This is a genomic window from Vallitalea pronyensis (genome assembly GCF_018141445.1).
GTDB lineage: Bacteria > Bacillota > Clostridia > Lachnospirales > Vallitaleaceae > Vallitalea > Vallitalea pronyensis.
This window is the reverse complement of the sequence record NZ_CP058649.1, coordinates 1,185,416-1,300,758: the sequence shown is the minus strand read 5'-3', so window position 1 is coordinate 1,300,758 and position 115,343 is coordinate 1,185,416. Positions and strand designations below refer to the sequence as shown.

The window sequence follows — 115,343 nt, the reverse complement described above, 5'->3', positions numbered from 1 at the left end:
CATACGATGCCCTCCTTCATATATGGATCTGGTATTTTAATGGTAACTTTACAACCTTTCCCCGGTTCACTTTCGATATGTAAACCCAAGCCATAGTAATGCATGAGCCGCTTATGAATATTTCTAAGCCCTACACTTTTACCCGTTTCATGCAGTAAAATCACACGGTTTATGGATTCTTTATCCATACCAATGCCATCATCTTCTACGGAAAGGATGGTATAATCGGCTTCATGCTCAGTGCGTATGTTTATTTGTCCTTTTCCTGATTTTTTTGTAATACCATGTTTCACAGCATTTTCAACCAAGGGTTGTAAGATAAGAGGTGGTATCATCAGTCCCATATGCTCTTTTTCAATATGGTAGTTACAGTATATTTTATCTTCAAATCTAGCTTGTTCAATTTTTAAATATGCTTGAACATAATCTAATTCACTATCCAATGTGACCCATTGTTTGGTATTATTGAAATCAAAACTCTTTCTTAAATAAAGACTAAAATCTACCAACAAGTCTCCTGCTCGACAAGGGTCTGTGTCACACAGGGATACCATTGTGTTAATGGCATTGTAGATAAAATGGGGTTTAATCTGAGCTTGTAAAAATGCAACTTCGTTGGTAATGGCTTCTTCAGCGGATTTTTTCATCTTTATTAATGTCCTCACCCTGGCTCTTAATTCTTCTCCACTAAAAGGCTTGGTTAAAAAATCATTGGTACCTGCTTTAAAGCCGTAAATAAGTGCATCCCTATTCACTTGTGCTGTCAACAATAAAACAGGTAATTGAAATAATGTATACTTTTCACGTATGTATTGGCATAACTCAAGACCTGTCATATCATCCATCATCATATCTAAAATTGCCATGTCAATGTTATAGTGGTCAATCACATAAATGGCTTCTTGACAATTGGACGTAACAAAAAGTTTATAGTTCGCAACAGATAAAATATGGGTTAGTGAATATAAATTCGTAAAATCATCATCTACAATGAGGATAGCATCCTTTTTATCTTTCTGGTATATCTTCATTTTGTTAAAATAGCCGCTATGCATGATTCTCTGGTCTATGTCCTCATCTTGTACCTCATAAGGACCATATGGACCATATCCAGGGCTCTTGCCCCGCAACACTGTAAAATAGAATTTTGATCCTTTTCCTATAATAGACTCAGCCCAAATCTTACCCCCATGGAGTTCAACAAGGTTCTTAGCTATATTTAATCCTAATCCCGTCCCCAATGAAGTATGATTTTCTTCAAATTGTTGATAGGCTTCAAAGATGTTTTGAAGTTTATTGCTGGGTATACCTGTTCCTGTATCTTCCACGCATATTTCTACATACTCATCCACGACTTTGCCATGGACTTGAATATAGCCTGACGTGGTAAATTTAATCGCATTGCTGATGAGGTTCATTAATATCTGAATAAATCGGTTTTCGTCTACATGAACTTTTATGGATGGGTCGATTTCTTGATAAAGGTTAACGTCATCATTTGCAATCAGGTATTTTTGAGTATCAATAATATATTGAGCCGCACTGGCTAGAGAAACATCCTTTAAATGAATTTTCAAGTCATCATTCTTAAGCTTTGCATAGTCCAATATATCATTAACGAGACTAGCTAACCGTCTTCCACTCTGTATGGCATACGTGATGTTTTCTTTTTGCTGATGTTTTAAGTTATCACCGGTATGTTCAAGATGCTCCATTAAACTGATCATGCCATGTAAAGGCGTTCGAATCTCGTGAGACGTGTTGGCTAGAAATTCATCTTTAATCTTATCCTGCTTAATGAGATTTTTTGATAAACGGTTGACTTCTTTGTAAGATTCTTCATGCTGTTTAGCGATAATAAACATGTGCAATACGATAATGATGAACACCGAAAAAGGTGTCATCCCACCGTCCATAACACGAATAACTTGTTTAAAATATAAAATATCAACCACACTTGTAAAAATAACAAACCCATGACCAATCACACAAAGGCATGCGAAATTTCTGCCTTTTTGAATGGATTTTATATTACGAATCATAAGATATATAAATGTGCTGATATACAACGCTTCATAGAACACCAATAAACTTGTGTAGATATGGATGGGTAAAAAGGTAATGGTTATTGTATTGAAAATGGCTAAAACCACCAATAACCGAATACCACGTCGCGAAATTTCTTTTGGAAACAGCTCGTAGTTAAACAAGGTGATGACAACAGGTCCCCACATAATGGTTAGATATTCTAACCATATAATCATCGGAAACTTAATACCAGTTATAATGTGAACAATATAATACTCACCTGTACATATTAAACGAATCGTCATAATGATAAGACTTACAATCAGTAAAATGTGTGCCCGTTTACTATGACGATGTAAGTAATAGATGCCAATCTGGTAGAACAACATGAAGACGATGCCACCCAGTAAAAACATGGTGCGTCTAAAGGATGTCTCTCTAAGATGAACGACTTGCTCATACTCACCGATGATAAGACTATGCCAGATACCAATACGATTATATGTATAATTAGCCACTTGAACAATGATATCAAAGGTGTTATTTTTAGGCTCAAATAGAACCGTTTGTGGTTTATACTCACCTATATAAGCAGCTTTAGATGTAGCCACTTGACCATTGGTAGCTATAACCGTGTCATCAATCATGATTGAATAAGATGTTGACATGGTTAATAGTTTAAATCCCAGTTTCATACCACGTGCGTTTGTTTTAACCCTTAACCGATAAGTCCCATACCCAAAACCTTTTTCACCTTTCTTGTTCTGATCAATGGTAAAGCTACCTGGCACTTTCTGCAGCTGTCCTTGTTTCTGCTTATTTTCTTCAAAATCCTTATAGGTAAGTAATTGATTTTTATATAACGCCCATTCACCATCTAATTTAATGGGACCATCTTTATTAAAATCGTATTGAGATAAATCAAACACTCCATTTTTTGCCTCTATATCAACCGTTTGATGATTGTAATGCCATAGAGCCAAAGAACATATGAAAATGAGTAAAAAAAGAATGAAACTTGTTATTTGGAATTTTTTCGTTACTTTCATGTCCTATGCCCTTTCATGCCATTTACGAATTAGTTCAAATTTATCATGTATTACATGGTTTTTATTATAGCACATATCCTACATAAGACCTACTAGGAATTAAATGGATTTAGGAAGCAAAAGAGGCTACGTTACATCTTGCTTGTTAAGAAAGTATCCTTGATGCATATGAAAACACTTCTTATGCATATACTGCATAAAGATTTTATTATACAACAAAAAAAAGGCTCTCGATATCATTCGAGAGCTATAAACCCACTTCTTTTCAAGTTATTACGCCTTTAATAACCTTTTCTAATTTTACTATTTATAAACTTGCTATCCCTAGTATTTAATACTTCTACAGTATACCATAGCAAATCTCAACAAAATCTCAACAAGCATACTCATATACTCCTAACCCCTCCAAAATACTCCTATTCTACGGTGGATCTAGCATGTTATCTTCTTCGTTATCTTCCACATCATCCATTAAAATTCTGCCTTCGGCGTCATACCTTATATTTAATCGCTTCTCTAATCGTTGCATGTTAAGGATATATTCATCATAGCTACGACTTATAACACGCATATTCTCTACGAACTTTTCATAATAACCATTTTCTTGTAGATTTTTTCTAAATACTTCATTTTGATGTTTAAATTGTTTAAAATAATTGCTATAGTCTTTGTCATCGCATATATCCCTATAACCATCAAGGTCTTTTTCCAACTTCTCCTTTGCATCTTTCGCATTCATTTGTGCAATTTCTATGAGATGTTCATGGACATGTGTATAATGCTTAATCAGCTCCCCAGTATCAATCTCTTCGAGATACATGCGTATTTCTTCTGGCAACACAATAGGTTCTGCTTCATCTAAATAAGTAACCATAGCTTCAAATGCTGCTTGTTTTTCCTTGGTATCAAGGGGTTCATTAAGAAATGACCCAAAGTGTATGACGATGTATTTACCAAAAATTCCAGGGAATAGATGTGCCAATTGCTTTAGTACATAATCTGAACTATTTTGCTGTCGATGCATTAATTGATCATTCAATACAGTATAATCCTGTTTTTCATTACCCATCAGTTTATAAATCATCTCTTTTACAACATCTAATTGATTCATTTGGTGCTGAATATAACCTAAATGCTTGTTCAATATCTCACCCCGATTATTTGGCGAAAGAAGATATTCTTTAATGGTTAAGACAGGCATATCCATGTTTCTTAGAAAAGCGATCACTTGCAGATCATCAATATTATCCTGAGAATAGACTTTATAACCATTTTCCTCATTGATATTGACACAAATAAGTTCTTTCTCTTCATAATACCGTATTGCTTTTTTTGTAAGACCTGTTTTTTTTGCTACTTCATTAATTTTCATACTAATCACCTCACTAGCTATGCTACACTATTCCCCAAGGTTACAGTCAAGTATATATGAAAACTTTTTTAAATCCAATACCTATACCACTATTTTATTTAATCTCTTAAGATTTTTTTCAATGATTATGTCATAATGATAAAACAAAGGAACTACGTCACATCTTGGAAGTAAGTGTTTCGTTAGGAAAGTATACGCTTACAAAATAAGCATACATTTTTAACGGTATATGATAACAATGCTTTTGTTTTCATTGTATTATTCATTGAATAGCTATTCTCATTGACTGGAAGAGATGGAGATGCAAGTGGGGTGAATAAAATAAATGCCATTGAACAGGTAACATTTTATAATACACATAAAAAATTATCTTGTTTTATCGTCAGTAATATTCTAAAAGGTGTTGGTTCAAAAGAAGATGTGGAGGAGTGTGTTAATGATATTATGCTTGAGATTATAAAAAAATACGATCGCTATGATGCCAATAAAAGCAGCATAAAAAACTATGTCTCTATACTATCCAGGTCTAGGGCATTAAATTATAGAAAAAAATTGCAAAAGAATAAGACCGTATTATTTACAGATGATATATTAGTCAAGGATACCAATAGTGACTACATGCGAGACATCCTTGAAAAGGTTATTAAAATGCTCAATTATAGTGAGAAGCAATTGTTTAAGTATAAATATGTATACGAATATGCTAATGCTGATATTGCTAAAGCCATGAAGTTAACGGAGGGTTATACTAGAATAAAAGTTCATCGATTAAAGAAGAAACTGATTAAACTATTAAAGAAACATGGTATTGAAGGCTGGGAGGTATAAATTTATGGATAAAAAATCAATTAGAGCATACATTGATGAGACACATATAGCCCTTTTAGAATCCAATAGTACGCCATTTCGTTTTAAGAAAAGACTAATAGGTGTACTAGCCTGTTTTTTATGTGTTCTACTCATAGTCAATGCTCGTCCACTATATGGGATGACGAAAGCATTCTTTTACAATGTTTTTTATGGTATCGTCATAAACGAGGATGAAATGGATGCATACGGCATATTGGAAAACCCAATCATCAAAGATAACTATACCATTCAAGCCTTCTATCGTTATAAAGATACTGTCTATTACCGAATTAAACATAAAAGTAGTATCGAGTTAAATCAGGTTAACCTAATCTGTTGTGGTGACATACAAATCGAAAACGGTATAAGCACTACAAGTAAAAGGATTGAAGGTGAACACGCTATCCAGCAAACAGCTGATAATAAAACTGATACATACACTACTTTAGAAGGTTATTACCGTAATGTTAAAAACTCAAAAGACTTTACATTATCTATTAATGATGAAAAGATAACCATTGATCTTGTTAAACCTAAACCCATTTCAAACATCATTACATATAAGGAAGATCATTATAATTTACATATGATACCACTATCAAAGGATTACAAAAATTTTGCACTTATCATGGATGGCTTTAAAAAATACGATCATGTTGATTATGAAATAAGGGATATTTACTTGGTGGATTCAAAGAATCAAGAACATTTAGCCATACCAAAAGGAAGTCTTTTGAATGAATATGAGCTATTAGAACCAACTCAAGAAGAAATAGTCGGTATTAGAGGCGGCATACTTTCAAAAAGTTTTCCCAAACCATTTGCTGATGGTATCACCATCCATTTACCCAATCCTAAAAACAAAGGTACTTTATCCTTGGATAAAGTTGTTGAGATAGAGGGATTGCCGACTATAAATATCTTAGAAATATCCAATGATTTAAGGGGTATTCCTGATGACTATATGGAAATGACTAACGCTTCAAAAGGACGAAAAGGTTATAAAATAACATATTTTATTGAAAATAATGGCCATTTTTCTCTAAGTGCTCCGTGGTCTAATGATAGTGGTGGGTATCCGGTAGGTGATAATAGGGTAACAATAATCTATACCAAAGACGACCTTCTCATGCCCAACGATGATACGTTAATTTTTAATATGTATTCTATGCATACCAATGAATATCTTGCATTTAACTTCGACTTACCTTAATGCTCAGCCATCATTGAAAACGACTTCCACAGGTCATTAGTAGTACAGCCCTTACCAATGGTAAGGGCTAGGCTGAGACATATAAAGTTATATCTGACTATAACAACACAAAAAAAGCTATCCCAATTTAGGACAGCTTAATCCTATTTAATAAGTCATTGTTCTATAACATGTTCTCACCAGGTGTCCAATCAACGGGGCATAACCCTCCTGCTTGTAACGCTTGCAGTACACGTAATGTTTCATCAACTGAACGTCCTACATTCAGGTCATGTATAACAGAATAACGAATAACACCTTCTGGATCAACGATAAATAAACCTCGTAGTGCTATACCTTCTTCTTCAAGTAATACACCATAATCATTGGATACGGATTTGGTCATATCAGATGCTATTGGAAAGGCAATCTGACCGAGTGTACCATTAATCCATGCTTGATGTGAATATTGACTATCGATACTAACAGCTAGTACATCTGCGCCCAACTTTGTAAAGTCCTCATACTTCTTGCTGTAGCCTGTAATTTCTGTGGGGCAAACAAATGTAAAATCTAGTGGATAGAAAAATAACACCAACCATTTTCCTTTATAGTCATCTAATGCCACGCTTCCAAAATCTGTTCCATCACCTAGTGCTGTTGCCATTTTAAAGTCAGGCGCCTTTTTACCTACAATTCTTTCCATGTATAAATCCTCCTTGTACGTGTTTTATAAAAGTATTTACGTTTTTCTGTAAAATATTCTCATCCTGTCGTGTCTTTTATATTAAGGATTATAACACATCAATAACGAATTGTAAATAATAACTATTATCATTTACAATTCATTATTATTTTTTCATACCAAATACGACGCTTGCTACTGCTGTTGGACGGCAGATTTCACAAGTGAGTATACTGGAAATAACACTGAGGGAAAGAATGAAAATAAACTGTATGGATGGTCTTATAGTCTGCTGGCTAATGCTTCACCCATTGCCTTTTCAAGATAAGGTTCTATGGACCAAAAATCTTTAAATGCTTTGTAGGTTTTAACCGCTTCTTGACTGTAATTGTCTTTTTTAAAAGCCCGAATAAGAATATTTTTAGGTGTATGTTCCATATCAATAAATTCTAACATCTGAACACTGTACCCCATAATTTCTAAGATATTACCACGGACACTGTCGGTAATAAGGCTGGATAACTTTTCTTTAATAATACCATGTTTCTCCATGGGCTTCATAATAGGATGATGGACCTGTGTCAATAATTCATGCTGGCAGCAGGGAACAGATAAGATAACCTTGGCTTCCCATCCCACAGCTTTAGCTAGTGCAGCATCTGTGGCCGTATCACAGGCATGAAGGGTTACCACCATATCCACTTTATCTTCACCTTCAAAATCCTGAATATCACCATGTATAAAGGTAAGTCCCTCATAACTGAGCTCTCTAGCCATCTTATTGCAAAACTGTATCACATCCTTTTTTAAATCCAGTCCTGTAATCTTAACAGCTAACCCCTGTTGTTTCACCAGATAATGATACAATGCAAATGTCAGATAGGATTTACCACACCCAAAGTCAATGATATGTAGTGTTCTATCTTTTGGAAGGTAAGCCATGCAGTCGGCAACCATTTCTAAGAAGCGATTTAATTGCTTAAATTTGTCATACCGCTGAGCCAACACTTTACCCTCTTTATTCATCACACCTAACTTAACCAAAAAATCATAAGGTGTATCCTCAGATAAAAGATAATGCTTCGTGCGATTATGAGCTGTATCAATTTCTTGACACGTTGGCGGTTTTTTTTGCAGATGCACCTTCCCTTTCTTACTAATCATCCCTTGATAATCTGCCTCAGTGGTAAAGATATTTACTTGTCGAAAGTAATCTTGAACGAGTTCTGCACAAGCATCTATGGCTTTAAGCCCTTCCAGATTGATATGAGATACTTTTTTGGGATATTGGTAACAAAACTGGTACATCACTTGTCCCTTTATATTGACAGGCTTTATAATTACTTTTTGAAAAGCCTCTTCATCCTTTTTCCTTACTTTACTTAATATAATTTGACGAACCTTATGCTGTGAAATCGATTCACCTATTAATTGCAATAGCTTTTCCATTGTCTCTATCACCCTTTCTCTCTTATTATACCGAATACCACGAGTAGCTGCTAGGACTTTTTATTTCCCTTATAAGGTAGCATAAATTCTTGCTCTAATAGAATAAGCCTATTACTCTCTAAGTATGCCTTAGAAAATAATAGACTTATCATAAACGTGTGTCTGAATGTTTGATGTCAATCACTGCATATGAAGTCATCAACTGTTTTTCAATTATTATCTACAGTTGTTCATGTCTTCATTATTTTGCATGTTGTCTTGTGTATGGTTGTTTTGCATATTATCCTTCATGTTATTCTCATGATTATCGGATAACTCTTTGCTAAATTCTGTATTACTGCTGTAGTTGTCTTGCATACTACCACTTTTGTTACCTTTGTTTTTTCTTGACTTAGCCATAAGAAGTTCCTCCTTTTCTAATTTTACAGTAGTATTATGTGTTAAACTTTATATTTTATACATTCATTCACTATTAAGATTTCTTATACGGTAAAGGTATATAGCTAAAATAAATGTCATATTTTGTTTAATCTCTACGTTTTTTTTGGTATAATATGGGTAAGTATACATTCACATTGAAAGAGGGTTTTAATATGAACTATGCCATTAAGAGAATCAGCATTCATAATATCCAAGTGGGTATGGCATTAGCTAAAGATGTCGTTACACATAATGGACTTTTGCTAATTCCTGCCCATACGGAAATGACTCAAAATCATATTTTTAAACTCAATCTATATCAAATTTTAAGTGTGGATATCAAAGATTACTCGCCTAAACGTACATATTTTGATCTTACAGACGACCAAGAAGCCTTCACAGAAAAATTTAACCACTTTAAGTACCGCTATGACTTAAAAAAAGAAGAAGTGGTATCACAGCTTAACCATATTGGGAATGGTGGTTCTGTTGATATGGACGCGTTATTTGAATTAAGCCATGATTTATTAAAAGTTTTAAAAACTAAAAGTGAGTTATTTAATTACTTGAATCATTTAAGGAGTATGGATGAGTACACCTATTCCCATTCCCTTAATGTATCCATGCTATGTTATATTTTTGGACAGTGGCTGGGCTTTCATCATGAAAAAATCAGAGAACTAACCATTGCTGGTCTATTACATGATATTGGCAAGCTCTCAATTGATCAAGCCATCATCAATAAACCTGGCAAACTCACGGATCATGAATTCTCAATTATTAAAAAACATTCAGAGCTAGGCTATCATATCATCCAACATCTTCCCTTATCAGAAAGCATTAAACTGGGTATACTCATGCATCATGAAAAAAGTGACGGTTCTGGATACCCCCTTGGTCTACAAGATAAACAAATTCATCCCTTTGCTAAAATAATTACCATTGCAGATATCTATGATGCCATGACATCGGTTCGTTCCTACCATGAAAAAACATCACCCTTCAAGGTTATTCGACTTTTTGAACAAGAGTCTTATGGACTATTGGACACAGAATATCTCTTTGTCTTTCTAGAGCATATTGCCTATAATTATCTTCATCGAAGAGTGCGTCTAACCAATGGTAAAGAAGGTACCATTATTTTTATACATCCCTCAATCCCCTCTAAGCCCATCATCAACGTAGATTCTGACATTATTGACCTTAAAGACCAGGATAACCTAGAGATTGAAGAAATTATGTAAAGTGGCTGAAAGCCCATGTTTTATAGGTTTCGTCCTCAAAAATTAATGTTTTTATCATTTTTTTAATAAAAATTTAATTTTTTTGTTGAAATCCTATAAAATATATACTATAATGTGAATATATGATTGTGTTGTTTACCCTTCTTATTATGTAGCAATGCATATCATATACACTATATAACCCCTTATTAATTATTTATACTCCCCTCATCAAAATAACCACATGGTGACATGTGGTTATTTTACTGTCTATCTTTATGTGTACTATTCTTCCCAATCCATAGCTCTTGATACTGCCTTCTGCCAGCCTTTGTATTTTTTTTCCCGTACAGATGCTTCCATCATGGGTTCAAATGATTGTTCCAACTGCCCGCTTTGTTTTAATTCATGCATATCGTAGAAACCAACTGCCAACCCTGCCAAATAGGCTGCCCCTAATGCGGTTGTTTCAATCACCTTAGGCCGGTCCACGGTTACACCCAATATATCTGCTTGAAATTGCAGTAAGAAACTGTTAGCTGAAGCCCCCCCATCAACTCTTAACCGATTGAGTTGAATGTGTGCATCTTCCACCATAGCATCGATAACATCTCTTGATTGATAGCCTATGGATTCTAATGTGGCCCTAATAATATGATTGCGATTGGTACCTCTTGTTAAACCTAATATAGCTCCTCTAGCGTACATATCCCAATAAGGAGCACCTAATCCTGAAAATGCTGGCACCACGTAGACCCCACCAGAATCAGTTACTTTATTTGCAAAATACTCACTTTCATCCGATGAAAAAATCAAACGCATTTCGTCTCTTAACCATTGAATAGAAGCACCTGCAATGAATATACTTCCCTCTAAAGCGTACGTAATCTTATCACCTATTCCCCAAGCGATGGTCGTTAATAGACCTTTCTTAGAGAAAATACCTTGGTCACCTGTATTCATGAGAATAAAACTACCTGTACCATATGTATTTTTAACCATACCAGGCTCAAAACAGCCTTGACCAAACAATGCCGCTTGTTGGTCTCCTGCTGCACCTGCAATAGGAATGTTAGCTCCACCTAATGTTTTCTCATGGGTATAACCATAAATATAGCTTGAAGGCTTAACCTGCGGCATCATGGACAATGGGATATCCAACGCCTCTAATAAATAGTTGTCCCATTCCAATTGATGAATATCATACAACATGGTTCTTGCCGCATTGGAGTAATCTGTCACATGGACTGCTCCTCTCGTCATGTTCCAGATCAGCCACGTATCCATGGTACCAAATAGTAAGTCTCCTTGAGCAGCTTTTTCTCTAGCACCTTCCACATGTTCTAAAATCCACTTAATTTTTGTCCCTGAAAAATAAGCATCAATGACTAGCCCTGTATGCTCGCGTATATAGTTTTCTAACCCTTTTTCTTTTAATACCTCACATATATCGGCTGTCTGCCTTGATTGCCAAACAATGGCGTTATAGATAGGTTTCCCTGTATGCTTGTCCCATACAACCGTTGTTTCTCTTTGATTGGTAATGCCAATAGATGCTACTTGGTTAACATGAATGCCTGCTTTTTCTAACACTTCTCGCATAACACCGCTCTGAGTACCCCAAATTTCCATGGCATCATGTTCCACCCAACCTGGCTTTGGATAAATCTGACCAAATTCTTTCTGAGCCACTTCTACGACTTCACCTTTTTTATCAAATAGGATGGCTCTACAGCTGGTTGTTCCTTGATCCAACGCCATGACATATTTTTTTTCCATTGTAACCTTCCTCCTTCATTACGTACGTTACCCTATAACGCTGATGTCTATCTGTAAAGTGGTATATCATGTCTATGTCGGATGTATTAGGATATGTCAAATAACTTCCTTTTTCACCTAATTATAGGATAATATAATCCTATGATGTTAGCAACATTTTTCATGATTTTATCTTGATATATTTTCACATGTGTTATATGATTATCACTAAGGAAATCGAAAGGCTGTTCATTACATGAATAGGTGGTGTGGATAATATGAATATAAATGAAAAATCCCTTGTTTTACATGAAAAGTGGCAAGGAAAGTTAGAAATCGTTGCCAAGTCAAAAGTTGATAATAAAGATGCTCTATCCATCGCTTATACCCCAGGTGTTGCAGAACCTTGCCGTCGCATACATGAACATAAAGAAGATGTGTACAAATACACCTTCAAAGGCAATACAGTTGCGGTTATCTCCGATGGTACAGCTGTATTGGGTCTAGGTGATATTGGCCCTGAAGCTGCCCTGCCTGTTATGGAAGGAAAAGCTGTTCTATTTAAGGAATTTGCTGGCGTCAATGCCATCCCCATATGCCTTGATACAACAGATACTGAAGCAATCATTAAAACCGTAACCTATCTCGCTCCTACCTTTGGGGGTATTAACTTAGAAGATATTGCCGCTCCCCGATGCTTTGAAATTGAGAAACGCTTAAAAGAGACCTTGGATATACCTGTTTTTCATGATGACCAACACGGAACTGCCATCGTGGTATTGGCTGGCGTCATTAATGGGTTAAAACTTGTGGATAAAAAAGCCGAACATTGTAAAGTGGTCATTAACGGGGCTGGTTCAGCAGGTATTGCTACATGCAAACTCATGCTTGAAGAAGGCTTCAAAAACGTGCTCATGTGTGATAAGAGTGGTATATTATATGAAGGTGCACCTAACATGAATTGGGCTCAAGAGGAAATTGCCCGGATAACAAACCCGTCTCAGGATAGAGGCTCATTGGCAGATGCACTTGTGGATGCTGATATCTTTATTGGCGTGTCTGCACCAGGTATTGTGACAGAAGAGATGGTTTCTACCATGCATCCAGATGCCATTGTATTCGCCATGGCTAATCCCGTTCCCGAGATTATGCCAGACTTAGCCAAAGAAGCAGGTGTAAGGGTTATGGGTACAGGTCGCTCTGATTTTCCTAACCAAGTGAATAATGTCCTAGCTTTTCCTGGTATCTTTCGTGGTGCTCTTGCCTGTCGTGCTAAGCAAATTACAGAGGAAATGAAGCTTGCTGCTGCCTATGCTATCGCTTCTATGGTACCTGATGATGCCATTTCAGAAGAATATATATTACCAAAACCTTTTGATGAAGGTGTATCGGATCGTGTGGCTGAAGCCGTTATTTTGGTCAATAAAAAACATTAAACATTTCATATGTAGCTTCTGTTTGACATTAACTGACCACGGGATTAAAAAAATAAACATCTAATAGAGTATGATTAAATGGTATGTCAACTTTCTATAGTTGACATTCATCCTACGTTATATTATATTAAAAGTAGTATATTTAGATAGTCGTCTAAATACGTTGTAATAGCTTTCTCTTTCATTCTCAAAAGTAGATAAATAAAAGCTATGACACAGGAGTGATACCATGAATGATGTTTTTAAAGCTTTATCTGATCCAACGCGTAGAAGGATCTTAGAATTATTATATGAACGCGATATGACTGCTGGCGATATAGCGGATTCTTTCAATATTAGTAAACCCTCTATCAGCCATCATTTGAATATATTAAAAAACTCCAAGCTTGTTTTTACGGAGCGTCAAGGTCAAAATATTATCTATTCCCTTAATACCACATCATTTCAATCCATTATAAAATGGTTCTATGATTTTACTGGAAAGGATGATTCCCATGAAAAAAAATAACATGGTGATTATACTGTCACTTTTATCCCTTATAGGTACATTCATCATTTACAATCGATTACCGGAACAAGTGCCAATGCATTGGAATATGCGTGGTGAAGTGGACCGCTATGATCCTAAATACATGGTGCTTATTATTGGTGCTCTACCACTTGCACTGGCTGTCCTAAAAAAAGTGTTACCGCATATTGATCCTCGTAGAGATAATTACAAAAAGCATGGTCCAGCCTATTCCAAAATTATTTTTTTCACAACTTTATTTCTTATTTTAATCAATTGGACAGTTATTGCTATTTCCCTGGGAGCAAACCTTAATATTGATCTGATCGTTCCTGTAGGTATTGGTGTATTATTTATCATTATGGGTAATTATATGCCACAATTTCGTCATAACTATTTTGTAGGTATTAAAACACCCTGGGCTTTAGCTGATGAGGATAATTGGAAGAAAACCCACTATATCGGTGGTTATGTGTTTATGATTGATGGTCTTCTTTTTATTATAAGTGGTTTAATCAGAAGTGAAACGGCTATCACCGTTCTTTTAATCCTTATGTTTATCAGTATTGGCTATCTCTATGTGTATTCTTATTTACTCTATGCTAAAAGCCAAAAATCCAAATAAATACAATCCGTCATGATTGTATGTACACGTACATGTTTTCATTTGAAAATTTTGCGTTTTAAACAATGAAATATTTCCATACCATGTATTGTCCCACTTTTTCTTTTTCTTATGAAGAAATTAAAAAAAGTGGTTTTTTTTGTTTGTTTATTTCAATGGCTCTCGCATATATTATCTATATAGACAAAAATAAAAGGGTGAATTATATGACAGACATCATAAGCGAAATTGAACTAGAAAATAAACTCAATCAATTCAGAGATGTACTCATTAATTACGATTACTCCGACATTGACAATGTTATTTTTTTTGATATACAATCCCTCAATCATTACATTGAACATTATAAAGGTAATCCTTTTGAAAAACAGTATGACGCCATAGAAAAGATTTTGGACAGTATCTATTCCTACTTGCCTGGAAGCTTACCAGATGATACAATTAATGTCATATCTAAGATTCTCAATGTCAAATATGGTGATGAGACCATTGTAAAACAAAACGTTTTGTTTAATATAAAACTGGAGTTCATTGAAATGGTTAAAAATATATCAACAGAAGCAGAGTGGCGTCAATTAGTGGCCTTGTGTAAAAAAATTCGCTCTACAAAAGAAAAAGAAAGATCAGAAGGAAGTGGCACACCTTATGAATTATTGGGGAGATAAACCCTATCATTCACTTAATCACTATTTAAAAGAACTGTATGGGGAAAAAGTCTATAAAATAGCCATTAATGGGGGCTTTACATGCCCAAATCGTGATGGAAAACTGGATACAAGAGGTTGTATATTCTGTAGTGAGGGTGGGTCTGGTGATTTTGCATCATCCCCATCCTTATCCATATACGATCAAATTGAAGAAGGCAAAAGACGGTTGGCTTCTAAGAAAACAGGCCATAAGTATATTGCCTATTTTCAGGCTTATACCAACACCTATGGTTCCCTCACACATCTTGAAAAAACCTACAAAGAAGCACTCTCCCATCCAGATATTGTCGGCTTATCCATTGCTACAAGGCCCGATTGTTTAGATGACCAGGTTATAACCTTGTTAGCAGGTATGCAGACCAAGAAAAAAATTTGGGTAGAGTTAGGTCTTCAAACCATTCACCCTGAGTCTGCCGCCTTTATTCGTCGGGGTTATGACCTTGCATGTTTTGAAAAGGCTGTTCATCAATTAAAACATGTCTATATCGATGTGGTTGTTCATCTTATATTGGGACTACCCCATGAAACGCCCCAACACATGCTAGAAACCATTGACTACATAGCTAACCAACCTGTACAAGGTGTGAAGCTACAACTCCTTCATGTCCTAAAGCATACAGACCTTGGGGATTATTATCTTAAGGAGAACTTTCATATCCTAACCCAACATGAGTATATCAACCTACTCATTGATTACATTGAGCGCTTACCACCAAGGATGGTCATTCACCGCATAACTGGCGATGGACCAAAGTCTTTATTAATTGCCCCTAAGTGGAGTGCTAACAAGCGTATGGTCCTAAATGAGACCTTAAAAGCATTTCGCCTACGTCATGCTTATCAAGGTCGATTATATGCTTCTAACACACCTGTAGAATCCTTTGCCGAGCCTTTACGAAATTAGTCCGGTAGAAAGTTATTGTAAATTAACTCTTGTTTATTTTCTCTTTTTCATATAGAATAGTTGTAACGAAACCATATGAAGTATTCGATATAATAGATACCACTATATATTGTGGTCTAACTGGAACAACTCACTACTTGTCGTTATCTTGTTTACAAAAGTGGTTTAGAGGAGGATTTTTATGAAGGGGTCAAATCACGAACTAAGTGTTAATAAGCTAATCATTTTATATATGATTGATCAATTAAATATTCCCATGTCTTACACGCAGATATCGGAGTTTATCTTAGCCCATGAGTATACCAATTATTTTTCTTTGCAGCAGTACTTCTCAGAACTTGTGGAGACAGAACTCTTAGCAACGAAAGTTATTCATCACTCCACACGCTATTCTGTAACAGACAGCGGTAAACAAACCCTGGAATACTTCGAAAATCGAATACCTGAAAGTATTCGCGAGGAAATAATTGACTTTCTCAAGGATAAGAAATTAGAGCTGCGCAATGATTTTGAAATAACCGTTGAGTACTACCCCAAAAAGAATGGTGAGTACACGGTTAATTGTGTTGCCAAAGAGAAAAAAGACCTTTTAATGGATTTAAAGATTAATGTGGTATCCAAAGAACATGCTTTACGTATCTCGGAGAATTGGAAAAATAACTCCCATGAGATATACAGTAAAATTTTAAACGAATTATTGAAATAATAATAGAGGCTATCCCATTCAAGCAGTGACATTACTTGTATGGGACAGCCTCTATTTTTCATATTATGATGGGTCAATAAGGCTATCAAGCACTTCCCATATTTTATCTTTACCTTGTTTTGTTGTGGCTGAAAAAGGTATGATATTATGGATGTCTTCTACACCTAATGTTTTCTTAATGACACTCACGTGTTTTTGTATCTGGCTTCTCTTTATCTTATCAAGTTTCGTTGCTATAACCAGTGGTTCAAATCCATTGTAAACCATCCAATCATACAGCATGATATCGTTTTTTCCTGGTTCGTGACGTATGTCCACTAACAAGATGATATGCTTTAATTGCTCACGTTTATGGAGGTACTCTTCAATGAATTTTCCCCATCTTTCTCTTTCTTTCTTCGATACTTTTGCATAGCCATACCCTGGCAAATCGACAAAATAAAGCTTTTCCTCCACATTGTAAAAATTAATGGTCTGTGTTTTACCTGGTTGTGAAGATGTTCTTGCTAGTGATTTTCGGTTGATGAGGGCATTAATGAGGGATGATTTGCCAACATTGGATTTACCTGCAAAGGCAACTTCAATCAGACCACTATCAGGAAACTGGGAGGCATTACCAGATACTACTTCTAGATTAACATGATTAACGTTCATAATTCGTACCTACCTCTCTTGTTACACTTAGATTAATTTACTGCTTATAAACTTATCAACAGCATCAAGTTTTATTCTATTCCTTATCCACAACCACCGCATGTTCTAATACTTCTTCCATATGGCTCACATAGATAATGCTCAATCCTCTTGTGATTTCTTTATCCACTTCTGACATGGTCTTTTTATTATCGATTGGTAACAACACTTTTGTGATACCTGCTCGTTTGGCTGCCAATAGTTTTTCTTTTAGACCACCAATAGGAAGCACACGCCCTCTTAGGGTAATTTCACCGGTCATCCCTACGTCATTTTTTATCGGCTTATTGGTTAAAGCGGATATCATAGCTGTGGCCATGGTTATACCAGCTGATGGTCCATCCTTGGGTACAGCCCCTTCTGGGATATGAATGTGGATATCTGTATTTTTATAGAACGCTTCATCAATGCCCAGTTCATGAGCTCTTGAACGAATATAGCTAATTCCAGCTTTTGCAGATTCTTTCATGACATCCCCTAGTTGACCTGTTAGTTCGAATTTACCTGTTCCTTTCATGGTATTCACTTCAATGGATAAGGTATCCCCACCAACAGCCGTCCAAGCTAATCCCCTTACAACACCAATTTGAGATTCCTCTGCGATACGATCAAAGGTATACATGGGTATACCCAAATACTTCTCAAGGTTTTGCTCCGTTATTTTAATGGATGATTTCACATTGGTTAAGACTTCTTTAGCGGCCTTACGACATATTTCGCCTAGTTTTCTTTCCAGGCTACGTACACCGGCTTCTTTCGTGTAAGCATTGATAATTTTTTTCAGTGCATTTTGACTGAAGGTTAATTGTTCTTCCTTTAATCCATGTTTTTCTTTTTGTTTCTCAATAAGATGTTCTGCGGCTATATGCATTTTTTCATTTTCTGTATAGCTTGTAACAGGAATGAGCTCTAATCGATCCAATAGAGGCCTTGGTATGGTCTGCACAGAATTAGCTGTGGCAATAAACAAAACATCTGATAAATCAACGGGTAACTCAATATAGTGATCCCGAAACTTATTGTTCTGCTCCGCGTCCAATACTTCTAATAGTGCTGATGAAGGGTCTCCTCTAAAATCCGTGCTCATTTTATCAATTTCATCAAATAGCATCAGTGGATTGCTTGAACCTGCTTGTTTGAGCCCGTTCACAATACGACCAGGCATAGCACCGATATAGGTACGACGATGTCCTCGAATCTCTGCTTCATCCCGAACACCACCAAGGGATATCCGAACATATTTACGATTTAGAGCTGTTGCTATGGACTTTGCTATGGATGTTTTTCCTGTACCTGGAGGGCCAACTAAGCAAAGGATAGGGCTATTGGTTTTACTGGATAATTTTCTAACTGCAAGATGCTCTAGAATCCTTTCTTTTACTTTCTTAAGACCGTAGTGGTCTTGTTCAAGTATTTCCTCTGCCTTGATCATGTCTTTTGATTCTTTGGTTGTTTTATTCCAAGGTAATTCTAAGAGGCACTCAATATAATTTCTTACAACAACACCTTCTGATGAACCATTGGGGATTTTTTTAATACGGCCAATTTCTTTTTCAATCTTATCTTTGACCTTTTTTGGGGCTTTTAATTTGGTTAACTGACCCATATACCCTGCAATTTCTTCACCAATACCGTGCTTGTCTCCTAATTCATCTTGTATGACTTTTAATTGTTCTCTTAAGAAATATTCCTTTTGGTTTTTATCAATCTTCTGTTTGACCTGTACTTGAATATCTTTTTCAATACGACTGAGTTCTGTTTCATTTTTAAGGATAGCAATGGTAAGCTTTAACCGTTCCACTTGATCCACTTCACTTAGAATCATTTGTTTGCTTTCAAGAGGAATGTTAATATTGGAGGCAATACTGTCTGCTAATTTACCAATATCTTTTATAGCCAGCATGTTTTTTATGGTCTCCGTTGAATATTGAGGGTTCACCTTAGAATAGTCTTCTAAACACTTAAATGTAACACGTAAAAGGGCTTCCTCTTCTTCTTTACTGCCGCCACTGGCCTGATGACTTCGTTTATCAACAACTGCTATAATAAAAGGCTCCTCTGTGACGAAGCTCTGTATTTCTCCTCGCTCCATACCTTCTACCAATACTCTTATGATATTACCAGGCAGTTTAATTAACTGCTTAATCTTTGAAATGGTACCAAAAGTGTATAGATCATCAGTCACTATTTTTTCTTCTTTTGGGTCCTTTTGAGCCACTAAAAATACCAGCTGCTCATTGGTCATAGCTTCTTCTAAAGCATTAATGGATTTTTTTCGTTTTACGTCAAAATGAATAATTGTGTTGGGTAGTACATTAATACCTCGTAGAGCTAATAAAGGAATGTGCATTATCGTATCATCCATTATGTATCTCTCCTTTATTTATCATTAATATTGCTTAAAACTTTCTATATCTTGGTATCTTATATCACAAAAAAGTGTACTGAAAATAAACAGTGATCATACCCTGTGTAAATGCATTCATGGGTGTTTCCTATACCAGAACTTTCTTATAAGATAAACAAATAATTCCCCCTACAAAGCAGGGGGAATTAATAAGGACACCTTATTCCTAAGCTGTTTCATCTTCATTTTTGCGTTTCGTCCGCTTTTTTGCTACTGGTTTTTTTAGAGATTGAATATTTTCATTAAGCACAAGTTGAGGTTTTTCTTTATGCTCAACAGCATCTTTTGTAATGACACATTTTTCAATTTTATCATTTGAAGGGATTTCAAACATGACTTCTGTCATAATCTCTTCTAAGATTGCTCGTAGACCCCTTGCCCCTGTTTTTCTGGCAAGTGATTTCTTCGCAATGGATATGAGCGCATCTTCTTCAAATTCCAATGCCACTTGATCCATATCAAAGAGTGTCTTATATTGCTTAACCAGTGAATTCTTTGGTTTGATAAGGATATCCACCAATGCATCCTCTGTTAAATTATTAAGGGTTACATTAACAGGTATACGCCCAACAAACTCTGGAATAAGCCCAAAACGAATAAGGTCTTGTGGTAACAAGGCTTTGAGAGTATCACCCACTTGCTGATCCTTTTTACTAACAACCTTCGCACCAAATCCTAAGGATTTATCGCCTACACGTTGTCCAATAATCTTTTCAAGACCATCAAAAGCACCTGCACAAATAAATAAGATATTTGTTGTATCAATCTGTATAAATTCTTGATGTGGATGTTTTCTTCCACCTTGTGGTGGTACAGATGCAACAGTACCTTCTAATATCTTTAATAATGCTTGCTGAACACCTTCTCCACTCACATCTCTTGTAATGGATGGGTTATCCGATTTCCTAGCTATTTTGTCAATTTCATCAATATAGATGATGCCTTGTTCTGCCTTTTCAATATCAAAATCAGCAGCTTGAATCAAACGTAATAAGATATTCTCAACGTCTTCCCCAACATAACCAGCTTCTGTTAGTGATGTAGCATCTGCTATGGCAAATGGCACCCCCAACATTTTAGCTAATGTTTGAGCCATGTATGTTTTACCTGAACCTGTTGGTCCAACCATGAGTATATTACTTTTTTGAAGTTCAATATCTTCTGTTTTAAAATCGCTTCGTATACGTTTATAATGATTATATACCGCTACTGCCAATGTCTTTTTAGCATCTTCTTGTCCAATGACATACTCATCTAAGAAGGATTTAATTTCGATGGGTTTCGGTACATTTTCAAGTTCGCCAACTTCTTTATAATCTTGGAATTCTTCTTCAATTATCTCAGCACATAATTCAATACATTCATCACAAATATATACATTAGGTCCAGCAATTAATTTTCTAACTTGGTCCTGAGTCTTATGGCAAAATGAACATCTTAATTGTTTTTTATCATCATATTTATTAGCCATGGTTTCACCTACTTTCGGCTACCTTTTTTCAAATACTTTATCAATAAGACCATACTTCATAGCCGCCTCAGCTGTCATGAAGTTATCGCGATCAGTATCTTTTTCTATTACTTCTATTGGCTGACCTGTATTGTCGCTTAACATCTGATTTAATTTTTTTCTTGATTCAATAATACGTTCAGCATGAATACGAATATCTGATGCCTGACCTTGTGCCCCTCCAAGAGGTTGATGTATCATAACCTCAGCATTCGGTAAAGCAAATCTTTTGCCTTTTTCTCCTCCTGAGAGTAACACGGCACCCATACTAGCTGCCATACCCACACATATGGTGGATACATCTGGCTTAATGTATTGCATTGTATCATATATAGCCAATCCTGCTGTAACAGATCCACCTGGACTATTAATATAGAGATGAATGTCTTTGTCTGGATCATCGGCTTCTAAGAATAGTAATTGGGCAACAACAACACTGGCTGTTGCTTCTGTCACTTCTTCTCCTAAGAATATTATTCTATCTTTTAATAGTCTAGAAAATATATCGTAGGATCGTTCCCCTCTACTGGTTTGTTCAATTATATATGGTACCAAACTCATTCTATTTTCCTCCTCTATCTTTTATCTTACGCATTAGGTTTACTTATTATTACACTTCTTTTGCCTGCTCTACAATGAAGTCAAGGGCTTTCTGATTCTTGATATCATCACGAATAGAATCTCTATAATCGTCATTCATTTTTTCTGCTAACTCATCATATGACATGTTGTACATTTTAGCCATTTTTTCTAATTCTTCTTTTAATTCATCATCAGAAACATCTATGGCTTCTGCCCCTACAATAGCTTCAAGTACTAATCTAGACTTAATTCTCTTCTCAGCTTCTACTTTCATGCTATCTTTTAATGTCGCCATGTTCTGCCCTGTAAACTGGAAATATTGCTCTAGTGTCAAACCTTGTTGCTGCATACGCTGCGCAAAATCTTGTGTCATGTTTTCTGTTTGCATATCAATCATCGGATCTGCTATTTCCATTGTTGCATTTTCAATGGCTTTTTCGAGTACTGCTTCTTGTTTTTCTGTCTTGGCTGTCTTTTCTTTCTGCTCTAAAAGTTTTGCCTTAATATCAGCCTTATATTCATCTAATGTATCAAATTCTGAAACATCTTTTGCAAATTCATCATCCACTTCTGGAAGCTCTTTGAATTTGATTTCTTTAATTTTAACTTTGAACATCGCTGGTTTACCTTGTAACGCTTCACTTTGGTACTCTTCTGGGAATGTCACATTTACTTCTAACTCTTCATCAATATTTTTTCCAATTAATTGTTCTTCAAAATTATCAATGAATGAATGTGAACCAATGGTTAATGGATAGTCTTCACCTTTTCCACCTTCAAAGGGTTCCCCATCAACAAATCCTTCAAAGTCAATGACTACTTGATCATTGTCTTCTACTGCACGGTCTGTTATGGTTACAAGTCTTGAATTTTGCTCTCTTACTTTATCAATATCAGCTTGAATATCTTCGTCTGTTACTTCTACATTAACTTTTTCAACTTCTAAGCCTTTGTAGTCGCCAAGTGTCACCTCTGGCTTAACAGCGACTTCAGCTGTAAAGATCATCGCTTTACCTTTTTCTACTTGTTGTACATCAACATCTGGTCTTGATACCACTTGAAGATTATTGTCTTCTACTGCCTGATCATAAGCCACTGGGATTATGTAATTCGCAGCATCTTCATAGAAAATCTCTGCGCCATAAGTCTTTTCAATTAATTGACGAGGTACTTTACCTTTTCTAAAACCTGGCACTGTAATTTTCCCTTTGTTCTTGTTATATGCATGCTTCATGCCTTCTTCAAAGCGTTCAGCATCAACTTCAATGGTTAATTTCACCATGCTTTTTTCTAGTGTTTCTACATTTACGTTCATTATATAATGTTCCTCCTTAAATATTCATTGAAAGCCATGCTTTCAAATCTTTGATATTTTAAGCAACCAAAGTTGCTTTTTTTAATCATAATGGTAGTTTTATATTATAAAAGGGCATAACTATCCCTATTTAACCATTTGTATATTATACCATAGAGGTTATAAGAAATCTACATTTTTTTACGTATAATTTTATACTGATTTTATGGATATTTTCCTATTTTTATATGCATTTTCAATGACGGATAGTATCACATATACCTCTTTAAAGTATCGATTGGATTAATAGGTTTTATACATAGTATGCATACGTTTTCCAAAAATTACATATTCAGTATGTACAATATATGATTTAACTTATAATTAATAAAGCAGCTTTCATGAAAACCTAAAATAATAAACCAACCTAACTTCTTAAACCCGTCACAGAACACATGAAAAAAATCCCAGAAATGCTTCTAGGATTTTAAACGTTTGTACTTGTGAAATTATTAATAAGAACCACCAGACATAGTTTGCTCTTGTCTTTCGATCATTCTCTTAACCATTTCTCCACCTACGGAACCTGCTTGTGCTGAAGTTAATTCACCATTATAACCTTGTTTAAGGTTAACACCTATCTCACTAGCGATTTCATACTTGAATTTGTCAAGAGCTTCTTTAGCTTGCTTGTTGTATGCCATATATATCACCTCCGTAATGATAGTATTAGTAATAATCAAAAAAATACTATGGTAGTTGTAACCATTTTTTCAACCATTAATTACATATGATTTTAACCTTAAAATGCGCTATAATTTATTTTAGTAGGTAAGTGCAGATATCCTCTGAACATTATTTTTTTTGTATCTGCACATTTATCTAGGAAAAAAGGTTATGCCTTTTTCCATAGGAAGTTTTAGTCAAAGGACATGACTACTATTATTATGTGTATTAGGTTTATATAAATACTGCTCAATTTATATAACTAATATGAATAGACTATTATGTTATCATTCACCATGGTAACCGGCCATAGTCGGCTGCTGAATCAAATATGTTTTATACCGTATTTGATTCCTATGATTACATTATTATATTAAGTTAGACAGATCTAAATGGTCTTAGGTTTAACTTAATATAATGATGGATCCATCATAACTTATAATACCTATTATTTAAATCATTACAGGAGGTTATGTATGAGTACCTATTTAGACTACTTTAAGACCTATCTATCACCGAAACTCCAAGAGATAGATTTGTTTTTAAAGACGCACGAAAAAAGTGATATTGATCCAATTGAAGTAGAAAACTTACTCGACATAACGCGTTCAGAGATTGATCAAATCATGCGTCTTCATGAACTGGATTACATTTCTAAGCATAGCTTTTTTATTATTATGTGTAACGGTAGCAGTGATATATGTCAACTCTTTTCAAGAGAAATCAGTAGGAAAATGCCTAATGCCTACAGCCCCCTAGACATCTCTTATATCTATCAGATACCATATAATCATGTATTAGAAGCTACTGAGAAAGCTCGCATAGATGCCATTACGACAGATAATTTGAACGAATTGTTTTCTTACATAATATTATAGTTATAATTTATAATATATTTCATTTTGAAGTATATTATATGTCAATTAGCCTATATTTTTACATAAAACCCTCTATTTATAGAGGGTTTTATCAAAACTTATAAGAATAATGTATTATTTCTTATAATATTGTCAAATAATTAGTCTAATATAATCCATTCATTTTTTATTAATAACTTATCTAAAAATTAACATGTTATTGAGACAGAAGGTGTACCACCACCACCAACACCACCACTGGGAGGTCCCGCTTCATAATGAGGACTAATAATTGTATCTTGTTCGTTACTTTCTAATAATTCTTCTTCCCAAATTTGACTAATGATATCATTCATAACAACACCTCCTTTTGTTTTGTCATATACTAAACTAATTATTAAAACACCGATTTGTTATGTATAAAACAAACAATTCAATCATTTCAAATGGTGATTTATTGTGCTCATATACATACAAGCATTTTTTAAAATTTCTTTTTTAATTCTATCTCTATCCTGCACTAATATTTCATATTTTATTTTCTGTAAATTACTTCTCCAACCTAAGGTGCTTAAAAATATCTTTTTTTCCTCAACATCTATGTCTATACTAATAACCTCAGATATAATATCAAAAATAATCTTTCTATTAGAATAGTTTTCTACAATAAAAATTAGCGCTAATTCGAAATATTGCTCTACAAAATTAGCAACAAATTTTGAATTAAAAGGTTTTGTAATTACTTTTTCCAACGGTATACTTAACATTATAATAGCTACAAATATCTTAACTAAATATATATTGATACCTTTTGTCATTGTACATAAAATACTATTTTTAAAAGAATCTACATCGTTTTCTTTTGTAGAAAATATATTATAATTTTTAATACCTTGAGCTTCCATTAAATTATAAGCTTTAATAGCATTATCAACTATTAAATGAAAACCTATTTCTAAATATTGAGATTTATCTATTAATGTTTTCAAATCTTCTTTTGTAAGTTCATCTATATCTTTTTTTATATATATAAATTCATCAAATCTTTGATTAAGTTGATTATTATTGTATTTCAATAAAGGTATCTTATTATTTATATTATAATATTTATCCTCCTCATTATTACACAAATAATCTTCACGAAATATATTATTCAAATTACTAACTTTTTTATTAATATCATTCCATTTTCCAAATTTTTGATTTTCAAAGTTATAATAGTACTGCCCAAGTTTTGTATCAATAATTTTTATCATATTAATCTCCTATAAATATATTTTACCTAATTTACTTATAGCCTCAATATTATTAAATGCTTCACAATTAGATTTCAATGGATTTTTATTATTTATTAATATTGGTAGAGGACATCCTCCACCGCAAACTAATTTAAAACTACAATTTTTACATTCATCCATATTAAAGATATTCCTTTCCTTCATTTTCGAAATTATATCTTTATTAATTTCTATATTTGGATAAAAACTTGCTATTTTTGAACTATTTAATCCAAATGCCATCTGACAAAAGTAAACATTGCCGTCTGGGTCAAATTTGTAATTTGGATGTATATGACAATCACATGCATAAACTTTAGGTTTGTACAAAGTATTTATTTCTCTAATAATCAAACTATCTAATTTACCAAAACCTGGCATTAGAATTTTAGGGATTGTTACTATTCTATCATCATAATTTCTTAATTCTATCATTCTATCCATAAATTCTAATTCCGTATGGTTCACATTACAATTTACAAATAGATTCTGGTAATCATATATTCCAGTAATGCCTAGAGTTATATTTTTATTATATAGTAAATTTTCAGTATCTAAATAATCAAGCAAACGATTTATTTCAAATATAGAATTTGTATTAACTGTAATCTTTATATTAATTTTTAGATTTAACCTTATTGCTTGTTTAATACCTTGAATTATTTTATCAAAACCATTAATATATTTATCTTGATGTCTATTTTTATTATGGTAGTCTTCTACTCCGTCTAAGGATACTTTAATCAATTTAATTCTATCTGGACTTATTACCTTTAGAAACTCTAGTAAATTTAACCCATTTGTTTGTAAAATGAATTTAGAAGTAGGCCATACATTTTTTATATATTGTATAATATCTATGTTTTTAATGAGTAATGGTTCTCCTCCTGTTAATATAATTTGTCTAATTTCACCATTGTACTCTTTATTTTCTATGCTTTTAAAATACATTTTGTAAAACTGAGAAATATTATCTATTTTAGATTTAGTCATCATTTCTGATGGTTTATTTATTTTTTTTTGATAACAATATGTACAGTTTGAATTACAATCATAGGATAAAATTATAGTTGGTGTAAATGTAATTTCTTTATCTATATTATTTAAATTAACATTTTCTTTTATAGTACTTAAATATTTATCTTTTAATGATTTAGCAATAAATTGCTTCTCCTCATGCATTTTTTTGTAAAATTCATTATCTACTACTTCTTTTGATGTTTTATACTTTAGCGTTTTAAACTCATCCACTTGATTAGGACTTAAGAATCTCCTTCTAAAAGAAATTAAGTTCACTAATAAACCATTATTGTATTTATCTGTTAGTAGTAGATTATCATTAAAAATCATTTTATACATCCCTCCAACAATAATCATCTTTAGCAAATATATCTCTATAGTTTGAATATTTAAAAGCAGGACATCCTCTACAGTATTTAAATAAATGACAGTCTTTACATTTCTTGTAGTTTTCTTTATTGCGTTGTTCTATCAAATGAGTACTCTTAGTAAATATATCCCAAATGTGTTGCTCTGGAAATTTACCTATTTTGATTTCTATTTTTCTACAACCATATACTGTCCCATCAGAAAGTATAGACAATAAACCATATGGCAAGTTACAACCTCCACAAAAATTATAGTTATATTTTTCTTGTGGAATTATTATACCCATTTCACTAAACAAAAGGCCCCATAATTTTTCCTTTTTGGCAATACGAAATGTCAAATTATTATTACTTTCAAAATGATAAATCTCATAGAGTAAATCTCGATATTCTTTTGGCGTAAATAGACATTCTTTCAATCCCTTACCAGTACCAATAGGAATCATCCTATCAAAACAAAAAGAATCTAATATATCTAAATCCGATAAGTATTTTATTAATGGTATTAAATCTCTTACATTATCTTTACTTACCGTATACATAATACCTGATGTAAGCCCATGATAATTTAATCTTTCCAATGCTGCAATAGTCGCTTTAAAAGAACCTTCTTTTCTATAATAGTCATGTGTTTTTTCTAATCCATCTAAGCTTAATTGAAATAGCTTAACATTGTTTTTTATTAATTTTTTTATATTTGCATCAGTTAAATGATACGGATTCCCCATCATTACAACTCGTATATTCCCCTTAGATTTAATATATGTTAGTATATCCCATATATTTTTATTTAATAGCGGATCCCCCCCAGTAATAGCTAGTAATGATTCATATTTATATTTACTTGCCATTTCACTAATTTGATCAATTAAGAGATATGAGTTTTCCAATGATAATTGATTATTTTTCTCAAATAAGTAAGTATCAGAATCAAACATATAACAATGTTCACACCTTTGGTCACATGCTGTAGTTATGTGCCATTGAACACTTAGAGAACCACATACTTCATCACTAATTAATCCATATCTTGAACTATTTAACAAATTTGCCATCTAATTCAGCTCCTTAATGATGTTTTTTATAATGGTATATGATAGAATTGTATCTTTAAAATCATTATTTCCATTTATTGAATATTTGTCTTCAGTTACTAGTTTTTTGTATAACTCATAAGATTGATTACTAATGTGTAACTTACCTAAACTTGTAAGTTTTATTATATCATTTATCAATCCTTCATTATTATATCTTATGGGTAATATTATCTCCAACGATGTAGAATATTTAGATTCTGAGATATATCTTAACTCATCAAATATTGTTAAAGTATTTTTCAAAATTTTCACATTTTTTATATCTTTTACTATTACTTTTTCAAATTCATATTTTTTTTCTCCCCAAACATTAAATACTATATTTTTACCTTGAAATATAAATTTGATAGCTTCAACAAGCTTTTTAATGTTATGGTTTTGATGTATCTTCCCAGTAATAAATATGTAATCATATTTTTTTTCTGCTTTTGAACTAGGTATAATATTAGACTTTATAGAGTAGCTAGGATATCCCTCTATAAAATTTTTATTATACTTTACATAGCTTAATCGTTGATAAGCATATCCAATTATATAGTCAGCTTTACTAATAATTTCTTTAGCTATGCTTTTCATATATACATTACCCAAAGCATGATTAATATTCGTATGGAAATTACTTATAACAAAGGGAATTTTAAATCTTTCTTTTAAAATACTTGCGATAAACCCATATGGAAATAATTCATTTGCATAAACAAGTGATATATCATTATATCTTATAGCATCATAGCATAAACCAAGTAAACTTAATAACTTATCATTATGAAAATTATATTTAACTTCTAATGGGTCTATTGAAAATAATTTTATAAATTCATTATTGAAAATCTTAAAATATTCAGGATTTTCATTTACTAACACATCCCCATTATTACACCAACAATCGGATATTATTAAAGAATTAAACTTATTATCTTTTAAATTATCAGCAACACTAAACATATAGTGCGCTTGTTTTGTATAATTAGGTAGATAATCTCCCAACAGCATTATTCTCATTGCTATTACCATTCCTTTCAAAATGATTAGAAATCTATTAAATATTAACCTATAATTATATAATTTAAACCATGTTCTATTTATCTTATTTTGTGTTTTATAGCCATAATTCGAGTTTTAATTCAACATTTTTACATATTATACCATTTATTTTTACTTTTGTCAAAGCATCCCTTATATATAACATTTATTCTATTTGAATTAAAATATATTAAAGCTTTTGTCATATCTTCATTTAAATTATTATACTAATAATATAGGCTATTTTTATACAATGTGTTTTAATGTTAGTTTACACATAAGCCATAAAGAGTTTAACAAAAGCTTCTCATTAGGTTAATTACTCCTAAATTGTAAATAAAATAAGTGCAAATGCTAACCATAAATTGGGTTTTACATTTACACTTATATAGTATTTTAAAAACTTGATCTCTAATATGACACAAAGCATGTGGAGGGGTGGCATCGACAACGAACTGATGGAGTGCGTTTGGGGAAATTAAAATCAGAAATGTATTATCTTCACAAGTTACATGGTTATGAAGACCTCAAAGCGTCGATTAAGGAATACTTTCGCCACTACACTCATGAAAAGATATAAATAAAAACTTTTTAGCATGATACCTGCGATATAACCAGTTAGTTGCATAAAGATAGCGTCAACCATTATGATTAACGCTATAAAACTTTTATTATTTCCCCTGTATCTTGACAAGGGTGGTTCATTTGTTAAATACTATCTTGGTTTTTTAGTTAAACGGTAACTTATCCAACATATTTTTTTTAATATTTTTAGTTAATCTTTAATTACTATCTATACAAAACATCCCATTTCTCTACCTCTTCTTCTGTTGCATAAAGGAAATGACCTGGGTCAACCTCTAACCATTGAGGCTTATTATTTGAATAATCATGCTCCTTTTGAGGAATATAAGCATGTCGTCTTCTTGTACGCTCGGTAATTGGGTCTGGTAATGGTATAGCAGACAATAAGGAACGTGTATAAGGATGTAATGGCTTATCAAATAGTTGCTTACTTGTTGTAAGTTCCATAATCTTTCCTTTATACATAACAGCAATTCGGTCACTGATGTATTTAACCATGGATAAGTCATGAGCTATAAAAAGATACGTTAAACCTCGCTTCTCTTTAAGATCGTTCATGAGATTAACAACCTGAGCTTGAATGGATACATCCAGTGCTGAAATCGGTTCATCAGCAATGATAAACTTAGGCTCTACAGCCATAGCTCTTGCGATACCAATCCGCTGACGTTGTCCACCAGAAAACTCATGTGGATAACGATCCGCATGCTGCTCATTTAGACCAACAAGCTTAAGCATATCAACTACCTTTTGCTTTCTGTCTTCCTTACTGGATGCAAGTTTATGAATATCAATGCCCTCGGCAATAATATCTTCTACCTTCATACGAGGATTAAGACAGGCCATAGGGTCTTGGAAAATCATCTGCATGTTACGATTAACATTGGCGATAGCGTGTTTGGATATCTTTCTACCATCCACACGTTCGCCTTCCATGTATACTTTTCCACCTGTGGGGTTATAGAGACGAATCATAGTCCTTCCTGTGGTTGACTTACCAGAACCGGATTCGCCAACAAGACCAAATGTTTCACCTTTATATATCTGAAAAGAAATATCATCAACAGCCTTGACAACGCCTTTTCTTCCCATTTTAAAATATTGCTTTAAATTCTGTACTTCAACTAATACGTCACGTTCACTCATTAGCTCTTCACCTCTTTCATACGCTGTCTACGTTTAACAATAACAGCCGGTGGTGTCACCTCTGGTGCGTTTTCATGTAATAACCATGTTGCAGCTTTATGTGTTTCTGTTATATCAAACATAGGTGGCGCTTCTTCAAAATCAATCGCCATAGCATATTCACTTCTAAGTGAAAAGGCATCGCCTGCTGGTGGTTTCAATAAGTTAGGTGGTGTACCCGGAATAGCATACAAGTCACCTTCTGTATCAAGATCAGGCATGGAGCCTAGTAATCCCCATGTATAGGGATGTCTTGGATCATAGAATATTTCATCACTTGTTCCTACTTCAACGATTTTACCTGCATACATAACAGCTACGCGATCCGCTACATTGGCTACTACACCAAGGTCATGAGTAATAAAGATAACCGATGCCCCAATTTTCCTCTGTAAGTCTTTCATTAAGTCCAATATCTGGGCTTGAATGGTTACATCAAGAGCAGTCGTTGGTTCATCCGCAATAAGAATCGTTGGTTCACATGCCAGTGCTATAGCGATAACAATTCTCTGTCGCATACCGCCTGAAAATTGGTGAGGATATTGTTTCATTCGAGCTTTTGGCTGAGGTATACCTACTAAATCAATAAGTTTAACCGCTTTATCAAAGGCTTCCTGTTTAGATACCTTCTGATGCAGTAGTATAACTTCCATAATCTGTTTTCCAACGGTCATGGTTGGGTCTAGTGAAGTCATTGGGTCTTGGAAAATCATTGCTATTTTATTTCCTCTAACCGCATGAAGTTGTCCTTCCTTCATCTTGGTGATATCATGCTCTTCAAATAAGATGCTACCATTTTTATAATAACCATTATCGGATAAAAGTCCCATGACACCTTTTACAGTAACGGATTTTCCTGATCCTGACTCACCTACAATTGCTAGAGTTTCGCCTTTATATAAATCAAAATTGACACCTCTAACAGCCTGCACATCACCTGCATGAGTTCTGAAAGAGACTTCTAAATCTTTGACTTGTAATACTTTTTCTTTATTCATCGTCTTTCTCCTTTCTACCTCATACGTGGGTCAAGCGCATCTCGTAGACCGTTAGCCAATAAGTTAATGGATAACATCAAGATGGACATAATGGTTGCTGGTATTAACAACATACTTGGTATAGACTGGAATGCTTCATAACCTTCATTAACCAGTACCCCTAAGGATGACATTGGTATCGGCAATCCCATACCAATAAAGGATAAGAATGCTTCATAGAAGATTGCACCAGGTATGGAGAACGTTGCCATAACAAGAATCTGTCCAATGATGTTAGGGAATAGATGCTTAACCATCAATCGTAATTTATTTGCACCTAAAGTTCTAGAAGCAAGTACAAACTCTCGCTCTCGTAATTTTAAAATTTGTGAACGTACTACCCTTGCAACACCAATCCAGCCATTTAAACTCATAGCTAAAATTAATATAATTAAACTAATCTGTTCTGCACCCTGTTTACCGGGTAACAAGGATTCCACAAATCCTCCAATTCGATCTTTAATACTGAGAAAGATAATCATCAGTACAAGCACTGGAATACTTCCTAATATTTCTGTAATACGCATCATAATGGTATCCACCTTGGTTCCACCATAAAAACCTGCAATGGTACCATATGTAATACCAACTGTAAAATCAATAAGGAGTGAAGCCAGTGCGATCGTAAGTGATACACGAACCCCTATCCATACTCTTGTCCAGTTATCGAGTGCAAGCTTATCCGTACCAAACCAGAAATAGCGATCTTTAATATTTTGAATACCATAGAAATCAGCGTCAATGGTCAACACTTCAACACCATAATCATCCACTTCTGATTTAAGTAATTTAAAGGTACCTGGTTTAAACTGTGAATACTCACTAACCAAGTCTACGTAGGGAAGTTCAACTTCTTCACCTGTTTTCACAACTTTTATCTTTGCCATTAAAACGCCTTCATCATTTTCAGCAATTTTAATGATATTTATTTCAAAAGGATGATAGGGTATACCTAATTTCTCTACTAATTTCTGCCTGTTCATTGGCTTTTTTAATTCTTTAAATTCATCTGTATTTGGTAATTGACCCGCAACCAAGTCAAAACTACTTCTGTCTATGGTAGCGTGTCCATCAAAAAAACCTAATTTCTCAAGACCTGGCATACGAGGAGGTACATAGGCAATATCTTTTTTCGGTATTTCAACACCATTATCATCAAGAATAACTGGTGATGATTTATAACGAAAAACCGTTCCATCAGCATTTTTTTGATTAACGGGTGAAATAGGACCAAATATGGCTAATATAATTAAGATAACGATGGCATAAAAACCAACCATAGCTGCTTTATTCTTTCTTAAACGTCGAAAAGCATCACGCCAAAAAGTTGTACTTTCTGTACTCATTTGGTCTGCTTTAGTCAAATCCGCTTCTAATAACTTAAATTTATCTTTTGATAAAGCCATCTATACGCCACCTCCCTTAAGTCTAATCCTTGGATCAATAACACCGTATAATAAATCAATAGTTAGAATAACAGCAACAAACAAGAAGCTAAACACCAAATTAACGCCTAAGACTAAGAAATAATCATTTTGTGTAATACCATTTAATAATAATCGCCCAAGTCCAGGTACACCAAAAAATCGTTCAACTACAATACCGCCTGTCAATAGAGCAACCGTCATGGGTCCAAGAATAGTAATAACAGGGATTAGAGCATTACGTATTGCATGCCTTACAATAACTTTTGGTTTACTTAAACCTTTAGCTCTAGCTAATAGAATATAATCACTGCTTAATACTTCTACTAATTCTGCACGCATATAGCGCATAGTAGAAGCGATAACAAATAATGATAATGCCAAGGATGGCAAGATAGATGAGTACAGCGAATCAAATGTGGATACACCCCTGCTTACATCTACCGGTTCATAGAGATATGGGAACCAATTCAATTTGGTACAGAAAAAGTACTGCAAAAAGGCGGCAGCAACAAATCCTGGAATTGATACCCCGATAACCCCCAAAATCGTCGAAAGGTGGTCCCAAAAAGAACCTTTGTAGATGGCGGCCATTGCACCCAGAAAAATTCCAACAATAACACCAAAGATTAGAGCTATTGTTCCAATTTTTACGGTATGCTGTAATTTTATAGCAATAAGCTTACTAACAGGTTGATCTTGAAGTTTAAATGAATTGCCTAAATCTCGATTAATAATTAAGTTCTTTAGATATCTTGTGTACTGCACAAATGCCGGCTCGTTTAACCCATATTTCCTCATCATCATCTCTTTTTGAACATTGGTTATCTTAGGATTTTCAAAAGGCGTTCCGGGCATTAGGCGTAACAAGAAAAAGTTAATCGTTAACACAATAAAGAGTGTCAGAACGATTAGAGCTATTCGTTGCAGCGCATAACGAATCATGTGTTAACCTCCAATCAATTAATACTTTATCAGATTAAAATATTACTAAACATAAGTTTTGGCAGGATACCCTGCCAAAACTTTATGCATTATGAAATTAGAATTGCGTTGTGATTATTCTTCCATTTTTACCCACTTGTAGATAAAGTCAGCACCAAATTGCTGTAATACAAGATTCTTAATCTTAGGATTCATAAGGTATAATCTTGTACGTTGGTATAATGGAACAATTACTTGTTCTTCTTCAAGTAATATCTTCTCTAATTCAACGAATTTCTCAAAACGCTCTTTTGCTTTTGTTGGAACTGCTAACTCTCCGCTACCTGCTGCTTCAATACCTTCATCATAATATGGATTTGAATAACGTCCACTATTATGAGAACCTGTAGATATCCACATATCCATGAATGTCATTGCATCTGGGTAGTCAGGACCCCAACCAGCCCAGTTCATCTCAAAGTCACCTTCATCTGCTCTTTTAATCTTATCGGCAAATGGAAGTGGAGAAATTTCAACTTCAATGTTTCCTAAGTTCTTTTCTAATTCATCTTTAATATGTGTACCAATTTTCTTAGAGCTTTCATTGTTATAAATTATAAGCTCCATGGTTACATTTTCTACTCCAGTATCTGCTAAAGCTTTTGCCCATAACTCTTTTGCTTTGGCAGGGTCAAGTGCATTATAACCATTGCCACCATTGTACATATCCTGAGCTACTTCTCGGAAACCTTTTCCATCATGTGCTGAACTGGCTACAAAATTCTTTGGTACAAAGAAGTCAGCTGGAACAGATCCATTTTTTAATATAACATCTGTAATGTAGCTTTTATCAATCGCCATGTTAATCGCTTTTCTTGCATCGACATTTCGTAATACTTTTTGAGCCGGTGTCATTTTACCATTATTCATGTTAAGCTCAATATAGAAGATTACAGCCTCGCCCATTGGAACTGCATCAGGACGGTTACCATGTTTATCTACATTCTCACCAGTAACAACACTTCTATCTACTTCACCACTTAAGTACATTTGAACGGATGTATCGTTGCTACCACCTTCAATAACACGGTAGTCAAGAGCATCAATATCTACATTAGCAGCATCCCAGTAACCTTCGTTTTTCACTAGATAATGTCTCTCGGATAATTTCCACTCTTTGAAGATATACGTACCATTGTATAAGAAGTTTTCTACTGTTTTACCATACTTCTCTTCACCTACTTCATTAAAGAACTTTTCACTTGCTGGCATAAATGAACCAAAAGTCATTAAGTCTTTGAAGTAAGGAACAGGATAAGCAAGCTCTATTTCCAGTGTATAGTCGTCTACAGCTTTGATTGCTAGGCTGTCAATTAACTTATTAAGCTCTTCTTTAGCACCATCAATAGAACCAAATTTTTCATTAATAGCATCGCCTTTTTCTTTAACAGATGCTTCTAATTCTTTCTTTGCAGCATCAAATTGCTGTTGAGCTGTTTGCTCATCTGTATCTTCGTAATCTGTAACAGCAATTTTGTCTAATTCTTTTGTGTCACGCTCGAATTTAACAATTTGGTCATTTAATACAACCGCTTCTGAACCATTCTTGATTCCAGCTGTTCTAATCATGGTTGAATATTGAGCCGCTTGTGTTGGATCAAGTAATTTCTTCCAAGCAAACACAAAGTCATGAGCTGTTACTTCAGCATAAGGCTCTCCATCAACAGTCATCCATTGAACGCCTTTTTTTAGTTTAAAAGTATATTTTAGTCCATCTGGAGCTATTTCTTCACTTTCAACAAGTTCTTTTTGAGGTGTACCATCTACACCTAAGATATATAATCCACTAACAACATTACCTAACACTCTAAAAGATACTGCGTCTGTAGCAAGCCATGTTACGAGAGATGGTATATTCTCGCTTTCAAGTAAGTTTATTACTTTAGGTTCTTCAGCAGTATCACCGTCATTATTATCTTTATCACCGTCATTATTGTCTGGTTCCTTTTCTCCCTCAGTTGCAGGATCTGTGTCATCTCCAGTAGCAGGCTTGTCTGTATTGCTACCACAAGCAGCTAATGATAGTGTCATGGTTAACACTAGTAGTAAAGCTAGTAACTTTTTCATAAAAATCCTCCTTTTATAGTTTGTATCCCACCCTAGATATTATTTATTTATGTATCTTTTAAGTCGGGCTTTTAGCTCATTTCCTAGTACTCTGTGACCAGTACCAAAAAATGATATTAATCATTATATAACAATTTAGGCGCTTTGTAAAGGTTTTGGTAATAGGTTACCACGGTAAAGCAATGCCCTGATATAGCGCTTTTGCAGTAAAATATAGCTGATATTTTAGGGCTTTATGTCAAATTTTAAATATCAAGCTGTTTTTAGCCATCTTTTCTGTCGAAGCAATCGACACTTTTTTGACAACACTTGTCATCCTAAAAGTATTTTATCGTCATTATATTACATATTGCAAACAATCAATTAACCTATGGGATTTATAGCCTGTCTATGGTATAATAGTCCGTGAAATACGAACAAATTGCTTTAAACCTAGGAGGTTATTGTATGAAGTGGGTAAACAAACTTGTTATTTTTCTAATTATCATTTGTACCATTAGTTATATATTAGCACTTATAGGAAAGCCTTCCAGTACGATGAGTTTTATGGCTTTATTTTTAGATCGTTTGTTTATGGTAAATCTTGTTATCTTTGTTATAAGTGGTTTTGTGTTTATTGATAACTTTGGAACCTTTAATGTTTTTAAATATTCTGTGAGACATTTTCGGGCAACCGTTTCCAAAAAATATAAAAATCAATTACTTCAAGAAAATGATACCCTTGAAACAGACAGGGATATCAAAACGTTTCTTCAGAAGAAATTCTTATTCGCTCAAACAAAACATAATGCTGCTAATGTTTATTTTGCTTTTAGCGGAAGTATATTCCTTCTATACATCGTCATTACGTTTGTCCTTGTCTAATTGCCATAACATCTTAAGGGTTGTCTTCATGTACTGTATGTTACAGAGGCAATCCTTTAACTTTATTTTTTTGTATTAAAGCATTATAACTTCATTATATATATGTAGTAATAGATAACTGTATCAATAAAATATGTTAAAAAATAAACTTATTTCATGTATAAACATGCATTTAGAAAGGGTAATATCCATGGAAATAGAAAAAAAGTTTCTTATTCATAAAGGCAAGATTCAATTGAAAGAGTACCCCTTTGTCACCATTGAGCAAGGGTATATCTGTACGGACCCTGTCATCCGGATTCGTAAAAAAGACGATGAATACTTCATCACCTATAAGTCATCGGGCTTGATGGTTCGTCAAGAGTTTGAAGAAATGATATCCCAGGAACAATACAACAGCCTAAAAAAGAAGGTAGATTACCATCTTATAAAAAAACGACGGTACCTTGTCCCCATCTCTCATGGCTTAACAGCTGAAGTGGATGTTTTTGATTATCACCTACAAGGACTTGTGATGGCTGAAGTGGAATTTTCCACAGAAGAAATGGCAAATGCTTTTAAGCCGCCCCACTGGTTTAGAAGAGATGTCACATTTAACCCCTTATTCCACAATAGTCATTTATGTCAAGAAAGTAATCTTCACTTTTTGAAACATCTGTAGTCTATCTGTTATAGACGAATCTTCTACCATAAGATTAACCATATATAATAGAAACAACTGATTTATTAATAAGAGTATCTCATCACATAAAAAGATAAGTAATGTTAACTATTTACCAAGTATAATCTCAATGTAACGCAAACAAAAAACACTTGATCAAATCAAGTGTTTTTTATTAATGCGGATGAAGGGAGTCGAACCCCCACGCCGCAAGGCGCTAGATCCTAAGTCTAGTGCGTCTGCCAATTCCGCCACATCCGCTTAGTGTGTTTTCCTCAACAATAATAATATATTTCAAGTATTATGTCAAGTGCTTTTTTGAAGCAATGAGCCACCCGAGACTCGAACTCGGGACACCTGGATTAAAAGTCCAGTGCTCTAGCCGACTGAGCTAGTGGCCCAAAACTGGGTAGGCAGGATTCGAACCTACGCATACTAGAGTCAAAGTCTAGTGCCTTACCGCTTGGCGACTACCCATTAATATATGAGGGTGAGTAATGGGATTCGAACCCACGGCCTCAAGAGCCACAATCTTGCGCTCTAACCAACTGAGCTATACCCACCATATATTTACACGATAGAAAAATCTATCAGCGTGCCTGCAGGGACTCGAACCCCGGACACGTGGCTTAGAAGGCCACTGCTCTATCCTGCTGAGCTACAGGCACATCAACAAGAACATAGCCTTGCCAGTAATGATCACATTACAAGCGGGTGATGGGAATCGAACCCACGTATCCAGCTTGGAAGGCTGGTGTTCTACCATTGAACTACACCCGCAGATGAATCGGGGTGACAGGATTCGAACCTGCGACCTCTTGAACCCAAATCAAGCGCTCTAGCCAAGCTGAGCCACACCCCGATATACATGCTTTTTCGTCGCTTTTTCAAACGCAAGAGTAATTATACACACGCTTTTACCATATGTCAATACTTTTTCGTAATTTTTTTATTGTCAAATGATATTTTCCATCTTCTTCTATCTCTAATACCCCATAACTAGGGCCTTTTCCATCTCTTGGCAAAGTCAAACTTCCCGGGTTGAAAAGTGTTATGCCATCCATGTTTTTCTCCATAGCCACATGTGTATGCCCAAATAAAATAATCTTAACACCTTTTTTTCTTCCTTCTTTTATGATTGTGTCCAAATTCCATTTTACCTGATAATAATGTCCATGGGTGATGAATAGCTTAACACCATAGAATGCTAATACTTTCTCTCGAGGAGCTTTTGAAGCATAATCACAGTTTCCTGGTACATAATCAATGGGTATGGGGCACATACAATCTAATGCCTCTGCATCTTGTTCCATATCACCTAAATGTATAATTCGATCAAAATCTGTTATTTGCTTAACAATTTTTGTTGCATTTGCTATATGACCATGGGTGTCACTTATTATAAGTATTTTCATAATTCCTCCATAATATACGATGTCTGATCATGACGTCAGAAGCCCATAAGCAAACTTTTAGTGAACTATGATTTCCGCTCTTCTAATTGTTCTTTCATACTTCTAAGGGCTTTTCCTCGATGACTGATGCGATTTTTCAATGCCCTGTCCATTTCTGCGGTGGTACAGTTGTATTCTGGTACATAAAAAATGGGATCATACCCAAAGCCATTTTGCCCTCTTTCTTCCTCTATAATACGTCCTTCAATGGTACCTCTACTGGTTCGTATATCACCGTCTGGAAAAACAGCCGCAATAACACATACAAAGCGGGCTGTACGGAGGGCTTCTGAAACATTCTCTAGATGATCAATAATCATCTTATTTTTTATGGCATAAGGCGTATCTTCTCCACCAAAACGTGCAGAATAGATACCTGGCTTTTTATCCATGTAATCCACTTCCAGCCCAGAATCATCAGCCAATACAATACAATGGGCAACTTCACTTACTTTTTTGGCCTTGATAATGGCATTTTCTTCAAAGCTTGTCCCATCTTCAATAATTGTCACATGTATACCAGCATCTTCCATGGATATTACTTCATATGGACTGTCTGCCATGATTTCATTAATTTCTTTTATTTTTCCCGTATTTTTTGTTGCAAATATTATCTTTTCTTTTGTGGTCATATGCATGTCTCCTTTCTACTTACGGTTAGGCCTCTACAACTTCCTTTTGGATCTCTATAAGCTCCTGTATGCCCTTTTCTGCACTCTTTAATAAAGCATCTAGCTGCACCCTTGTAAATGGCGCTTGCTCGCCTGTTCCTTGCACTTCAATATACGCTCCATGTTCTGTCATAATAACATTCATATCAACTGTTGCATGACTGTCTTCTTCATAACACAAATCTAATAGTACCTCTCCATCGACAACACCGACGCTAATGGCTGCAACATAAGCCGATAAAGGCATTTTTTCAATTAAGCCATCTTTTAAGAGTTTTTTACAGGCCAGTACAAACGCTACATAGGCTCCCGTTATGGATGCTGTCCTTGTCCCACCATCTGCCTGTATCACATCACAATCCAACGTTATTGTTCGTTCTCCTAAGGCTTTAAAGTCCACAACAGCTCGAATTGCTCTACCAATCAATCGTTGTATTTCTACGGAACGGTTATTTTTCTTAAGGCGTTGTATGTCCCGATTATTTCTATCCAAGGTCGCTCTTGGCAACATGGCATATTCAGCAGTTACCCATCCTTCTCCTGAATCTTTTTTGAATGACGGTACTCTTTCTTCCACACTTGCGTTACAGATAACTTTCGTGTCGCCCATCTCAATGAGCACAGAACCCTCTGGGTACTTTATATAGTTCTTGGTAATTTTCACTTCTCGCGTATCTTGATTATCTCTTCCATCGATCCTTGACAATTTTATTCAATCCTTTCTTCCCATTCTTCTCTAGTATAACCGTTTACTTCTGTACCTTCAACCAATAGTTTCCCATTTTCTTCTATTAATAATGTAACTGTTTTAATGTCTTCATATGCAAATACTGTAGCAAGTATTTGATTGACCATTGCTACCTCACGGGCCGTTCCCCCATAGTTCATGATGTCTTTTGAGACTTCCACATCTAAAGACCCATTAATATATAACATTTGGATGATGCTAACCCCTTCAGGTATAGCAGAATAGTGGTCGTCCTGATTATCAAATAAACGTTGCAATGTAAACTGTAAGTTAGCTTCTGTATTCCCTTGATGGTCAAATTCAATGGTATCTTCAAACATGCTTTCCTGCCCATTTTCATCCCATGCATAATAAAATAAGCTTGTCTTAACGGTTGCCATCTGCATAATTTGTAACATCAGCATGGCTGACAAAATAAGTGCTCGCTTCATATAATTACCTTCCCCTCTACATAATTGTAAATAATTGGTAATTATATTGTATACCTTATTTGCGTCAGCTACAACCGTGTTTTTTTGTTACTTTCTGTCCCATTATAGTATTGAAATTAATCATTATCCACAGAAAGGGTGAAAATAATCTACCTTATCAACGATCCGTTGGGAAACTGTCAAATGTTTGAACAATAGCATTATAAACTGCCAGACCAACCTTTTTCTTGAAAGCTTCACTTTTTATCCGCTTAGCATCTTCTGTATTGGACAAAAATGCTACTTCTAAAAGTACACTTGGCATATGCGTTTCACGAAGGACAATGAAATTACTTTCCTTGGTTCCTCGGTCACGGGTATCCAGTTGTTTCATTAAAGAGCTTTGAAATATATCTGCTAGTTCATCTGAATGAAGCCCTTGGGTATCAACATCCCGCCAATAATGGGTTTCTGTTCCATTTGGTTCTGTCCCAAAATAGTTATTATGTATACTGACAAAAAAATCAGCCTCCACGTCATTTGCTAAACCTATCCGTTCATCGTATGTTGGATATGTATCATCTAATCGTGTATAGTAAACTTTTATGTTCTCATTTTTATCAAGATATTCTTTTGCATATAAAACCATATCAAGATTAGGATTTTTTTCATATATACCGTGACCAATGGTACCTGGGTCTTTTCCTCCATGTCCAGCATCTACCACAACAATCTGAGCATAGAGTTCTTTTGGTCGAAAAGCTTTTAGATATAGATGATGTTCATCCTCCATTATACGGAACTCGTATAGACGGTTGGATTGAATATGTAACTGTGTTTTACCCTTATCATTATTAATATTTATGGACTCCATAATGCCATCACTGACATTCATATTCCCTTTACCAAAAAGACTACTATAATCACCAGGTAAGGTAATAACATATTCTTTCTTAAGGTAGTTATTTAAATAAGTAACCTTCCCAATGTCCATGGTCATGCCTTGCTTATCTAATACAATGGTAGGATTATCTATATTGGTATACTGAATATTACTGTAAGAAGGTTCTAAGATTTGAATCATGGTATAACCTTCTCCAGATTTTGAGATATTAAAATCTGCCTGTCCATCTGTTTCAACCACAACTCTCGTGGTCTCTTCATTAAATTGAGCTGTTCTAATGGTCTTAACATACTGTCCCATAACATCTTTTGATGTAAGTGTACTTAATAAAGTTGTTGAATGAGGTAAATCAAAGACAATACGATCGGGCTGCTTTAAACGAAAAGCCTTTACATCAGGTGATTTGACACCCATGACTTTTATATAGTCTCCTTCATTATTCTGTCCTAAATGTATGCCATAGATGGTATTGCTTAAAACGGAGACCTTAATGCTTTGTCGATCTTCCGCTAAAGCCACATCAAATGTATACCCTTCACCCTTCAAATCAAAAACAACGCGTGTTATATCTGGCTCAAATGAAGACTGACTGGATCTTACACCTGTAATGATAGGGTTATTATCAAACACTTGTTCAAAGCTCTCCATATCCCATCTAGCGTTTTCAATATCAATAATCAGTTTATTGTCCCAAAAGATTTTCTTTGCATGGGTAATAGCAGAGGATGCTTTTATGGTAAAGTACTTCTTAAATGTATCTTCTTGATAAACGACAGATTTTATGTTTGTTGTTGGATGAAGCTCTTTTTTAAGAACAGATTCTGTATAAAGATTACCTATATCGCTTAATGCTTCATCCGTAACCCTCCATATAACGGGCTGATCCTTTAACGCAGTTGGTAAAGTTTTTTTAGCATGAGAAGATGATAAGGTATCAATGTTTTCACTTGCGGTATTATTTGAATCATGATCTTCATCTACATGACTATCTGTAGTGTTATGGGCGTTATCATCTGTATGATTATCAGCGTTATCATCTGTATGATTATGTATTGTATCGTTTGTATTGCCATCTGTATGACCACTGGCTATTGATTTATTCATAGTAGCCGTACTTGTCTTACTATCCCATTTAATATCGTAACCAAATGTTTCAACGACAAAGCGGAGGGGCACCATGGTTTTCCCATGTTTTTTACTGGCATCTTGAATAATTTTTGCAGGTACATCTAATACAATCTCTTCCTGATTAACCATGGCCTTTTTGTCATCTATTTTAAGTACAATAAATTTATCTTCGTATGATATGTAGATTTCTTGTTTTTCTCCATTCCATTCAACCGTAGCTCCTAATTGAATAGATTCGCATACTTCTCGTACAGGCACTAATGTTCTGGCATATTGTTGTCCCTCAATCTCCTCTGTGATAATCAAGGCTGGCATATCCCCTGTCTTAATTTCTTCACCATCCATAATGAGTTTAACAAAAGGTCCTTTGTACCGATGGACTGCACCATCATACCGAATATAAAATTTATCCGTATCCCCATATACATTTACTGAAGGTATCCTCACCAAAAAAATAATGACTAATACCCCTATGATCCATTTACGTTTCATAATGTCCCCCTTATTTCTTATGTTGTCGTAAGCTATTGTAAAACAAAGTACCTCATCTTACCCCATTTAGCAATATTACTTCAACTGTTCTATCCAAATTATACCAAAATAAATGTTTAAGTAAAGCTTTTTATGTATATTACCATGTACAAAGGGTCGTTTCCTCAGCATCAACCTATATGCATGACTAAGCTTCATATAAACGGAACAAAAGAGGCTACGCCTCGTTACACAAAGTGGATTTGTCCATTAGGAAAGTTTCATTAGCACAAATGAGAATGATTCTATCTCATTTGTTAAATTGAGAACTTTTATATGATAAAAAAACTGCCCATCAAAGCATGTCACCATGTTTGACAAGGCAGTTCTCATTCCCTTAGCGTTAACGCCCAGTTGGAAAACGCTTGAATGTTTCTACAATACTATTATATATTGCTAGTCCAGATTTTTTCTTGAACACTTCACTTTTCAATCTTTTTGCATCCTCAGTATTGGATAGAAAGGCTACCTCTAGAAGTACAGCTGGCATATCCGTTTCACGCAGAACTAAGAAATTACCTTTTTTAGTTCCTCGATCGTAAGTATCCAATTCCTTTATAAGTGAATCATGGAATATGTCGGCCAGTTCATATGCATTTAATCCTTCTGTATCTGAATAACTTAAGTAATAGGTTTCTGTACCATGTGCCTTTGTTCCAAAAGAGTTATTATGTACACTGACAAAGAAATCTGCTTCAATATCATTTGCTAATTGTGCACGTTCACCTAAAGTAGGGTATGTGTCATCCAATCGCGTATAATACACTTTAATGTCATCATGTTGATCAAGGTGTTTTTTTGCATACATCACCATATCCAGATTAACATCTTTTTCAAATAAACCGTTACAGTTTGCACCAGGATCATCTGCGCCATGTCCGGGGTCTACCACAACAATCTGAGAATACAGTTCCTTAGGCCGATATGCTTTTAAGTAGATATTTTCCTCATCTTGCCTAATACGGAACTCATAAATATGGTTAGCTTTGATATGGAGCTGGGTCTTTCCATTATTATTATAAACATCAATGGAATCAATAATACCATCATTAACTTTGATATTTCCTTTACCAAAAAGCTTACTGTAGTCACCTGGTAAAGATATGGTATTTTCTTTTTTAAGGTAATCATCCATATAGGACACTTTATTAAGATCCATTGTGGCGCCATTCTTCTCTAACACAATGGTTGGATTATCCAAATTGGTATATTGAATGTTGCTATAAGATGGTTCAAGTATTTGAATCATCGTTAATCCTTGCCCTGTTTGGGTGATATCAAAATCCGCTTGTCCATCTGTTTCAACTACGACTCTTGTTGTTTCTTTATTAAATTGAGCCGTTCTAATGGTTTTCACATATTGTCCCATGGCTTCTGAAGTCAACGTACTTAATAAACTTGTTGTATTAGGCAGATCAAAAACAATACGGTCAGGATGGCTTAAGCGAAAAGCCTTTACATCAGGCGATTTAACACCATAAACTTTTATGAAGTCTCCTTGGTCATTCTGACCGAGATGCATCCCATAAATGGTATTACGCATAACAGTAACTTGAATGCTTTGTCGGTCGTCTGATAAGGCTACATCAAATTTGTAGCCTTCACCCTTGAGGTCAAAAACAACACGTGTTATATCAGGATTTAATGAGAATTGACTGGATCTTACACCTGTTATTACTGGGTTATTATCAAATATTTGCTCATATGTTGTCATATCCCATTTTGCATTTTCAATATCAATGATGAGTTTATTGTTCCAATAGATTTTTTTTGCATTGGTAATGGCTGATGATGCTTTTATGGTAAAATACTTTTTAAATGTCTCTTCCTTAAATTCTACAGACTTTATAGCTGTCGTAGGATGAAGTTCCTTTTTAACAATGGATTCTGTATAAGTATCGCTAATCTCTTTTAATTCTTCGTCGCTTACCATCCAATCGATGGGTTGATCCTTCAAAGCTGTAGGCAATGGTTTTTTAGCGGTAGAAGATGTTAACGTATCTAAGCTTTCACCTGGATCAATATCTGGATCTTGATTGTCATCCGGGTCTTTATCAGGATCTGTATCTGGGTTAGTATCTGGATTCTCATCGGGATCCTTATCCGGCTCTGGATCTGGATGATCGATAATAGGCTTGGTCATAACTGCCGTACTTGTAGCTCCATCCCATTTTACATCATAACCAAAGGTTTCAATGACAAATCGAAGGGGCACCATGGTTTTACCATGTTCTTTATTTACATCTTTAATGATTTTTGCTGGTACATCCAGTACAACTTCTTCATTATTAACAGTGGCTTTTTTATCATTTATTTTAAGTACAATAAATTTATCTTTATACGATATGTACACTTCTTGTTTTTGTCCATTCCATTCAACTGCCGCACCTAATGGTGCTGATTCGCATATTTCACGAACAGGTACCAGTGTTCGAGCATAGCTCTTTCCTTCAATAACTTCTGTGATAATAATGGCTGGCATGTCCCCTGTCTTAATCTCTTCACCATCCATTAATAATTTAACAAAAGGTCCCTTATAACGATGGATAGCGCCATCATATTGAATATATAGCTTGTCTCCTGTAGCATGTACACCTACAGCCAGTATATTCACGAAAAAAATCATTGCCAAAGCCATTGTTACCATTTTGCGTTTCATAACTTTCCCCCTTATGTCCATTGAGTCCTCATTATAACTGTTACCAAACCAAGTACCTTATTTTGCCTAATTTAGCATCTTTTGTACTCTAGTTCTATCAAATTATATCAAAAAAAAACGCTTTAAAAAAGATGCTAAAGCATTATGTAACACAAGCGTAATAATTGACATTTTTTGTAACCTTTACTTAACATTTACATCTGCTATCTTCCCTCATCATCTATGACAATCTTTATAAATGACATTAAAAAACGATTTGAACCTTCTATTTTATTAATGTTAATGACCACATCGATGGGTATTTGTAAATACCCTAGAATGGCAATTCGAATATTCTTATATTGACTTCCCCCTTCCATATTATCCATACAACTTTTCACTCTTGTATAATCCACCGTATAAAATAAATCCGTAAGTATCATGTTCTTAACACGTTGCTCGTCATAACCTGTTAAAGCATAAAACGCCCCATTAGCCAATACAATGGTATATTTTCTATCAATAATGACAGTGGGTTTACCTGTATTATCAAATATATCTTTATAATCCCTTTCCGATTCTCGCAGTTTTTGTTCCATATAATGCCGTTCTATGGCATTGCCGATTATCTGTGATGTGACATGAAGGAGTGACATATCTTCCTCATTCCATACCCGTTTCTCTTTTGTATGATCTATACCAATAAAACCATTAATTTGAGAATCCCGATACGTTGGAAAAACCAACAAGGATTTGATTTGCTGGGATTGCAATATACGCTTCTCCATCAAATAATCATCAATTTTCTCAATATCATCTATATTAATGACACCTTGCTCTTCCAGAAGACTTATCCACCATGTATAATCATCTACAGACAAGCCCTGCAGGTAACGCATCTCAGAAACCACACCATCCGCACACCACTCAAAGGTATTGTTCATGACACCATTTGAGATGTTAAATATGTACACACGAGATGCCCTTGTGATGTCACCAATCCGCTTAAGGGCATCTTGAATAGTATTGGTAAAATCAATAACACCAATAAATTTATTGGATATATCGTTAATCAGTTTCTCCAAACACTGCCGCTTTTTCAGCTTGTTTTCCATATTCTTCAAATGGCTAATGTCCAAAGCATATTCTAAGCGAACATCTCGCCCATCATCCCACTTAATTAATTTATCTTTTATTAAAAAAAACTTGTCCATCACTGGATTATAATATTCCCAAGAGTAGCTCTTATCCTTAGCCTTCTTCAATATAGGGTTGGTACAAAAAGAACAAGGTGATGACCTCCCCTGTAATAATTCATAACACTTCTTTTGTAATATATCATCTGAATCAATGATGTCTTCTAGTTTTTTGTTCACATAAAGTATATCGTAAGTCTCTGGATCTGCCACATAAACAAGTTCACAAATGTCTTTTAGTAAAATATTAGCCATTTTTTTTATGTTGAACAAATTCTTACACATAAGCTCTCCTTCTTCAAAATTGTTGAAATGAGTTCTATATCTGTTGTCTATATTATATATTATTTACACAAAAGATACAATATTTTTCCAGTTTATTACCAATACTACCCATAAAGAGTTTATTCAAACAAACCTCACCTCATATACACTACGCGACGCGACTCTTTACCCAAGCACCAACCTACCCCACCGCCAACCACTCTAGTAGAAGGGGTATGTGTACATCAATACGGTGACTTTTAAAGCAATCTTAGAAAAACTCGGTAAGTGAAAAAGGTATTTCCGTTAAAAAGCTTACTTGTCTGACCGCAAGGGAGTTGTAAGCTTTAGGAAATACCTTTTTCACGAACCTTAGTTTTTCTTAGATTACTTTAACCTGAACCTATTGATGTACATATACCCCTTCTACGGACATCTTGCACACTCTATTACAATATCTTTTTTACTATCATAAACAACCTTTCCTATCATTATAATAGTAACCTTTCTCTACCATCCACACAAAAAATCATAATCTTTCTTACCATATTACTTTATCCTATACTTATTCTTCGGCCGCCCAATCTTACCATACTCCAAATCCATCACCACAAGATTTTCTTTTTCAAGCAAATCCAAATAACGCCTTGCCGTAATCCGAGACACACCAATATCATCTGCCACCTCAGAAGCCGTAAAACTTTTATCTCCATGATGCTGTAAATACCTAAGAACTTTATCATACGTATGCTTACTGAATGGATTATCATCCATCGTTTCTTTTTCCTCCGAATCCCCTTCAAAGAAAACATACTTATCAAGCTGTGATTGTTCTATATTTTTCTCATCATTAAATTTCTGTTTTCGCATCTTATAACGATTAAGGGACTCTTTGAGCCTTTCAAAGGTAAAAGGTTTAATGAGATAATCCACAATCCCAAAACGCAATAATTCTTCAATGGTTTTTACCGACTTATCTGCCGTAATCATGATCACATCGCATTGATAATCATGAGCACGAATCCACTTGATTAAATCCTGCCCTTTTTCATTAGGAAAAAACAAATCCAGCAGTACAAGGTTCACAGATGATTTTGCCAGTATATCCTTTCCTTCTTGTACCGTACTGACACTTGCTTCAAGTACAAAGCCATCCATTTTTTCAAGAAATTTTTCATTTATTTGTCTTACCATGGGGTCATCTTCTACGATTAAAACCTTATACATGTTATTGCCTCCAAATCACTAAATTTGTTTCATGGGCAGCCAAACTTCCCAAGACGTTCCATCCTCACTAGACGTTAGATGAATGGAACCTTTTGCTTCTTCTATATAATTATGAATAATCCATAACCCATAACCTCGCTGACCCTTCTTGGATGAAATCCCTCGTTCAAACACTTTTTCCCGCTTATCTTCGGCAATACCTGAACCGTTGTCTTCCACAATAAGATGAACATGCTCTATATCTTGTGTTAACTTCACATATATTTTGCTCTGTTTTTTTCCCAACAATTCTTCAATTGCATTTTCAATGAGATTACCTACTATGGAACAGAATTTGTCAGGGGACATATGAGGAGGAAGTTTATCCATATTGGACCATTTATCCACTACAAAATCAATCTTATTTTCTGTGGCTTTGCTATATTTCGCTAACAATAATCCAGCCACATAAACATTTTTAATGTTATGGGTTAAGATGCCTAATATCTCCTGTCGTTGCTCTGAGAGCTCTGCAATATACTTAACCGCCTGTTCTTTTTCATCCAATTGAATGAGCCCAGAAATAATATGCAGCTTATTTAAAAACTCATGATTTTGAGCCCGCAAGTTGTCTGTTAGGTGTTTCATCCCACCTAATTCTTCCACCATACGCTTCACTTCTGTTTTATTTTGAAAAGTGGATACAGCACCAATGATTTCATCATTATGATTTTTCAAAGGCTTAAAACTGCATAATAAATTGATATTAAACCTTGTCTGAATATCCACATGAAGGATGGTTTCATCTTCCTCCATACTACTCACTAACAATTCTGCATAACGGTCGTCAAACATACGAATATCCTGTTCTACCTCTTGGTCCACTTGAAAAATTTTCTTGGCAAGATCGTTCATAAGGGTTATTTCTTGCTTGGAATTAATGGCAACAATCCCTGTATCAATACTCTCCAAAATTAACTCTTTTTCACCTAATAAAAGCGAAATTTCTTTTGGTTCCTGTCCAAAAATGGTTTTTTTAATATTGGTGGTCATAAGAAAGGTAAAGATTATACCTAAAACCAGTGCAATGACTAAGGCTATCTGAAAATTTCTCGTATAAGGTTCAATTTCACGATTAACCGTATCATTTAGCAAACCAACCAATACAGCACCGATTTGCTCACCCTGGTAATCAATAGGTGCAAAAGCTCTTATAGCAGAAATGAATCGATTTCTATCGGCTGACGTATAGGCTTTTCCATGTTTCAAGACATCTTCTTCCCCACCACTGAGGTATTTCTTACCGATGCTGACTTCATAAGGGTAGGAATATTTAATACCGTCCATATCCATAACAATGATGTATTGAAACCTTGTTTTTTCTCGAAATGTCTCAATCTGACTTTGAATAGCTTCTGCATCTTTCTTCATAAGGTTCTTCTGTATATTCTCTAAGGATGCTATGGTGACTGCTAAGTCCATGGCATTATTCCCCATCTGGGTTTCAATGGTTTTCTGTAATTGATTTTGGGTATTATACCCGGTGATACCCACTGTAAAGAGCAGTATCGCTGAAAAGAGAATAACCATTTTATATTGTAGTTTCATCCGGAACCTCCACCTACTCTTCTTGTAAGGCATCTTCAATGGCATCTTTGACAGCATTTTTTAAACCTGTGCTTGTAAGGGTCGCTCCAGAAACACCATCCACATCCCAGGTATTATGTTTTTTCATCTTGGGTGGTATTTTTTCATAAACAATCTCTTTTAGTCCTGGAATTTCTTGTTCCTCAAGGATGAAAATATCGGATATGACATGTTTATCCACAAGCACTTTCACTTTGATTGGACCGTGGTGTCCTTCTGCTTCACCAAAATATTCCCCATCATCATATTTGTATGCTTTAGAAGAACACCCTGTAAGGCTCATCATCATACACGCATATAAAACAAGTTTCTTCACCATTGTTCACCCCTTCACTTACTTCATAGCCACTCCAAACCTATTTACTGCCATGGACACAGCTGTTTATTTAAAGTATCTACCACGAGAAAAAGGATTAACCCTAAACCACTCATTAACAGAATACCGCTATACATGGCCACATAATTAATCCGCATCCAGGAATCCATGATGTAATAACCCAGCCCAAAGGTGGTACCAAAATTCTCTGAAAAAAACAAAACGGATAAGGCGGTTCCAATGCCAATTCTTATGGTTGTAAATAAACGGGGCAAAATACCTTTGAGTGCCACACCGAGGATTAGTTGATGATGGCTTATGCCGCTAGCAATGAATACGCTGAACAGTGCTTTGTTCATTTGTTTCATAGCATCCCGTATGTTCACCATCATTGGAAACAAGATAATCAGGGCCACCATCACAATCTTTGTCCCCTCACCTATCCCAAATATTAACATGATAATCGGTAACAAAGCAAACTTAGGTACCGGGTAAGCAAAATACAATAAAGGCGATACCAAACGCTCCACTTTTTTATAAAATCCGGATAATACACCTATTGGAACAGCTATTGCAACAGCTATTGCTATACCTAAGATGACTCTTCTCAAACTGTACAATACATGCCATATGATTTCCACATGCATGTGGTTAATGGTATAGTGTATAATTTCATAAGGGGAGGGAAGTATGGAGATATCCACGATCATCGCAATGGTTTGCCATAAAGCAAACACCCCTATTAAAATCCATATGTAATGCCCGTGATGCCTTTGCTTTTTTTGCATACCGTTCTACCTCACCTTCACCGACTACCCATGTGCTTTTCTAGCAAGTCTTTATAAGCATAGATACCTTCAAGGTTATCTTTTAAATCCATTTGAACATAAGGGTTATCCAAGATGGTCATGTCGTCTGTACCACTTAATATAGCCACTTTATGACCTAGGTAAATGGCTTCTAGTAAATCATGAGTGACCATGATCGTTGTTATTTGATGTTTCTCCCATATGTCTAAAAATATGTTTCTAGCTTCTTCACGATGCATATAATCCAGAGACGCAAAAGGTTCATCCATTAACAACACATCCGGTTCTTGATACAATGCACGTGCTATGGCTACTCTTTGCTGTTGACCTCCACTAAGATGATTCGGGTATTTATTCATTATATTCTCGATTCGTAGTTCTCTGCATAGCCCATGCAGTTGATGAAGGTTGACATTTTTCTTCCCGTTTTTTAATTTCCTGGGCAATACAATATTTTTTTTGACATTATACCAGGGTATTAACCCATAATGTTGAGGTATATATCCCATATGATGTTGTTTTGTGTTGACAGTCCTGCCTTTAAGGGTTATGGTTCCATCTTGACATGGACAAATACCACTAATGAGTTTTAACACGGTGGTTTTACCAATACCGGATTTCCCAATAAGGGTACATCGTTCACCTTCATCAAGAGAAAAACTAATCTTATGAAGTATTTCATGATCCTCATAGCTATAACTCACATCTTTTACTTCAATCATCTTACCCCTCCAAAACTTACGATTGCCACTTCATGTATAAGGTATTGGCAATGCCTAAACGCTGGAGTATACGCCCGACAGTAGACGCAACCATATCCTCAATGCTGTTAGGCTTACTATAGAATTCTGGCATTGGCGGTACCATCTCTACCCCCAGTCTGCTTAAGGTTAACATGTTTTCTAGATGAACAGCGCTTAGTGGGGTTTCTCTTGGCACCAGCACCAACTTCTTCTTTTCTTTTATGCATACATCACTGCTTCTGATTAAAAGGTTATCACTTATACCATGGGCTATTTTAGCAAGACTGCCCATAGAGCAAGGTACGACCACCATCCCATCAAGAGGAAATGACCCACTTGCTATGGGTGTAAAAAAGTCATCCTCACGACACCGTTCTACAGCATTACCAAAAACACTTAACCATTCTTCCACCTGTTGTTCCAGCTCATAAGCAAAAACTTTTTCCCCTTGTTCCGTGATCACCACATACACATGATGACCCATCTTAACTAATTCTTCAACTACACATTTTCCATATATACTACCACTTGCACCTGTTATGCCTACAACATATTTTCCCACAACAGCACCACCTAAATGTTTATATTTTGAACACCATGTGTTCCGTCTTTTACATAAGTTATTTGAACCCATTTGTCCATAAAAAATCCAATAACGTAAAAACTAAAATAGACATACTGACAATCTGATTCAGATGATACGATGCCGTATTCATCTTGGACCGATTAGCTGGATCAACCATGTAGTGCTCAATGGTCAATAACACGGCACTTATACCAAGACCAAATAGGTATAACACACTCATGCTGCGATAAAAATACAAACCTAATAATAAGCCAAGCATGAGCAAGTGAAAACCACGAGCAATGAAAAGGGCATTTTTAAACCCAAACTGAGCAGGAATAGAAAACAGCCCATGATCTCGGTCAAAATCAATATCTTGGGTACCATAGATAATATCAAATCCTGCTACCCACAATAACACAACAGCACCCAGTACCAATGGCACAATATCCAATCGCCCCGTTACTGCCAACCATGCACCGACAGGTGCGCCAGCGCAGGTGAAACCTAACACCAAATGACAGGCCCATGTAAAACGCTTGGTATACGAATACAATGTAAACAGCGCTAAAGCTATAGGCGACAGTATAAAACAAATGGTATTGATCTGATAGGCGGCTAGTACAAACACCCCGTAACAAACAGCTGTCAATCCCAGAACTTCTATATTTTTTACCTTATTCTGAGGCATGTGCCGGTGGGCGGTCCTTGGGTTCATTTTATCATAGGATTTGTCTACCCAGCGGTTCAAAGCATTTGCACCATTTCTGCCTGCTACTAACGCAATTAAAATCCATAGAATCAGTCTTCCTTCAGGCAAGCCATCGGCTGCCCAAATCATAGCTATAAGGGCGAAAGGTAATGAAAACAACGTATGTGAAAACATCACCAATTCACCATATGTTTTTAAACGTCTCAGAAGTCTCATATTATCTATCTTCTTTCGTTATGATCATGATAAATGTATGCCATAAGATGCCCATTTCTCATCCACCATTTTCTTAATATCTTGACTCATTTCGATATCGTTAGGCCATTCCCGCTGATGCCCCTCACTTTTTAATTTCTTAGTAGCATCTATACCCAATCGATAACCATATAAAGCCGTATTGGACGAATGATCAAGAGCATCCAAAGGTCCTTCATTGATGACTAAATCTCGATGAGGATCAATATTATTAAAGACCTTCCAAGCTACCGTTGATAAATCATGAGGGTCTACTTGCTCATCAACCACAACAATCATCTTGGTGTACATCATCTGCCCTAACCCCCACATGGCACTCATCACTTTCTGAGCATGCTTTGGATAGGATTTTTTAATGGATACAATCACACAATTATGAAAAACACCTTCTAGTGGAAAATTATAGTCCACGATCTCAGGTACCATTAACTTGATAAGCGGCAAGAAAAAACGTTCCGTCGCTTTTGCTAGATAGCAATCTTCCATAGGGGGTTTCCCAACAATGGTCGTAGGATACACAGGCTCCCTACGCCGTGTGATCTTCTCAATATGAAAAACGGGATATATATCTGCTAAGGAATAATAGCCGGTATGGTCGCCAAAAGGCCCTTCTAAGCGCATTTCCTCTAAGTCCACATACCCTTCCAAGATAAACTCAGCATTAGCGGGTACGTAGAGATCATTTGTTACACATTTAACAATATTGACGGCATCTTTTCTCAAAAATCCTGCGAACATCATCTCATCAACCATCTTAGGTAATGGTGCTGTAGCCGCATACATAATCGCTGGATCACAACCTAATGCCACAGACACAGGCATCTTTTTCAACCCTAAGTCCCGATATTTTTTATATATTTCTCGACCATCTTTATGCAAATGCCAATGCATGCCTGTGGTTTTACTGTCGTACACTTGTAGACGATACATCCCCATGTTTTGTTGTCCTGTTTCAGGATCTTTCGTGATTACCAAGGGTAACGTGATGTAACGCCCACCGTCTTCTGGCCAACATTTTAAAATAGGAAGCTGATCAAGGTCAGGCTCTTCTACGACTTCTTGGCATATGGCTCTTTTCACTTTCTTAGGAAACACATGAAGCATACGAGTTAATCTTGGAATGGACTTGATCTGGCTGATAATGCCTAGATAGTTGCCCATATTGACTAACTCACCGATTTCGTTACCAATATCATCAAGATCCTCTACTTCAAAAGCCATATGCAGTCGTTCATAAGAACCCACAGCATTAATGAGTACAGGGTATGGCGAATGTTTCACATTTTTAAACAGCAAAGCTCTGCCATTTTTCTTGGATACACGATCTGCAATCTCTGTTATCTCTAACACACTATCCACACAGGTCTCTACCACATCCAATTGTTCTTTTTTCTCTAATGCTTTCATAAATGCTTGTAAATCTTTATATGCCATGTTATTCAATCCTTCCTTCTAAGGAATCTCCTGGATAGGATACCATCTATTTTACTGTATGTACCCACTCGCCTTATTTTTCAGTACACCTGCTTGTCCCTCATGAAATTGCCATCATGCTATCTTTGTCTATCTAAACAGTCGGTTCAAATAAGGCAATAAATACCCAACCGTTATACCTACAAGCACACCTGTTATAATACCTGATACCGCTAAAACAGGGAAATAAGATGCAGCTACATCAACACTATTGGTTATGATTGCAATCACGATTAACTGCCCTATATTATGGTTGACTGCGCCAACAACACTCACCCCTATGGTACTCACTTTCTCTTTTCCAATTCTTAACAAACAATACATGACAACAAGACTTAGTAAACCACCAGATAAACTAAACCAAAACGTTTGAAAACCTACAAAAAAACAATTTAAAATGACTCTAAGCATCACCAATAACAACGCTTCGTGAAAGGTCAGCAAGTAAAGACTTGCTAAGGTTACAATATTAGCTAAACCCAGTTTTACACCTGGAATAGGCAGAATAACGCCAAATGACCTTTCCACATAACTCAGTACAAGTGCAAAGGCAATGAGCATTGCAATGAATACCATCTTTTGTACTTTTGAAAGCTGTTTTATTCTATTCGGATATGGCATCGACTTCCTCCTCCACATCCCCTGCAATCTCAACATACACACGATTAGGCAAACATACAATCCGGTTTCCCACTTGGCCAATAAAACCAACTTTTTCACAAAGATGGTCTGGACAATTGGCATGGACCATTTCTGCACCATGATCATGTATACTAACCACATTTGTCCCATATTTTGTCTTAATTGTAATTTCTTTTTCTTCGTTAATGGGCACTGTCTTATATAGTTCACCATCTACGTATATGTTAGCTACAATATGCTTGGTGTCTATTTGACTGATGCGGTATTGATTTAATACATATAAAACCCCAGCAACAATCAGTACACCAACAATTATATAGATGTCATTTCGTTTCATAAGGCAACCAATCCTTTCTTGGCATACGTGTGTAAACTTGATACGAATCCTCTATTCTACATGGAAGATATTCATGGGCTTGTATTTATTCCTCTATCATTTCCATTATTATAACATATCTGGGTATTATTTTCACAATCACACCTTACGAAATCTGGTTTTATGGAACAATGGATGATAAAACCTGTATTCAACAAAGAAAGCAAAGGGATTACCTTTACTTTCTATAGTTTATCCAAACGCTATAGGACACTAACATATTGAACACAATATTTTTGAAGCCCAACATTTTAATGGGTCGTTGTTAATCAAAATAGAGATAGGATTTCCGAACAATCCCTATCTTCTTCCACCGTTTTTTTAACCATGGCAAGATATAATAATCCAGTCCAAACATAGAACCTGAGCCGCCTATAAGTGCGATACTACCGAAGAAATACCAGAGTATGGAGGCATCTGACATACCTGTTAATGTAATCATTACGGTTAAACCTGCACTTACAATGGACCAAACGAACGTAAATAAACCAATAATGAGACATGCACCCAGTACAATCTCCGTGATAACCATCACCGTTTGAAACGCCACTGCATTAGGTGCCACAATATTATCAATGATCCACTGCATAAAACCTGGTACATTTTTTATAAGGGGTTCACCATATTGGCTGACTTGTTCGCCTACTTGTGTTGCTGCTGTCACCGCATCTGTTGCTGTGGCTACTGCGCCACTTGCTGCTGTCACCGCATCTGTTGCTGTTGCTGCTGCGCCACTGGCTGCTGATACGGCATCTGTTGCTGTTTCTACTGCGCCACTGATGGTTGATGCGGCATCAGAAGCAATCATCTTAGCTTCTTTTAACCAACCTTCATCAATCTTTTTGAACCCTTCTATCATCCACATGACACCTAAATAAACCCTAAATGGTAAAAGGAAGAAATTAGGGGATGCTTTTGAGAAATGACCACCTACAAAGCTTCTCCGATCTTTCACATGGAAAAATTCATGGAGCATATATGAAAATGTTCGGTTAACACCTGCAATCTTAAAGAGATACACCATGTTAATCAGGTGCTTCATTAGCATGGCTAACCAACCAGATAGAGCAACAGGTTTCTTAGCACCTATATTCGCCACACCATATCTGGAACCGATGGATACCATAAAACCACGGATATTGGATTTAAATTTTTCTTTTTCTTTCCCTGTAATATCAGCGTGAATATTATGCACAGCCGTCTCTGCTGTTTGATGAGCTGCCTCAACAATCTGAGGAACAGGATGATGATCTTCTTCAAAATATGCGTTATCACCAATAAGATACACATGGTCATCATCAATGGACTGCATGTATGCGTTGACTTGTACCCGACCTTTTTTGCCCATAGTCAGCCCTAAATTGGCTCCAAATGAACAACCCATGACACCAGCTGTCCAAATAACGGTATGGGTATGCACAATCTGTCCACCAATAGAGGCATAGGTTTTATCTACCTTTTCAATTGGGCTGTCCAGCAGCACATTGACACCCATTTTATAGAGTCGTCGCGTAGCTTTATGAATCAGTTTATCTGGCAGTATCGGTAATATTTTAGGTAATATATCCACGATGGATACATTTATTTCTTCTCTATCCACTTTGAACTCATGGGCTAGGACTTTGGTCCATTCAACCAACTCCCCAACCATCTCTACACCTGTAAAACCTGCCCCGGCAACAATAAAGTTAAGGAGACTTTTACGCTTTTTGGGGTTGGTTTCTTTTACGGCTTCTCGAAACATATGAAGAATGTGTTCACGTATTCTTACAGCATCTTCATAGGACCATAGTGTCATCGCATGTTCACTTACCCCTTCAATGCCATAGTCACAAGGTTCACTACCTGTACCAATCACTAAATAATCGTATGAGAATGTTATATCATCTTTGGACCGAAGTTCTTGCATTTCAAAATCAATGGACGCAATATCGGCCTGTATAAAGTCCACTTTACGTTTAGCAAAGATTTTACGAATATCCACTCTTATAGCATCTTCATTCGTACGATGACCAGCAACCTCATGAAGCTCTGTCATAAGTGTGTGGTAAGGTTTACGGTCTATCAACGTTATCTCAACGGTATCATCTTTTCTAAATTTTTTGTGAAGTAACTTGCCTGCATGAACCCCTGCATAGCCAGCACCTAAGATTATAATACGTTTTTTCACGTCGGTGTTCCTCCTTGAAAGATATCATATATAATGGCATATACTATGTTAAAAAATTAACTGTTAGCGGTATAAGTTATTGCATGTTCTTGCACCAGTATATCATAAAATATACGATAAAAGCCTTTTTGCACATTTTGTAACTTTTGTTAACGGTTTTGGTTATTGACATCTTAGGCTTTGTAGTATAATTTAATACCATTAGCTTTTTTATCCTCTGTAAAACGTAGTTGAAAGGATGTTTTCATGAACAAAATAAAAATCTACCTACTAACAGTATTAACCATCAGCATCTTGATTATGTTTGCAGGATGTTCAAAAAAAGAACCCACCACGTTAACCATTGGTGTTTTGCCTAATCTGGATAGTATTCCCATGATTCTTGCTAAAGAAAATGGCTATCTGGGTGAACACATTGAACTGTCTTATTTTAAAAGTGCTGTGGACAGAGATACAGCTTTGCAGACAGGGAATATTGATGGTACAGCTTCTGACTTATTATCTGCTATCTTCTTAAAAGATAATCAATTTGATATGCAGGTGACATCAAAAACACAGGGAGCCTTTGCTATTGTTACAACCCCTGGTTTACAAGCTGATGCTATAAAAGCAGATACTTCTATTGGCATATCCAGCAACACCATCATTGAATATCTGACCGATATCTATGCCTTAAGTCAAGACATGGGATTAAATAAAGTAGCAATACCTAAGATGCCTACTCGATTAGAAATGCTTCAACATGGTAAAATTGACTTAGCTATGCTACCAGAACCTCTGGCTCATGCTGCTGTTCTTAATGGTGGTACCTATGTCACAACCAGTGATGCCATTGGTACAAACCCAGCAGTGATGATTTTCTCACAAGCATCCATTGATAAAAAGGCTGGCCTCATATCTGATTTTTATCGTGGATATAATCAGGCCGTTGATTATATAAAAGATACAGACCGTGAGACTTATATGGATGTGGTCATGGAAAAAGCTGGCTTTCCGCCAACAACACGTGATACCCTTACGTTGCCTGCTTATGAGCATGCAAGCTTACCTGATGAATCGGAACTTGAACGTGTGAATAAATGGATGCTAGAAAAAGAATTGACTAAGCAGACGTATACATTTGACGATATGGCAACTCCTCAATTTATTGAATAAGAACAATCATAAAAGGGGCCGTTTCATAAAAGCAAAAAGCTAACCATCAACTTGCTCTTATGAAACTGCCCCTCACTTAATCTCCTGTTATATAATCAACCTTCATAAGGTTATACCGTCTCGATAAATTTTAATATATCCATATAAACTTCCATATAGTTGGTTTCATTAAGAATCTCATGACGACCTTCGTCATAGAGTTTTACTTGTACGCGATATCCGCATGTAATGTAATCCTTGCTGACTTTGGTAACACCTTTTCCCATGTTTCCTACAGGGTCTTTGGTACCAGAAATGATAAATAACGGTAATGTTTTTGGTGTTTTTTTAATATTTTCTTTATGAGAGATGTGTTCCAATCCTGCCAATAAATCCATATAAAATTTAGCTGTGCATACAAAGCCGCATCGCTCATCATCCACATAACAGTCCACTTGCTTCTTATCTCGACTTAACCAATCATAGGCTGTCCGATTGGGAGCAAAGTTTTTATTAAAGCTGCCAAAGCTTAGTTGATTAAGCAACGAGCTGTAATGCCGTGGTCCTTTCACAGCACATATGGCTTTAGCTAATAAGTAACCCACTTTACCTAATATACCTTTTGTTGCGCTTGTGCCACTTATAATAACACCTTTTACTTCATGACCATACTGTTGTATATACCCTCTTGTAATCAGTGAGCCCATACTATGCCCTAAAATAAAAAAATGCTCTTTAGGATGATGTTCCTTTATATAGGAAGTAACATGATGTACTTCATCCACAACATGCTGCCACCCTTGATCATCATGAAAAAACCCCAGATCCTCTTCTTGGTCAAGGCTTTGTCCATGTCCTCGATGATCATGTGCATAGACCCCATATCCGTTGTGCGTTAAAAAGGTAGCAAAATCCCTATAGCGCAGGCAATGTTCGGCCATTCCATGAACTATTTGAATAACGCCTTTTATATCTTCTGCATGATCAGGCAGCCAACTTACTACAAATATCTTATGTCCCTCTAAGCCGTCGATTTTAAAAGTTCTTTCTTTCATCCAATCACTCCAGCCTTTATCATTCTTTTTTACAAATGTGGGTCAACCTTCTCTACATAGCTTATTGCTCGATGTCGAATATAGGTATCTAATTGTTTATTGCTTAGAAAATCCATCTTATCGGCCAACATAAAACCACCAGCCATCTCATTATGTCCTCCTCCAACACCTTTATCATGGATGATATAGCGTACTAAGGTATTGGCCTTTACTTTGCTCATCTCACTACGAATGGAGAACTTCACCCCATCACTTCGTTTAGCATATGCCACCACCACAAGAACACCTTCTATGGTATTCACCATATCACTTATGGTACCTAACAAGGAATCATTACAGTTCACAATATGAACAAACCCAAGATACCCATAGATTTCTACACTATCTAAGGCTTTTGCATAGGCTATTAGATCGGATTTCACAATTTGATTGAGCTTCAGGGATTTAATGAGTCGAATGTCGGCTTGGTTATATAAAAAGTAAAACATAGCAATGTCTAAGTCACTTACACGTCTTGTTAGATTATCGGTATCCATCATGATGCCATACAATAAGGCTGTTGCCACATTAATGGGTATTGGGATATCCTCTTCTTGGAAGTACGCCGTTATAATGGAGGCACATGCACCTACCTGTGGTCTTATGTCCTGATAAAGGTAATCACACGTATCCTGGGTGACTTCATGATGGTCAACAACCAAACGATTTTCATAAAATAGATTGGTGATATTGGAATGACCAATTTGCGAATCCACCAGTATCACATAGTCTTTTTTATCATATTGGATTGTATCTTGTACGGTCATCTCAATGCCAAACAGTTCTACCATCTTTTTGGAATTAGCCTTTTCAATGGTTTCCACATGTATAATGTTTGATTCAATACCCTTATAAGCTAATAATGTTTTCAACCCAAAACTACTGGCAATAGCATCTGGATCGGGTATATTATGAGGTTGTATATACACCTTTTCTGCATCTTTTAGTTCTTTAAGGATTCGACATACATGATGCTTCATATCTTACCCCCTACACATGGTTTATGTTAAACCTAGTAATTTTTTATCTTTATGATGTATTGCGTCTTTATCAAGAATAATGTCTGGACTGCTTACAGGTTTCGTTTCATCGGCTGGCGTTGTCTTAACCGGTTGTTCTTCCTGACTATTCTGTATTGGGCTAGGGGAATCAGATGGTCCATTATCTGATTCATTGAACTCTTGTATATCCACGTTTTCCTGTTCCTCAGGTAGTGACTCTATATAATTTGGATTATTGGGTTCTACCTTGTCATCTTGTATGATTTTTGTGAAAGCTTTTAAACAGACATTACTTTGTAGAATGTCTTCCGTGTCATCCCACTTTTCCCCATCATAACTCATATACCCTTCCCCATCTTCAATGTCTACTTGGTCAATCCATTTAACATCCCGATTGAACTCAGCTGCTATAGGGAATTTACTGCCTGGTGTGGTTATCTTAACGACCACAGCAAATTTTTGATTTTTTTTCAAGGTTATGGGTTTTGATAAGGGTATGGTATAATACCCTTTAAACTCTTTGAACCCCTTTTCCACAGCAACCATACGTGAAAAATCAGGTTTTCCTTTAAAATCCTCTACCACATAAACTTCATATTTTGAATGCATGCCTGTGGTATAAAAACTGACTGCTGCTAACGCTTCTTGGTTATCACCTGTGGTATAGGCATTAGAAAAATAAGCTGTATCTGTATTAAAACCAATGTTGCCCACTAGACCTAACCAATCAGATTGATAGATTTTATCGTAATTATCAGGCTCTTCTATACCACTATACACCATGGTCTGAGAGCCGATATAAACGTCTTCATAGGACATATAAAAATAACCTTCTTCACCAAAATCTATGCCAAAGCTGTTTTTACATATGAACGCACCATTTTCCTTGGGCTGAATCTTAAAATTTTCTTTGGGATAGTTATCATCCCATCCAACAATCACCACATCATGGTTAATGGTTTTGGTGCCATTATAAAAGTAGGCATATGTATCTTGATTATAGTAGGGACTATGATGTATATCATCTGTGAAATCCCAATAAATGGATGTATGTAACCCACCATAAGCTTTAACCGTATCTTTAATCATGTTCTTATCTTTTGATGGTAAAAAGAAGGCTTCTTGTAGATGTTTCACACTTTTTGTATTTTCTGGTGACTGACCATCACCATATTCATCATCTCTTTCATATATAGGTCCAGACCATCTTGCAAAATAAGCTAAAGCCAGCATGAAATCGCCACCTTCATCTTGGGTTAAATTATAGCCATGGCCTAAACTCATATTGTCCTCTGAGAAATCAAAATGTTCCCCAGTTCTTGTTAATAATGTGGATTCCATAGCGCCAAGAGCTGCAAAAGCCCAACATGTTCCAAGGTCACCTTGATTTTTTACAGACGTTACATTCCCTTCTTCCCTCAGATCATATCGTGAGTCGCCTGCATCATAATCACGCGTATAAATAACGACTTCTCGGTTATGCCCATCCCAAATCACTTCACATCCAAAAGCTTCCATAACGACTCGGATAGGCAAATATGTACGTTTATTCACAATAACAGCTTGGGTATCATTATCTATTTTCTTACCATTTCGATAAATATAATTTTCCCCAATCGGTACATGAACGGTTATACCTCCATGCATAATACTGACTAGGCCTGCTTCACCATCCCAATAAACTTCCGCTCCATATTGCTCCAAAGTTAATCGTAATGGAACCATCGTTCTGTTATTCTCGTCAATATATGGTTTCCCATATTCATCATTATATGCAATATACACGTTATCAAGGCTTACAGCTACTGCTGTTTCGGTTGCCGACACTGTTGAGGGTATAAAGCATACAATAACAATCATACTTACCACTAAGTTTCGAATATACTGATTAAGTTTCAAGCTCCAACCTCTTTTCACTATAATTTAGTAAAACCCCACATATCCCCAATTTATTTATTTTCTTCTTGGCGGTTTATCACCAAAATACTGGTATAGATTTGCTTTCATCATACCCGTGTAAAGTTTTCTCTTTTTATCTGCTTTCTTACCATAGTAGCGCTCAAAATCATCAAAGGATGTGATAATATAGTAAGACCAGTTATCCAGATGATCAAAAGCCACTTTCATTTCTTTATATAATGCCATAACGGACTCTTTGTCTTCTAGACGTTCACCATAAGGTGGATTGGTAATGACAAAACCGTACTTCTTAGGGTGCCGAATCTGACGCATATCTCTTTCTTGCAGATGAATCACATGATCAACACCAGCATTCTTGGCATTTTCTCTTGCCAATTTCAATACCTTATAATCCATGTCATAACCGGATATGGAAAATTTGCTTGTGGTATCCATCACGTCATTGGCTTCATCAACAGCTCTTAGCCATAATTTAGGTGGTATAATATGCTTCCATGCTTCTGCTTCATATTCGCGATTAAGACCTGGTGCCATATTCATGGCTATCATAGCGGCCTCGATAGGAATGGTGCCGCTGCCACAAAAAGGGTCCACTAAGATGCGCTCCTTATTCCAAGGCGACAGCTGTATCATTGCCGCTGCCAAGGTTTCACTAATAGGTGCTTTACTGGTTAACGTACGATAACCTCTTCTGTGTAAAGCTTCTCCACTGGCATCCAGACAAATGGACACCCGATCTTTCTTAATAAAGACCCTCAGAGGGTAATGTGCACCATCTTCTTTAAACCAATTTACGCCATGGATTCTTTTTAAGCGCTCTACCATGGCCTTTTTAATAATGGACTGTATATCCGATGGACTAAATAACTTGGATTTTATAGAAGCTACTTTTTTAACCCAGAACTTGCCATCTTGTGGTATCCATCTCTCCCAAGGCAAATCTTTCGTCTTTTGAAATAATGCTTCAAAGCTGGTTGCCTCAAAATCTCCAACCTTTATCATGACCCTTTCAGCTGTTCTAAGCCAAAGGTTAGAACGACAAATACCCAATTCATCAGCTTCATATGTGATACGACCATCTTCCACTTCTTTAATGGTATAGCCCAAATCCATTATTTCCTTTTTTAGTACAGTTTCCACACCAAAGATGCAGGGTGTGGTTAACTCAATATATGACATGTTTAATACTCCTAACTTCTTTCACTTATCATGTGTATCTCTATTATTAGCATAAGTATTCAAGGTATACACCTCTTGAATGCCCTGTTCATATGATAGTAAACTTTTTACAGTTGAACTATCTTCATTATACGGGAAAAAGTATGGTAACACAATATTGTAGCATTAAATCTTTGTTACAAATCATGAAAATTACAGATTAATCTTTCTATCGCCTTGAAGAAAAATTTAATATGTGCTAACATTGTGTCGTATGGGAATACTTCCCAATAAGACAATAACAAAGGGACTACGTTATACCTTGGGAAGCAAGGTGTTTCGTTAAGAACGTATCTTGATGCATATGAAAACGCGTCTATTTTCATATGCTACGTTCAAAGAACTTTATGATAAGAGAAAAATGAAGGAGATATTCTATGGAAAATGAAAAGCGGGCAAACATTTTTGTTAAGTTTATAAAAAGCTTTACAGACTTTGAAGTCTATCGCCAAATACGGCGTGAAAGCACAGGTAAAGCTATCGGGTATTTAGTTTTACTGTCTGTGGTCTTGGGTATAATATACGCTGGTGTTTTAGCAAATAAAACAAACGAATCCATTAATCAGACCATCACATTCCTTGAATCAGATGATGCACCTGCTATTGATATTCAAAACGGTCGTCTGCATGTGGAAATGGATGAACCTTATGTATATCGACAAGACAAAGATTTGATCTTTATTTTAGATATGGAAAGCATGTATGATCTCAATGATTTAGCTGGATATGACGTAGGATACCTAATCACCCCAGAACGTATTATTATCTTCCAAGCTGGTAGTCCGCCGATACCTTTTGATTTCAGCACCTTGGAAGATATGCATATTGATAAATACAAAGTCATTGAATTCTTACACACCATGAAAGGCTTATTGTTTGGTACATTATTTGTCGTTATTATTATTGGTACACTTTTATTGAAGTTTCTTGAGAGTTTATTTGCAAGCATCATCGGACTCATTATGAATTCCATTATGAAGACACCTTTTACCTTTAATGAATTATATAAGATTGGCATCTACGCCTTAACCTTGCCATCCCTTATCATTGTACTCATTAATAGCTCCTTAATGCCAATAGCCTTTGGTATTAAGATACTACTCTACTATGGTCTAATTACCATCATTGTCCATGTAGCTCTAAAACATCTAAGAAACAACCATGATGAACCTACTACTAGAAATGTTATGGATGGGACAGACTAGAACAAAGCGACTACGTCGCGTCTTGCGAAGCAAGTTGTTGCGTTAGGAAAGTTTCCTTGACGCATATAAAAACGCTTCTATTTCATTTGTTAAATTGAGAACTTTCCTTTAAGATTTAATAAGGTAAGGGCTGTGTCCAAAGTAAGCATGTACTTTGATGACACAGCCCTATTTAATTGCCTTAATGATTTATATATCTAAGGACTTAATAACATGTCCGTCAAAATCCTTTACCATAAACCGATTATTTTCCCAGATTCCATAACTGTTTGGGTAGTCCTCTTTTGGTAAGGAGATGGACCCTGGATTCATGATATATTTCCCAGAAACCTCTTTCGCTACAGGTATATGGGTATGCCCATGAATAAGCATGTCACCATCTTGTAATGGAGGCATATTGCCTTCATTAAATCCATGCCCATGAGTTGCAAAAATTCTTCTTGTTCCATCAAAGATAATGGTATAGTCACTCATCATTGGAAATTCCAATACCATTTGGTCTACTTCACTGTCACAATTTCCTCGAACCGCTACTATCTTATCCTTATATTGATTCAGTAATAGAAGCACTTTACTTGGCGCATAATCCTTGGGTAATGGATTTCTGGGTCCATGATATAATAAATCGCCTAATAAAACCATATAATCTGCCTTTTCCTCTTTAAATTTTTCTATGGCTTTATCCGCATAATAGTTTGAGCCATGAATATCTGAAACAAACATTAATTTCACAACAATCACCTTCCAATTCTGTAATAGGGTTATTATTCCATATAATTCTATTAGCGTCAATAGCCTTATAAAATATCCTATATTACCCTCTGTTTTTCATTCCATTATTCACTAATATATGATAGAATAATAGCGTTATACTAGACGACTAAGGAGGTGTCTATTTGACTCAAACTCAGATCATCTTAATTTTTATTTTGCTGTTAGGTGTTGGTCTCAGTTTATCAGCTAATAATTATATACATAGTCTTGTTATTAACATCTTCTTATATCATGACCCTCTTTCCATTATTGCAACACGTGTGATAGGCCTTGTCTTAATCGTAAGTTCACTGTTGTTCATTATCGGTATGTATGATATTTGTTTAATCATTCTATCCGTGGTTTTCATTACATTCACCTTTTTGGTTATTCGTGGCAAAACCAAAGCTCAACGATTAGCACGCCAACGTGAACAAGAGCTTATTAAAATACATAAAAATGAAATTCAGGCCCGTATGCATCGCATGCAACAACTTAGAAATAAAATGGATAACAAGCAAAAAATGCGTCACGTTAGCCCCCTTTCGCGCATGAATCGTAAATGGGATGACGGAAGACCAACGAATCAAGAGATTATTGATGAATTCCGCAAATGAGTGTCTATAGCCAGGTCAAAACTTTCAGGGGTTTATAGGATGCTGAAAAAGAGAACCTATAAGGTTCTCTTTTTCTGGGTAATAATGAGAGGGGATTCTCTATTATTTTTTGCGCTCATGCCTCATGTCTTCAATTATGTCCTATATCTGCTTTTATCTATGTAAAAATTGTGTCCTATGTTTGTACTTCATGATGTTGTTTATAATGTTTTATGTTAATCTTGTTGTTTCATGTAGAATTATACACCCAGCAGATGTCTTCTGTTTGTTTCTGTTATGTTCTTTATGTGTCTTTTGACTGAAAGCTACATTTTTTTATGTGATAACTATGAACAGGACATAAAACTAAAAAAAGAGAACCAAGCACTTGATTCTCTTTCTTCTGGGTTATAATGAGAGGGGATTCTCTATTATATTTTTGTGCGTTTATACGCGTCTGTCAAATATGATGTCGTCCTTGATGTCATATTATGTCTAATGTTATGTCGTCAATTAGAATTATATAGAAGAAGAGTGTAATCCTTTTGTATTTAATTTGTCTTTTATGTGTCCTTTTCTTCCTTTTTTTACAGAAAGAAGCTTTAATTTCTTTTTTTCTCTATCTTTACGTCTATTATTACCTAAACCATGGTGTTAATTCTAAAACTTTTATTTTACTTATTGCTATTTTGGTCAAAAGTGGTATAATAGAAGTAGAGATATAAGGTTTTTACCACTTATCTTTAGACCATTTTGGTATAAAGTTAATAAATATAATCGAGGTGAAGTGAACATGATTCATAATAAACGCAACGCTAATGTTATCTATGCTTTTAAGAAAGACTCTTTAATCTTAAGAGATCTATTAGCCACTGACCGGACTTTTTTAGCCAATGAAAGAACCTTATTGGCTTATATACGAACAGCTCTTAGCTTAATCGTAGCAGGTTCATCTTTTATTAAATTCTCTAATGATTTGCTAATTGAAATTATTGGTTATGTATTCGTTCCACTTGGTGTTGTCATTGGGTTCATTGGGCTGTATCGTTTTATAAAAACCAGTAAAGATTTAAAGAAAATTAAGAAAGCCGCAAACTACAAAATTCATTAATCATCATCTATTGTAATTTATCTCTTAAAAACATATGAGCCGCCCCTAAGGCAATGGCATTATCCTTATAGGCTCCTCCTCTTACAAATACAATAGAATGACCATCCTTCAAGACGCTTTTTTCAATATAGGTGATGACCATATGGTAAAATATATCTGAAAGGTTCATCATGGGTCCACTTAAGATTATTTTTTCTGGGTTGACAAGGGTCACATAGTTAACCAATCCTATTCCCAATATACGTGCTGCTGATGCTAAAACATCTTGAGCAAGTTCTTCGCCATGGTCACCAGCACGGATGATATCCCCATAAGTTATTTGGCTTATGGGTTTTTTAATGTTTGTTTCTCGTCCTAATTTCAGGTAGCTGCGGTACTTTTTTTCAATGGCAAGTATGGACGCATAGCATTCCACACACCCATATTGTCCACAATAACATGGCTCACCATCAAAGTTAACCACCATATGCCCAAAAGCATCGTTAGAATTGTGTATGGTTGATATAATTTTTCCGCCTGCCATGACACCTGTACGTATACCAATACCACAATTCACATAAACAATATTCTTGTATTCAATTAAGGATCGTGATACATACTCCCCATAAACAGCTGTATTGGCTCCATTGTCAATAACCATGTTAATACCCAGGGCTTTTTCTAACATGTTTTTTATGGGTACATTGGTCCAACCTTTTGCATAAAAATTATTTGGCTTGTGGATGATCCCTTCTCTTGGGTCTAAAGGACCAATGGTGCCAAGACCTCCACCTAATATGGATTCCTTTTTAAGACCTAGTGACCGCAGTCCTCTAAGATATAGTTTCTTAATACATTCTACAGTTTTATAGGGGGTCATATCATGCTTCATTTCAAACTCTTTATCAAATAGAATTTCTCGCTTAAGATTAGTGATAATCACCTTAGAATATGTTCTTGAAATATCGATCCCCACAAGATAATATGCCATAGGGTTCACATCAAAAAGCGCAGGCTTCCTGCCACCTGTTGAAGCTTGCTCCCCTATTTCTACAATGAGTTTAGCATGTATGAGTACTTGAATGGAACGGTTTAATGTGGTCAACTTCATGTGGGTATATTCTATAATTTTTTTCTTCGTTAATGGCCCAAACCTTAGAATCTTTACAAAGACATTTTTATTATCATCTGTTAGTGCTTCCATATTCGCATAATAGTCCATTTCGTCCACATCCTCATACGATCTTAATGACATCATATTACCATAATTCTATATATTCGTCCATACAAGAAAATACTTCCAACACGTTTAACATAGGAATTTTAGATCATACATGAATCTATGTGAATCAATTTGACAAGGTATAGAAAGAGAATGGAAAAAAAGCTGCCTAAGGCAGCTTTTTACATGGGTTGCTTATTTTAATGCATCTTCATTTATTTCAACTTTATATTTCTCTTTTAATACATTCACATTCTCGCTGTATACCTCTTGCTGCTTACCTCTTACTAAGGTTTGCTTTATTTGCTCAGCTACTTGGTCATAAGGTTTTACAGCCGCTTCTCTTTTCTCTTCCACAAGTATAAGATGATAGCCAAATTGTGTTTTAACAATATCGCTAACCGTACCCACGTCTAACGTAAAAGCTGCTTGATCAAATTCTGGAACCATTCTTCCTTTGCCAAAGAATCCTAAGTCGCCGCCTTTTTCTTTTGAAGGACATGTGGAATAAGCTTTGGCTGCTTCATCAAATGTCTTTTCACCCTTTGCAATTTCTTCTTTGATGGCTTTGGCTTTATCTTCTTCAGCAACAAGAATATGCTTAGCTCTTACTTCTTCAGAAGCAACGAAACTGTCTTTGTTCTTTTCATAATGAGCTTTCATCTCTTCGTCACTTACTGTGATGTTTTCTAAAAGTTTTTGTACAGCATATCTTTGAAGTAAACTGTGTTTAGCTTCTTCAAGTATTTGCTTAAATTCTTCTTCTTGGTCTAACTGCTGTTCAGAAGCGCTTAAATAGAATAACTCGCTTGATACAATCTCATCTAATAATTTTTTTCTTCCTTCTTCTGTACTCACTTCCATCATTTGTTGTTGTGGTAAAGAACGCATAATGTTCATGAGATGTTGTTTTGTAATTTCAATGTCTTGTACTCTTGCTAATACATTACTATCCATGGGTAATCTCCTCTATTTATTATTATTTTTTTGTTATCGCCATGATTTCGTGCTTTTAGGAGTATCCCTATGATACTCTCAACACCTATCATAGTATAACTGCTATTATTTTGCAATATCTATAGAAGAAATAAATCATTTATAGTATAATCCAAGAAAAGGAGTTGAATAAAATGGAAATAAAATCAACAGGTTTTGGTGTGACAAAAGCCGGTGAAGAAGTAACCAAATATACACTTTATAACGACCATGGTGCCAGTGTCAGCATTTTAAACTATGGTGGTATTATCACGGATATAATGGTTCCTGATAAAAATGGACATGTCGAAAGCGTTGTTCTAGGTATGGATTCCATTGAAGCATATGAAGAAAAATCCCCCTATTTCGGTTGTATTGTAGGACGTATAGCTGGTCGCATATCCGGTGCATCTTTTGATATGGATGGTACCACTTATGCCTTAGCCGCTAACAATAACGGACATGCCTTACATGGTGGTTTACAAGGCTTTGATAAAGTTATATGGCAATGTACCGAAATAATGGATGGGGATGCTGTCTCTCTATCCCTTAATTACTTAAGTAAAGATGGTGAAGAAGGCTTTCCTGGCAATCTGGATGTGCAGGTGACTTATCGTTTTACAAACGATAACGCATTAGAAATTTTCTACAAAGGAACGACGGATAAAAAAACCATTGTGAACATGACGAATCATTCTTATTTTAACCTTGCAGGTAATGGAAAAAGAGATATATTGGGCCAAGTATTAATGCTTGATGCTGATAAATATGGTCTTGTAGATTCTGACATCATTCCTGCTGGTATAGCTGATGTAGCAGGCACTGCATTTGATTTTCGTACTCCTAAAAAAGTGGGACAAGACTTAACCAATGATGAAGAACAGCTTACTTACGCAGGTGGTGGTTATGATCATCCATTTATGTTAAAGGACCATGATGGTGTAAAAGCTTCCTTATATGATGCTGAAAGTGGTCGTTATATGGACATGTTTACGGATCAGAAATCTGTGGTTGTCTATGCATGCAATCAAATGGAAGAAGGCATACCATTATCCCATGGTGCCATAACAAAACCCCATCTTGCCGTTTGCCTGGAAACACAGTATTATCCCGATGCCATTAATCAATCCTGCTTTGAAAGTCAGTTTTTAGAGCCTGGTGAAACCTATGAGGCTTATACCATGTATCGTTTTTCAATTAAATAATGGCTGTTTCTGGTATTATTATATAGGATGGTTAAATGACTATCACTATCTTTATTAACGAGAAATGCTTCATAAAAAGACAGGCTTATCCTTAGCTATAACCTCTGCATAGTCGTTATAACGCCATGGATAAGCCCGTTTTTATGTTGAAGAATCATTCTATCTCTTCCTGTTCCATGTGGTTATGTTGTCTGTGCTTCGATTCTTTATAGTAAGCACTTAGTTTTCGTAGGTTATAGCTCCATAAAAAGATAACAAAAGGTATAAAGAACATCAGTAAGCGTTCACTTTGAGCCATTAAAATATAATTATAGATACCATGTAATAGAATGGGCATATAAAGGGATAGTTTTAAATAGTGTTTTTTTTGAAGGTTATTATTCGTGTATTTAGCCAGTGATAAATAGTACCCCATGGTTATGGCGAAAAGCATGTGTGCTGGTACTGAAAAAATGGCCCGTTGAAAACCAATGGTAGGTATATGTGCATACCGAAACACCACATACAGTACATTTTCTACGGTAGCAAATCCCAAAGAAACCATCACGGCATAGACAATCCCATCTAATTTTTCATTAAAGGCTGGGTGGTGATAGGCTACTTTTAATACAACCCATCGCTTTGCCCATTCTTCTGTCAAACCAGCGACGATGAAAGAAGTATACAAGGCGGCTAAATGACCGTTCCATATATTCATGTTATCCAATACCCTTTCAATGAACATGACAGGAATGATACTAAGAGCTCCTATAACAAATAATTTGATTAAGAGATGTAGTGGTTCTCTATCGTATCGATCTGTAAAGTAAATGATGAGGGCAAGGGCAATACTTGGTGTTATAGCAATAAGATATAAATCAATATCCAAAGGTCATCCTCCTTGTTGTCGTCAGTGCTTAATATTTAGCATATGATTGTATTATAGCATAAAATATATTATAATATAGCTGTAAACTAGCTGTTTATTAGCTTTCAATTAGTTATACAGCATTGTTATATTGTATGTCCTACTATTAATATAATAAAATATGGAGTATTCTATGCAGAATGCTTATTGACGAAGGGGAGATATACATGGATAAAAGACTGTACCGTTCTAGAGAAAATCATGTTATTGGCGGTGTATGCGGCGGTTTAGGTGAATATTTTAATATTGACCCGACTGTTGTTCGCATTGTTTTTGTTATTGGTTTTTTTACTTGGGGTTTTGGAGTATTCGCTTATATAGTAGCTATGCTTATTATGCCTGAGAGACCTAAAAATATGACTGGTGATTATGTGTATGATGAGCATGGAAATGACCAGCATCAGCCTGCTCAGTATTCATCGCGGAATTCACGATTGATTTTAGGTATTATTCTTATTATTTTTGGTGGTGTATCCATTGCTGAAAAGATTTTTCATTGGTTTGATTTTGATTTGCTTTGGCCTGTGGCGCTTATTGGTTTTGGGTTTATTATTCTTACTCGGGATCGGAAGTAGGTGGATAAAGGATTTTGGTTGAAGTTCTGTTTTTTTGAAGTAGAGTTTTGTGATTAGAAATGTTTTGTTATTTTTAGAAAAGATTTTTATGGCTTGAGGTTTGGGCTGTTTCTATAAAAGCATTGTTGTTGGCTTGAGGTTTCTGGATCATGTTATAGGTTAAGCTTTTCAGACACCTAAACGTCCGTGTTTAGAGTGTCTGCGCTCCGCCGTCCGTGGCTGCGCTCTTCGCTTAACCTATAACATGATCCTATGGTAATGACGTGATGCTTTTATGAGACAGCTTTTTTGATGTTGACGTATATGGTTGATTTGGGGTAAGTTTAGTAATTATAATTTACATAGGTATATAGGTATGAGAACTTTCTATAAAAATCTTGGACCATATTAGGATAGTCTGGATTTATAGTCTTCATAGGTAAATTCTCTTATAATTTGGATGCCTTGATCGTCCATGAGGGCGATCAATGGTAGGTTGATGCCGTTGAACATGTTGTTCTTGACCATGGTGTAGTGTGCCATGTCGGTGAATATGAGTTTGTCTCCGTTTTTGAGTGGATGGTCAAAGGCATAATCGGCGATGATGTCGCCTGCTAGGCATGTCATGCCGCCTATTCGGTAGGTATAGGGTTTTTGTTCTGGTTTGGCTGAATGGATGATGTGTGGTCGGTAGGGCATTTCGATGACGTCGGGCATATGGCAGGCTGCGGAGGAATCAATGATGGCAATGTCCATGCCATTATGGACGATATCGAGAACAGATGTGACGAGATAGCCGCAGTTTAAGGCTACTGCTTCACCTGGTTCTAGGTACACCATGATGTTGTATTGGTTTCGTATACGGTTGATGAGTGTAATAAGACGTTCTACATCGTAATCGTTTCGTGTGATGTGATGACCGCCACCGAGATTTAACCATTTCATGTGGTAGAGGTACTTGCCGAATTTTTCTTCCACTACGTTTAGGGTACGTTCTAGGGTATCCACCTGTTGTTCACACATGGTATGAAAATGGAGGCCTTCTATGCCTTCTAGGTCTTGGTGAGTAATTTTTTTCTCTAGGGTGCCTAATCGGGAATGAGGTGCGCATGGGTCGTAGATTGCTGTTTCTACTTCGGAGTATTCGGGGTTGACCCTTAGGCCACATTGGATTGGCTTTTTGGCATTTTTGATGCGTGCTTTGAATCGGTTGTACTGACTTATGGAGTTAAAGACAATATGGTCGCATGTTTGAAGAACATGGTCGAATTCATCATCACGGTAGGCTGGTGCATAGATGTGCACTTCTTTGTTCATGTATTCTGCGCCTAATTGTGCTTCAAAAAGAGAACTGGATGTGATGCCTGCTAAGTATTCCCCCACAAGAGGGAATACGGCATGCATGGAAAACCCTTTTAAGGCTAATAAAATTTTACATCCTGTTTGGTCTTGTACATATTTTAATGTTTCTAGATTTTTGGTTAATAAGCGTTTGTCCACAATGTACGCTGGGGTTTTAATACTTTTTATAAGTTTTATGTCTTTTTCATTCATCATTCATCTTTCCTTAATCCAAGAGTACGGGGTTGAAGTTCTCGTGCCAAGGTAATCCTTGCTTGTTCAGCTCGTCCATAAATGGGTCTGGGTCAAATTCTTCTACGTTATATACCCCAGGTTTCTTCCATTTACCTTCCATGAGCAACTTGGCTCCAATCATGGCTGGCACACCTGTTGTATAGGAAATGGCTTGTGAGCCTACTTCTTTGTAACAAGCTTCATGGTCACACATGTTATAGACATAATAGGTGACGGGTTTACCATCTTTTACACCTTGGCATATACATCCAATGTTGGTTTTACCTTTTGTTCTGGGACCTAAAGTCGCTGGGTCAGGTAACACGGCCTTTAGGAAATGTAAAGGTTGGATGCTTTTTCCTTCAAATGCAATGGGTTCAATACTGGTCATTCCTACATTTTGAAGCACATTCAGGTGGGTAATATACTGCTGGGAAAATGTCATGAAGAAGCGAATACGTTTGATTCCTTTAATGTTCAATGCTAATGATTCTAATTCTTCATGATAAAGCAGGTACGCATCTTTTTCACCTATACCGTCAAAGTCAAATACACGTTTGATGGCTAATGGTTCCGTTTCAATCCATTCTCCTTGTTCCCAGTATCTTCCGTTAGCTGTAATTTCACGAATATTAATTTCTGGGTTAAAGTTGGTTGCAAATGGGTACCCATGGTCACCACCATTTGCATCTAAAATATCAATATAATGAATCTCATCGAAGTAGTGCTTCATGGCATAGGCACTAAACACACCTGTTACGCCTGGATCAAAACCACAACCTAAGATGGCTGTTAGTCCTGCTTTTTCAAAATGCTCTTTATAAGCCCATTGCCATTTGTATTCAAACTTGGGAATCTCGGGAGGTTCATAATTGGCTGTATCTAAGTAATGGACTCCTGTTGCTAGACAAGCATCCATGATGGTTAAATCTTGGTAAGGTAAGGCAACGTTAATGACCATTTCAGGTTTAAAATCTTTTATAAGTGCAATTAGAGCATCTGTATCGTCTGCGTCTACTTGTGCTGTATGGATAATGGTTTTACCACCATCTAATTTTTCTTTCATAGCATCGCATTTTGACTTAGTACGGCTTGCAATCATGATTTCTTCAAAAACTTCAGGATTCTGACAACATTTATGCACCACCACATTTGAAACGCCGCCAGCTCCAATAATAAGGGCTTTTCCCATGGTATAAACCTCCTATATTTTAAAATTTTATTTTTCATTACATTTGCTCATTTATCTTTTAATACAGAGATATGTTCCTTCTATAGTGAATCATCATATCATCATGTTGTATGATTTGCCAAGACAAGGGATAATTCTCTAAGGACTTTGCAGGCTACCAGTGTGGATACACCACTTTGATCATAGTTTGGGGACAATTCTACAAGGTCCCCACCCACAATGTTGAGTCTGGTTAACTGACCCATAGCCTCCATAAGCTCTTTGAAGGTTGCTCCTCCTGGCTCTGGTGTACCTGTCCCACTAAAAATTGAAGGGTCCAGCACATCTAAATCAATGGTCACATATACAGGGTCTTGACCAATTTCATGAACAGCTTTATCTAATCCTTTTAAGTCAAAAGGATGCATCTTGGTATGGGTTTTGGCAAATTGGAATTCTTCTTTTGTACCTGACCGTATGCCAAACTGCCAGATTTTACCTGTGTTTAGTTGTTCATACACCCGCCGCATCACGGTTGCATGGGATAAGGACTCACCTAAGTAATCCTCTCGTAAATCTGCATGGGCATCTAGGTGAATGATATGCAGGTCTTTGTATTTCTTAAGGTGAGCTTTGATGACAGGGTAAGATACAAGGTGTTCCCCCCCTATGGCTAACAGCTTTTTACCATCTTCTAATAATGTACCCACCTCTTCTTCAATCAACGTCATGACTTTTTCTGTGTTTCCAAAAGGTAAGGGTAAATCCCCTAAATCACATAGTGAGTAATCCACCATATCTTTATCCAAATAAGGACTGTAGGTTTCAAGTCCATCTAATTCGTTTCTTATCATCTGTGGTCCAAATCGTGTTCCCGGCCGATAAGATACGGTGCCATCAAAAGGAAGGCCAAAAACAACCACCTGACTCTGATCATATTCACTTAGGATACCTTCATGGATGATGGCTCTTTGGTCTTTTAGCATGTTGCTTACCTCTTATCTTTCATAGTATGTGTATCCCAGCAATCCATTTTCATAAGACTGCATGATAATACGTCGTTCCGATGGTGTAACAAGCCCCATCTTCACCGCTTCTTCAGCCGTTTTTCTAAACTTCATCCGCATGGCTTTTGTATCAAACTCCACGTAGCTTAGCACATCTTGAACACTGTCCCCTGATATCTCATTCACAATATCATAGGTGCCATCGCCATTAAGTTTCACACTCACCACATTGGTGTCCCCAAAGAGATTATGCAAATCCCCCAATGTTTCTTGATAAGCACCTACCAAGAAAATTCCTATAAAGTAATCTTCTGTATCTTTTAAAGGGTGAAGTGGCAGTGTATTATTCATGTCGTGTAAATCAATAAACTTATCAATATTGCCGTCGCAGTCACATGTTATATCCGCTATGACAGCATTCCTTGTAGGTAATTCCAATAAGCGATGAATGGGCATAATTGGAAACAGCTGATCAATAGCCCAGCTGTCTGGAATGGACTGAAATACGGAGAAATTGCAATAATAAATATCGGCTATGGCTGATTCAAGATCCATTAGTTCACTTGGTACGAATTTTAACTTGTTTTTCTTGTCCACAATCTGATGAAGGGTATTCCAAAAAATCTTCTCGGACACAGCCCGTTCTCTTAAGCTAATCCTGCCATGATTAAACATGTTTCGAATGTTATCACGATAATATAGAATATCGTTATAGGTTTCCTGCAGGTTCTTAACGGTTAATTTTTGATTCACCTCATGGAGATAATGGACTTCCTCTGGTAGAGACGGGTCTAATTGGGCAGGAATTTCATGTTCTTCAAAAGTGGCTACATCCAGCACGTTAAATAACAGTACCGAATAATAGGCTACAAGGGCACGACCGGATTCTGTGATAATGGTAGGGTGTTCAATCTGTGAACTATCCATTACCGTCATGACTGCCTCAACGATATCGGTACAATACTCCTCTACACTGTAATTACTGCTATTGGTATAATTGGTATTGGAACCATCATAATCAACAGCAAGTCCACCACCAAGATCAATATAACCCATGGGTGCCCCTTCTTTTACCAGTTCTGCATAGACTCTGGCTGCTTCTTGAACAGCTGTCCGTATATCCCGGATATTTGGAATCTGAGAGCCCAGATGATAATGCATGAGTTTTAAACATTCTATTTTGTTTTCTATTTTTAAACGGTCTACAATGGCAATGATTTGGGACATGTTCAGCCCAAAAATGCTTCTATCACCACCTGATTCCGTCCAATGTCCACCAGCTTTGGAAGATAATTTTATACGTATGCCAATATTGGGTTGAACATGTAATGCTTCTGCCCGCTTTAGTATAAGGTCTAATTCTCCAGGTATTTCAATGACAAAAAAACATTTGAATCCCATTTTTATGGCATATAGACCTAAATCAATGAATTCTTCATCCTTATAGCCGTTACAAATGAGACAAGCTTCTTTATCTTTCATCTCCGAAAGTGCCGCAATGAGCTCTGGTTTACTGCCAACTTCTAAACCGTGGTGGTAACGTTGACCAAATTTCGTCACTTCTTGTATCACTTGTTGTTGTTGATTCACCTTAATAGGATAAACCCCTTGGTATCGCCCTTTATAATGAAGTTTTTTTATGGCATCATTGAAGGATTCATTTAAATAAGACAATTGTGCATCTAGAATATTTTCAAAACGTAGTAAGACAGGCATATCCAGTCCTCTATCTGTTACACCTGTTGCGATGTCTTTCAAACTAACAGCTGACTCTGGGTCTTTAAAAGGATTAATAAGCACCTCACCTTTTTCAGATACAGAAAAATATTTTCTTCCCCAATTCTTAATGCCATATAGTTCTTCTGATTTTTCTTTGGTCCATCGTCCCAATAATTCTACTCGATTCATTGTCACTTTCCTTCCATCAATATTACTGGAAATGCTCCTTCAAAAAATTTCTTAATGTGGTCACTGCTGTATCCACATCTGCTTGTGTGATACCGTGATTGGTTACAAATCGCATGATACCATGCTCATGACCGTTAATGGCGATACCCGCATTTGAAAAATAAGTAACAAGAGCATCATAATCAACGGGTTTTTCTATTTTAAAGAAGACCATATTAATATGAATATCCTCCATAAAAACTGTGACGCCTTCAAGCTCAGCCAACTGCTTACCCATGTATAATGCCTGATCATGGTCATCTTTTAGACATGAACGCATGTCCTTCAAAGCAACAAGTCCAGCAGCTGCAATCACACCTGCTTGACGCAAGGCACCACCCATGAGTTTTCTATTTTTTCTTGCCCTATCAATAAATGATTGACTCCCTGCTAGAATAGAGCCCACAGGAGCACATAACCCTTTGGATAAGCAAAACATAACTGTATCACAGTGTTGTGTGATCTCTTTCACATCAACCTGTAGATAGGTGGTTGCATTAAATAACCGCGCTCCATCCATATGGACAGGTACTTCTCTTTCATCGGCTATAGCTTTAATGGATGCCATGTTGCTTAGAGGAATAACTCTGCCAATGGAATGGGCATTTTCCAAGCAGATAAGCCCTGTTCTGGGATAGTGCAACTCTTCTTCTCTGATTTTACTGCAAATGTCTTCAGGGTCCAATACCCCTTTATCGCTGACTAATGTACGCAGCTGTACCCCTGCAATGACTGATGCCGCACCTACCTCATGCTGCACAATGTGACAATCATCACCTAGTAATACCTCATCACCTCTTTGGCAATGGGTTAACAGAGCAAGTTGGTTGCCAAATGTGCCACTTGGGACAAAGAGGGCTGCTTCTTTGCCGATTAATTGAGCCGCATACTCTTCTAGTTCATTCACCGATGGGTCATCACCGTATACATCATCACCGACCACGGCGTTATACATGGCTTCTCGCATGGCTTTCGTTGGTTTTGTAACCGTATCACTTCTTAAGTCAATCATCTAAATTCCCCCAATTTCTATTTCATTTTCTCATGATTATGAAGCTAATCCTTTCTTTAATCCATATAATTACCATTTATCTTATCAGTTGGTATAATTTTGGCTCTACAACTTAGCATATAACCTTCACCTCTACTTCTAATTCTCAAGTGATTTATATGTAAATTGCTCATTTATAGGATATATCATACCATATCTCTGATTAAGATGACAATATGCGTATGATAAAATTTTATACCACTTATTAGAGGACTAAATCATACTTTTAAGCTTTAAGTTATTCGTCCATGAAATAGACATTTATAGTCCCTTAAAAAGTTGTACGTTAGGACATTTTCATTAGATTTATAAATCTATAATCCCAGTGTTAAACGAACGTTATCAATGAAAAAACGAACGTGTTGTGCTATAATAATTGTATGCTACGTATTAAGCAATAAGGGGGATACAACATGAAACAAATGTGTTTAAAAAGAAGCACACCTGAGAAACAAGGTATTGATTCAAATGGTATTCTTAAATTCATTAAGGCTATTGAAGCCTCTCAGTTAGAACTTCATAGTTATATGGTTTTAAGACATGGTTATGTGGTATCAGAAGCTTGGTGGAAACCCTATCGAGATGATGAACCCCATATATTAAACTCATTGAGCAAATCTTTTACATCTACTGCTATTGGATTAGCTATAGGGGAAGGTCTTATTCAATTGGATGACCTTGTCATATCCTTTTTTGACGGCTACTTATTGGATGAAGTTGATAAACATTTCGAGAAGATGACCATTAAACATCTTTTGACCATGAATACAGGACATGCTGAAGATTTTATTGTGCGCATTTTTAGGAATGATGAAAAGGATTGGGTAAAATGTTTTTTTGAAGAAAAGGTCGTCCATGAACCAGGTTCTTATTTCCTGTATAATAACATGGCCACATACATGTTATCTGCTATCATTACCAAGGTAACTAACCTGTCCCTTCACGCATTTTTATGCCCACGTTTATTTGAACCATTAGGGATTACTTGTGAGTGGGATAGTTGTCCTAAGGGTATTAACTTCGGAGCTTTTGGACTTAGCCTCACAACAGAAGCCATTGCCAAGTTTGGACAGCTCTATTTGCAAGAGGGACATTGGGATGGTCAACAACTGATACCTGCTGATTGGGTCCGAGAAGCAACTGCTTATCAAGTGGCAACCAATCGAGACGATGGTAGTGACTGGGACCAAGGCTATGGTTATCAATTCTGGCGTTGCGGTCATGATGCTTATCGTGGAGATGGTGCTTTTGGACAATTTTGTATTGTTCTACCAGATAAGGATACGGTGATTGTCACAACAGCTGGTGTGGATAATATGCCGGATGTTATCAATGCTGTATGGGCACATCTACTACCTGCTATACATCCTCATTCACTGGAGCATACAGACGCCTATGAACATCTGCAACAGAAAAACAGTTCCCTTAATTATCACTTAGAGGGTCATGTCACATCACCTCTTATGAAGAATATTCATGGCAATACCTATGCTTTAACGCCTAATGATAAACACTTGCAAGCTATGACTTTTGCATTGGAAGAAGAAAAACTCTTTTTAACTTTAACAACCTCTCAGCAAACAACATGCATACCCATTGGTCTATCTCATTGGGAAGAAAGCATGATCGATAATGATTTTGGGTTTAAAGAAAAGATACGCGCCATGGCACGTTGGCAATCAGCGGATACACTCCAGATTGTTTTTCGCTATGTGGAAGCCACTTATACCGACGAATACATGGTCCATTTTGAAGACAATACTATTTCCGTGGATTTTATGATTTATCATGGATTCCATGCTCCTGAGCAACCCATGCATATAAAAGGTCATACAATAGATAGTGACGAATAAAAATGATTTAAGAATAAGGTTTCCATCTTCATAGAATCATTGGTCTAAAAAAACATATGAACAATAACTAAAGGAGCTACCCCATCAATATATTTACCCTTCCAAACAAGTACATGCATTGGTAAATACATTGACAGAATAGCTCCTTAAAGTTACTATCTATAGATCAAAATACATCTCGAACTCAATGGGGTTAGGCATAATCGTTACTCTGGAAGCATCCCTACGGATGGCTTTTAATTGATTCTGAATAATACCTTCACAGAATACACCGCCTTCTAATAAGAAATCATGATCTTTTTCAAGAGCATCAGCTGCTTCTTCTAAAGACCTAGGTAACCCTTTAATCTTTGCTTTTTCTTCTTCAGGCAACTCAAAAATATTCACATCATAGGGACCAAAACCTTCTTCTACAGGATCAATCCTATGACGAATACCATCAAGCATGGCCATCATCAAAGCTGAAAAAGCCAAATAGGGGTTGCTTGTTGCATCAGATGGACGGAACTCAAAACGTTTTGTATCCGGTTTCTTAGCATAACCGGGGATACGTATAACAGAACTTCGATTAGCTGTTGCATAACAAATACTAACAGGTGCTTCATAGCCTGGAATCAAACGTTTATAGGAGTTGGTACTTGGGTTAGTAAATGCCATGAGAGCTGGGGCATGTTTTAATATACCCCCAATGGCATAAAGAGCTGTTTGGCTTAATCCAGAATAACCCTTTGCATCGTAGAAAATAGGTTCGTCATCTTTAAATAATTGAAAATGGACATGCATACCATTACCTGCTTCACCAAATATAGGTTTGGGCATAAAGGTAACGGTCTTTCCATTGCGTATGGCTTCATTTTTCAATATATATTTGGTTAACATGGTCCGGTCTGCCATCTCCAGTAACCCGCCAAAGGACAGTTCAATCTCTAACTGACCAGGTCCTCCAACCTCCGTATGATGGTATTTAACAGGTACACCGTTTTCTTCTAACATCAAGACCATGTTATTTCTTAGATTAAAATTCACATCATAAGGTATGTCCACATGATATCCTTTATGACGACCCACTTTAAAACCTAGATTCTTTCTATCCTTATTACCCATGTTCCACTCAGCTTGTTCAGCATCTAAGTATACTTCCATATGATTAGGTAAAGATTTATAGGAGATATGGTCTAAAATATAGAATTCAAATTCTGGACCAAATTTTGCCTTATCAGCAATACCGGTTTCTTTCATGTATCGTTCGGCTTTTTCAGCTACATACCTTGGGTCCCCTTCAAAACGCTCTACCTTATCACCAATAGCGTAGATATTACCAATCATGGTTAATAAGGGTACTTCATTAAAAGGGTCTACAAAAGCGCTGCTTAAGTCAGGTATAAAAACCATATCTGATTTTTCTATGGTTAAAAAGCCATAGCTTGAACCATCAAATCCAATACCATCCTCTAACGTTTTTTCTGTAAAACGTGCTGCTGGGATGGTTAAGTGATGCCAACGTCCTGCTAGATCAATCACCTTGAAATCAATGACTTTTATGTCATTATCCACACAATAGTCTTTTAACTCTTGCATATTATTAAACATAAACATACCCCAATTCAATCATTTTATTTTTCAAAAACCCTAACGACAAAACGTATGTTATACATCTTTTTTTCACATCCGTTTGTTTCTGTATATGCATTTTAAAACAAATGAACTCATATTACAATAAAGACTAATTATAAAAATTGTTTTCCAAAATATTTCTTTTTAAAATTAATATTTCTTTAGGAATACTTTTTTATGCATACTCCTGTCGTTATATCATATATCTTGTCTAAGATGGGTCGAAATAACGCAAAAAAATAAAATGGACTGTTGGTTAGTTACCTTTCCAATAGTCCATTTTGTAAGGATTGTAGTGAGCAATCAATGGTTTTATAAGTTAGCTGGGTGCTTCCCTGTTAAGCCAAAGCTTGAACGTAAGTTGTACAACGTCTGCACTTGGTCACGGGTTAATTCTTTTGGTCCGCCTAACTGCTTAGCGATAAATAACAATTGGGCATAGAATTCTAAGCTTTCCATTTTGTAGTAGGCATTGATAAGGCTATCGCCATAGCTTAATGCACCGTGATTGGCAAGTAACACGGCATCGTAATTTTGCAAATACTTCTCTACTGCATCTGGAATCTCTTCCGTTGAAGGTGTACCGTATTCAGCAATAGGCACGCATCCTAATAAAATAACGGCCTCTGGCATAATCGGCTGTGTTAATGGCATACCAGCAACAGCAAATGCGGTAGCATACATTGGGTGTGCATGAACGACGGATGTTACATCGGGTCTTTTCTTGTATACCCGAAGATGCATTTTGATTTCTGAAGAGGGTTTGTATGGTTGGCCTGCTTCCAATACCTTACCGTTTATGTCTACTTTACATATCATATCGGGTGTCATGAAACCTTTACTGACACCTGTTGGTGTGCAAAGAAATTCATTAGCTGCCATTTTTACACTGATGTTACCATCATTAGCTGCTACCATCCCCTTATCATAAATTCTTTTTCCTATGTCACATATTTGCTTTTTAACATCATATTCACCTAACATCTTATTCCTCCTCTTAGAGCATTTTTGTTTTTCTTGTTTTTTCTTTTATTATCTTTCTTTTATTTAATACTAGCAAACAAACAGACTTAAGTCAACACAAACACATAAAAAAACAGCATAATACATGTTGTTATTACACTGCTTTGTTTTGTTGTTTTTTGTTTTCTATGTTTTGGGTAAAACTTTTGCTTTTGTACATGCTTACCTATACAGGTAATTTTGTTTATAGTACATTAACGTTCTACTTTGATTAACGTTACTTGATTATTCTGTAAGGTTTCTATCCACTTATGGGATAAATCCATATCGGTTACTAGGGTACTTATTTTATCTATAGGATAGGCTTTAATAAATGACTTTTTACCAAATTTACTGCTATCAACTGCCAAGATAACCTGTTCACTGGCATGTATCATTTTCTTTTTGACTTCTGTTTCCAATTGGTGGGGTTCCATAATACCATGTTCCAGATCAATGGCTTTGCAACTGATAATGGTTTTATTGACATGGTATTTTTCAATGACTGATTCGGCTATGTGACCTACAAAGGATAGGGATGAGCTTTTGAGGGTACCGCCTGTTGAGATTATGTCCATGTTATTTTTACCGGCTAATACCATGGGCACTTTTAGTGCATTGGTGATGATGGTTACTTTTTTGTCTTGTAAGTATTTGGCGACGTAGAGTGCTGTGGTGCTGGCATCCATCATAATGGTATCGCCATCTTGAATCAGGTCTGCTACGGCCTTGCCAATGCGGTTTTTGTCTTCTTTGTTGGTTACTTCTCTAATGTTGATGGATATGTCTTCGTTGGTGCTTGTGTTAAGGGTTGCACCGCCGTAACTTCTTTTGACATGTCCTTCTTTTTCGAGTTTTTCTAAATCGCGTCGGATTGTTTCTAGAGTGACGCTGAATTGTTGGCTTAGGTCTGGTACTTTAACGCTTTCTTTTTGTTGAATGATTTCTAGGATTCTCTTTCTTCGATCAACTGCTAACATAAAACCACCTGTTCTCACCTTTTGGTGTTGTTGTTTTGCTTGGTTTAATTATAGCATGGATGGGGATAAGTGCAAGGGATATTTGTTGTTTGGAAATTATGGTGCATTGGTTGTTGGTTTTGGCATGGCTGTGGCAATAGGTAGTCGTTGGTTATTGGGGACGGCTACAGCAATAGGGTAGTGATTTGCTTGCCTTTCCTTGACAGCCGGTCTGCGCAATCACTACCCTATTGCTTTCGCCTTGTGTAAGACGGAAGGTTAAGCTGTGTTTCATATCACATTATCATATGACAAGGGTATGACAAGGGGACGTTTCGCTTGTCATATTCTCGGCATGTCATGGGGACGTTTCGTTTGTCAATAGCTAAAATATAAAAATAACAAAAGGGGCTGTCTCATAAAAACAAAATAGAGTCAATATAGTGCTTTTATGAGACAGCCCCCTAGTTTTATGTGTAAAAATTGTATGAGCTTTGAAGTAAGGGTAACTGAGCTTAATTTGAATCAGATTCATAAACCATAGCGGTCATATTTTGATTCCTTACCCTTATCTTTGGCGATATGATCAGTTCCGTATCAATTTTTGAAACAAATACGTCTGATTGTCCTGCAAGCATTGTTTGAAAAGCTCCTTCTGTCACGGGAAAATTTGATGAAAAGGTTCGTCCTGTCACATAGGCATTGCCTTTGTTATCGATGGCTATTCTACCGCCCGATTCACTATCTGTTCCTCCAAGATAGGTAGAATAAATGAGGCCTGTGCCCTGAGCATTTAATCGGGTTATAAAGAGGTCATTACTTCCAGCTAAATTTCGTTGGAAAGCTCCCTTAGTGGTTGGAAAATTTGGTGAACAAGTAGGTCCTGCCACATAGGCACTGCCCCCGCTATCGACGGCTATTCCATTTCCTATATCGGTATCACTTCCACCAAGATAGGTGGAATAAATGAGAGCCGAACCTGCAGCATTTAGCTTTGTTACAAATGCATCAACAATCCCCCCGCTAAAGGCCGGCTGAAAAGCGCCTGGTGTTGTTGGAAAGTTTAATGAATCCGTCTCTCCTGTCACATAGGCATTACCCGTAGTGTCTATTGCTATACTAAAACCTCTATCACTCATGTTTCCCCCAATATAGGTGGAATAAACAAGACCTGTAGCTGTAGGGTTTATTTTTGTAACAAATATATCAAAGGTTCCTCCCCCAAACACCGTCTGAAAAGCTCCCGCAGTTGTTGGAAAGTCTGCAGAAGTCGTCAGCCCTGTTACATAGGCATTGCCCCCATTATCTATTTTTATATCCACCCCTGACTCAGAACCACTTCCGCCAAGATAGGTGGAGTAGATGAGAGCTGTGCCCATCGCATTAATTTTGGTTACAAAGGCATCTTGACTTCCTGCTAATACTGGTTGAAAAACCCCTGCAGTTACTGGAAAATTCACGGAAAAAGTACCACCTGTCACATAGACATTATTGGCATTATCAACTAATATACTCGAACCGGCATCAAAACCACTGCCTCCAAGATAAGTCGAGTAAATGAGAGCTGTACCTGTAGCATTTAACTTGGTTACAAATGCATCTTGTGGTCCCCCTCCAAAACCTGGCTGAAAAACGCCTGCTGTGGTTGGAAAATCTAAGGAAGAGGTCTGTCCTGTCACATAGGCATTACGCCCACTATCTACTGCTATAAAAGAACCAAATTCAGCACCACTTCCTCCAAGGTAAGTCGAGTAAATGAGAGCTGTACCTTCATTATTCAGCTTTGATATAAATGCATCGCTAAACCCCCCGCCAAAAGTTGGCTGGAAAACACCTGTTGTAGTAGGAAAATCTAAAGAAGACGTTATACCTGTTACATAGGCATTACCACTACTGTCTATTGCAATGCCAGTGCCTTGATCAGCTGCATTTCCTCCAATATAAGTAGAGTATATAAGTCCTGGGTCTATCCTAATAGGATAATTTGGATTATAGTCCTTTCCTATTTCGAAACAATAGACACTGTTATCACCATGCTTGACAACAAAGCTGCTATGGAGTAATTGTTTTCTTCCCTCAATTTCCTGATAGCTTAAAGGAGCCTTATCAACTAAAACACCCCAATCATTTTTGATTAATAAATTACCTTCATGGTCTAGGGATATGTCATGGGAGCCTTCATAGCTTAATACGATGTCCTGATAATCTGCTCCTGGGTACACGATAAATTCATATTTTAGTTGACCATTTGTTCCATAGAATACCAAGTCTATACCTTTCCAAAGGTTCTTATAGACTACTTTCCTATAGGTGGATAAATCGGTGAACCATTTCTCAGAATTATTTCCCTTAAAATAATTGACTTTTCCAGTGTCCTTCATCTGCCCTTCAATCTTTACATCTGGATTAGCGTCAATAAAATGCATAGCTAAAGCTATGCGTTGCTCATCCTCTTCATTCTCAGATAAATCTTTTTCCATTGTATCCTTATTGTTCGTATCTTTTTGTAATGATTCCTTAATAAAGCTCAATACTACTTCTTCCTCTGTAAAATAAAAACCAATGTTTCTTCCTTTGGTATAGTATTTAACCCTTGAATCAATCTGTCCTGCGTTAGGGATAAAGTACATGGGTAGTCTGCTTATATTATGCCGTACGTTATCTTTTTTAGCTGTAAGAACTGTCTTGGTGTCTTTTTTCTCTTCAGATGCATTACCTATAATAGACATTGAATCTCTCTCCTTCAATTTTCATGCGGCTATAACGGCCTATACGATTTCATTATTAACACTTATGGTAACGGCTGTTATTGTAACAAAATACTCGATACAGCCCTTACTAGGTTCTGGGAATAGGCATTTATTGAAGCTAAATGTATCCGACGTTTTTAAACGCTGAGCGTCCGTTGGTGTCAAGTCATTAACTGTTAGAAGTCTTTTATATGTCCAACTCCCTACAATTGTATTGATTCCATCATCGGGTCTGCACACTAAGTCATACTGAAGTTCAACTTCGGCAGTCTCTGGAGGTGTCACACTGTCATCTGGCTGCAATATCACTTCAATTTCATTCGAGAAATGAATATCAACTGCTGGTTTGATAAAACTAGAGATGTCTACCGTTACAAGGCTGGTATTTATCGTTTGGCCTGTGTTCAAAAAACTTATGGCTCCACTGGGTACACCACATTCTATGAATGCTTTCTTAGGGCAAGAACGGCGTAAGTCTCTTTTAGCACACCTTTTATTTTTTACTCTGTCACAATACTTACTTCTATCACCATCTTTTTTATTCAAGCTATAAACCCCCTCTCATCATAAAATCAATCCTTTTCTTTCATTTAAGATACCTATATTTCTTCCCATTCATACTATGCCGTTGTGAAAGTTATGTGCTTTTCTTAAATGATTTCACTATTGCCCAGGCTTGCTTGGGTTATGCCCTATGGCTGTAACCCCTTTTCTATTAACCTATGCTTAACATAATATGTCCTATATCTGTTAATATTGCATCATGCTGTAAATATATTATTGTTCAATATATGGAGGATGCATTGATTGGTGAATGAGATACATGGAGGGTTGTAAATTGGGGTATGAAAAAACTTCAGCTTGGCTGAGCTGAAGTTTTCATTTATAGATAGTCGTCCTATGTAGCGACATGACGCTGTTTATCTTATTTGTTTGCATTTAATGCAATAGAACATGCATTTAAATCATCAAAAAATGGCTTTCCTTGGGCAGAAATACCGTCACCTATATATGGTTTTACTTAACTTTCGTTGGGTGTTTATGTTTTTCAGGCTTTGTCGACAGTCTGAGGCAAGCCCATAAAGAGCTTACCTCTGTTTTGAAAATAATATTTAATTAGTCTATACTTCTATTTACCTAATTTTGCTTTAAGTGCTGCTAATTCGTCCATCACAGCGCCGTCTTGATTTTCGAGTTTTTCAAATTGACTATTTAAATCATCGTTAGCGATGTAACCATTTAACTCTGCCTGTGCATCAGCTTCGCTTTCGAGTGTATCTACTTTTTCTGTGATTCGAGAGAATGAGTCAAATACGCTGTTGTCATTTAGGCCTGCCATGGTGTTTTGAATGGATTTTTGTGCTTCGGCTCTTTTAGCTCTTGCAATCAATAACCCTTTTTTACGTTTTGCTTCGTCTATTTTATTGTTGAGGTCTCTTAAACTTGCTTTTAAGTTATCAGAAGCTTGTTTTTGTCCTTGCCATTGTGCGGTATATTGCTCAACTAATTGATCGTATTCTTTCTTTCTGTTAAGTGCTTGAATGGCAAGATTATCGTCTCCACTTGCTACTGCCAGTTCGGCTTTTCTACCCCACTCGGCTGCTTTGGCTGCTTGTTCATCTAAGGATTTTTTTAGTCTCTTTTCATCGGCAATTGCCTTAGCAACGGCACCTTTTGCTTTTGTGTATTGCTCACTCATGTCAATGATTAATTGGTTTAACATTTTTTCTGGATCTTCTGCTTTTGAAATAAGGTCATTTACATTGGATTTAAAAACGGTGCTTATACGGTTAAAAATACCCATATCTTATTCCCTCCTTATAATCGATTGGTAGATCATGCATTAAATAAATTGTGCTAATGTATCGTATTGCTGAATAAGTGCTAGACCTATACTGTCAATGGTTGATTGAAACTCGTTCTTATCAAGGTTTTCTGATTGAAGTGTGTCAATAATCACAAGATTATCGTTCTCTATAGCATATGCACCATGAACTAAATCATTAGCATTCATTTCCAATACGGTTTGATATAATGCTTCTCTATTCTTATCAGGTAGTGTCATGACTTTTACTCTAAACACAACAATCGGGTCAACAACTTTTACAACAATGTTATCAATATGGGTTAGGTCGTCTTCTATTCTCCATGTACCCTCGTCTAATTCTTCGAATAATAGGTTCATATCGATCATATATCCTTCTATCTTTTGCTTAACATCCATTGGAAAAACCTCCTTTTCATGATTATAGATACCCCATTGATTGGACACTCAATCAACTTATATTTATTATACACATGGTAGGATTAAGAATTCAATAGCAATTTGTGATTGAAATACAGTTTTTTGTTATAACATATGCTATGAAAACACCTATTTTATATCAAAAAATAACTTTAATATTGTCAAGTGATATGATAATATGGAAGATGATGAACGAAGGGAGGGATGTATCATGGGTTTTATAGACAGAATTAAAAAAATATCACGAGCCAATAAAACGGCAAAAAACGAAGCAAAAGATAATACGATAACCGTTCTTAATATGCGTGTAGGTGACATTGTTTCCATTGAAGACGTTGATTATGAAGTGGATGGGTTGATAAAATTTAATGATGAAGGTTTTCGATGGACGGAATATAAGCTTAAAGATGCTAGAAAAACCTATTGGTTAAGTGTGGAACAAGATGATGATATTGAAATAAGTCTTTTTGAAGAAGTGGTTGCTATAACAACGGAAGCACCAAGGGTATACGAATACAAGGGTATCACTTACTATATGCAGGAAGGCAGCGATGCCATTGTAGAACAGGTTCAAGGTAATACCAAAGCCGCTAAAGGTGAAGAAGTCGATTATTACGAGTATACAGATGAAGATGGTGAGCATCTCCTTTCCATAGAAATATGGAATGGTGAAGTTGAGATGAGCATTGGTAGAGAGATCGAAGATTATAATATTGAAATCTATCCTAGGGATTAATACGCGTTGACACTTATGAAAGGAGGTTCTAACATTGAGCAAAGGAGTTAAAATTGCCTTGGGTATTGTCTTGTCCTTTATGGTCATTAGCATCATTTTTTCGTCACTTTCAAGGAAGTCTCTTGCAAAAAAAATTGATAGCAACCCAAACTTTAACTATTCAACCAGTCTAACCAGCAACTATGATCGATCTGATAAAGCTAAAGTGTATTCCACTAAGATGAGTCCAGCTGAAGCCGCAAGATACTTAATCAGTGAAGACCGCCCACTGGAACATACAGATCTCAATAACGATGATGCTATTCAGTTAACCTATGATGATTATTATGTTTTAATCTACCAAAATGAAGATGGTGAAACGTATATTCAGATTTCTTCTAGAAAATACGTACATAATAACGGCTATCAAGGTCTATATCGCCCTTACAGAAGTAATATTATTACTTTTTATAGTGCTTCATATCTTGCAAGTCGCTACTACGGGCGAGATATTAACCGTTATGGCCAAGGCTATGCACGCCCTGTAAAAACATCTACAAATACGTCTACAACAAATACTACAGATACCAAAACAAACTCCAGTAAAATCAATACAGATAAAAATGCTTCATCAAAGATACGAACTGAAAGTTCAAAAACAAATAGCAACACAACCACCAAATCAGTACGAACAGGTAGTGCTGGAACGAAATCAAGAGTTGGTGGCGGTACGAGTTTTGGTAAATAAAAATGTAATAACAAAAAATATATATAGAAGGGAGAACACCAAATGGAATTTTTAGATAATGAATTTGTGGCAACAGTTGTTTACGCTCTCTTAGCACTGGTACTTATGTTTGTGGGTTATAAGTTCTTTGATTTTATTACGCCTTATGATTTTGCAAAAGAAATCAAAGAAAAAAATCCAGCTGTTGGGGCAGTCATTGCTGCTATTTTTATTGCAGTTGCAATTATCATTAAAGCTGCCATCGTATAAGATAATCTGTTAGTCACTAAAATTAATCAATGAATGGAGGTTATACAATGGATCCTATTCTTTCAAGTATTGTCTACTTTGCAATTGGTATGATTTTCTGTGCTTTGGGATATAAAGTATTTGATATCATTACACCTTTTGATTTAAATAAAGAAATTGATGAACATAATGTTGCTGCTGGTTTAGCTGTTGCTGGTATTTTTATTGGCGTTGCTATCGTTGTCAGTGCTGCAATGATATAGGAAAATTGGGGATTATATATGACAAAGAAAGATAGCATTAATTCAACAAACACGGATGGAAAAATTAATGCTACTCCCCTTCTTTTTGCCGTATTCATCATAGCCATATGCGGTATTATCTATGAACTGATTATTGGAGCAATCAGTTCATATCTGTTAGGGGATAGTGTTAAGCAATACTCCATCACCATCGGGCTCTTTATGAGTGCCATGGGTATTGGTTCTTATATAACAAGAAGGTTCAAGCGGAACCTGTTTGATGTGTTTGTAACCATTGAATTGTTAATAGGACTTATTGGCGGTGTCTCGGCTGTGTTCTTATTCGCAGCATACGGCTATTCCAATACCTACTATATTGTCATGTACGGTACCATTATCATTATTGGTATTTTAGTTGGGTTAGAGATACCCATTTTGACACGTATTATAGAAGAAAATGAAAACAACCTGCGTTTGACCATTGCTAATGTGTTAAGTTTTGATTATGTCGGGGCGCTGATTGGGTCGGTGGCATTTCCTCTTATTTTATTACCCCATTTAGGGCATATTAAAACATCCTTTTTTGTTGGTTTTATTAATATTATGGTTGCTAATATCATTATTTTCAAATATGCGGACTATATTAAAAGGATAAAGCTGTTTAAGTTATTGGCCATTGTCTTTACAGGTCTCATCTTATTAGGCTTTTTTACCGCTGACCAAACAGCTAATCGCATCGAAAATAACTTATATCGAGACCAGATTATCTATCGTAAACAAACCAAATATCAACGGATGATTGTCACCAAACACCGTGACGATATGCGCTTATTTCTTAATGGTAATATTCAATTTAGCTCACAGGATGAATACCGATATCACGAAGCGCTCATTCATCCTGCCATGTCCCTTACAGATAATCGTGAGAAAGTCTTAATTCTAGGTGGCGGGGATGGTTTAGCGGCTAGAGAAATATTAAAATATGGTGATGTGGAAAAAATAACTTTGGTGGATTTAGACCCTGAAGTTATTGATTTTTGCCGTTCCAATCCATTAATTAAGGGTTTAAATGAAGCATCTTTGGATAATGAAAAACTGACCATTGTGAATCAAGATGCCTATAAATTTCTGGACATAACAGATGAACTATACAATGTGATTATCGTGGACTTACCGGATCCTAATAATGAATCCCTCAATAAACTCTATACCAATGTATTCTATCGCTTAGTGTATGGACGACTTGCTGAGGGGGGTATGGTCTCTATTCAATCCACCAGCCCTTATTATGCAGAAGAATCCTATTGGTGTATTCGTAAAACTGTTGCTTCAGAAGGCTTTTTTACGACTGGTCATCACGTGTATGTGCCATCCTTTGGGGACTGGGGATTTACACTTGCCTCAAAAAAAGATTTTGATATAAAAAATATTGATATAACCGTACCCACACAGTATCTCAACAATGATATTGTACAAGCTCTTTTTGTCTTTGGTAAGGATGAAATGAAAAAACAAGACATGGTTCAGATAAACAGCCTGACCCATCCTGTTCTCATTACCTATTATCAAAAAGCTTGGCATAGTTATTAATCCATATAAGGGAGAATGAACATGGTAACCGTACTCTTAAACGCAATTAAAGTACTTCATATTTCCATGGAAAAAAGTAAAGTATATAAGCTGCTTGGCATTGGTCTTATTTCATTATTGGTCTGTTCATTGGTTTACTATTATGTAGAAGGTCCCGTTAATCCTGACCTTACTTTAGCCGACTCCTTTTGGTGGGGATTTGTAACAACCACGACTGTTGGTTATGGGGACTACTTCCCTGTAACAGTTGGTGGGCGCATTATTGCTACTCTCCTCATGTTAATTGGCATCAGTACCTTTGGTTTTCTAACAGCAGCTGTTGCATCCATTTTCGTTGAAAATAAATTAAAGGAAGGTATGGGTCTTGTGGATTTAAAATACAAAAATCATATTGTTATTATTGGATGGAATCAAAAAAGTGAAACCATGTTAAACGAGTTAACTGTGGATAATCCTGATCGAAAAGTCGTGATTATCTCCGAAATTGAACGCCTTACGTTTGAAACTAAAAATACCTATTTTGTCCATGGTGACCCTACTGTTGACGACACGCTGATACGGGCCAATATTGGTGAAGCTGATATTGCGATGATTGTGGCCGATGATAAATTAAAGGATAACAACGGTATGGCAGATGCCCGATCGGTCCTTATTTGTTTAGCCATCGACCAATTAAACCCAAACATCCACATTATAGCCGAAGTATTAACAGAAGAAAACATTCCTCATTTTGAACGAGCCAATGTAAACGACATCATTGTAAGTAATCAAATGAGTAGTCGTGTTATGGTTAGAAGTGCTGTCTATAAAAATGTCAGCCTTGTTTTAAAAGAATTATTAACCAATACATATGGTAACGAAATCTATGAGTGTACCGTTAAATCAGATGATATAGGTCTGACATTTACGGAATTATCCAATAAATACATTGTCAATCACCACGCTGTGATTCTTGGTCTTGCCGATAAAAAAGTACATTTAAATCCTGATAAAAACCGTAAGATACAGAAAGATGATGTGATGATCTATATATCGGATACGAAATTGTAGAAGAACCACCTTTTATCATACAAGGTGGTTCTTCTCTATGCTCTCATAATGCTATGAATTCAGAAAAATTGTCGGAGACAATTCAAATTTAACAAATTATTATCTCTCTATAGACGATATGGTAATCCTTATGATCTATAGGCCAATTGCAGTTGAAGAAGTTATTTGACGGTTTGATTATGAAATCAAAAAGATCATATCCCATTCAGGGTCCTCTTCTTGCATTATCCCTGCTAATACGGTGAATACTCCTGCTGCACCATCTAATAGGCCAGCAATATTTTGTATCGCACCATCCTCTTTTTCTTGATACCCATAGGGTGCATCTGGCTGCCATCGTTCCAATACTTGTACCAATAATCGATCCCGTAACTGACCAATAAGTTCATCACCGCTTTCGGCATACATACGCTGAACCATTTGGAGCAGTCCTGCTCGCCCATGGCAAAATGTGTCCGATTCAATATGCCACTTCTCTTCTGGTCGTCTAGCTGTTCCTCTGTAGGTATCAAGTGCTAGCTCCTTCCACTGATGGTTATGAAGAACCGTACCACTTAACCATAGTGCTCTCCCAACACCGGGGCTTCCATAACACCATGCCTCCCGTGGTACAACATATGTCAGTGTTCCTTTCTGATTCTCTTCCCAAGACACCCTTGCTGGCCAAAGCGGTCCATAAACATCATGTTCTTTCCACTTCATAAGCCATGTAGCAATTTTATCCATGGCTTCACGCTGCCCTGCCACTTCAACACCTTTCATAAGTGCAATGGCCATCAATGCCAGAACCCCTGGGATGCCGTGTGACATGCCACAATTAAAGTGGCCATTTGGATAATCTTCACGATCATGTCCATAATACCTATCGTATGAAACCAGCCATCCAGGCACATCTAACCCTTTATAAGAACGGTCTTCACATAATTTCACCATATAGGAAAGAATCTGTTCCAATGCTTGTCTCATGGGTTGTTGTTCTATAAAACAGAGCACATAACGACCAATACCGCTCATACCTTGAATAACATCAAATTCATGCAACGAAGGTCCTTCCTCTAGCTTGGATTCCATATATGCCATCATATTTGGAAAGGAATTGATGAAACACGTATTTAATTCATGCATAAAATGCTTGTAGCGTTGACCATTTCGAGATAAGGACCTTGCTGCAACAACGATGCCAGCTAATCCCGACCAAAGTCCAAATTCAGATATACCATCTTTCATGATTATTTTTTGTATTTCCTGCATATACGTATGGCCAATAAGGTCCCAACCATCATCTGGATTAGCCTTGTCTAAAATTCCGAATAACACGCAAAACCCACAATAGCCCCTACCTAAATCGATAGAAGACCAAGGCACAAAGCTAGCTCCTGATGCTTGACGTTCCTGTATGAGGGTAAGCATATCTTTCTCAATCTGTTCAAGGTTGACTAATCTCTTTGCACCTTCATTGACGATACCCTGTATCTTATCACCGATTACTTTATCTGTTACACTAGCCCACATCATACTGCACTTCCTCCTTTTCACCCTCGCTGTATGCGGCAAGCTGCATGTTATAGAGATACGCATACACACCGTCTTTTGCTATCAGCTCTTGATGACTTCCCAATTCAATGACTTTACCTTGATCCATCATGACAATATGATCTGCATACTTAATAGACGTGTAACGATGGGAAATAAAGATGCCTATATGTTGATGGATTAACTCTCTGAACTTTTCAAATACATCTCGCTCAGATTCTGGGTCTAACATGGAACTGGGTTCATCCAGAATATACACATCGGCTTGACGCATAAAAGCACGTGCAATAGCGACCCGTTGCCATTGTCCACCTGAGAGCTGAGAACCTTGTTCAAATAATCTCCCAATCTGTGTATCCAGTTCTTGTGGTAAATCTTCTACCAAAGAATCGATCCCTGCTCTCTTTGCAGCTTCCATTATTACATCATCCGAGTCAAGACGGTTAACATGCCCAAAACCAATATTGTGCCGCATGTTTAATTCATATTGAACAAAGTCTTGGAACACAACTGTCATACGCTGACGAAGTGCGTCTTGATCAAAAGAACGTATGGACATACCGTTAATCAAAATATCCCCTTCAAATTCATCATATAGCTGGGTTAAAAGCTTGATGAGGGTGGTCTTGCCTGAACCATTTCGCCCAACGATGGCAATGGTTTCGCCTGGCTTTATCTTGAAGCTGACATGACGAAGGGCATAGTTGGGATTATCAGGATATTGAAAGGATACATTTTTAAATTCAATGGTCTCAATAGCTGGAACATCCACGCACTTTTCTTTCACCACTTTCTTCACCTTTAAATCTAGAAAGACAAAAAGCTGTTTTAGATACAGGTTATGCTGACATAATGAAAGTATGCCAGAAATAAGTGATTGTGAATTACTTTGTGTCATGGTTATGGTTTGTGTTAATGCTACCACCGTACCTATTTCTATCTCTTGAAAAAAAGCAGCCCTTAGCACAACGAACATCATTAAACCATTCACCATAAGATTAATGAATTGAAAGAGAATACCCACGTTTAACCTTTTTTTAGCAATGTGTTTATCTTCACAATAAAAGCCTCTAAAGAGTTTGTTGTAGCATCCAAGCAAATATTTCCCCAATTGATACAGCTTCACTTCTTTAAAGTTTTTATCATTTGTCATCAAAAAAGAGTAATACCATGCCTTTCTCATCTTAGGAATGCGTTTGAATTGAAGTAAAAATTCTTGTTGACCAATCCTTAGAAAAGAATAAAAAGATGTAAAAGGAATAATAAGCAATATAAATGCCATCCACCATCTAAAAACAATCAGGATACCAGCTGCTGAAAATAGTGTAACGACACCACTAATGAGCGCTAACATCTGTTGCATGATTTGATAGGGCCGATGACCTGCCTCATTCTGTGCAAGCTTAAGGGCATCTTGTACACCTGCATTCTCAAAATCCTTCAATGATAGAGATATGGATTTTTCCATGATCAATCGATTAATTCTATTCATCAACAATACTTTGAATAAGCTCTCTAGGTAACTCTGAGCTAAACTCAATAATTGACTTAAAAGGGTAAATCCAACCAACCCTCCAAATGCCCATAGAACGACATTAAAACCTGTATTCCATGAATATGTAATGGCATTAATCAAGTTCTTTGTTAGAATCAAGACAATGATTGGTGAAACACCGTGAAACAGGTTCAATACCATGATGGCCACTAAACCCTTTGCATTTGTTGCCCAAAGCAACCGCATAATACGGGGCCAATAACGAAATGATTTGATGATATTGGCAACAGACATGATGCTTGATTCTTCTTCTTTACGAATAGCCATTATTTTCACCTCCCACGTAAGTAAACTAAATTGTGTAATGTATGACGGGCTAAGGTAAGCACTCTTATTTCATCCTCTCTATCAATGCCATATAAGCGGTTAATATGCAGGTGTATAAGACTATGCATGGCATTAAGGCGCTTCACATAATACGTTTGGCTGTTTTCTTTCTGGGCTAATTGCACACCATAGTCATGTAATAGGGTGCGCCTTGCCTGAAATGCTGGTATAAGCACTTCTCCTGCTTTATGACTTTTCAGCCCCTCAAATGCGTTTCGAGCATCCGCCAGCTTCATATAGAGTGAACGCTGTGATCGAAACACATCAAGATAGGCTTTATAGTTAACCATTTCATCCAGAAAAGCTAGCTGTTCATCAAAGCTTATACCAAATTGTTCCATGATATCAATGACACTAATGACGACTAACATATCTTTATGGATAGGCAAAAGACCTTGTTCTTTTAATCGAAGCCACTCCATAATTATGCTGCTATCCATGCAAAACCACTGATGTGCCATGCCCATGCATTCAGGACCTCCATAGCGTTCAATTTCAGGGTCATAGGTGTCGATCATTATCTGAGAGAGCATACCCTCTTGTAAACATTTGCTGGCAAACTGATGCAATTGGGGCATGAACGTACCCATTAGCTGTTGAGGTTCACCTAAAAAACGTAATCTTATATGCTGTTCAGGATCTGCATATCGTATAAAGAAACTTGATTTTACCCATTGACGTTGTTGTGCCATAAGGCAGAATTCTCTTAGCTGTCCACCCAAAAACTCCTCAAAACGCTTACCAGTACCATACCATTTCACATATAACCATTCACTTCCTGGTAGTTTATAACGTTGTGGATGGCTTACTGCCTGGGCATGCTTTTTAGGTATGGGTTTTCGACCATGGGCCATGTTATTGATCACAGGAAACACAAACTCCATATAGTGTCTGCCATCACCTGTTTCTGGTAATGCATCTAATGCATGCCCTATCTCGGTTAATACAATACCTTGTCCAAACCCAAGTTTACAAAACTCACGTCGTATTTCGTCCACGTGTTCATCCTCATCTAAGTCTAGCAATAATCGATTATCTGTCTGTGTTAAGTAGACATAGCGGGGAAGCTTCCATTCCCTTCTATAGGTCTGAAATTTATTTGTCCATTCTTCTTGACTCATATTGACTTTGTATTCCAACGTTTCTTCATTAAGCATCCATCTTGCTGCTGATAAAACACAACGACCATACCGAATACGTGGAAGAAAAGGCAGGGTGTTTAGCTCCCCCCAATGAAACTGTTCAATGTTTCTTTGGCGCTCTTGGGATAATTCTCGTATAAATCGATAGCAGTTTGGTGAACGAGAGGCATTAAACATATGATTTGAAACAGCGATTACTTCTTTATTATGTTTCAATGAGCGCAGGTAAAATCCCTGTTCATCAACACCCACAACCAAGTCATCCAAAGAGATGGTCTGTTCAGATGCCTTGGAAGATGTTGTACCCATGACAATCTGATAATGACGATTATCGTAGGTTAATACCACATTGGCAGCTCTACCTTCAATGGGTAAATAAACAATCTCAGCCAATATGACATCATCACACAATTTTTGTTCTAATGTATCAATCTCTTTAAGATGAGCAGTAAACTCACTATCCATCATATCTGTAAACCGTCCAATGGACCTGCCCGCACCATAAGAAAGAGCTGTTGCACCCGTTAACAACTGATAGTCACCTGCCTCTACAGCTTCTTTTGAATCCGCTGTCAATGAAAAAAATAATTCAAAAGAACGAGGTGCATGACGGTCATCAACTGTTTCTTCTATTGCTGCTATTTTATCCTCATCAAGAACAAGTTCCTGTTCTCCTCTTAATAGGACTTGAGTTAACCATTGTGATAACAAATAATGCTTACGTTGTTGAAAAGCTCTATTATCTTGTGTCATTTCCCGCTTGGAAGGAGGATATTCATAAGTAGCGGGTGCCCCTAATCCAATGTCTTCATTCAATAACGTCAATAGTGGCACTTCTCTTGCCATACCATATGTGTTAATAAAATCATGACGATATCCTTGCATATGGGATAATCCCAATTGGTGTGGACTCATTCTCCACAATACTCCTGCCACCTTCTCCACTTCTTTCTTAACGGAAGTCGGTAACATCACATCATCTGTTTGGACTCTCAGATCAACTTGTACATAATTCTTACAATCAGCCACTTGCTGCATCTTATGTATAAGCTGGCGATATAATCCTTCGCCTTCTCCCAGCTCCATCTCATCATACCTCTTTATCATCTGAGAAATTTCTTCTAGCTGAGACTTTAGTTCTTCTACCCCTTGTAAAGATGCCATACGTTCTAGTAAGTATTGTAATGGGTTACTATCTAATAGGGGTGGTCTTAAGTTGGACATAATAAGCTCTTGTTGAAAGAGCTGATAGACAAATTGGTTTATTTGCTCATGTGACGTATCGGGGTAATCATCATATAACCTGGACACCAATGCATGAAAGGTCTGAGGCGTCTTGGCAAGATTAAGAGCTTCCTTTACTGCAGAGGTTGTGCGCACAGATGTGGATTCCATTTCAAAATGTGCGCCACTTTCTCGTACATGACCTAAATGTGTGAGATATGGAATGTATGTCCTATTTCCCACTTCATAAGCCATGGTATTCCCCAAGACCGATAACTGTGAAATGATCTTAGGATCACCCTCCAATTGTGCGATAATTTTAAAGATCCAATCCATATCTGGACGGGTCCGTTTCTTATGGTATGCTGAAGATTTCAAGGTGACTCTATATGCATCACCATATTCACCATACGTCACGCCAGAAAATAAACCAAAAGGTGTTGGCCTTGTAGACATTCTAATGAGATAGCGTAAAAATGCTTTTGTCACTTGTTCCCGCTTTCTTTTGGGACTATCAACTGAAAGGTGTGTTAAGGCATCAAGAAGGGATATACTTGAAACGGCTATCGCTTCCCGAATCACGGGGTTTTGCATCTGTTTCTGTAATACTTCCAAAATTGACCCTTTGAAAGCGGTGAGTTCTTGTTCAAAAACATCGATGGGTAGAATGGGGGTTCGCAGTATAAAAAAATCAAGAACCCTAAATATACTTTCTGTAGCCATGGTATACTCCTTTCAACTTATGAAAATAATGTATGTGTTTTTATTTTGCTGGTATATGTGAAACATCAAAAAACACCATTAAGATGTTTTTTGATGTTTTTAAATGGATTAACAACTTGAAGTATGGGTATATCCACACATGTTTTGTCCTGTATAGCAATCAGATGTATAACAAGTTGAGGTATAACAACTGGAAGTGTAACAACTTGATGTATAGCAATCAGATGTATAAAGACCAAATGATGCTGTTCCATTAACTTTGTTAACTTGAACTTCTAAATCAAATGGATTCTTAGCCATGGTTAATCCTCCTTTCATAGATTAATTTCCTTATAAGGATTAAAATTTGATGAAAATATGTACTTACTTTTCAAACAATTCCTTAAATATGCATGCATCTAAATTATACATAGGTTAATATTAATAGTCAAATAGTTTTTATTTTTATTTTCTATTTATTTATGATATTATTTTTATTAATTTTAATATTTTTGTCTAATCTAAATCAAATTATTTTTGTGTGTTTTTCTGTTAAAATTTACAAATAAAAAACATATTGGCAATTTTATTACCAATATGTTTATAGAAACACTTATATCTTTATGACTTTTTATATGTGCTCTCCTGATCTATAGATTGACTTATTTCTTTTTTATAATCCTAATGAATATAAACATACCTAGTATACCCGCACATATAAGACCAAGATTCACAAAAAACGTAGTTTCATCCATTGCTTCTTCTTGTTCATGCATGTTACCTGGCATACCCTCTGGAAACTTATTTTTCATATCCTGAGGACTTCTACCTTCTGGCATTCTATTAGGGTCCATACCCTCTTGCATTTTGTCTGGGTTCATACCCTGTTGCATTCTATCTGTTTTCATATCTTCTGGTATACTTCCATCTTGCATATTAGGTTTCATGGCTTTATTCCCACGGTTCTTCATGGGATTACCATCTGCATCTGCTTGAGGATTTTCGCCATCTTGCCTCTGTCCCATAAGTGGTTTACCCTGACCATCTTGACCCATTGGCGGCCCACCTGCTTTGCCACCTCTGTTGTTCTTTCCTCCTGCATTGCCCTGACCATTATTGGTACTTGGTATGGTTCCATCCAATTGTTGCCGTACGTTACTGACACGCTTGTCGATAAAATCCAATAAGCCATAATTCACTAAGTCTGTATCACTAAAAACGGCTTCCTCAAATTCCTCAAAGGTATAGAAAGCTGTTGTGTCTGTTCTTACATACTCTTTGATCATCTCATAGGTGTTTGTTACTTTGTTGGTAATGGTATGTTCATCCAAGTAATCGTTCAATAAGGTAGTTATATAACCATGATACCTTTCCATATAGGCTTCATTGTCAAATATAGCCTTAATCAACGGGTAGTTATCCATGGCACCTGAAACAGGCTCATCAATTAAGAAAGCTACTGCTTGTTCATCCGTGCCACCTTTTGGGAAGCCGTTAAATGACATATTCAAATCCCAAGTAATCCATTCGAAGCGCCCATTATGATGATACAGATAATAGTTATGATACATGCCCCCTTGGTAAGCGTCCAAATGTACTGTTACGGTACTTACAGCTAGGTACTTGAGAAAACTGTCCACATGTAACACCGTTTCTAGGTCACTACCTTCTTGGATGACCTTCATGAAGTTAATGATTGCTTTATCATTGGTAGATACACCATTTTCGACCTCTAAGCTATAGTCATCAGGATCATCGGATATATATTTCAGGTCACTTCCTGCACCCATTTCTGGCTTATACAATTCACCAGTAGCATTCCCAAACCGATCTTCTAAAAAACTCTCATCCACCTGTTCAACGGCTAAGTACAAGCCAAAATAGACATCATTAATATAAAGGGCAGCGTAAGTGGTTCTTGATGCCTCTGCACCTAGTGTGTCTAACATGTCATAACTAAGATATTCTGCCATCATGGATGGATCACTGAATATATTGTTCAAATTAATCTTACTTATGCCATAGAGATTCTGCTCATCTACATAATAGTCAAAATTAACTTTTAAGCTAAACCGTTTGGTCTCATCGTTAGAAGAGGCTACATGTTTCAGACTGGAATTACCCTTTGGCCTAATGCCTACATCTTGATACTGATACCCGTTATAATCAATATCCGCTACCACATATTCTTCTTCCATGGCATGCTCAACCATGTACGTATAGTCTTCTTCATCTATGGTAATCTTAACATCAATGACACGGTCATGTGGAAACACCTCTTGATCAATGAGGTTGTTATTGGTGTCTATCAACTGACTGCTCACTGTAACAGCATCTACGATAAGTAATAACATGATGATAGCAATGGCAGACAGGATTATGGGTATTATGTTTCTTCCCTTCATATCATCACCCCACTTTAACTTGAAAACTCGTTACTGCTTACCAACATAGCACCGGATACTTGTTCTATTTTCAGTAAATCATTAACAAAAGACAATTCGTCCTCTTTGACACGTACTTCAATAGTTAATTCCATACCCGAAGACTGAACTGTTTTGGACCTTACAAGGTATTTATCTGTCCCTGACTTAATACGGTCTAATACTTGTTTTTCGGCTAATCCATCTGCCATATTGACTAATAACATATAGGGTGTCTCTTGCTTTGTTTGACGGGACATCACATAGAGAATGATGCCAAGAACCAACGAACCCACTATACCTAACATGTAGAACCCTGCTCCAATAATAATACCTGCTGCAATGGACCAGAACATAAACACAATGTCCATAGGGTCTTTGACTGCGCTACGAAAACGTACAATACTGAGTGCACCAACCATACCAAGGGATAAAACCACGTTGGATGTTACGGCTAGGATCACCAGTGATGTGACCATGGTCATCATGATTAAAGAAATATTAAAACTTTTGGTGTAGACCACACTTTGATACGTTTTTTTATAGATGTTAAATATAAAAACCCCTACCACAAAAGCTAAGAGTAACGTTAACCCAATGGATACGGCTGTGATGTTGGAACTGTTTTGTAAGAAACTGTCTTTTAAAATATCTTGAAAAGTTGTCATCATTGATTCCTCCTAATTTAAAATTGATAATTGTATTTCCTTGCCATGACATATTTTGAGGCAGCTGTTTGCGGTACATGCCCCATCTGTATTAAGCCTTGTATAAAATCCGGTATCACATGATTGAATTTTATCTCTACAATCACTTGCTGGTCCTCTATTGCTGGTACAAAGAAAGCCTGTTCGTTAAATAGATGAGTGTCCATATTGGATGTTCTTATATCCCGGTCAAAGGTGATGCGGAGATCCCCAACAGGATGTGTGTAAGCTTTTCTCGTATACCGAACAATCACTTTTGGTTTACATAAGCCATGACTCAAAGCCAAGTAGAATGCCTGATAAAGTGACTGTTCCTTCTGTACAAGAAAAGCATAGTCATTGGCTAGAATACGCTCTACTTCTTCTTTTGTCAGTGGCACCGATTCTTTCATGGTCATTTGATGTATTTTGGATTTCTTCTCAAGTCTAATAAAGCCATAATCGTTACCGTAATACCTTATTCTGTATTTATGCCTGATGGCTTCACCGTTTACCTTTTGAACATATGCCGTATTCACTGGATCGTCATAATATAAACTGGTTATTTGATAACCCTCTTCAGGACAATGCCGATCCCGCTGTAACACTTTCTTCATACGTTCTGATAGGATTTTATAGTCCAAAGGCGAAACGGTGTATTTTAGCTCATGCCTTTTGTTCAACATGTGAATCACCTTCCTTAACATTAACTTTACATTAACTTTACATAGTCAATGTCACAGCTATATCACAACTTTGTGTTAAAATATGAATAACCGTGATATAATTGTGACAATCCTATGACATAATAAAGAACAGAAATCATGCATTAAATAGATTAGAAAAAGGTGATGGCATGCATAAAAAAATATTAATAGCAGATGATGAGCTTCGTCTTCGCATCTTAATCGCTGATTTTCTCATTTTAGAGGGCTACACGGTTCTGGAAGCAAAAGATGGAAAGGAAGCCTTGGATATTTTTAGAAAAACACCGGATATAGAGATGGTCATTCTAGATGTGATGATGCCTTATTATGATGGCTGGCAGGTCTGTCGTGAAATCAGAAAAACAAGCCATGTACCCATTATTATGGTTACTGCAAAAGATACTGAGCCCGACGAATTAGTAGGTTTTACAGCAGGTGCTGATGAATACATTACGAAACCCTTTAGTCCCTCTATCTTTGTGGCTAGGGTTAATGCTCTCTATAATCGCACCTATCCTCACTATAAAAAAGATGTACTTATAAGAGGTGTCATCACCATTGATTTGCAGAAACATGCTGTGTCTGTGGATGGTGTGCTTATCAATCTGAGTCATACCGAGTATAAAATACTCACCTTCTTGATGGAAAATGAAGGTCGGGTGATGACCAGAGACAGTCTATTAGATCATGTATGGGGATATGATTATGATGGTACAGACCGAACAGTGGATACCCACATCAACCGATTACGTACCAAAATGCTTAACGGCGGCGACCATATCAAGACTGTCAGAGGCTATGGCTATAAATTCGAGGTGAATGCCCATGAACTCCATTAAGAAAAAATTGTTTTTACAGATTGGCTCCTTAATTGTCCTTCTCATTGGTTTGTTAATCTTAGCCAATACATTTTTACTTAAGCCTTTCTATATACAAAAGCAAAAGAAACAATTATTAAAACATTATGACGTCATTAACGCTATTGATGCTGACGGATATTCTGCGTCATATGATGTGTTAGGCGATATAGAAAACAAGTCCCATGTGAATATTATTATTAAAGATAACACCGGCGTTTTATATTCAACTAAATTCAATTTTTTAGATGACACCTTGATAGAACCTAAGCTAACCCCCCCACCACCAAAGCCTTATGTCATCGTGCAAGAAAAACCCATTAACCAACAGATTAACTGGGTATGGTCAGAAGATGAGCGAAAAACGAGATTTCTACAAATCGTTGGTACACTTGATAATAGCAACCGTATTAAAATCAGTATGCCATTAATGGCCATTAATCATAGTATTGATCTTGCTAACCAATTCACCCTGATTATTGGTATCTTATTGTTTGTGATTGGTATGTTCATTGCTTATGTTTTATCTCAGCATTTTACCAAGCCTATATTGGATATGAATCGAACCACCACTGCCCTTAAACATCTGCATTTTGGCACCGCTTGTCAAGTACGTTCCAAAGATGAGTTAGGCCAGTTAGCCCAGAGTATCAATGACATGTCCATTGAACTTAGAGATACCATTCATTCCCTTAATCACAGTAATAACGAGCTTCAAAAGGAAGTGAAAAAGCGTATTAAAATCGATGAAAAAAGAAAACAACTGCTAAGCAATGTATCTCATGAGTTAAAGACACCCATTGCTCTATTACAAGGTTATGCAGAGGGGCTCAAATTAAATGTGGCTAAGAACCATAATCGAACGGATTTTTACTGTGATGTGATTGTAGATGAAGCCAATAAGATGAACCAGTTGGTTCAAACCTTATTAAGTGTGAATCAAATTGAATTTGGTGATATTAAGATTCATGAAACGGACTTTGATATTGTGGATTTGGTACACTACATTGTGGATAAATATCATCAGCATTTTGAAGATCATCATCTACATGTATCGTTCCTCCCCCTTAATCAGCCCATAGGTGTGCATACGGATAGGCTAAAAGTGGAACAAGTCTTGACCAATTACATCAATAATGCGATTCAATATGTGGATGACCAGAAAATGATCAAGATACGTATGGTAGATAGGGAACATCATGTGCGTATAGAAGTGTATAACTCTTGTACTTCCATTCCAGAGGAAGAATTGGATAAATTGTGGGATAGTTTTTATAAGCTGGATAAAGCCCGTACAAGAGCATTAGGAGGTCATGGCCTTGGACTATCCATTGTTAAGGCTATCCAAGAAGCACTTGGTAATGGTTATGGGGTCGAACTGAATCCTAATGGGATTTGTTTTTGGTTTGAAGTGGCTAAATGTACGGAGGATTTATAAGTGATTCATTGATTCATTATTTTGTTTGATAATGTTATAAAAAGTCGATGGTTAAATTGTCAATCTATCGATTGTCTGATATACTTTTCATATGGTATGTATTGCATTTTTCAATCATAATTATCTTTTGTTTTATGTTTATGAAACAAAGATGATTAAAATTGCTTGCAGTATCAATAGAACATCACATATGAAAAGGGAGATTTGTCATGAAAAATAATCGAGTAAAAATTCTACTATCATTGGTTCTCGTATTGACGGTCATGAACATGAGTCATGCATCATCAACCCAAAAAGAGATACAAGCCATACAAGATCATGCCATCAACATGAGCCTTAATAAGCAGACATTCGTAGCAAAGGAAGAAGATGGCACCATATTAGCGCCTATTATTTATAACAATCGAACTTACCTTCCCGTAAGGCAATTAGCTGAGGCTATTGGTGTTTCTGTTGATTGGGATAACCAAACAAGAACCGTTATTTTACAACATGAGCAAAATACGAATAACACACCATACGCTTCTTTAATGGAAGAAAATCGATTATTAGAGAAAAAGATCGAAAGCCTAGAAGAAGATTTAAGAGAGGTTAATAAGGAACTGAATGCATTGAAAGAATCCGCAGAGCAAAAAGACTCTAGCGATAATGATACCGTTAGCAAAGAGGTTTTATATTGGTCAGGTGGTAACCTAAAATATGAAGGTGAACTATTAAATGATATGTATCATGGTGTTGGAAAGGCTTATCGGGACCAAGGACAACTGAAGTATGATGGGCAATGGAAAGAAGGCAAATACCATGGCTATGGTAAAAGTTATCTATTAGACGAACTCGAATATGATGGCCAATGGCAGGATGGGAAACGGCATGGTTCTGGTAAATATTATGTTCGTGGAAAGTTAATCTATGATGGTGAATGGAAGAACGGAAAACGGCATGGGACTGGAAAACTCCTTGATGATGGACAACTGGTCTACGAAGGCGGCTGGCAGGATAATGAATGGTATGGGTATGGTATCTGGTATGTGGATCCGGATCAAAAATATGGTTTTACATATGAAGGCGAATGGGATGGTGATGACCTTCATGGTACAGGTAAACAATATGACAAAGAAGGTAATATAGTATATATTGGTGAATGGAAATACAATAAAAAACATGGATTTGGTACTTGTTACTATAATGGTGCAATGAGTTATATCGGTGGTTTTAAAGAAGGCTCATATGATGGTTGGGGACTCTTTTTTGATGATCAAGGCATCTTTGATTATGAAGCTATTTCAGATGAGGGACGTGTTGTAGAAGTCCTTTCAAAGAATCTAAAACAAGTGAATATACCAGCCTATGTACCTATTGAAGTCATTTCAGGACAAGGTGAAACAGAAATTCATTATGAGGAAAGTTATATTCAAAATAATAATAACTTGTATATTGATGGTGAGGGGAATGAGATTTATAAGGAAATGCCTTAGGTGGTGGGTTTCGTTATAAGTAAATAGAAACATTAGTTTATGTTAAATTTAAAAGTAATGGAATAGCTATTTGTTAATCCATTACTTTTTTTAATAGTGATCTATTAAATGAGGATTATGTACTTAATTGATGTGGATAGCTATTTAGTTTATTGATATCACTTATAAAATAAAAGCATAATCACTAAAACAGCTAAGTATAGTTTCTTTAAAATAAATAGTGGATTGATAATATAATGTTACATTTATTTCTTACATATTTGTTCAAATAATGCAAGGTAAATGTATCAATACTTTGAGATACTATATGCAAAGGGGGATTATGATGGACTTTCTAAATAGGATGACAAAGGTAATAGATTATATTGAAGAGCATATCACCGAAGACTTTGACTTTAGTGATGTAGCAAAAATTGTATGTTGTGATATCTATCAATTTGGTAGAATATTTTCCTATGTTGTTGGTATATCTTTATCAGAATATATTCGTAACAGGCGGCTGTCTTGTGCAGCTATCGAACTTCAAACAGGTAAAGTAAAAGTAATAGATATTGCTTTGAAGTATGGTTACACTTCACCTGAGTCCTTCTCTCGAGCTTTTCGTCAAATGCAGGGTGTATCACCAAAAGAAGCGCGCTCTTTAGGTGTTAAACTAAGATTGTACCCTCGTATCACCTTTTATATTTCAGTTAAAGGAGATGTTGATATGGAATATCGCATTGAAGAAAAAGGTATTATCAAAGGTGTTGGCGTTGTCAAGAATTTTGGGAAATGGACAGCTAACAAAGATGCTGAAAACTGGAAAAAACAAATGGATGAATTGTGGTTGTTTTGGGAGTACTTTCTTAACTTTGGCATGAATAAAGTTATCCGCGATCGGTATAAGCTTTATCGTCAGCCTTTCTGGCAAATGGGGGTTACGTAAACTTTAGATAATGGTGATACTGTTTTATCCATTGGTGCAGAAGATGCAGGTGATGAGTATCCAGAACTAACACCTTTTGAAATTCCTGAAAGTACTTGGGCCGTTTTTAAGGCAAAAGGGACATTAAATCAAGATGTTCACCCTATTGGAGCTTTAACAACAAGGATTTATGGAGAATGGCTACCGTCTAGCGGATATGAAAAATCCATGAATTACTCAATGGAAGTATACGGACCTGGAGATACAAAATCTGATGAGTATATTTGTGAAATCTGGATTCATGTTAAAAAGAAATAAGTAGCCATATTAATACTTTTTTGCATGTATACAATTAAAATTAAGACAGAAGATAAATGTGTCTAGACAATTTGCTGTACAGACACATTTATCCTTTACTAAAAATTTGGCGATGATTGAATCAGCTTAAAATTATCTTTTAGGCTTCAAACTAATTATATGAATGTTACTTCCAGCATTTACATAGGTTGCAGATAAGAATATAATTAGTAAAAAAGGAGGATATGTAATATATTGAAAAAATGACGAATGGAGATAAGATATTTTCAGTCACTTGTAAGTGTTAAATGAAAGTACAATCACTAAAATGTTAAACTTAGTTTTTTATAATGAATTGTGGTATTGATAATTATTTGATATCATTCATTTTGTTGAGATCTCTTGTAGAGAAATATACATAAGATTAAACCTATAATAATTGCACCTATTGCCAAAGAATTAGTTGTTGAAAAATGGGGAACGGAATTAATCTGACCAAGGGCTGGTAAAAGGCTAGCTGTGAAAGTCGTTACTATCAATGTTATGAACCCTAAAAGCGATAATATACCAGATAAACAAAATCCAATACGATTCATTTGTAAATACTCCTTTTTTGAAAAGTTTTGTATTATTATATCATGTGGTATGTTCGAAATAAAGCTCATAATAACTAGATTTTAATGCTAATATATAGCCAGTTAGAAAAAAAGTTTAATACAGGTGTCTTTTTTATTAATGCACAATACATAGGAGGTAATATATGAAAAACATCTCAAATGAATGGGACAATGCTTCAAAAGAGTGGATTGATTGTGTAGAAATCAATCACTATAGAAAAAATATTTTAATACCTGAAACCTTAAAGATGCTTGGTAAAGTTAAAGGAAAAAAATTGATTGATATAGGCTGTGGTGAAGGTGGATACTCTAGATTACTAGCAGAAAAAGGTGCATGTGTTGTGGGCGTTGACTATTCCCAAGAATTAATCAATGAAGCTATAAAACGTAAAGCAACCTATGATATTCAATACTATGTTAAAGATGCTTGTTATCTTGAGGGGATTGAAAATGAATATTTTGATTTAGCTATTTCTACTATGTGCTTAATAGCATTCGAAGACTTGCAATCTGCTATGAAAGAATTATATCGTGTATTAAAACCAGGTGGTGAATGTGTGATATCAATATTACATCCTTGTTTCACACGGGAAGATTATTTTAGCGAAGGAGCATATACCGAGTCATTAAGTCAATTCTTCGGAAAACCAATAACATTTTGGCATAAGACTTTGAGTAAAACAATCAATTATATGATAAAAGCAGGGTTTAAGTTAGAGTTACTGAGTGAACCCATACTTGATAATAAAAACACTAATCGGAAAGATGATAAATTTAGTACGCCGATGTTTTTGCTGGTAAAATTAAAAAAGTAATTGCCGAGACTGTCATAAAAAGTGTGTAAAAAATCTCCTAATCCAACCTGGCTGTAACCTAAATAACAATGCCAGGAAGGAGATTTTACGAGATTAGAATCATGGATATATGGGGGTAGCTCTAAATTACAGGGCCTTTCAAATTACACACTCCCCCAGTTGCAGCAAACCTTTTTCTATATTGAATTTGTAGCTAAAAACGGTACTCTTTAATTCCTGCTTCAAAAGCTCGTTTATCATCATTTTCAATTCCATACAAAGCTTCCTGAAGCGCAAATGTATGCGTATATGCTTGTGCTCTCTCTAAGTAATCTCCAATACTTGAATATCCATTTTTCATAAGATTGACAAATTCTAAGCCATATCCAAATGGACCAATTAATGATGCTATATCACCTGCTGGGTCACCGATATGAGCAGACCCAAAATCTATTATTCCATTTATCGCATCTAATCTTTCATTTACAATGATATTGCTTGGCCCAAAATCTCCATGAACTAGGGTGTTCTTAAAACTGCTTTTGCTTAATGCACTAAAAATTACTTCAAAATCATGAGTAACATTCTTCACAGCATCTTCCTTCATGTAAAAAAATAATTTCTCCTTTATCCTATCATATAAATCTAACCATTTCTTTCTTACATCAACTGAGTAAAATAATGAATCTACTTGTTTTAGTATCTGCTCTGAATGTAGTTTTTTCAAAAATAATGCTAATTGGTCTGCTAATTTTTCCTTATTCTGCGCTTTTGCAAAAACATCTTTCTTCATAACTAATCCGCGAATCAAGGGATATCCAATAAAAGTATTATTTATATCTTTTCCAATAAAACTATATTGTGGGTTAGGTATGTTAAGAGGCAAACTCTCCCCTAACTTCATTAAAATTTTATACTCATCCTCTAGCGTTGCTCTATTCACTTCATTTCTTGGAAACCTAAAAATAACAGCATCATTAACTACTAAAATAATGTTATTCTGTCCCTCTTCAATAAATCTACTATTCGCTACCTTTATATTAGGATATTTTTTATTTATAACTTTTATATAGTCAATTGATTTTTTCATGCCTTAGATAGAACCTTTCTAAGATACTCTTCTTGAAGAATACTCATTGAAACTATACCATGCCACTTCCCGAAGCGAAATAATGCTTCTCTTGCTACGCCTTCTTCAATAAAGCCAATTGTTCTATATAAATTTATTGCTCTCTCATTAAATGTAAAAACTCGAAGATATATTCTATGAAGATTTAGTTCTTTAAATGCATAATCTAAAATCATAGTCGTCGCTTCTCGACCGATACCTTTTCCCCAAAATGACTTATCGCCAATATCTATTATAAATTCAGCATTGCGGTTATATGAATCGATTGAAATTAGAGATGTAATACCTATAGGTGTTGAATCCGTAATAGATTCAATAATAAATGTTTTAGCATTAGTACTTGTACTTATTCTATGAAAAAACTGCTTTGTATCATCTATAGACATCGCATCAAGATTTAAATATGTGTTTTCTACTACATCAAAATCATTACTCCATTTGTTGTAATATTCAATGTCTTTCTCTTCCATTTTTCTCAACAAAATTCTTTCACTCTTTAGTCTCATAATTTCCTCCTTCATTAACTTAGGAAAAGGCCCTTGTAAGAACTCCAAGAACCTTAAATCCAAATTTTTCGATTGTTTCTTTATTGTTTATATTTGAATACTTATCATTAAACGATTCTAATATATCTTTTGTCTTCTGTCAAGAATCGGACAACTTAAATTTAACAAACTATGTGAGCTTTAACAACAAGGATTATGGAGTATGACTACCATCTAGCGGATATGAAAAATCTATGAATTACTCAATGGAAGTATACAGACCTGGAGATACAAATCTGATGAGTATATTTGTGAAATCTGGATTCCTTTTAAAAAGAAATAGACTAGCCATATTAATACATGTTTTTGCATGTATCAATTAAAATCAAGACAAAAGATAAATGTGTCTAGACAATTTGCTGTAAAGACACATTTATCATTTACTAAAAATTTTATTCTTGGGTTCGACCATCCATAAAAATCAAAATCTCAACTTCACCTTAATTCCAGCATAAAAATCTCATAAGACGTATTATCTCTTACACTATCCAGAGACAATGAAAACTCTCCTGTTGATACCGGAAGATCCGGATAAAGACCTTTCACTTCAATATAAGATTAATCATAAGGCATCTTTGACATCACTGTAATAATCTCATCTTTAATCTGTTCAAGTTTAACCGTCTTCGTTTCGCTTCCTTCAACCAAAGGATTTTCATGGTAAGTAATTTCTAATGCCATCATACCACCTAGAATAGCAATTCGACTTGGAAATTCATTACCAGAATCAGTAAGCTGTACCGTTCTATTTCCTAGCTTATCATCATTAATACTCTCCTGTTGTGGAACGACCACTAACTGGTATTTGGAATAATCCATGTACATCTCCTCATCTAAAGAAAACAGTGTTTCATTTGTAAACCTAGACAAGTTGTTTTCCAATTCACTCTGATCGGATGTCGTATTTGATAAAATGTCTATATTGCTAATTTCGATA

Annotated in this window: 101 protein-coding genes, 7 tRNA genes and 2 pseudogenes (3 of these 110 only partly in view); 32 read left to right on the top strand and 78 right to left on the bottom strand. The window is 36.1% G+C overall.

Going from position 1 to position 115,343, the window contains the following annotated elements:
- A protein-coding gene (locus HZI73_RS05430) for a response regulator (protein ID WP_212697240.1) crosses the window boundary here: on the bottom strand, window positions 1-3 show its beginning. The gene continues 864 nt to the left of window position 1, outside the view; only the first 3 of its 867 coding nucleotides appear in the window; the start codon lies at window positions 1-3; its stop codon lies beyond the left edge, outside the window.
- Window positions 1-2,957, bottom strand: the 5' portion of a protein-coding gene (locus HZI73_RS05425) for a hybrid sensor histidine kinase/response regulator (RefSeq protein WP_212697239.1). Its footprint begins 1 nt before the window's first position; the window shows 2,957 of its 2,958 coding nt (coding positions 1-2,957); the start codon lies at window positions 2,955-2,957; the stop codon is cut by the window's left edge — 2 of its three bases fall inside, at window positions 1-2. Before HZI73_RS05425 ends, HZI73_RS05430 begins: the two co-directional genes overlap by 4 nt.
- Before the next feature lie 541 nt (window positions 2,958-3,498).
- Window positions 3,499-4,449, bottom strand: coding sequence for a MerR family transcriptional regulator (locus tag HZI73_RS05420; RefSeq protein WP_212697238.1), 951 nt, complete (start codon window positions 4,447-4,449; stop codon window positions 3,499-3,501).
- 312 nt (window positions 4,450-4,761) lie between these two features.
- Between HZI73_RS05420 and HZI73_RS05415 the strand changes: the two genes are divergently transcribed.
- Together HZI73_RS05415 and HZI73_RS05410 are read left to right on the top strand one after the other, a co-directional pair.
- Window positions 4,762-5,277 carry a sigma-70 family RNA polymerase sigma factor gene (locus tag HZI73_RS05415; protein ID WP_212697237.1) on the top strand — a complete coding sequence of 172 codons (516 nt, stop codon included), beginning with the start codon at window positions 4,762-4,764 and terminating at the stop codon, window positions 5,275-5,277.
- Between the two features lie 4 nt (window positions 5,278-5,281).
- Window positions 5,282-6,511 carry a hypothetical protein gene (locus tag HZI73_RS05410; protein ID WP_212697236.1) on the top strand — a complete coding sequence of 410 codons (1,230 nt, stop codon included), beginning with the start codon at window positions 5,282-5,284 and terminating at the stop codon, window positions 6,509-6,511.
- Window positions 6,512-6,674: 163 nt separating this feature from the next.
- On the opposite strand, the gene HZI73_RS05405 is transcribed toward HZI73_RS05410, so the two are convergent.
- The 3 genes from HZI73_RS05405 to HZI73_RS05395 all read right to left on the bottom strand — a co-directional run bounded on the left by HZI73_RS05405 (window position 6,675) and on the right by HZI73_RS05395 (window position 9,023).
- Complete coding sequence (locus HZI73_RS05405; protein ID WP_212697235.1) at window positions 6,675-7,196, bottom strand: peroxiredoxin; 522 nt, start codon at window positions 7,194-7,196, stop codon at window positions 6,675-6,677.
- Window positions 7,197-7,457: 261 nt separating this feature from the next.
- Window positions 7,458-8,624, bottom strand: a complete 1,167-nt coding sequence (locus tag HZI73_RS05400) for a class I SAM-dependent methyltransferase (RefSeq protein ID WP_212697234.1) — start codon at window positions 8,622-8,624, stop codon at window positions 7,458-7,460.
- Between the two features lie 216 nt (window positions 8,625-8,840).
- Window positions 8,841-9,023 (bottom strand): hypothetical protein, encoded by a 183-nt coding sequence (locus HZI73_RS05395; RefSeq protein ID WP_212697233.1) that lies wholly within the window; start codon window positions 9,021-9,023, stop codon window positions 8,841-8,843.
- A 194-nt stretch (window positions 9,024-9,217) separates the two neighbouring features.
- Here HZI73_RS05395 and HZI73_RS05390 point away from each other — a divergent pair, with 194 nt between their 5' ends.
- On the top strand, window positions 9,218-10,288 hold the full coding sequence (locus tag HZI73_RS05390; RefSeq protein ID WP_212697232.1) for an HD-GYP domain-containing protein: 1,071 nt from the start codon (window positions 9,218-9,220) through the stop codon (window positions 10,286-10,288).
- Window positions 10,289-10,552: 264 nt separating this feature from the next.
- Here HZI73_RS05390 and glpK read toward each other — a convergent pair whose 3' ends face one another.
- Window positions 10,553-12,046: a glycerol kinase GlpK gene (gene glpK, locus HZI73_RS05385; protein WP_212697231.1), complete on the bottom strand. Its 1,494-nt coding sequence runs from the start codon at window positions 12,044-12,046 to the stop codon at window positions 10,553-10,555.
- A 257-nt stretch (window positions 12,047-12,303) separates the two neighbouring features.
- Here glpK and HZI73_RS05380 point away from each other — a divergent pair, with 257 nt between their 5' ends.
- The 6 genes from HZI73_RS05380 to HZI73_RS05355 all read left to right on the top strand — a co-directional run bounded on the left by HZI73_RS05380 (window position 12,304) and on the right by HZI73_RS05355 (window position 16,911).
- The gene (locus tag HZI73_RS05380; RefSeq protein ID WP_212697230.1) at window positions 12,304-13,461 is read left to right on the top strand and encodes an NAD(P)-dependent malic enzyme; all 1,158 of its coding nucleotides are present in this window, start codon (window positions 12,304-12,306) and stop codon (window positions 13,459-13,461) included.
- A gap of 229 nt (window positions 13,462-13,690) precedes the next feature.
- Window positions 13,691-13,969 (top strand): autorepressor SdpR family transcription factor, encoded by a 279-nt coding sequence (locus tag HZI73_RS05375; RefSeq protein ID WP_212697229.1) that lies wholly within the window; start codon window positions 13,691-13,693, stop codon window positions 13,967-13,969.
- Entirely contained in the window at window positions 13,956-14,594 is a 639-nt protein-coding gene (locus HZI73_RS05370; protein WP_212697228.1) for an SdpI family protein, read from the top strand. Before HZI73_RS05375 ends, HZI73_RS05370 begins: the two co-directional genes overlap by 14 nt.
- Before the next feature lie 206 nt (window positions 14,595-14,800).
- The gene (locus tag HZI73_RS05365; protein ID WP_212697227.1) at window positions 14,801-15,259 is read left to right on the top strand and encodes a hypothetical protein; all 459 of its coding nucleotides are present in this window, start codon (window positions 14,801-14,803) and stop codon (window positions 15,257-15,259) included.
- A complete protein-coding gene (locus HZI73_RS05360; protein ID WP_212697226.1) occupies window positions 15,240-16,205 on the top strand; it encodes a TIGR01212 family radical SAM protein in 966 nt (321 codons plus the stop codon). Before HZI73_RS05365 ends, HZI73_RS05360 begins: the two co-directional genes overlap by 20 nt.
- 181 nt (window positions 16,206-16,386) lie before the next feature.
- Window positions 16,387-16,911, top strand: coding sequence for a DUF4364 family protein (locus HZI73_RS05355; RefSeq protein WP_212697225.1), 525 nt, complete (start codon window positions 16,387-16,389; stop codon window positions 16,909-16,911).
- Between the two features lie 63 nt (window positions 16,912-16,974).
- Here HZI73_RS05355 and yihA read toward each other — a convergent pair whose 3' ends face one another.
- From yihA to HZI73_RS05325, 6 genes are all read right to left on the bottom strand, one after another.
- On the bottom strand, window positions 16,975-17,565 hold the full coding sequence (yihA, locus tag HZI73_RS05350) for a ribosome biogenesis GTP-binding protein YihA/YsxC (protein WP_212697224.1): 591 nt from the start codon (window positions 17,563-17,565) through the stop codon (window positions 16,975-16,977).
- A gap of 76 nt (window positions 17,566-17,641) precedes the next feature.
- Window positions 17,642-19,969, bottom strand: a complete 2,328-nt coding sequence (gene lon, locus HZI73_RS05345; RefSeq protein ID WP_212697223.1) for an endopeptidase La — start codon at window positions 19,967-19,969, stop codon at window positions 17,642-17,644.
- Window positions 19,970-20,177: 208 nt separating this feature from the next.
- Window positions 20,178-21,482, bottom strand: coding sequence for an ATP-dependent Clp protease ATP-binding subunit ClpX (gene clpX, locus HZI73_RS05340; RefSeq protein WP_212697222.1), 1,305 nt, complete (start codon window positions 21,480-21,482; stop codon window positions 20,178-20,180).
- An 18-nt stretch (window positions 21,483-21,500) separates the two neighbouring features.
- Window positions 21,501-22,082 (bottom strand): ATP-dependent Clp endopeptidase proteolytic subunit ClpP, encoded by a 582-nt coding sequence (clpP, locus tag HZI73_RS05335; RefSeq protein WP_212697221.1) that lies wholly within the window; start codon window positions 22,080-22,082, stop codon window positions 21,501-21,503.
- Between the two features lie 49 nt (window positions 22,083-22,131).
- Window positions 22,132-23,418 (bottom strand): trigger factor, encoded by a 1,287-nt coding sequence (tig, locus tag HZI73_RS05330; RefSeq protein WP_212697220.1) that lies wholly within the window; start codon window positions 23,416-23,418, stop codon window positions 22,132-22,134.
- Window positions 23,419-23,909: 491 nt separating this feature from the next.
- Window positions 23,910-24,101: an alpha/beta-type small acid-soluble spore protein gene (locus HZI73_RS05325; protein ID WP_212697219.1), complete on the bottom strand. Its 192-nt coding sequence runs from the start codon at window positions 24,099-24,101 to the stop codon at window positions 23,910-23,912.
- Between the two features lie 498 nt (window positions 24,102-24,599).
- Here HZI73_RS05325 and HZI73_RS05320 point away from each other — a divergent pair, with 498 nt between their 5' ends.
- Window positions 24,600-25,001: a hypothetical protein gene (locus HZI73_RS05320; RefSeq protein ID WP_212697218.1), complete on the top strand. Its 402-nt coding sequence runs from the start codon at window positions 24,600-24,602 to the stop codon at window positions 24,999-25,001.
- A 188-nt stretch (window positions 25,002-25,189) separates the two neighbouring features.
- Here HZI73_RS05320 and HZI73_RS05315 read toward each other — a convergent pair whose 3' ends face one another.
- The 10 genes from HZI73_RS05315 to HZI73_RS05270 all read right to left on the bottom strand — a co-directional run bounded on the left by HZI73_RS05315 (window position 25,190) and on the right by HZI73_RS05270 (window position 37,047).
- Window positions 25,190-25,336: a hypothetical protein gene (locus tag HZI73_RS05315; RefSeq protein WP_212697217.1), complete on the bottom strand. Its 147-nt coding sequence runs from the start codon at window positions 25,334-25,336 to the stop codon at window positions 25,190-25,192.
- Window positions 25,337-25,417: 81 nt separating this feature from the next.
- The gene (locus HZI73_RS05310) at window positions 25,418-26,236 is read right to left on the bottom strand and encodes a hypothetical protein (protein WP_212697216.1); all 819 of its coding nucleotides are present in this window, start codon (window positions 26,234-26,236) and stop codon (window positions 25,418-25,420) included.
- Window positions 26,237-26,245: 9 nt separating this feature from the next.
- Entirely contained in the window at window positions 26,246-27,607 is a 1,362-nt protein-coding gene (locus HZI73_RS05305) for a radical SAM/SPASM domain-containing protein (RefSeq protein ID WP_212697215.1), read from the bottom strand.
- 1 nt (window position 27,608) lies between these two features.
- The gene (locus HZI73_RS05300) at window positions 27,609-28,700 is read right to left on the bottom strand and encodes a radical SAM/SPASM domain-containing protein (RefSeq protein ID WP_212697214.1); all 1,092 of its coding nucleotides are present in this window, start codon (window positions 28,698-28,700) and stop codon (window positions 27,609-27,611) included.
- Complete coding sequence (locus HZI73_RS05295) at window positions 28,701-29,756, bottom strand: hypothetical protein (RefSeq protein WP_212697213.1); 1,056 nt, start codon at window positions 29,754-29,756, stop codon at window positions 28,701-28,703. It abuts the gene before it with no gap.
- Window positions 29,757-30,554: 798 nt separating this feature from the next.
- Window positions 30,555-31,496 carry an ABC transporter ATP-binding protein gene (locus tag HZI73_RS05290; RefSeq protein ID WP_212697212.1) on the bottom strand — a complete coding sequence of 314 codons (942 nt, stop codon included), beginning with the start codon at window positions 31,494-31,496 and terminating at the stop codon, window positions 30,555-30,557.
- Window positions 31,496-32,533: an ABC transporter ATP-binding protein gene (locus HZI73_RS05285; RefSeq protein ID WP_212697211.1), complete on the bottom strand. Its 1,038-nt coding sequence runs from the start codon at window positions 32,531-32,533 to the stop codon at window positions 31,496-31,498. Before HZI73_RS05285 ends, HZI73_RS05290 begins: the two co-directional genes overlap by 1 nt.
- Window positions 32,534-32,547: 14 nt before the next feature.
- On the bottom strand, window positions 32,548-33,978 hold the full coding sequence (locus HZI73_RS05280; protein WP_212697210.1) for an ABC transporter permease: 1,431 nt from the start codon (window positions 33,976-33,978) through the stop codon (window positions 32,548-32,550).
- Complete coding sequence (locus tag HZI73_RS05275; protein WP_212697209.1) at window positions 33,979-34,941, bottom strand: ABC transporter permease; 963 nt, start codon at window positions 34,939-34,941, stop codon at window positions 33,979-33,981.
- A 114-nt stretch (window positions 34,942-35,055) separates the two neighbouring features.
- Window positions 35,056-37,047: a peptide ABC transporter substrate-binding protein gene (locus tag HZI73_RS05270; protein WP_212697208.1), complete on the bottom strand. Its 1,992-nt coding sequence runs from the start codon at window positions 37,045-37,047 to the stop codon at window positions 35,056-35,058.
- A gap of 447 nt (window positions 37,048-37,494) precedes the next feature.
- On the opposite strand from HZI73_RS05270, the gene HZI73_RS05265 reads away from it, so the two are divergent.
- Both HZI73_RS05265 and HZI73_RS05260 read left to right on the top strand, forming a co-directional pair.
- On the top strand, window positions 37,495-37,911 hold the full coding sequence (locus HZI73_RS05265; RefSeq protein WP_212697207.1) for a DUF3899 domain-containing protein: 417 nt from the start codon (window positions 37,495-37,497) through the stop codon (window positions 37,909-37,911).
- 190 nt (window positions 37,912-38,101) lie between these two features.
- A complete protein-coding gene (locus HZI73_RS05260; protein ID WP_212697206.1) occupies window positions 38,102-38,572 on the top strand; it encodes a CYTH domain-containing protein in 471 nt (156 codons plus the stop codon).
- Between the two features lie 179 nt (window positions 38,573-38,751).
- On the opposite strand, the gene HZI73_RS05255 is transcribed toward HZI73_RS05260, so the two are convergent.
- The 25 genes from HZI73_RS05255 to HZI73_RS05135 form a co-directional block, all read right to left on the bottom strand.
- Window positions 38,752-38,833 (bottom strand) — tRNA-Leu (locus HZI73_RS05255).
- Between the two features lie 66 nt (window positions 38,834-38,899).
- Window positions 38,900-38,973, bottom strand: a tRNA-Lys gene (locus HZI73_RS05250).
- Window positions 38,974-38,977: 4 nt separating this feature from the next.
- Window positions 38,978-39,049: transfer RNA gene (locus tag HZI73_RS05245), tRNA-Gln, on the bottom strand.
- Between the two features lie 12 nt (window positions 39,050-39,061).
- A tRNA-His gene (locus HZI73_RS05240) sits at window positions 39,062-39,135 on the bottom strand.
- Between the two features lie 31 nt (window positions 39,136-39,166).
- Window positions 39,167-39,240 (bottom strand) — tRNA-Arg (locus HZI73_RS05235).
- Between the two features lie 41 nt (window positions 39,241-39,281).
- Window positions 39,282-39,352: transfer RNA gene (locus HZI73_RS05230), tRNA-Gly, on the bottom strand.
- Between the two features lie 7 nt (window positions 39,353-39,359).
- A tRNA-Pro gene (locus HZI73_RS05225) sits at window positions 39,360-39,434 on the bottom strand.
- A gap of 55 nt (window positions 39,435-39,489) precedes the next feature.
- The gene (locus HZI73_RS05220; protein ID WP_212697205.1) at window positions 39,490-39,987 is read right to left on the bottom strand and encodes a metallophosphoesterase family protein; all 498 of its coding nucleotides are present in this window, start codon (window positions 39,985-39,987) and stop codon (window positions 39,490-39,492) included.
- A gap of 65 nt (window positions 39,988-40,052) precedes the next feature.
- Entirely contained in the window at window positions 40,053-40,658 is a 606-nt protein-coding gene (locus tag HZI73_RS05215) for an XTP/dITP diphosphatase (RefSeq protein ID WP_212697204.1), read from the bottom strand.
- Window positions 40,659-40,683: 25 nt separating this feature from the next.
- Complete coding sequence (rph, locus tag HZI73_RS05210) at window positions 40,684-41,403, bottom strand: ribonuclease PH (protein ID WP_212697203.1); 720 nt, start codon at window positions 41,401-41,403, stop codon at window positions 40,684-40,686.
- A gap of 2 nt (window positions 41,404-41,405) precedes the next feature.
- Window positions 41,406-41,876, bottom strand: a complete 471-nt coding sequence (locus HZI73_RS05205; protein ID WP_212697202.1) for a GerMN domain-containing protein — start codon at window positions 41,874-41,876, stop codon at window positions 41,406-41,408.
- A gap of 157 nt (window positions 41,877-42,033) precedes the next feature.
- Window positions 42,034-44,379 (bottom strand): N-acetylmuramoyl-L-alanine amidase family protein, encoded by a 2,346-nt coding sequence (locus tag HZI73_RS05200; RefSeq protein WP_212697201.1) that lies wholly within the window; start codon window positions 44,377-44,379, stop codon window positions 42,034-42,036.
- Window positions 44,380-44,761: 382 nt separating this feature from the next.
- Entirely contained in the window at window positions 44,762-47,077 is a 2,316-nt protein-coding gene (locus HZI73_RS05195; protein WP_212697200.1) for an N-acetylmuramoyl-L-alanine amidase family protein, read from the bottom strand.
- Window positions 47,078-47,280: 203 nt separating this feature from the next.
- Window positions 47,281-48,537, bottom strand: coding sequence for a PAS domain S-box protein (locus tag HZI73_RS05190; RefSeq protein WP_212697199.1), 1,257 nt, complete (start codon window positions 48,535-48,537; stop codon window positions 47,281-47,283).
- A 528-nt stretch (window positions 48,538-49,065) separates the two neighbouring features.
- Window positions 49,066-49,743, bottom strand: a complete 678-nt coding sequence (locus HZI73_RS05185; RefSeq protein ID WP_212697198.1) for a response regulator — start codon at window positions 49,741-49,743, stop codon at window positions 49,066-49,068.
- 18 nt (window positions 49,744-49,761) lie between these two features.
- On the bottom strand, window positions 49,762-51,330 hold the full coding sequence (locus tag HZI73_RS05180; RefSeq protein WP_212697197.1) for an ATP-binding protein: 1,569 nt from the start codon (window positions 51,328-51,330) through the stop codon (window positions 49,762-49,764).
- A 13-nt stretch (window positions 51,331-51,343) separates the two neighbouring features.
- Window positions 51,344-51,688 carry an FMN-binding protein gene (locus HZI73_RS05175; RefSeq protein WP_212697196.1) on the bottom strand — a complete coding sequence of 115 codons (345 nt, stop codon included), beginning with the start codon at window positions 51,686-51,688 and terminating at the stop codon, window positions 51,344-51,346.
- Window positions 51,689-51,729: 41 nt separating this feature from the next.
- The gene (locus HZI73_RS05170; protein ID WP_212697195.1) at window positions 51,730-52,473 is read right to left on the bottom strand and encodes an ABC transporter permease; all 744 of its coding nucleotides are present in this window, start codon (window positions 52,471-52,473) and stop codon (window positions 51,730-51,732) included.
- 17 nt (window positions 52,474-52,490) lie between these two features.
- The gene (locus tag HZI73_RS05165) at window positions 52,491-53,216 is read right to left on the bottom strand and encodes an ATP-binding cassette domain-containing protein (protein ID WP_212697194.1); all 726 of its coding nucleotides are present in this window, start codon (window positions 53,214-53,216) and stop codon (window positions 52,491-52,493) included.
- Window positions 53,217-53,232: 16 nt separating this feature from the next.
- A complete protein-coding gene (locus HZI73_RS05160; RefSeq protein WP_212697193.1) occupies window positions 53,233-53,799 on the bottom strand; it encodes a UbiX family flavin prenyltransferase in 567 nt (188 codons plus the stop codon).
- A 58-nt stretch (window positions 53,800-53,857) separates the two neighbouring features.
- The gene (locus HZI73_RS05155) at window positions 53,858-54,730 is read right to left on the bottom strand and encodes a UbiA-like polyprenyltransferase (RefSeq protein WP_212697192.1); all 873 of its coding nucleotides are present in this window, start codon (window positions 54,728-54,730) and stop codon (window positions 53,858-53,860) included.
- Window positions 54,731-54,754: 24 nt separating this feature from the next.
- A complete protein-coding gene (locus HZI73_RS05150; protein ID WP_212697191.1) occupies window positions 54,755-56,203 on the bottom strand; it encodes a menaquinone biosynthesis decarboxylase in 1,449 nt (482 codons plus the stop codon).
- Between the two features lie 129 nt (window positions 56,204-56,332).
- A complete protein-coding gene (locus HZI73_RS05145; RefSeq protein WP_212697190.1) occupies window positions 56,333-56,863 on the bottom strand; it encodes a Gx transporter family protein in 531 nt (176 codons plus the stop codon).
- The gene (locus HZI73_RS05140; RefSeq protein WP_212697189.1) at window positions 56,847-57,221 is read right to left on the bottom strand and encodes a NusG domain II-containing protein; all 375 of its coding nucleotides are present in this window, start codon (window positions 57,219-57,221) and stop codon (window positions 56,847-56,849) included. Before HZI73_RS05140 ends, HZI73_RS05145 begins: the two co-directional genes overlap by 17 nt.
- A gap of 304 nt (window positions 57,222-57,525) precedes the next feature.
- Window positions 57,526-59,430, bottom strand: coding sequence for an FAD-dependent oxidoreductase (locus tag HZI73_RS05135; RefSeq protein WP_212697188.1), 1,905 nt, complete (start codon window positions 59,428-59,430; stop codon window positions 57,526-57,528).
- A 246-nt stretch (window positions 59,431-59,676) separates the two neighbouring features.
- On the opposite strand from HZI73_RS05135, the gene HZI73_RS05130 reads away from it, so the two are divergent.
- Window positions 59,677-60,585, top strand: coding sequence for an ABC transporter substrate-binding protein (locus HZI73_RS05130; RefSeq protein ID WP_212697187.1), 909 nt, complete (start codon window positions 59,677-59,679; stop codon window positions 60,583-60,585).
- A gap of 110 nt (window positions 60,586-60,695) precedes the next feature.
- Here HZI73_RS05130 and HZI73_RS05125 read toward each other — a convergent pair whose 3' ends face one another.
- Genes HZI73_RS05125 through HZI73_RS05110 form a run of 4 tightly spaced genes read right to left on the bottom strand, consistent with a single transcriptional unit; the run spans window position 60,696 to window position 65,758 of the window.
- Window positions 60,696-61,619: an alpha/beta fold hydrolase gene (locus HZI73_RS05125; RefSeq protein WP_212697186.1), complete on the bottom strand. Its 924-nt coding sequence runs from the start codon at window positions 61,617-61,619 to the stop codon at window positions 60,696-60,698.
- Between the two features lie 29 nt (window positions 61,620-61,648).
- A complete protein-coding gene (locus tag HZI73_RS05120; protein WP_212697185.1) occupies window positions 61,649-62,638 on the bottom strand; it encodes a DHH family phosphoesterase in 990 nt (329 codons plus the stop codon).
- Between the two features lie 21 nt (window positions 62,639-62,659).
- On the bottom strand, window positions 62,660-64,558 hold the full coding sequence (locus HZI73_RS05115) for a lectin like domain-containing protein (protein WP_212697184.1): 1,899 nt from the start codon (window positions 64,556-64,558) through the stop codon (window positions 62,660-62,662).
- Between the two features lie 54 nt (window positions 64,559-64,612).
- Complete coding sequence (locus tag HZI73_RS05110) at window positions 64,613-65,758, bottom strand: THUMP domain-containing class I SAM-dependent RNA methyltransferase (protein WP_212697183.1); 1,146 nt, start codon at window positions 65,756-65,758, stop codon at window positions 64,613-64,615.
- Window positions 65,759-66,174: 416 nt separating this feature from the next.
- Between HZI73_RS05110 and HZI73_RS05105 the strand changes: the two genes are divergently transcribed.
- A complete protein-coding gene (locus HZI73_RS05105) occupies window positions 66,175-67,002 on the top strand; it encodes a DUF1189 domain-containing protein (RefSeq protein ID WP_212697182.1) in 828 nt (275 codons plus the stop codon).
- A 189-nt stretch (window positions 67,003-67,191) separates the two neighbouring features.
- On the opposite strand, the gene yfcE is transcribed toward HZI73_RS05105, so the two are convergent.
- The gene (gene yfcE / locus HZI73_RS05100) at window positions 67,192-67,734 is read right to left on the bottom strand and encodes a phosphodiesterase (protein ID WP_212697181.1); all 543 of its coding nucleotides are present in this window, start codon (window positions 67,732-67,734) and stop codon (window positions 67,192-67,194) included.
- A gap of 164 nt (window positions 67,735-67,898) precedes the next feature.
- Between yfcE and HZI73_RS05095 the strand changes: the two genes are divergently transcribed.
- Window positions 67,899-68,372 carry a hypothetical protein gene (locus tag HZI73_RS05095; protein WP_212697180.1) on the top strand — a complete coding sequence of 158 codons (474 nt, stop codon included), beginning with the start codon at window positions 67,899-67,901 and terminating at the stop codon, window positions 68,370-68,372.
- 772 nt (window positions 68,373-69,144) lie between these two features.
- Complete coding sequence (locus HZI73_RS05090) at window positions 69,145-69,462, top strand: DUF202 domain-containing protein (protein ID WP_212697179.1); 318 nt, start codon at window positions 69,145-69,147, stop codon at window positions 69,460-69,462.
- Between the two features lie 7 nt (window positions 69,463-69,469).
- Here the strand turns inward: HZI73_RS05090 and HZI73_RS05085 are convergent, their stop codons facing one another.
- Both HZI73_RS05085 and HZI73_RS05080 read right to left on the bottom strand, forming a co-directional pair.
- Entirely contained in the window at window positions 69,470-70,663 is a 1,194-nt protein-coding gene (locus tag HZI73_RS05085) for an ROK family protein (protein ID WP_212697178.1), read from the bottom strand.
- Window positions 70,664-70,858: 195 nt separating this feature from the next.
- Complete coding sequence (locus HZI73_RS05080) at window positions 70,859-71,620, bottom strand: peptidylprolyl isomerase (RefSeq protein WP_212697177.1); 762 nt, start codon at window positions 71,618-71,620, stop codon at window positions 70,859-70,861.
- A gap of 173 nt (window positions 71,621-71,793) precedes the next feature.
- Here HZI73_RS05080 and HZI73_RS05075 point away from each other — a divergent pair, with 173 nt between their 5' ends.
- Window positions 71,794-72,843 carry an aldose epimerase family protein gene (locus HZI73_RS05075; protein ID WP_212697176.1) on the top strand — a complete coding sequence of 350 codons (1,050 nt, stop codon included), beginning with the start codon at window positions 71,794-71,796 and terminating at the stop codon, window positions 72,841-72,843.
- Window positions 72,844-72,997: 154 nt separating this feature from the next.
- On the opposite strand, the gene HZI73_RS05070 is transcribed toward HZI73_RS05075, so the two are convergent.
- Window positions 72,998-73,711, bottom strand: a complete 714-nt coding sequence (locus tag HZI73_RS05070; protein ID WP_212697175.1) for a PrsW family glutamic-type intramembrane protease — start codon at window positions 73,709-73,711, stop codon at window positions 72,998-73,000.
- A 206-nt stretch (window positions 73,712-73,917) separates the two neighbouring features.
- On the opposite strand from HZI73_RS05070, the pseudogene HZI73_RS26810 reads away from it, so the two are divergent.
- A pseudogene (locus HZI73_RS26810) lies at window positions 73,918-74,100 on the top strand (PspC domain-containing protein); the annotation flags it as partial.
- Window positions 74,101-74,712: 612 nt separating this feature from the next.
- On the opposite strand, the gene nspC reads toward HZI73_RS26810, so the two are convergent.
- From nspC to ltaE, 5 genes are all read right to left on the bottom strand, one after another.
- Window positions 74,713-75,861: a carboxynorspermidine decarboxylase gene (gene nspC, locus HZI73_RS05060; RefSeq protein WP_212697173.1), complete on the bottom strand. Its 1,149-nt coding sequence runs from the start codon at window positions 75,859-75,861 to the stop codon at window positions 74,713-74,715.
- Between the two features lie 10 nt (window positions 75,862-75,871).
- Complete coding sequence (locus HZI73_RS05055; protein ID WP_212697172.1) at window positions 75,872-77,071, bottom strand: saccharopine dehydrogenase family protein; 1,200 nt, start codon at window positions 77,069-77,071, stop codon at window positions 75,872-75,874.
- A gap of 101 nt (window positions 77,072-77,172) precedes the next feature.
- On the bottom strand, window positions 77,173-78,036 hold the full coding sequence (gene speB, locus HZI73_RS05050) for an agmatinase (RefSeq protein ID WP_212697171.1): 864 nt from the start codon (window positions 78,034-78,036) through the stop codon (window positions 77,173-77,175).
- Between the two features lie 12 nt (window positions 78,037-78,048).
- Window positions 78,049-79,965: a biosynthetic arginine decarboxylase gene (gene speA / locus HZI73_RS05045; protein WP_212697170.1), complete on the bottom strand. Its 1,917-nt coding sequence runs from the start codon at window positions 79,963-79,965 to the stop codon at window positions 78,049-78,051.
- A gap of 22 nt (window positions 79,966-79,987) precedes the next feature.
- Window positions 79,988-81,016, bottom strand: a complete 1,029-nt coding sequence (gene ltaE, locus HZI73_RS05040) for a low-specificity L-threonine aldolase (protein WP_212697169.1) — start codon at window positions 81,014-81,016, stop codon at window positions 79,988-79,990.
- Window positions 81,017-81,468: 452 nt separating this feature from the next.
- Between ltaE and HZI73_RS05035 the strand changes: the two genes are divergently transcribed.
- Window positions 81,469-82,908, top strand: coding sequence for a serine hydrolase domain-containing protein (locus HZI73_RS05035; protein WP_212697168.1), 1,440 nt, complete (start codon window positions 81,469-81,471; stop codon window positions 82,906-82,908).
- Window positions 82,909-83,067: 159 nt separating this feature from the next.
- Here HZI73_RS05035 and glnA read toward each other — a convergent pair whose 3' ends face one another.
- The 3 genes and pseudogenes from glnA to HZI73_RS05020 form a co-directional block, all read right to left on the bottom strand.
- On the bottom strand, window positions 83,068-84,498 hold the full coding sequence (glnA, locus tag HZI73_RS05030; protein WP_212697167.1) for a type I glutamate--ammonia ligase: 1,431 nt from the start codon (window positions 84,496-84,498) through the stop codon (window positions 83,068-83,070).
- Window positions 84,499-84,837: 339 nt separating this feature from the next.
- Window positions 84,838-85,506 (bottom strand): annotated as a pseudogene (locus HZI73_RS05025) (class II aldolase/adducin family protein); the annotation flags it as partial.
- A 233-nt stretch (window positions 85,507-85,739) separates the two neighbouring features.
- The gene (locus HZI73_RS05020) at window positions 85,740-86,504 is read right to left on the bottom strand and encodes a DeoR/GlpR family DNA-binding transcription regulator (protein ID WP_212697165.1); all 765 of its coding nucleotides are present in this window, start codon (window positions 86,502-86,504) and stop codon (window positions 85,740-85,742) included.
- A gap of 55 nt (window positions 86,505-86,559) precedes the next feature.
- Between HZI73_RS05020 and HZI73_RS26640 the strand changes: the two genes are divergently transcribed.
- On the top strand, window positions 86,560-86,685 hold the full coding sequence (locus HZI73_RS26640) for a hypothetical protein (protein WP_281418863.1): 126 nt from the start codon (window positions 86,560-86,562) through the stop codon (window positions 86,683-86,685).
- Between the two features lie 313 nt (window positions 86,686-86,998).
- Here the strand turns inward: HZI73_RS26640 and HZI73_RS05015 are convergent, their stop codons facing one another.
- The 4 genes from HZI73_RS05015 to HZI73_RS05000 all read right to left on the bottom strand — a co-directional run bounded on the left by HZI73_RS05015 (window position 86,999) and on the right by HZI73_RS05000 (window position 91,457).
- Window positions 86,999-89,212 (bottom strand): DUF7948 domain-containing protein, encoded by a 2,214-nt coding sequence (locus HZI73_RS05015; RefSeq protein ID WP_212697164.1) that lies wholly within the window; start codon window positions 89,210-89,212, stop codon window positions 86,999-87,001.
- 39 nt (window positions 89,213-89,251) lie between these two features.
- Window positions 89,252-89,779 (bottom strand): DUF4489 domain-containing protein, encoded by a 528-nt coding sequence (locus tag HZI73_RS05010; RefSeq protein WP_212697163.1) that lies wholly within the window; start codon window positions 89,777-89,779, stop codon window positions 89,252-89,254.
- Window positions 89,780-90,362: 583 nt separating this feature from the next.
- Window positions 90,363-91,037: a PspA/IM30 family protein gene (locus HZI73_RS05005; RefSeq protein ID WP_212697162.1), complete on the bottom strand. Its 675-nt coding sequence runs from the start codon at window positions 91,035-91,037 to the stop codon at window positions 90,363-90,365.
- 39 nt (window positions 91,038-91,076) lie between these two features.
- Window positions 91,077-91,457, bottom strand: coding sequence for a type III secretion system chaperone family protein (locus tag HZI73_RS05000; RefSeq protein ID WP_212697161.1), 381 nt, complete (start codon window positions 91,455-91,457; stop codon window positions 91,077-91,079).
- Between the two features lie 232 nt (window positions 91,458-91,689).
- On the opposite strand from HZI73_RS05000, the gene HZI73_RS04995 reads away from it, so the two are divergent.
- The 6 genes from HZI73_RS04995 to HZI73_RS04970 are packed head-to-tail and all read left to right on the top strand — an operon-like array spanning window position 91,690 to window position 96,051.
- Entirely contained in the window at window positions 91,690-92,214 is a 525-nt protein-coding gene (locus HZI73_RS04995; protein WP_212697160.1) for a DUF4178 domain-containing protein, read from the top strand.
- Between the two features lie 34 nt (window positions 92,215-92,248).
- Complete coding sequence (locus HZI73_RS04990) at window positions 92,249-92,941, top strand: hypothetical protein (protein WP_212697159.1); 693 nt, start codon at window positions 92,249-92,251, stop codon at window positions 92,939-92,941.
- 42 nt (window positions 92,942-92,983) lie between these two features.
- Window positions 92,984-93,190, top strand: coding sequence for a DUF350 domain-containing protein (locus HZI73_RS04985; RefSeq protein ID WP_212697158.1), 207 nt, complete (start codon window positions 92,984-92,986; stop codon window positions 93,188-93,190).
- A 47-nt stretch (window positions 93,191-93,237) separates the two neighbouring features.
- Complete coding sequence (locus tag HZI73_RS04980) at window positions 93,238-93,432, top strand: DUF350 domain-containing protein (protein WP_212697157.1); 195 nt, start codon at window positions 93,238-93,240, stop codon at window positions 93,430-93,432.
- An 18-nt stretch (window positions 93,433-93,450) separates the two neighbouring features.
- The gene (locus tag HZI73_RS04975) at window positions 93,451-95,001 is read left to right on the top strand and encodes a polyamine aminopropyltransferase (protein WP_212697156.1); all 1,551 of its coding nucleotides are present in this window, start codon (window positions 93,451-93,453) and stop codon (window positions 94,999-95,001) included.
- 21 nt (window positions 95,002-95,022) lie between these two features.
- Window positions 95,023-96,051, top strand: coding sequence for a potassium channel family protein (locus HZI73_RS04970; RefSeq protein WP_246552362.1), 1,029 nt, complete (start codon window positions 95,023-95,025; stop codon window positions 96,049-96,051).
- A 177-nt stretch (window positions 96,052-96,228) separates the two neighbouring features.
- Here the strand turns inward: HZI73_RS04970 and HZI73_RS04965 are convergent, their stop codons facing one another.
- The 7 genes from HZI73_RS04965 to HZI73_RS04935 all read right to left on the bottom strand — a co-directional run bounded on the left by HZI73_RS04965 (window position 96,229) and on the right by HZI73_RS04935 (window position 106,329).
- Window positions 96,229-97,566 carry a lanthionine synthetase C family protein gene (locus tag HZI73_RS04965; RefSeq protein ID WP_212697154.1) on the bottom strand — a complete coding sequence of 446 codons (1,338 nt, stop codon included), beginning with the start codon at window positions 97,564-97,566 and terminating at the stop codon, window positions 96,229-96,231.
- Window positions 97,553-99,406 (bottom strand): ABC transporter ATP-binding protein, encoded by a 1,854-nt coding sequence (locus tag HZI73_RS04960; RefSeq protein WP_212697153.1) that lies wholly within the window; start codon window positions 99,404-99,406, stop codon window positions 97,553-97,555. Before HZI73_RS04960 ends, HZI73_RS04965 begins: the two co-directional genes overlap by 14 nt.
- Before the next feature lie 5 nt (window positions 99,407-99,411).
- The gene (locus tag HZI73_RS04955) at window positions 99,412-102,555 is read right to left on the bottom strand and encodes a lantibiotic dehydratase (RefSeq protein WP_212697152.1); all 3,144 of its coding nucleotides are present in this window, start codon (window positions 102,553-102,555) and stop codon (window positions 99,412-99,414) included.
- A 108-nt stretch (window positions 102,556-102,663) separates the two neighbouring features.
- Entirely contained in the window at window positions 102,664-102,855 is a 192-nt protein-coding gene (locus HZI73_RS04950) for an elgicin/penisin family lantibiotic (protein WP_212697151.1), read from the bottom strand.
- 341 nt (window positions 102,856-103,196) lie between these two features.
- Window positions 103,197-104,939, bottom strand: a complete 1,743-nt coding sequence (locus tag HZI73_RS04945) for a CotH kinase family protein (protein WP_212697150.1) — start codon at window positions 104,937-104,939, stop codon at window positions 103,197-103,199.
- Between the two features lie 14 nt (window positions 104,940-104,953).
- Complete coding sequence (locus tag HZI73_RS04940) at window positions 104,954-105,628, bottom strand: DUF4956 domain-containing protein (protein WP_212697149.1); 675 nt, start codon at window positions 105,626-105,628, stop codon at window positions 104,954-104,956.
- A gap of 14 nt (window positions 105,629-105,642) precedes the next feature.
- Window positions 105,643-106,329 (bottom strand): polyphosphate polymerase domain-containing protein, encoded by a 687-nt coding sequence (locus HZI73_RS04935; RefSeq protein ID WP_212697148.1) that lies wholly within the window; start codon window positions 106,327-106,329, stop codon window positions 105,643-105,645.
- A 170-nt stretch (window positions 106,330-106,499) separates the two neighbouring features.
- Between HZI73_RS04935 and HZI73_RS04930 the strand changes: the two genes are divergently transcribed.
- From HZI73_RS04930 to HZI73_RS04905, 6 genes are all read left to right on the top strand, one after another.
- Window positions 106,500-107,189 (top strand): response regulator transcription factor, encoded by a 690-nt coding sequence (locus tag HZI73_RS04930; RefSeq protein WP_212697147.1) that lies wholly within the window; start codon window positions 106,500-106,502, stop codon window positions 107,187-107,189.
- Complete coding sequence (locus HZI73_RS04925; protein WP_212697146.1) at window positions 107,176-108,645, top strand: sensor histidine kinase; 1,470 nt, start codon at window positions 107,176-107,178, stop codon at window positions 108,643-108,645. The genes HZI73_RS04930 and HZI73_RS04925 overlap by 14 nt, the downstream gene beginning before the upstream one ends.
- Window positions 108,646-108,854: 209 nt before the next feature.
- Window positions 108,855-110,120, top strand: coding sequence for a copper amine oxidase N-terminal domain-containing protein (locus HZI73_RS04920; protein WP_212697145.1), 1,266 nt, complete (start codon window positions 108,855-108,857; stop codon window positions 110,118-110,120).
- A 343-nt stretch (window positions 110,121-110,463) separates the two neighbouring features.
- Entirely contained in the window at window positions 110,464-111,045 is a 582-nt protein-coding gene (locus HZI73_RS04915) for a helix-turn-helix transcriptional regulator (RefSeq protein ID WP_212697144.1), read from the top strand.
- A gap of 30 nt (window positions 111,046-111,075) precedes the next feature.
- Window positions 111,076-111,342 carry a GyrI-like domain-containing protein gene (locus HZI73_RS26845; RefSeq protein ID WP_212698699.1) on the top strand — a complete coding sequence of 89 codons (267 nt, stop codon included), beginning with the start codon at window positions 111,076-111,078 and terminating at the stop codon, window positions 111,340-111,342.
- Window positions 111,343-112,081: 739 nt separating this feature from the next.
- A complete protein-coding gene (locus HZI73_RS04905) occupies window positions 112,082-112,753 on the top strand; it encodes a class I SAM-dependent methyltransferase (RefSeq protein WP_212697143.1) in 672 nt (223 codons plus the stop codon).
- Between the two features lie 193 nt (window positions 112,754-112,946).
- On the opposite strand, the gene HZI73_RS04900 is transcribed toward HZI73_RS04905, so the two are convergent.
- The 3 genes from HZI73_RS04900 to HZI73_RS04890 all read right to left on the bottom strand — a co-directional run.
- Complete coding sequence (locus HZI73_RS04900) at window positions 112,947-113,822, bottom strand: aminoglycoside phosphotransferase family protein (protein ID WP_212697142.1); 876 nt, start codon at window positions 113,820-113,822, stop codon at window positions 112,947-112,949.
- The gene (locus HZI73_RS04895) at window positions 113,819-114,367 is read right to left on the bottom strand and encodes a GNAT family N-acetyltransferase (protein WP_212697141.1); all 549 of its coding nucleotides are present in this window, start codon (window positions 114,365-114,367) and stop codon (window positions 113,819-113,821) included. The genes HZI73_RS04900 and HZI73_RS04895 overlap by 4 nt, the downstream gene beginning before the upstream one ends.
- A 597-nt stretch (window positions 114,368-114,964) precedes the next feature.
- On the bottom strand, window positions 114,965-115,343 hold the 3' end of the coding sequence (locus tag HZI73_RS04890; protein WP_212697140.1) for a hypothetical protein. Its footprint extends 1,247 nt past the window's final position; 379 of the gene's 1,626 nt are visible here — the last part of the coding sequence; the start codon falls outside the window, past its right edge; it ends in the stop codon at window positions 114,965-114,967.

What these genes read in the sequence shown, in the direction of transcription:
- speA (WP_212697170.1), bottom strand. Translation starts at nt 79,965, where the DNA reads ATGAATCGAGTAGAATTATTGGGACGATGGACCAAAGAAAAATCAGAA.
- HZI73_RS05035 (WP_212697168.1), top strand. Translation starts at nt 81,469, where the DNA reads ATGAAACAAATGTGTTTAAAAAGAAGCACACCTGAGAAACAAGGTATT.
- HZI73_RS05125 (WP_212697186.1), bottom strand. Translation starts at nt 61,619, where the DNA reads ATGAAAGAAAGAACTTTTAAAATCGACGGCTTAGAGGGACATAAGATA.
- HZI73_RS05400 (WP_212697234.1), bottom strand. Translation starts at nt 8,624, where the DNA reads ATGGAAAAGCTATTGCAATTAATAGGTGAATCGATTTCACAGCATAAG.
- HZI73_RS05000 (WP_212697161.1), bottom strand. Translation starts at nt 91,457, where the DNA reads ATGGATGTTAAGCAAAAGATAGAAGGATATATGATCGATATGAACCTA.
- HZI73_RS05140 (WP_212697189.1), bottom strand. Translation starts at nt 57,221, where the DNA reads ATGAAACGAAATGACATCTATATAATTGTTGGTGTACTGATTGTTGCT.
- HZI73_RS05275 (WP_212697209.1), bottom strand. Translation starts at nt 34,941, where the DNA reads ATGATTCGTTATGCGCTGCAACGAATAGCTCTAATCGTTCTGACACTC.
- HZI73_RS05395 (WP_212697233.1), bottom strand. Translation starts at nt 9,023, where the DNA reads ATGGCTAAGTCAAGAAAAAACAAAGGTAACAAAAGTGGTAGTATGCAA.
- speB (WP_212697171.1), bottom strand. Translation starts at nt 78,036, where the DNA reads ATGCTAAAAGACCAAAGAGCCATCATCCATGAAGGTATCCTAAGTGAA.
- HZI73_RS04985 (WP_212697158.1), top strand. Translation starts at nt 92,984, where the DNA reads ATGGAATTTTTAGATAATGAATTTGTGGCAACAGTTGTTTACGCTCTC.
- HZI73_RS04965 (WP_212697154.1), bottom strand. Translation starts at nt 97,566, where the DNA reads ATGATGTGGGCTAGTGTAACAGATAAAGTAATCGGTGATAAGATACAG.
- HZI73_RS05420 (WP_212697238.1), bottom strand. Translation starts at nt 4,449, where the DNA reads ATGAAAATTAATGAAGTAGCAAAAAAAACAGGTCTTACAAAAAAAGCA.
- HZI73_RS05360 (WP_212697226.1), top strand. Translation starts at nt 15,240, where the DNA reads ATGAATTATTGGGGAGATAAACCCTATCATTCACTTAATCACTATTTA.
- HZI73_RS04920 (WP_212697145.1), top strand. Translation starts at nt 108,855, where the DNA reads ATGAAAAATAATCGAGTAAAAATTCTACTATCATTGGTTCTCGTATTG.
- HZI73_RS05165 (WP_212697194.1), bottom strand. Translation starts at nt 53,216, where the DNA reads ATGATTGAAGTAAAAGATGTGAGTTATAGCTATGAGGATCATGAAATA.
- HZI73_RS05270 (WP_212697208.1), bottom strand. Translation starts at nt 37,047, where the DNA reads ATGAAAAAGTTACTAGCTTTACTACTAGTGTTAACCATGACACTATCA.
- HZI73_RS04915 (WP_212697144.1), top strand. Translation starts at nt 110,464, where the DNA reads ATGACAAAGGTAATAGATTATATTGAAGAGCATATCACCGAAGACTTT.
- HZI73_RS05265 (WP_212697207.1), top strand. Translation starts at nt 37,495, where the DNA reads ATGAAGTGGGTAAACAAACTTGTTATTTTTCTAATTATCATTTGTACC.
- HZI73_RS05215 (WP_212697204.1), bottom strand. Translation starts at nt 40,658, where the DNA reads ATGACCACAAAAGAAAAGATAATATTTGCAACAAAAAATACGGGAAAA.
- HZI73_RS05320 (WP_212697218.1), top strand. Translation starts at nt 24,600, where the DNA reads ATGAGTACCTATTTAGACTACTTTAAGACCTATCTATCACCGAAACTC.
- HZI73_RS05410 (WP_212697236.1), top strand. Translation starts at nt 5,282, where the DNA reads ATGGATAAAAAATCAATTAGAGCATACATTGATGAGACACATATAGCC.
- HZI73_RS04980 (WP_212697157.1), top strand. Translation starts at nt 93,238, where the DNA reads ATGGATCCTATTCTTTCAAGTATTGTCTACTTTGCAATTGGTATGATT.
- HZI73_RS04940 (WP_212697149.1), bottom strand. Translation starts at nt 105,628, where the DNA reads ATGATGACAACTTTTCAAGATATTTTAAAAGACAGTTTCTTACAAAAC.
- HZI73_RS05285 (WP_212697211.1), bottom strand. Translation starts at nt 32,533, where the DNA reads ATGAATAAAGAAAAAGTATTACAAGTCAAAGATTTAGAAGTCTCTTTC.
- HZI73_RS05355 (WP_212697225.1), top strand. Translation starts at nt 16,387, where the DNA reads ATGAAGGGGTCAAATCACGAACTAAGTGTTAATAAGCTAATCATTTTA.
- HZI73_RS05185 (WP_212697198.1), bottom strand. Translation starts at nt 49,743, where the DNA reads ATGTATAAGGTTTTAATCGTAGAAGATGACCCCATGGTAAGACAAATA.
- HZI73_RS05015 (WP_212697164.1), bottom strand. Translation starts at nt 89,212, where the DNA reads ATGTCTATTATAGGTAATGCATCTGAAGAGAAAAAAGACACCAAGACA.
- HZI73_RS05150 (WP_212697191.1), bottom strand. Translation starts at nt 56,203, where the DNA reads ATGGCATATAAAGATTTACAAGCATTTATGAAAGCATTAGAGAAAAAA.
- HZI73_RS04895 (WP_212697141.1), bottom strand. Translation starts at nt 114,367, where the DNA reads ATGAGACTAAAGAGTGAAAGAATTTTGTTGAGAAAAATGGAAGAGAAA.
- HZI73_RS05220 (WP_212697205.1), bottom strand. Translation starts at nt 39,987, where the DNA reads ATGAAAATACTTATAATAAGTGACACCCATGGTCATATAGCAAATGCA.
- HZI73_RS05055 (WP_212697172.1), bottom strand. Translation starts at nt 77,071, where the DNA reads ATGGGAAAAGCCCTTATTATTGGAGCTGGCGGCGTTTCAAATGTGGTG.
- HZI73_RS04970 (WP_246552362.1), top strand. Translation starts at nt 95,023, where the DNA reads ATGGTAACCGTACTCTTAAACGCAATTAAAGTACTTCATATTTCCATG.
- HZI73_RS04975 (WP_212697156.1), top strand. Translation starts at nt 93,451, where the DNA reads ATGACAAAGAAAGATAGCATTAATTCAACAAACACGGATGGAAAAATT.
- HZI73_RS05130 (WP_212697187.1), top strand. Translation starts at nt 59,677, where the DNA reads ATGAACAAAATAAAAATCTACCTACTAACAGTATTAACCATCAGCATC.
- HZI73_RS05075 (WP_212697176.1), top strand. Translation starts at nt 71,794, where the DNA reads ATGGAAATAAAATCAACAGGTTTTGGTGTGACAAAAGCCGGTGAAGAA.
- HZI73_RS05260 (WP_212697206.1), top strand. Translation starts at nt 38,102, where the DNA reads ATGGAAATAGAAAAAAAGTTTCTTATTCATAAAGGCAAGATTCAATTG.
- HZI73_RS05405 (WP_212697235.1), bottom strand. Translation starts at nt 7,196, where the DNA reads ATGGAAAGAATTGTAGGTAAAAAGGCGCCTGACTTTAAAATGGCAACA.
- HZI73_RS04925 (WP_212697146.1), top strand. Translation starts at nt 107,176, where the DNA reads ATGAACTCCATTAAGAAAAAATTGTTTTTACAGATTGGCTCCTTAATT.
- HZI73_RS04960 (WP_212697153.1), bottom strand. Translation starts at nt 99,406, where the DNA reads ATGGCTATTCGTAAAGAAGAAGAATCAAGCATCATGTCTGTTGCCAAT.
- HZI73_RS05020 (WP_212697165.1), bottom strand. Translation starts at nt 86,504, where the DNA reads ATGTTAGCAGTTGATCGAAGAAAGAGAATCCTAGAAATCATTCAACAA.
- clpX (WP_212697222.1), bottom strand. Translation starts at nt 21,482, where the DNA reads ATGGCTAATAAATATGATGATAAAAAACAATTAAGATGTTCATTTTGC.
- HZI73_RS05390 (WP_212697232.1), top strand. Translation starts at nt 9,218, where the DNA reads ATGAACTATGCCATTAAGAGAATCAGCATTCATAATATCCAAGTGGGT.
- HZI73_RS05120 (WP_212697185.1), bottom strand. Translation starts at nt 62,638, where the DNA reads ATGAAGCATCATGTATGTCGAATCCTTAAAGAACTAAAAGATGCAGAA.
- HZI73_RS04905 (WP_212697143.1), top strand. Translation starts at nt 112,082, where the DNA reads ATGAAAAACATCTCAAATGAATGGGACAATGCTTCAAAAGAGTGGATT.
- HZI73_RS05375 (WP_212697229.1), top strand. Translation starts at nt 13,691, where the DNA reads ATGAATGATGTTTTTAAAGCTTTATCTGATCCAACGCGTAGAAGGATC.
- ltaE (WP_212697169.1), bottom strand. Translation starts at nt 81,016, where the DNA reads ATGATTGACTTAAGAAGTGATACGGTTACAAAACCAACGAAAGCCATG.
- HZI73_RS04935 (WP_212697148.1), bottom strand. Translation starts at nt 106,329, where the DNA reads ATGTTGAACAAAAGGCATGAGCTAAAATACACCGTTTCGCCTTTGGAC.
- lon (WP_212697223.1), bottom strand. Translation starts at nt 19,969, where the DNA reads ATGGATGATACGATAATGCACATTCCTTTATTAGCTCTACGAGGTATT.
- HZI73_RS05005 (WP_212697162.1), bottom strand. Translation starts at nt 91,037, where the DNA reads ATGGGTATTTTTAACCGTATAAGCACCGTTTTTAAATCCAATGTAAAT.
- HZI73_RS05145 (WP_212697190.1), bottom strand. Translation starts at nt 56,863, where the DNA reads ATGCCATATCCGAATAGAATAAAACAGCTTTCAAAAGTACAAAAGATG.
- HZI73_RS04995 (WP_212697160.1), top strand. Translation starts at nt 91,690, where the DNA reads ATGGGTTTTATAGACAGAATTAAAAAAATATCACGAGCCAATAAAACG.
- HZI73_RS05305 (WP_212697215.1), bottom strand. Translation starts at nt 27,607, where the DNA reads ATGATTTTTAATGATAATCTACTACTAACAGATAAATACAATAATGGT.
- HZI73_RS05370 (WP_212697228.1), top strand. Translation starts at nt 13,956, where the DNA reads ATGAAAAAAAATAACATGGTGATTATACTGTCACTTTTATCCCTTATA.
- HZI73_RS05175 (WP_212697196.1), bottom strand. Translation starts at nt 51,688, where the DNA reads ATGGTGAAGAAACTTGTTTTATATGCGTGTATGATGATGAGCCTTACA.
- HZI73_RS05080 (WP_212697177.1), bottom strand. Translation starts at nt 71,620, where the DNA reads ATGGATAGTAATGTATTAGCAAGAGTACAAGACATTGAAATTACAAAA.
- glpK (WP_212697231.1), bottom strand. Translation starts at nt 12,046, where the DNA reads ATGGAAAAAAAATATGTCATGGCGTTGGATCAAGGAACAACCAGCTGT.
- HZI73_RS05380 (WP_212697230.1), top strand. Translation starts at nt 12,304, where the DNA reads ATGAATATAAATGAAAAATCCCTTGTTTTACATGAAAAGTGGCAAGGA.
- HZI73_RS04950 (WP_212697151.1), bottom strand. Translation starts at nt 102,855, where the DNA reads ATGGCTAAGAATCCATTTGATTTAGAAGTTCAAGTTAACAAAGTTAAT.
- HZI73_RS05325 (WP_212697219.1), bottom strand. Translation starts at nt 24,101, where the DNA reads ATGGCATACAACAAGCAAGCTAAAGAAGCTCTTGACAAATTCAAGTAT.
- HZI73_RS05295 (WP_212697213.1), bottom strand. Translation starts at nt 29,756, where the DNA reads ATGGTAATAGCAATGAGAATAATGCTGTTGGGAGATTATCTACCTAAT.
- HZI73_RS05300 (WP_212697214.1), bottom strand. Translation starts at nt 28,700, where the DNA reads ATGGCAAATTTGTTAAATAGTTCAAGATATGGATTAATTAGTGATGAA.
- HZI73_RS05190 (WP_212697199.1), bottom strand. Translation starts at nt 48,537, where the DNA reads ATGTGTAAGAATTTGTTCAACATAAAAAAAATGGCTAATATTTTACTA.
- tig (WP_212697220.1), bottom strand. Translation starts at nt 23,418, where the DNA reads ATGAACGTAAATGTAGAAACACTAGAAAAAAGCATGGTGAAATTAACC.
- HZI73_RS05110 (WP_212697183.1), bottom strand. Translation starts at nt 65,758, where the DNA reads ATGTCATATATTGAGTTAACCACACCCTGCATCTTTGGTGTGGAAACT.
- HZI73_RS05195 (WP_212697200.1), bottom strand. Translation starts at nt 47,077, where the DNA reads ATGAAACGCAAAATGGTAACAATGGCTTTGGCAATGATTTTTTTCGTG.
- HZI73_RS26640 (WP_281418863.1), top strand. Translation starts at nt 86,560, where the DNA reads ATGGATGGGGATAAGTGCAAGGGATATTTGTTGTTTGGAAATTATGGT.
- HZI73_RS05155 (WP_212697192.1), bottom strand. Translation starts at nt 54,730, where the DNA reads ATGAGACTTCTGAGACGTTTAAAAACATATGGTGAATTGGTGATGTTT.
- HZI73_RS05365 (WP_212697227.1), top strand. Translation starts at nt 14,801, where the DNA reads ATGACAGACATCATAAGCGAAATTGAACTAGAAAATAAACTCAATCAA.
- HZI73_RS05310 (WP_212697216.1), bottom strand. Translation starts at nt 26,236, where the DNA reads ATGATAAAAATTATTGATACAAAACTTGGGCAGTACTATTATAACTTT.
- HZI73_RS05205 (WP_212697202.1), bottom strand. Translation starts at nt 41,876, where the DNA reads ATGAAGCGAGCACTTATTTTGTCAGCCATGCTGATGTTACAAATTATG.
- glnA (WP_212697167.1), bottom strand. Translation starts at nt 84,498, where the DNA reads ATGTTTAATAATATGCAAGAGTTAAAAGACTATTGTGTGGATAATGAC.
- HZI73_RS04930 (WP_212697147.1), top strand. Translation starts at nt 106,500, where the DNA reads ATGCATAAAAAAATATTAATAGCAGATGATGAGCTTCGTCTTCGCATC.
- HZI73_RS05280 (WP_212697210.1), bottom strand. Translation starts at nt 33,978, where the DNA reads ATGGCTTTATCAAAAGATAAATTTAAGTTATTAGAAGCGGATTTGACT.
- HZI73_RS05170 (WP_212697195.1), bottom strand. Translation starts at nt 52,473, where the DNA reads ATGCAAAAAAAGCAAAGGCATCACGGGCATTACATATGGATTTTAATA.
- HZI73_RS05105 (WP_212697182.1), top strand. Translation starts at nt 66,175, where the DNA reads ATGGAAAATGAAAAGCGGGCAAACATTTTTGTTAAGTTTATAAAAAGC.
- HZI73_RS05090 (WP_212697179.1), top strand. Translation starts at nt 69,145, where the DNA reads ATGATTCATAATAAACGCAACGCTAATGTTATCTATGCTTTTAAGAAA.
- HZI73_RS05085 (WP_212697178.1), bottom strand. Translation starts at nt 70,663, where the DNA reads ATGGACTATTATGCGAATATGGAAGCACTAACAGATGATAATAAAAAT.
- HZI73_RS05180 (WP_212697197.1), bottom strand. Translation starts at nt 51,330, where the DNA reads ATGAAACTACAATATAAAATGGTTATTCTCTTTTCAGCGATACTGCTC.
- HZI73_RS04955 (WP_212697152.1), bottom strand. Translation starts at nt 102,555, where the DNA reads ATGGCTACAGAAAGTATATTTAGGGTTCTTGATTTTTTTATACTGCGA.
- HZI73_RS05290 (WP_212697212.1), bottom strand. Translation starts at nt 31,496, where the DNA reads ATGAGTGAACGTGACGTATTAGTTGAAGTACAGAATTTAAAGCAATAT.
- nspC (WP_212697173.1), bottom strand. Translation starts at nt 75,861, where the DNA reads ATGATGAATGAAAAAGACATAAAACTTATAAAAAGTATTAAAACCCCA.
- HZI73_RS04945 (WP_212697150.1), bottom strand. Translation starts at nt 104,939, where the DNA reads ATGAAGGGAAGAAACATAATACCCATAATCCTGTCTGCCATTGCTATC.
- HZI73_RS05200 (WP_212697201.1), bottom strand. Translation starts at nt 44,379, where the DNA reads ATGAAACGTAAATGGATCATAGGGGTATTAGTCATTATTTTTTTGGTG.
- yihA (WP_212697224.1), bottom strand. Translation starts at nt 17,565, where the DNA reads ATGAACGTTAATCATGTTAATCTAGAAGTAGTATCTGGTAATGCCTCC.
- HZI73_RS04900 (WP_212697142.1), bottom strand. Translation starts at nt 113,822, where the DNA reads ATGAAAAAATCAATTGACTATATAAAAGTTATAAATAAAAAATATCCT.
- HZI73_RS05315 (WP_212697217.1), bottom strand. Translation starts at nt 25,336, where the DNA reads ATGAATGATATCATTAGTCAAATTTGGGAAGAAGAATTATTAGAAAGT.
- clpP (WP_212697221.1), bottom strand. Translation starts at nt 22,082, where the DNA reads ATGAGTTTGGTACCATATATAATTGAACAAACCAGTAGAGGGGAACGA.